This window comes from Streptomyces sp. NPDC051105, from assembly GCF_040682795.1.
Taxonomy (GTDB): Bacteria; Actinomycetota; Actinomycetes; order Streptomycetales; family Streptomycetaceae; genus Streptomyces.
In genome coordinates this window covers 1-112770 of sequence record NZ_JBFBBR010000004.1, presented here as the reverse complement: position 1 = coordinate 112770, position 112770 = coordinate 1, and the positions used below count along the sequence as shown (strand labels likewise).

At 71.2% G+C, this 112770-nt stretch carries 104 protein-coding genes, 3 pseudogenes and 1 riboswitch (1 of these 108 only partly in view); of the genes and pseudogenes, 59 read left to right on the top strand and 48 right to left on the bottom strand.

Annotated features, from left to right (window positions below; all coding sequences use genetic code 11):
* The 6 genes from AB0N16_RS11340 to AB0N16_RS11315 all read right to left on the bottom strand — a co-directional run.
* Window positions 1–796, bottom strand: the 5' portion of a protein-coding gene (locus AB0N16_RS11340; RefSeq protein WP_365795413.1) for an NAD-dependent epimerase/dehydratase family protein. Its footprint begins 215 nt before the window's first position; 796 of the gene's 1011 nt are visible here — the first part of the coding sequence; its start codon is at window positions 794–796; the stop codon falls past the left edge of the window.
* Between the two features lie 65 nt (window positions 797–861).
* Window positions 862–1452 (bottom strand): winged helix-turn-helix domain-containing protein, encoded by a 591-nt coding sequence (locus tag AB0N16_RS11335; RefSeq protein ID WP_365795411.1) that lies wholly within the window; start codon window positions 1450–1452, stop codon window positions 862–864.
* Between the two features lie 329 nt (window positions 1453–1781).
* Window positions 1782–2720 (bottom strand): hypothetical protein, encoded by a 939-nt coding sequence (locus AB0N16_RS11330; protein ID WP_365795409.1) that lies wholly within the window; start codon window positions 2718–2720, stop codon window positions 1782–1784.
* Window positions 2721–2802: 82 nt separating this feature from the next.
* Complete coding sequence (gene glnII / locus AB0N16_RS11325) at window positions 2803–3834, bottom strand: glutamine synthetase (RefSeq protein WP_365795407.1); 1032 nt, start codon at window positions 3832–3834, stop codon at window positions 2803–2805.
* A 282-nt stretch (window positions 3835–4116) separates the two neighbouring features.
* Window positions 4117–4809, bottom strand: coding sequence for a hypothetical protein (locus tag AB0N16_RS11320; protein WP_365795405.1), 693 nt, complete (start codon window positions 4807–4809; stop codon window positions 4117–4119).
* A 120-nt stretch (window positions 4810–4929) separates the two neighbouring features.
* Window positions 4930–5298, bottom strand: a complete 369-nt coding sequence (locus AB0N16_RS11315) for an ArsC/Spx/MgsR family protein (RefSeq protein ID WP_365795403.1) — start codon at window positions 5296–5298, stop codon at window positions 4930–4932.
* 136 nt (window positions 5299–5434) lie between these two features.
* Between AB0N16_RS11315 and AB0N16_RS11310 the strand changes: the two genes are divergently transcribed.
* The 6 genes and pseudogenes from AB0N16_RS11310 to AB0N16_RS11285 all read left to right on the top strand — a co-directional run bounded on the left by AB0N16_RS11310 (window position 5435) and on the right by AB0N16_RS11285 (window position 9376).
* Entirely contained in the window at window positions 5435–6304 is an 870-nt protein-coding gene (locus AB0N16_RS11310; RefSeq protein WP_365795401.1) for a hypothetical protein, read from the top strand.
* A pseudogene (locus AB0N16_RS11305) lies at window positions 6304–6951 on the top strand (caspase family protein); the annotation flags it as partial. The gene AB0N16_RS11310 and the pseudogene AB0N16_RS11305, both read left to right, overlap by 1 nt.
* Window positions 6952–7341: 390 nt before the next feature.
* Window positions 7342–7866 (top strand): peptidylprolyl isomerase, encoded by a 525-nt coding sequence (locus tag AB0N16_RS11300; RefSeq protein ID WP_365796179.1) that lies wholly within the window; start codon window positions 7342–7344, stop codon window positions 7864–7866.
* A 196-nt stretch (window positions 7867–8062) separates the two neighbouring features.
* Entirely contained in the window at window positions 8063–8377 is a 315-nt protein-coding gene (locus AB0N16_RS11295) for a hypothetical protein (protein WP_365795399.1), read from the top strand.
* A 175-nt stretch (window positions 8378–8552) separates the two neighbouring features.
* A pseudogene (locus AB0N16_RS11290) lies at window positions 8553–8859 on the top strand (hypothetical protein); the annotation flags it as partial.
* Window positions 8860–9091: 232 nt separating this feature from the next.
* The gene (locus AB0N16_RS11285; RefSeq protein WP_365795397.1) at window positions 9092–9376 is read left to right on the top strand and encodes a hypothetical protein; all 285 of its coding nucleotides are present in this window, start codon (window positions 9092–9094) and stop codon (window positions 9374–9376) included.
* A 28-nt stretch (window positions 9377–9404) separates the two neighbouring features.
* Here the strand turns inward: AB0N16_RS11285 and AB0N16_RS11280 are convergent, their stop codons facing one another.
* The 4 genes from AB0N16_RS11280 to glnA form a co-directional block, all read right to left on the bottom strand.
* The gene (locus AB0N16_RS11280) at window positions 9405–9989 is read right to left on the bottom strand and encodes a hypothetical protein (RefSeq protein ID WP_365796177.1); all 585 of its coding nucleotides are present in this window, start codon (window positions 9987–9989) and stop codon (window positions 9405–9407) included.
* A gap of 2 nt (window positions 9990–9991) precedes the next feature.
* On the bottom strand, window positions 9992–10912 hold the full coding sequence (htpX, locus tag AB0N16_RS11275; RefSeq protein ID WP_365795395.1) for a zinc metalloprotease HtpX: 921 nt from the start codon (window positions 10910–10912) through the stop codon (window positions 9992–9994).
* A gap of 188 nt (window positions 10913–11100) precedes the next feature.
* The gene (locus tag AB0N16_RS11270) at window positions 11101–11358 is read right to left on the bottom strand and encodes a hypothetical protein (protein ID WP_365795393.1); all 258 of its coding nucleotides are present in this window, start codon (window positions 11356–11358) and stop codon (window positions 11101–11103) included.
* A gap of 104 nt (window positions 11359–11462) precedes the next feature.
* Window positions 11463–12872 carry a type I glutamate--ammonia ligase gene (gene glnA, locus AB0N16_RS11265; RefSeq protein ID WP_365795391.1) on the bottom strand — a complete coding sequence of 470 codons (1410 nt, stop codon included), beginning with the start codon at window positions 12870–12872 and terminating at the stop codon, window positions 11463–11465.
* Between the two features lie 211 nt (window positions 12873–13083).
* Here glnA and AB0N16_RS11260 point away from each other — a divergent pair, with 211 nt between their 5' ends.
* Window positions 13084–13554, top strand: coding sequence for an RDD family protein (locus AB0N16_RS11260; protein WP_365795389.1), 471 nt, complete (start codon window positions 13084–13086; stop codon window positions 13552–13554).
* A gap of 194 nt (window positions 13555–13748) precedes the next feature.
* Here AB0N16_RS11260 and AB0N16_RS11255 read toward each other — a convergent pair whose 3' ends face one another.
* Window positions 13749–15392: an FAD-dependent monooxygenase gene (locus AB0N16_RS11255; protein ID WP_365795387.1), complete on the bottom strand. Its 1644-nt coding sequence runs from the start codon at window positions 15390–15392 to the stop codon at window positions 13749–13751.
* 213 nt (window positions 15393–15605) lie between these two features.
* On the opposite strand from AB0N16_RS11255, the gene AB0N16_RS11250 reads away from it, so the two are divergent.
* From AB0N16_RS11250 to AB0N16_RS11220, 7 genes are read left to right on the top strand one after another with little or no spacing between them, the layout of a single operon-like run.
* On the top strand, window positions 15606–16667 hold the full coding sequence (locus AB0N16_RS11250; protein ID WP_365795385.1) for a SchA/CurD-like domain-containing protein: 1062 nt from the start codon (window positions 15606–15608) through the stop codon (window positions 16665–16667).
* A 39-nt stretch (window positions 16668–16706) separates the two neighbouring features.
* Complete coding sequence (locus AB0N16_RS11245; RefSeq protein WP_365795383.1) at window positions 16707–17123, top strand: cupin domain-containing protein; 417 nt, start codon at window positions 16707–16709, stop codon at window positions 17121–17123.
* On the top strand, window positions 17120–18394 hold the full coding sequence (locus AB0N16_RS11240) for a beta-ketoacyl-[acyl-carrier-protein] synthase family protein (protein WP_365795381.1): 1275 nt from the start codon (window positions 17120–17122) through the stop codon (window positions 18392–18394). The genes AB0N16_RS11245 and AB0N16_RS11240 overlap by 4 nt, the downstream gene beginning before the upstream one ends.
* The gene (locus AB0N16_RS11235) at window positions 18391–19635 is read left to right on the top strand and encodes a ketosynthase chain-length factor (protein WP_365795379.1); all 1245 of its coding nucleotides are present in this window, start codon (window positions 18391–18393) and stop codon (window positions 19633–19635) included. The genes AB0N16_RS11240 and AB0N16_RS11235 overlap by 4 nt, the downstream gene beginning before the upstream one ends.
* Window positions 19636–19680: 45 nt before the next feature.
* Complete coding sequence (locus tag AB0N16_RS11230) at window positions 19681–19932, top strand: acyl carrier protein (protein ID WP_365795377.1); 252 nt, start codon at window positions 19681–19683, stop codon at window positions 19930–19932.
* 1 nt (window position 19933) lies between these two features.
* Complete coding sequence (locus AB0N16_RS11225; RefSeq protein WP_365795375.1) at window positions 19934–20413, top strand: SRPBCC family protein; 480 nt, start codon at window positions 19934–19936, stop codon at window positions 20411–20413.
* A 33-nt stretch (window positions 20414–20446) separates the two neighbouring features.
* Entirely contained in the window at window positions 20447–20779 is a 333-nt protein-coding gene (locus AB0N16_RS11220) for a TcmI family type II polyketide cyclase (protein ID WP_365795373.1), read from the top strand.
* Window positions 20780–20857: 78 nt separating this feature from the next.
* Here AB0N16_RS11220 and AB0N16_RS11215 read toward each other — a convergent pair whose 3' ends face one another.
* The 6 genes from AB0N16_RS11215 to lipB all read right to left on the bottom strand — a co-directional run bounded on the left by AB0N16_RS11215 (window position 20858) and on the right by lipB (window position 26307).
* Window positions 20858–21853 carry a methyltransferase gene (locus AB0N16_RS11215; RefSeq protein ID WP_365796175.1) on the bottom strand — a complete coding sequence of 332 codons (996 nt, stop codon included), beginning with the start codon at window positions 21851–21853 and terminating at the stop codon, window positions 20858–20860.
* A 115-nt stretch (window positions 21854–21968) separates the two neighbouring features.
* Window positions 21969–23066 (bottom strand): right-handed parallel beta-helix repeat-containing protein, encoded by a 1098-nt coding sequence (locus AB0N16_RS11210; protein WP_365795371.1) that lies wholly within the window; start codon window positions 23064–23066, stop codon window positions 21969–21971.
* A 160-nt stretch (window positions 23067–23226) separates the two neighbouring features.
* The gene (locus AB0N16_RS11205) at window positions 23227–23928 is read right to left on the bottom strand and encodes a DUF4191 domain-containing protein (protein WP_365795369.1); all 702 of its coding nucleotides are present in this window, start codon (window positions 23926–23928) and stop codon (window positions 23227–23229) included.
* Window positions 23929–23997: 69 nt separating this feature from the next.
* The gene (locus AB0N16_RS11200) at window positions 23998–24195 is read right to left on the bottom strand and encodes a hypothetical protein (protein WP_089101191.1); all 198 of its coding nucleotides are present in this window, start codon (window positions 24193–24195) and stop codon (window positions 23998–24000) included.
* A gap of 214 nt (window positions 24196–24409) precedes the next feature.
* The gene (gene lipA / locus AB0N16_RS11195) at window positions 24410–25399 is read right to left on the bottom strand and encodes a lipoyl synthase (RefSeq protein ID WP_365795367.1); all 990 of its coding nucleotides are present in this window, start codon (window positions 25397–25399) and stop codon (window positions 24410–24412) included.
* Between the two features lie 107 nt (window positions 25400–25506).
* Window positions 25507–26307: a lipoyl(octanoyl) transferase LipB gene (lipB, locus tag AB0N16_RS11190; RefSeq protein ID WP_365795365.1), complete on the bottom strand. Its 801-nt coding sequence runs from the start codon at window positions 26305–26307 to the stop codon at window positions 25507–25509.
* A 248-nt stretch (window positions 26308–26555) separates the two neighbouring features.
* Here lipB and AB0N16_RS11185 point away from each other — a divergent pair, with 248 nt between their 5' ends.
* Entirely contained in the window at window positions 26556–28025 is a 1470-nt protein-coding gene (locus AB0N16_RS11185) for a regulator (RefSeq protein WP_365795363.1), read from the top strand.
* A gap of 408 nt (window positions 28026–28433) precedes the next feature.
* On the opposite strand, the gene AB0N16_RS11180 is transcribed toward AB0N16_RS11185, so the two are convergent.
* Complete coding sequence (locus AB0N16_RS11180; RefSeq protein ID WP_365795361.1) at window positions 28434–29792, bottom strand: NAD(P)/FAD-dependent oxidoreductase; 1359 nt, start codon at window positions 29790–29792, stop codon at window positions 28434–28436.
* 160 nt (window positions 29793–29952) lie between these two features.
* Window positions 29953–30846, bottom strand: a complete 894-nt coding sequence (locus AB0N16_RS11175; RefSeq protein WP_365795359.1) for a TIGR01777 family oxidoreductase — start codon at window positions 30844–30846, stop codon at window positions 29953–29955.
* 72 nt (window positions 30847–30918) lie between these two features.
* Here AB0N16_RS11175 and AB0N16_RS11170 point away from each other — a divergent pair, with 72 nt between their 5' ends.
* The gene (locus AB0N16_RS11170) at window positions 30919–31407 is read left to right on the top strand and encodes a GNAT family N-acetyltransferase (RefSeq protein ID WP_365795357.1); all 489 of its coding nucleotides are present in this window, start codon (window positions 30919–30921) and stop codon (window positions 31405–31407) included.
* Between the two features lie 114 nt (window positions 31408–31521).
* On the opposite strand, the gene AB0N16_RS11165 is transcribed toward AB0N16_RS11170, so the two are convergent.
* Entirely contained in the window at window positions 31522–32706 is a 1185-nt protein-coding gene (locus AB0N16_RS11165) for a MarP family serine protease (protein WP_365795355.1), read from the bottom strand.
* 190 nt (window positions 32707–32896) lie between these two features.
* Between AB0N16_RS11165 and AB0N16_RS11160 the strand changes: the two are divergent.
* Together AB0N16_RS11160 and AB0N16_RS11155 are read left to right on the top strand one after the other, a co-directional pair.
* A pseudogene (locus AB0N16_RS11160) lies at window positions 32897–33679 on the top strand (peptidoglycan recognition protein); the annotation flags it as partial.
* Between the two features lie 294 nt (window positions 33680–33973).
* Window positions 33974–34219, top strand: coding sequence for a hypothetical protein (locus tag AB0N16_RS11155; protein WP_365795353.1), 246 nt, complete (start codon window positions 33974–33976; stop codon window positions 34217–34219).
* Between the two features lie 3 nt (window positions 34220–34222).
* Here AB0N16_RS11155 and AB0N16_RS11150 read toward each other — a convergent pair whose 3' ends face one another.
* The 4 genes from AB0N16_RS11150 to AB0N16_RS11135 all read right to left on the bottom strand — a co-directional run bounded on the left by AB0N16_RS11150 (window position 34223) and on the right by AB0N16_RS11135 (window position 39762).
* The gene (locus AB0N16_RS11150) at window positions 34223–34741 is read right to left on the bottom strand and encodes a DUF4240 domain-containing protein (protein WP_365796173.1); all 519 of its coding nucleotides are present in this window, start codon (window positions 34739–34741) and stop codon (window positions 34223–34225) included.
* A gap of 59 nt (window positions 34742–34800) precedes the next feature.
* Window positions 34801–35787 carry a WYL domain-containing protein gene (locus tag AB0N16_RS11145; RefSeq protein ID WP_365795351.1) on the bottom strand — a complete coding sequence of 329 codons (987 nt, stop codon included), beginning with the start codon at window positions 35785–35787 and terminating at the stop codon, window positions 34801–34803.
* Window positions 35788–35864: 77 nt separating this feature from the next.
* Window positions 35865–38576 carry a pyruvate dehydrogenase (acetyl-transferring), homodimeric type gene (gene aceE, locus AB0N16_RS11140; protein ID WP_365795349.1) on the bottom strand — a complete coding sequence of 904 codons (2712 nt, stop codon included), beginning with the start codon at window positions 38574–38576 and terminating at the stop codon, window positions 35865–35867.
* A gap of 562 nt (window positions 38577–39138) precedes the next feature.
* Window positions 39139–39762: a GntR family transcriptional regulator gene (locus tag AB0N16_RS11135; protein WP_362567759.1), complete on the bottom strand. Its 624-nt coding sequence runs from the start codon at window positions 39760–39762 to the stop codon at window positions 39139–39141.
* A 252-nt stretch (window positions 39763–40014) separates the two neighbouring features.
* Here AB0N16_RS11135 and AB0N16_RS11130 point away from each other — a divergent pair, with 252 nt between their 5' ends.
* Window positions 40015–40527: a hypothetical protein gene (locus AB0N16_RS11130; RefSeq protein ID WP_365795347.1), complete on the top strand. Its 513-nt coding sequence runs from the start codon at window positions 40015–40017 to the stop codon at window positions 40525–40527.
* On the opposite strand, the gene sucB is transcribed toward AB0N16_RS11130, so the two are convergent.
* The 3 genes from sucB to AB0N16_RS11115 all read right to left on the bottom strand — a co-directional run bounded on the left by sucB (window position 40464) and on the right by AB0N16_RS11115 (window position 45615).
* Entirely contained in the window at window positions 40464–42260 is a 1797-nt protein-coding gene (gene sucB, locus AB0N16_RS11125) for a 2-oxoglutarate dehydrogenase, E2 component, dihydrolipoamide succinyltransferase (protein WP_365795345.1), read from the bottom strand. The genes AB0N16_RS11130 and sucB overlap by 64 nt on opposite strands.
* A gap of 60 nt (window positions 42261–42320) precedes the next feature.
* A complete protein-coding gene (gene lpdA, locus AB0N16_RS11120; RefSeq protein WP_350790338.1) occupies window positions 42321–43709 on the bottom strand; it encodes a dihydrolipoyl dehydrogenase in 1389 nt (462 codons plus the stop codon).
* A 367-nt stretch (window positions 43710–44076) separates the two neighbouring features.
* On the bottom strand, window positions 44077–45615 hold the full coding sequence (locus AB0N16_RS11115; protein WP_365795343.1) for a leucyl aminopeptidase: 1539 nt from the start codon (window positions 45613–45615) through the stop codon (window positions 44077–44079).
* Window positions 45616–45958: 343 nt separating this feature from the next.
* Between AB0N16_RS11115 and AB0N16_RS11110 the strand changes: the two genes are divergently transcribed.
* Window positions 45959–46771, top strand: coding sequence for an endo alpha-1,4 polygalactosaminidase (locus AB0N16_RS11110; RefSeq protein WP_365795341.1), 813 nt, complete (start codon window positions 45959–45961; stop codon window positions 46769–46771).
* A 44-nt stretch (window positions 46772–46815) separates the two neighbouring features.
* On the opposite strand, the gene AB0N16_RS11105 is transcribed toward AB0N16_RS11110, so the two are convergent.
* Window positions 46816–47610, bottom strand: coding sequence for an adenosylcobinamide-GDP ribazoletransferase (locus AB0N16_RS11105; RefSeq protein WP_365795339.1), 795 nt, complete (start codon window positions 47608–47610; stop codon window positions 46816–46818).
* A gap of 60 nt (window positions 47611–47670) precedes the next feature.
* Here AB0N16_RS11105 and AB0N16_RS11100 point away from each other — a divergent pair, with 60 nt between their 5' ends.
* Window positions 47671–48438 (top strand): hypothetical protein, encoded by a 768-nt coding sequence (locus AB0N16_RS11100; protein WP_365795337.1) that lies wholly within the window; start codon window positions 47671–47673, stop codon window positions 48436–48438.
* On the opposite strand, the gene AB0N16_RS11095 is transcribed toward AB0N16_RS11100, so the two are convergent.
* From AB0N16_RS11095 to cobT, 3 genes are all read right to left on the bottom strand, one after another.
* Window positions 48375–49100, bottom strand: a complete 726-nt coding sequence (locus tag AB0N16_RS11095) for a hypothetical protein (protein WP_365795335.1) — start codon at window positions 49098–49100, stop codon at window positions 48375–48377. The genes AB0N16_RS11100 and AB0N16_RS11095 overlap by 64 nt on opposite strands.
* A gap of 10 nt (window positions 49101–49110) precedes the next feature.
* On the bottom strand, window positions 49111–50907 hold the full coding sequence (locus tag AB0N16_RS11090) for a phosphatidylglycerol lysyltransferase domain-containing protein (protein WP_365795333.1): 1797 nt from the start codon (window positions 50905–50907) through the stop codon (window positions 49111–49113).
* A gap of 271 nt (window positions 50908–51178) precedes the next feature.
* Complete coding sequence (gene cobT / locus AB0N16_RS11085; RefSeq protein ID WP_365795331.1) at window positions 51179–52258, bottom strand: nicotinate-nucleotide--dimethylbenzimidazole phosphoribosyltransferase; 1080 nt, start codon at window positions 52256–52258, stop codon at window positions 51179–51181.
* 141 nt (window positions 52259–52399) lie between these two features.
* Here cobT and AB0N16_RS11080 point away from each other — a divergent pair, with 141 nt between their 5' ends.
* Window positions 52400–53374 (top strand): class I SAM-dependent methyltransferase, encoded by a 975-nt coding sequence (locus tag AB0N16_RS11080; RefSeq protein ID WP_365795329.1) that lies wholly within the window; start codon window positions 52400–52402, stop codon window positions 53372–53374.
* Between the two features lie 44 nt (window positions 53375–53418).
* Here AB0N16_RS11080 and AB0N16_RS11075 read toward each other — a convergent pair whose 3' ends face one another.
* On the bottom strand, window positions 53419–54618 hold the full coding sequence (locus AB0N16_RS11075; RefSeq protein ID WP_365795327.1) for a bifunctional adenosylcobinamide kinase/adenosylcobinamide-phosphate guanylyltransferase: 1200 nt from the start codon (window positions 54616–54618) through the stop codon (window positions 53419–53421).
* A 112-nt stretch (window positions 54619–54730) separates the two neighbouring features.
* Here AB0N16_RS11075 and AB0N16_RS11070 point away from each other — a divergent pair, with 112 nt between their 5' ends.
* Window positions 54731–54943 carry a hypothetical protein gene (locus AB0N16_RS11070; protein ID WP_365795325.1) on the top strand — a complete coding sequence of 71 codons (213 nt, stop codon included), beginning with the start codon at window positions 54731–54733 and terminating at the stop codon, window positions 54941–54943.
* Window positions 54944–54985: 42 nt separating this feature from the next.
* Here the strand turns inward: AB0N16_RS11070 and AB0N16_RS11065 are convergent, their stop codons facing one another.
* From AB0N16_RS11065 to AB0N16_RS11055, 3 genes are all read right to left on the bottom strand, one after another.
* Entirely contained in the window at window positions 54986–56065 is a 1080-nt protein-coding gene (locus AB0N16_RS11065) for a trypsin-like peptidase domain-containing protein (protein WP_365795323.1), read from the bottom strand.
* Window positions 56066–56135: 70 nt separating this feature from the next.
* Window positions 56136–56837, bottom strand: coding sequence for a methyltransferase domain-containing protein (locus AB0N16_RS11060; RefSeq protein WP_365795321.1), 702 nt, complete (start codon window positions 56835–56837; stop codon window positions 56136–56138).
* Window positions 56838–56920: 83 nt separating this feature from the next.
* Window positions 56921–57517, bottom strand: coding sequence for a DUF3043 domain-containing protein (locus AB0N16_RS11055; protein ID WP_365795319.1), 597 nt, complete (start codon window positions 57515–57517; stop codon window positions 56921–56923).
* Window positions 57518–57848: 331 nt separating this feature from the next.
* Between AB0N16_RS11055 and AB0N16_RS11050 the strand changes: the two genes are divergently transcribed.
* The 5 genes from AB0N16_RS11050 (at window position 57849) to AB0N16_RS11030 (ending at window position 64347) form a co-directional block, all read left to right on the top strand.
* On the top strand, window positions 57849–58640 hold the full coding sequence (locus tag AB0N16_RS11050; RefSeq protein ID WP_351712800.1) for a PspA/IM30 family protein: 792 nt from the start codon (window positions 57849–57851) through the stop codon (window positions 58638–58640).
* A gap of 28 nt (window positions 58641–58668) precedes the next feature.
* On the top strand, window positions 58669–58947 hold the full coding sequence (locus AB0N16_RS11045) for a hypothetical protein (RefSeq protein WP_365796171.1): 279 nt from the start codon (window positions 58669–58671) through the stop codon (window positions 58945–58947).
* Window positions 58948–59094: 147 nt separating this feature from the next.
* Window positions 59095–60339 carry a sensor histidine kinase gene (locus tag AB0N16_RS11040; protein ID WP_365795317.1) on the top strand — a complete coding sequence of 415 codons (1245 nt, stop codon included), beginning with the start codon at window positions 59095–59097 and terminating at the stop codon, window positions 60337–60339.
* On the top strand, window positions 60336–61019 hold the full coding sequence (locus tag AB0N16_RS11035) for a response regulator transcription factor (RefSeq protein WP_365795315.1): 684 nt from the start codon (window positions 60336–60338) through the stop codon (window positions 61017–61019). Before AB0N16_RS11040 ends, AB0N16_RS11035 begins: the two co-directional genes overlap by 4 nt.
* A gap of 214 nt (window positions 61020–61233) precedes the next feature.
* Window positions 61234–64347, top strand: a complete 3114-nt coding sequence (locus tag AB0N16_RS11030; RefSeq protein ID WP_365795313.1) for an efflux RND transporter permease subunit — start codon at window positions 61234–61236, stop codon at window positions 64345–64347.
* Window positions 64348–64481: 134 nt separating this feature from the next.
* On the opposite strand, the gene nadA is transcribed toward AB0N16_RS11030, so the two are convergent.
* The gene (gene nadA / locus AB0N16_RS11025) at window positions 64482–65666 is read right to left on the bottom strand and encodes a quinolinate synthase NadA (protein WP_365795311.1); all 1185 of its coding nucleotides are present in this window, start codon (window positions 65664–65666) and stop codon (window positions 64482–64484) included.
* 321 nt (window positions 65667–65987) lie between these two features.
* Between nadA and AB0N16_RS11020 the strand changes: the two genes are divergently transcribed.
* Window positions 65988–66344: an iron-sulfur cluster assembly accessory protein gene (locus tag AB0N16_RS11020; protein ID WP_030951236.1), complete on the top strand. Its 357-nt coding sequence runs from the start codon at window positions 65988–65990 to the stop codon at window positions 66342–66344.
* Between the two features lie 65 nt (window positions 66345–66409).
* On the opposite strand, the gene AB0N16_RS11015 is transcribed toward AB0N16_RS11020, so the two are convergent.
* Together AB0N16_RS11015 and AB0N16_RS11010 are read right to left on the bottom strand one after the other, a co-directional pair.
* The gene (locus AB0N16_RS11015) at window positions 66410–67867 is read right to left on the bottom strand and encodes a hypothetical protein (protein WP_365796169.1); all 1458 of its coding nucleotides are present in this window, start codon (window positions 67865–67867) and stop codon (window positions 66410–66412) included.
* 719 nt (window positions 67868–68586) lie between these two features.
* Window positions 68587–68796 carry a hypothetical protein gene (locus AB0N16_RS11010; protein WP_093503947.1) on the bottom strand — a complete coding sequence of 70 codons (210 nt, stop codon included), beginning with the start codon at window positions 68794–68796 and terminating at the stop codon, window positions 68587–68589.
* A gap of 185 nt (window positions 68797–68981) precedes the next feature.
* On the opposite strand from AB0N16_RS11010, the gene AB0N16_RS11005 reads away from it, so the two are divergent.
* A complete protein-coding gene (locus AB0N16_RS11005; RefSeq protein ID WP_365795308.1) occupies window positions 68982–69956 on the top strand; it encodes a carbohydrate kinase family protein in 975 nt (324 codons plus the stop codon).
* Between the two features lie 91 nt (window positions 69957–70047).
* On the opposite strand, the gene AB0N16_RS11000 is transcribed toward AB0N16_RS11005, so the two are convergent.
* The gene (locus tag AB0N16_RS11000; RefSeq protein ID WP_365795306.1) at window positions 70048–71427 is read right to left on the bottom strand and encodes an aminotransferase class V-fold PLP-dependent enzyme; all 1380 of its coding nucleotides are present in this window, start codon (window positions 71425–71427) and stop codon (window positions 70048–70050) included.
* A gap of 326 nt (window positions 71428–71753) precedes the next feature.
* On the opposite strand from AB0N16_RS11000, the gene coxB reads away from it, so the two are divergent.
* The 4 genes from coxB to AB0N16_RS10980 all read left to right on the top strand — a co-directional run bounded on the left by coxB (window position 71754) and on the right by AB0N16_RS10980 (window position 76254).
* Complete coding sequence (gene coxB / locus AB0N16_RS10995; protein WP_365795304.1) at window positions 71754–72716, top strand: cytochrome c oxidase subunit II; 963 nt, start codon at window positions 71754–71756, stop codon at window positions 72714–72716.
* On the top strand, window positions 72713–74446 hold the full coding sequence (gene ctaD, locus AB0N16_RS10990; protein ID WP_365795302.1) for a cytochrome c oxidase subunit I: 1734 nt from the start codon (window positions 72713–72715) through the stop codon (window positions 74444–74446). Before coxB ends, ctaD begins: the two co-directional genes overlap by 4 nt.
* Complete coding sequence (locus AB0N16_RS10985) at window positions 74443–74841, top strand: cytochrome c oxidase subunit 4 (RefSeq protein ID WP_046727399.1); 399 nt, start codon at window positions 74443–74445, stop codon at window positions 74839–74841. Before ctaD ends, AB0N16_RS10985 begins: the two co-directional genes overlap by 4 nt.
* A 150-nt stretch (window positions 74842–74991) precedes the next feature.
* Entirely contained in the window at window positions 74992–76254 is a 1263-nt protein-coding gene (locus tag AB0N16_RS10980; protein WP_365795300.1) for an Ig-like domain-containing protein, read from the top strand.
* A 123-nt stretch (window positions 76255–76377) separates the two neighbouring features.
* On the opposite strand, the gene AB0N16_RS10975 is transcribed toward AB0N16_RS10980, so the two are convergent.
* On the bottom strand, window positions 76378–76779 hold the full coding sequence (locus AB0N16_RS10975) for a hypothetical protein (RefSeq protein WP_365795298.1): 402 nt from the start codon (window positions 76777–76779) through the stop codon (window positions 76378–76380).
* A gap of 178 nt (window positions 76780–76957) precedes the next feature.
* Here AB0N16_RS10975 and AB0N16_RS10970 point away from each other — a divergent pair, with 178 nt between their 5' ends.
* The 7 genes from AB0N16_RS10970 (at window position 76958) to AB0N16_RS10940 (ending at window position 85076) form a co-directional block, all read left to right on the top strand.
* Window positions 76958–77578: a heme-copper oxidase subunit III gene (locus AB0N16_RS10970; RefSeq protein WP_351695412.1), complete on the top strand. Its 621-nt coding sequence runs from the start codon at window positions 76958–76960 to the stop codon at window positions 77576–77578.
* Window positions 77579–77655: 77 nt separating this feature from the next.
* A complete protein-coding gene (locus AB0N16_RS10965) occupies window positions 77656–78468 on the top strand; it encodes a cytochrome c (RefSeq protein ID WP_365795296.1) in 813 nt (270 codons plus the stop codon).
* A complete protein-coding gene (locus AB0N16_RS10960; RefSeq protein ID WP_365795294.1) occupies window positions 78465–79523 on the top strand; it encodes a Rieske 2Fe-2S domain-containing protein in 1059 nt (352 codons plus the stop codon). The genes AB0N16_RS10965 and AB0N16_RS10960 overlap by 4 nt, the downstream gene beginning before the upstream one ends.
* Window positions 79520–81157 (top strand): cytochrome bc complex cytochrome b subunit, encoded by a 1638-nt coding sequence (locus AB0N16_RS10955; RefSeq protein WP_365795292.1) that lies wholly within the window; start codon window positions 79520–79522, stop codon window positions 81155–81157. Before AB0N16_RS10960 ends, AB0N16_RS10955 begins: the two co-directional genes overlap by 4 nt.
* Before the next feature lie 132 nt (window positions 81158–81289).
* Complete coding sequence (gene trpD, locus AB0N16_RS10950) at window positions 81290–82354, top strand: anthranilate phosphoribosyltransferase (protein WP_365795290.1); 1065 nt, start codon at window positions 81290–81292, stop codon at window positions 82352–82354.
* A 273-nt stretch (window positions 82355–82627) separates the two neighbouring features.
* A riboswitch (SAM riboswitch) is annotated at window positions 82628–82744 on the top strand.
* 160 nt (window positions 82745–82904) lie between these two features.
* Entirely contained in the window at window positions 82905–84269 is a 1365-nt protein-coding gene (locus AB0N16_RS10945) for an aminotransferase class V-fold PLP-dependent enzyme (RefSeq protein WP_365795288.1), read from the top strand.
* A gap of 141 nt (window positions 84270–84410) precedes the next feature.
* Window positions 84411–85076: a hypothetical protein gene (locus AB0N16_RS10940; RefSeq protein ID WP_365795286.1), complete on the top strand. Its 666-nt coding sequence runs from the start codon at window positions 84411–84413 to the stop codon at window positions 85074–85076.
* 38 nt (window positions 85077–85114) lie between these two features.
* On the opposite strand, the gene AB0N16_RS10935 is transcribed toward AB0N16_RS10940, so the two are convergent.
* Together AB0N16_RS10935 and AB0N16_RS10930 are read right to left on the bottom strand one after the other, a co-directional pair.
* The gene (locus AB0N16_RS10935) at window positions 85115–85396 is read right to left on the bottom strand and encodes an Lrp/AsnC ligand binding domain-containing protein (RefSeq protein WP_365795284.1); all 282 of its coding nucleotides are present in this window, start codon (window positions 85394–85396) and stop codon (window positions 85115–85117) included.
* Window positions 85393–86127: a rhomboid family intramembrane serine protease gene (locus AB0N16_RS10930; protein WP_365795282.1), complete on the bottom strand. Its 735-nt coding sequence runs from the start codon at window positions 86125–86127 to the stop codon at window positions 85393–85395. The genes AB0N16_RS10935 and AB0N16_RS10930 overlap by 4 nt, the downstream gene beginning before the upstream one ends.
* 152 nt (window positions 86128–86279) lie before the next feature.
* On the opposite strand from AB0N16_RS10930, the gene AB0N16_RS10925 reads away from it, so the two are divergent.
* The 5 genes from AB0N16_RS10925 to AB0N16_RS10905 all read left to right on the top strand — a co-directional run bounded on the left by AB0N16_RS10925 (window position 86280) and on the right by AB0N16_RS10905 (window position 91655).
* A complete protein-coding gene (locus AB0N16_RS10925; RefSeq protein WP_009309707.1) occupies window positions 86280–86519 on the top strand; it encodes a hypothetical protein in 240 nt (79 codons plus the stop codon).
* Window positions 86520–86559: 40 nt separating this feature from the next.
* On the top strand, window positions 86560–87903 hold the full coding sequence (locus tag AB0N16_RS10920) for an NYN domain-containing protein (RefSeq protein WP_365795280.1): 1344 nt from the start codon (window positions 86560–86562) through the stop codon (window positions 87901–87903).
* Between the two features lie 210 nt (window positions 87904–88113).
* Window positions 88114–89148, top strand: a complete 1035-nt coding sequence (locus AB0N16_RS10915; RefSeq protein ID WP_365795278.1) for an NlpC/P60 family protein — start codon at window positions 88114–88116, stop codon at window positions 89146–89148.
* A gap of 263 nt (window positions 89149–89411) precedes the next feature.
* A complete protein-coding gene (locus AB0N16_RS10910) occupies window positions 89412–90428 on the top strand; it encodes an NlpC/P60 family protein (protein WP_365795276.1) in 1017 nt (338 codons plus the stop codon).
* Between the two features lie 30 nt (window positions 90429–90458).
* Entirely contained in the window at window positions 90459–91655 is a 1197-nt protein-coding gene (locus AB0N16_RS10905) for a hypothetical protein (RefSeq protein ID WP_365795274.1), read from the top strand.
* 12 nt (window positions 91656–91667) lie between these two features.
* On the opposite strand, the gene AB0N16_RS10900 is transcribed toward AB0N16_RS10905, so the two are convergent.
* Complete coding sequence (locus AB0N16_RS10900) at window positions 91668–92903, bottom strand: glycosyltransferase family 87 protein (protein WP_365795272.1); 1236 nt, start codon at window positions 92901–92903, stop codon at window positions 91668–91670.
* Window positions 92904–93014: 111 nt separating this feature from the next.
* On the opposite strand from AB0N16_RS10900, the gene AB0N16_RS10895 reads away from it, so the two are divergent.
* On the top strand, window positions 93015–94157 hold the full coding sequence (locus tag AB0N16_RS10895; protein WP_365795270.1) for a glycosyltransferase family 4 protein: 1143 nt from the start codon (window positions 93015–93017) through the stop codon (window positions 94155–94157).
* Window positions 94158–94365: 208 nt separating this feature from the next.
* The gene (locus AB0N16_RS10890) at window positions 94366–95949 is read left to right on the top strand and encodes a GMC oxidoreductase (RefSeq protein WP_365796167.1); all 1584 of its coding nucleotides are present in this window, start codon (window positions 94366–94368) and stop codon (window positions 95947–95949) included.
* 25 nt (window positions 95950–95974) lie between these two features.
* Here the strand turns inward: AB0N16_RS10890 and AB0N16_RS10885 are convergent, their stop codons facing one another.
* Window positions 95975–97771: an AMP-dependent synthetase/ligase gene (locus AB0N16_RS10885; RefSeq protein ID WP_365795268.1), complete on the bottom strand. Its 1797-nt coding sequence runs from the start codon at window positions 97769–97771 to the stop codon at window positions 95975–95977.
* A 316-nt stretch (window positions 97772–98087) separates the two neighbouring features.
* Between AB0N16_RS10885 and AB0N16_RS10880 the strand changes: the two genes are divergently transcribed.
* From AB0N16_RS10880 to AB0N16_RS10855, 6 genes are all read left to right on the top strand, one after another.
* Entirely contained in the window at window positions 98088–98885 is a 798-nt protein-coding gene (locus AB0N16_RS10880) for a metallophosphoesterase (RefSeq protein WP_365795266.1), read from the top strand.
* A 134-nt stretch (window positions 98886–99019) separates the two neighbouring features.
* Complete coding sequence (locus AB0N16_RS10875) at window positions 99020–99463, top strand: SRPBCC family protein (RefSeq protein ID WP_301653415.1); 444 nt, start codon at window positions 99020–99022, stop codon at window positions 99461–99463.
* Between the two features lie 250 nt (window positions 99464–99713).
* Window positions 99714–100868: an ArsA-related P-loop ATPase gene (locus AB0N16_RS10870; RefSeq protein ID WP_365795263.1), complete on the top strand. Its 1155-nt coding sequence runs from the start codon at window positions 99714–99716 to the stop codon at window positions 100866–100868.
* A 63-nt stretch (window positions 100869–100931) separates the two neighbouring features.
* Window positions 100932–101393, top strand: a complete 462-nt coding sequence (locus tag AB0N16_RS10865) for a DUF5304 domain-containing protein (protein ID WP_365795261.1) — start codon at window positions 100932–100934, stop codon at window positions 101391–101393.
* Window positions 101394–101702: 309 nt separating this feature from the next.
* Window positions 101703–102656 carry an ROK family glucokinase gene (locus AB0N16_RS10860; RefSeq protein WP_365795259.1) on the top strand — a complete coding sequence of 318 codons (954 nt, stop codon included), beginning with the start codon at window positions 101703–101705 and terminating at the stop codon, window positions 102654–102656.
* Window positions 102657–102823: 167 nt separating this feature from the next.
* The gene (locus AB0N16_RS10855) at window positions 102824–103576 is read left to right on the top strand and encodes an endonuclease/exonuclease/phosphatase family protein (protein WP_365795257.1); all 753 of its coding nucleotides are present in this window, start codon (window positions 102824–102826) and stop codon (window positions 103574–103576) included.
* A gap of 92 nt (window positions 103577–103668) precedes the next feature.
* Here AB0N16_RS10855 and AB0N16_RS10850 read toward each other — a convergent pair whose 3' ends face one another.
* On the bottom strand, window positions 103669–104232 hold the full coding sequence (locus tag AB0N16_RS10850) for a hypothetical protein (protein WP_365795255.1): 564 nt from the start codon (window positions 104230–104232) through the stop codon (window positions 103669–103671).
* Window positions 104225–105004 (bottom strand): alpha/beta fold hydrolase, encoded by a 780-nt coding sequence (locus AB0N16_RS10845; RefSeq protein WP_365795254.1) that lies wholly within the window; start codon window positions 105002–105004, stop codon window positions 104225–104227. The genes AB0N16_RS10850 and AB0N16_RS10845 overlap by 8 nt, the downstream gene beginning before the upstream one ends.
* Before the next feature lie 180 nt (window positions 105005–105184).
* Here AB0N16_RS10845 and AB0N16_RS10840 point away from each other — a divergent pair, with 180 nt between their 5' ends.
* The 4 genes from AB0N16_RS10840 (at window position 105185) to AB0N16_RS10825 (ending at window position 109009) form a co-directional block, all read left to right on the top strand.
* On the top strand, window positions 105185–105907 hold the full coding sequence (locus AB0N16_RS10840; RefSeq protein WP_365795252.1) for a lysophospholipid acyltransferase family protein: 723 nt from the start codon (window positions 105185–105187) through the stop codon (window positions 105905–105907).
* Window positions 105908–105959: 52 nt separating this feature from the next.
* Window positions 105960–107174: a DUF5931 domain-containing protein gene (locus AB0N16_RS10835; protein ID WP_365795250.1), complete on the top strand. Its 1215-nt coding sequence runs from the start codon at window positions 105960–105962 to the stop codon at window positions 107172–107174.
* Window positions 107171–107845, top strand: coding sequence for a response regulator transcription factor (locus AB0N16_RS10830; RefSeq protein WP_365795249.1), 675 nt, complete (start codon window positions 107171–107173; stop codon window positions 107843–107845). The genes AB0N16_RS10835 and AB0N16_RS10830 overlap by 4 nt, the downstream gene beginning before the upstream one ends.
* Before the next feature lie 135 nt (window positions 107846–107980).
* Entirely contained in the window at window positions 107981–109009 is a 1029-nt protein-coding gene (locus AB0N16_RS10825) for a 6-phosphofructokinase (protein ID WP_365795247.1), read from the top strand.
* 114 nt (window positions 109010–109123) lie between these two features.
* On the opposite strand, the gene AB0N16_RS10820 is transcribed toward AB0N16_RS10825, so the two are convergent.
* Together AB0N16_RS10820 and AB0N16_RS10815 are read right to left on the bottom strand one after the other, a co-directional pair.
* Window positions 109124–111022 (bottom strand): anthranilate synthase family protein, encoded by a 1899-nt coding sequence (locus tag AB0N16_RS10820; RefSeq protein ID WP_365795245.1) that lies wholly within the window; start codon window positions 111020–111022, stop codon window positions 109124–109126.
* Between the two features lie 97 nt (window positions 111023–111119).
* Entirely contained in the window at window positions 111120–111176 is a 57-nt protein-coding gene (locus AB0N16_RS10815) for a trp operon leader peptide (protein ID WP_111582571.1), read from the bottom strand.
* Window positions 111177–111281: 105 nt separating this feature from the next.
* Between AB0N16_RS10815 and AB0N16_RS10810 the strand changes: the two genes are divergently transcribed.
* The gene (locus AB0N16_RS10810; RefSeq protein WP_365795243.1) at window positions 111282–112634 is read left to right on the top strand and encodes a class II 3-deoxy-7-phosphoheptulonate synthase; all 1353 of its coding nucleotides are present in this window, start codon (window positions 111282–111284) and stop codon (window positions 112632–112634) included.
* Window positions 112635–112770: the final 136 nt, after the last annotated feature.

Below are 112770 nucleotides of genomic sequence, written 5' to 3'. Positions count from 1 at the left end.
CCGGCGGCACCCACACCGGTAGCTGGACCCACGGCTCGATCCCGGCGGCGAGGATCACCTCGGGGTCGGTCCAGCGGAGTTCCGCGGCCGAGCCCGTGACCCGGCGGCAGGCCTCCAGCAGCGCGCCCATCGTGGTGTGGCCGGGCGGCCCGACCAGGTTGTACGGCCCGGACAGGCCCTGTTCGACCGCGCCCAGGGTCCACTCGGCGAGGTCGCGGGCGTCCACGAACTGGATGGGCAGGTCGTGCGGGCCCGGTGCCAGCACCGGGCCGCCCCGGGCGATCCGGTTCAGCCACCAGGGCAGCCGGCCGACGTTCTCGTACGGCCCGAGGATCATCCCGGCCCGCACCAGGACCGAGCCGTCCGCGCCGAAGGACTCCACGGCGGCCAGCTCACCGCCCCGCTTGTCCCGCGCGTACTCGGTCGGCCCGGCGTCGGCCGCGGCGCCCGTCACCAGTGCCGTGTCCTCGGTGAAACCGGCCGGGCGCGGCCAGTCGTACACCGAGCAGCTCGACACGTACGCGTACCGTCCGGCGCGGTACCGCAGCAGCCGTGCCGTCTCCCGCACGGCGCGGGGCGCGGCCGACCAGGTGTCGACGACCGCGTCCCATTCGGTGCCGTCGGCGAGGGCGGCGAGACCGTCGGGCGCGGTGCGGTCGCCGTGCAGCGCCCGCACGCCCGGCGGGGGCGGTTGCTTTCCCCGGTGGAAGACGGTCACCTCCCAGCCGCGCTCCAGCGCCGCCGTCACGACGGCCCGCCCCACGAACTCGGAACCACCCAGTACGAGAAGTCTCATGCCGGTGATCGTGCCCGGAAGGGACGCCGGACGGAACGGGACTCTGCCGAGGGCAGAACGCCTCGTCAGCGGCCGGTCGGCGGGGTGTACTTGTAGCCGACCCGGCGGACCGTCTGGATCGCGCCCCGGTGCTCCGCGCCGAGCTTGCGGCGCAGCCGGGCGACATGGACGTCGACCGTGCGGCCGTCGCCGACATGGCCGTAGCCCCAGACCGTGGTGACCAGCTGGTCGCGGGTATGCACCCGGTTCGGGTGCGCGACCAGATGGGCGAGGAGCTCGAACTCCAGGTAGGTGAGGTCGAGTTCACGCCCGTCGACCTGGGCGGTGCGCTGCACGGAGTCGACGGTGACGAGCGGCCGGGTGCCGCTCGCGGCCGGGCCGACCGGTGCGTCCGCCTGCTCCTGCGCGTCCGGTACCGCGACGGGCAGGAACGGCGGACGCTGGTCCGCCGGCACCAGCACCAGGTAGCCGATCATCGGCGGCTGGCCCGGCAGGGTGGGCAGGGTGTGCTGCGGGGCGGGCAGCCAGGTGGCGCCCGGCGGCAGGAAGTCCGCCATGTCCACCACCTCGTCCCGGTCGACGGCACGCAGCCGGTGCCGGGCGGCGGAGGAGGCGGCGAGGGCGGAGGCGGGGGAGAGAGAACGAGTGGTCGCCATGAGACGTCAGCTCTTTCGCGCGAGGAGTTCGTCGGTCGGGACGACGGCCGCGATTCGTGGTCGGGCGCGCCGGGGACGTACTGCGTTTCGCGCTGGCCGAAGGCCGGGGTAAACGGCTTTAGAGGGCCCGCGCGTTCATCGCGCGGCAACACACCCGGTCGAAGTCGTGGTGCTGACGGGAAGGCCAGAAGGGCTCGAGGTCATGGCGACCCGTCGCGGTGCACTTCTGGTAGCTGGCCATGGGCCCATTGAAGCAGACACAGCCCGGAAACAGGACCCTCCTCTCACTGCTTGGACGCGTCCCGGGCGGGATCCCGATCCTGCCCGCCTCATCCCACCAGCCGTTTGTCCCAGGTCAGCGGGGTGAGCTCGATCGCCTTGTCCGGATTGCCGTCCCACACTGCGGACAGCCCGGCGGTGGTGAGGGCGGCGACCACCGCGCGGCCGACGGCTGTGGTGGTGTCCGCGGAGCCGTCGAAGCCGCCGTAGTAGAGGCTGAGGCCGTGGCCCTCGGCGGCGGAACGGGTGCCCTGGTGGTGGAAGAAGACGAAGCCCCGGGCGCCGTCCGCGTCCTCGGCCTCGGCGCCGATCTCGGCCATACCGCAGGAGCGGCAGCAGGCGAAGTCCTCGCGGGCGACGACGCCTTCGCGCTCCAGGGCCGTGAACGCCCGCGTGAGCCGGTCCGGGTCGGTGAGCCCGGTCCACGCCCGCTGCTCCGCGACCCGCGCCACCCAGAGCCGCTCCACGATCTCGCGCGCCTGCGCCGGGGAGACCGGCGCGGCGCCCTCCCGGTCGTCGTCCGCCATCAGGTCCACGGTCTCCTGGACGAGCCGGTCGATCCCCAGGTAGCCGTCCCGGAGCAGGACGTGCACCAGCTCCTCGGCGCGGGCCGCCACCTCGGCCGCGAGCGCGGGTATCTCCTCGCGCGGCAACACCGGGACCGGCTCCCAGGCCACGCCCGCGTCCCAGCCGTCGTCCTCCCGCGCCCAGCCGGCCAGCAGCTCCGCCACCCGGCCCGGGTCCGTGAGGTTCGTACCGGAGAACTCGTCCGCGCCACGCCGGTGTTCGAGGCGGAAGTCGCCGCCCGCCTCGTGCCACACCTGCGCGAACACCCTCGGCAGGTCCGGGATGCGCTGGGCGATCAGGAAGCGGTTCCCGGCCGCGCCGAGCCCGCGCACCGCGTCGCTCAATTCGGCCGGCGAACTCCACAGACACCTCTGCCCGTTCTCCGTCCAGGCGTTGACGGCGAGCACCTCGTCGATCTCCATGGGCCCACCATGACACGCGCCACTGACAACGCCGCGGGGGCGCCCACCGTGACGGTGGGCGCCCCCGCGGGGAGTTCGCGGATCAGACCTGTCCGGCCTTGTCCAGGGCGGTGCAGCAGGTGTCGACGATCAGCCGGGTCACCAGGTACGGGTCGACGTTGGCGTTCGGGCGGCGGTCCTCGATGTAGCCCTTGCCGTCCTTCTCGACCTGCCACGGGATACGGACCGAGGCACCGCGGTTGGAGACGCCGTAGGAGTACTCGTTCCACGGGGCGGTCTCGTGCAGGCCGGTCAGACGGTCGTCGATGCCGGCGCCGTAGTTCTTGACGTGGTCGAGCGGCTTGGAGCCCTCGCCGAGCGACTCGCAGGCGGTGATGATCGCGTCGTAGCCCTCGCGCATCGCCTTCGTGGAGAAGTTGGTGTGCGCGCCGGCGCCGTTCCAGTCGCCCTTGACCGGCTTGGGGTCGAGGGTGGCGGAGACGCCGAAGTCCTCGGCGGTGCGGTAGAGCAGCCAGCGGGCCACCCACAGGTGGTCGGAGACCTCCAGCGGGGAGACCGGGCCGACCTGGAACTCCCACTGGCCGGGCATGACCTCCGCGTTGATGCCGGATATCGCCAGACCCGCCTTCAGGCAGTTGTCCAGGTGGGCCTCGACGATCTCGCGGCCGAAGATCTCGTCGGCGCCGACACCGCAGTAGTAGCCGCCCTGGGGCGCCGGGAAGCCGCCCTCGGGGAAGCCCAGCGGACGCGCGCCGTCGAAGAAGGTGTACTCCTGCTCGATGCCGAAGATCGGCTCCTGCGCGGCGAACTTCTCCGCGACCTCGACCAGCGCGGCACGCGTGTTGGAGGCGTGCGGGGTGAAGTCGATGTCCAGGACCTCGCACAGGACGAGTACGTCGTCGCCGCCGCGGATCGGGTCCGGGCAGGTGAAGACCGGCTTCAGCACACGGTCCGAGGAGTGCCCCTCGGCCTGGTTCGTGGAGGACCCGTCGAAGCCCCAGATCGGCAGCGCGTCGAGACCGGCGGGGGCGCCCGCGATGATCTTCGTCTTCGAACGCAGCTTGGCCGTCGGCTCGGTGCCGTCGATCCAGATGTACTCAGCCTTGAAGGTCACGGGCCACATCCTTCGGGGTGGGTCGGGCGCACTTGCGGGTGCAGCGGCGCTACGGCACTGGGGCGCCTCGGTGTTGCCCGGCAGCCTGTCAACAGGCGATTTCCCGATCATTGCTCGAATGTGAACCCGGTGTTACCTGGCGGTTCTGTGGTGCGACTCACGTTGTGAGGAGCGGGCGGGCGGGGTACGGAGCCCATTTCGGGCGCCGTGCGCGGCCCTGTGCGGCGGCCGCCGGCTTTCCCTCCGTGAAAGCCGGTGGCCGAGCCACACCCGTCTCGTCGGTCAGCCGATCTTCTCGATCACGGCACGGCGGATCAGGAACTTGCCGGGTTCCCGGACCTGTTCGAAGGCGGCGTTGTTGAGCAGCACGCAACTGCCCGACACCGAGGTGACCTTCACCGTCGTGGACTTGTTGTTGTCCAGGTTGGTGACCTTCAGCGTGGTTCCCGCCGGGAACTGGTTGCTGGAGGCGGCCGGGGCACCGGCCTCGCCGGACAGCGTGACGGTCGAGCCGTTGCAGACCTGCTGGCCCGAGGCGGCGGCACCGCCACCGGTGTTCCCGGTGGCCGCGCTCTTCGAGGGCGCCGGCGTGGCGGCCTGCTGGCCGGTCTGGCCCGTCTGCGCGCCGCCCGCCGCCTGGGAGCCCTGAGCCGACTCCCCAACGACGCAACCGGACGCCTTCTGCTGGACCTTGATCTGCGCGATCACCGCTTCGCGGTTGGCGATCCGGGCCGCCGACTGGGCGTCCGGGTTCGCCTTCTGGTCCGCGATGAACTTCTGGTTGTTGCCGAGGGCGGTGGCCAGCCCCGAGCAGACCGTCGAGTCCGCGGCGGACGACAGTGTCTTCGCGTTCTGCGAGGTCTGCGCGGCGTTCGAGGTGGACGCCAGGACGAAGGCCCCGCCGCCGGCCACGGCTGCGGCGCCGACCAGCAGTGCGATCGACTTCTTGGCGCCGAGAGTTCTCCTACGCGACATGCGCGCCTCCTGAAAGGGGTGGGGGAGCGTACGTCGGTAGGTACGAGATACCGAACGTCGTTACTCAGCGGTTACAGGAGTCACTGAAGTAACCTACGTCACACTGGAATTGAGGACTGTTCAGCTCTTATCCCTGGCCAGCGCTTCCTGTACGGCGTCGTCGGTGCGGGCGACGAGGGCCGTGCCGTCGTCGGCGGTGATGATCGGCCGCTGGATGAGCCGGGGGTGCTCGGCGAGAGCGGTGATCCACCGGTCGCGCGCGCTCGCGTCCCGCGCCCACTCCTTCAGCCCCAGCTCCTTGGCGACCGCCTCCTGGGTGCGGGTGATGTCCCACGGTTCGAGCCCGAGCCGTTCCAGTACGGCCCTGATCTCGCCCTCGCTCGGCACGTCCTCCAGATAACGGCGGACGGTGTAGTCGGCTCCCTCGGCGTCGAGCAGGCCGATCGCGGTACGGCACTTCGAGCAGGCGGGGTTGATCCAGATCTCCATACCCGCCACGGTAGCCAAACAGCCGCGCCGGCCGGCCGCACCGGTGGTCCGGCAGCGCGGACGGATCACCCTCGGCGGCCTTTTTCCCTATCGTGGTCGGACGGCGAACGGAATCGGGGGAGCGATGCGGGTGCTGATGGCTACGACGGGGGACGGCGGGCAGGACGCCGTACGAGATCTGTACCGATGGCTGCGCGAGGATCCCGACACGCGCCGCTCGGCCACGCCCACGCTGGTGCCCGCACCGGACGCGGCGGGGCAGCGCCCGGGCACCGCCATGGGCGCGGTCGAGATCATCGAGCTGGTCCTCGGCCAGGGCTTCTCGGCGCTGAACCTTGCGCTCGCGTACGCCGCCTGGCGCGGCCAGCGGCCGTCCGCCCCGCCGATCGTCATCCAACTCGGAGACGGCCGGTCCGTCACCGTGCACGACGGCTCGCCCGAGACGGTGCGCCGCATCGTCACGGCCCTGGAGGAACCGCCTCCCCACCCACAGACCGCGAACACGAACGCGTCCTCGACCCTGGATCCGGGCCCGTCCCTGGACCCGGCCCCGGCCCTGGATCCGGGCCCGTCCCTGGATCGGGGCCCGTCCCTGGATCGGGGCCCGTCCCTGGATCCGGGCCCGGCCCTGGATCCGGGCCCGTCCCTGGACCCGGCCCCGTCCCTGGACCCGGCCCCGGCCCTGGACCCGGAATCGCCCCCGCACCCGGTCCCAGCCCCCGCCCCGGCCCCGGAATCGGAATCGGCCCCGGACCCAGCCCCGGCCCTCGACCCGGAATCGGCCTCAGCCCCGGCCCCGGACCCGGACGGGACCGGGGCGGGAACCCCGGGAACGCCGGGAACGCCGGGAACCCCGGGAACGCCGGGAACCCCGGGAACCCCGGGAACGCCGGGAACCCCGGGAACGCCGGGAACCGGAACCCCGGGAACCGGAACCCCGGGAACCCCGGGAACCCCGGGAACGCCGGGAACGCCGGGAACGCCGGGAACCCCGGGAGGGTCGTGATGGGCCTGCCCGACCCGGTTGCGTCCCGTGCGCTGCTGATCGGCGTGAGTGAGTACGCCACCCTGCCCGGACTGCCCTCCGTGGCCGATGGCGTCGACGACCTCGCGGCCCTGCTCGGCGCCGCCGACCTGTGGGGACTGCGCCGCCCCAACTGCCGGGTCCTGCACGACCCCGCGTCCTCGGAAGTGGTCCTGGACGCCGTCCACGAAGCCGTCGGCGAGGCGACCGACCTGATGCTGGTGTACTTCGCGGGCCATGGACTGGTGTCCCAGGACGGCGACCTGTACCTGGCCCTGCCCCGCGCGGACGCGAGCCGGCTCTACCGGGCGGTGCCCTACGACGCGATCCGCCGGATGCTGGTGTACGAGTGCGACGCGCCGCGCAAGGTCGTCATCCTCGACTGCTGCTACAGCGGCCGGGCGATGACCGGCCACCTGGGAGCGGACGGCACGCTCGCCAACCTGGCCGAGGCGGACGGCACTTATCTGATGACGGCCGCGACCGAGACCAGGACGGCCTGGGCGCCGGAGGGGGAGAAGTACACCGCGTTCACCGGCGAACTGATCGCGGCGCTCGGCCGGGGCGTGCCCGGCGGAGCCGAACTCCTGCAGATGGACACCCTGTTCTGGCATGTCCACCGGGAACTCACCGCCAAGTCCAGACCGAAGCCGCAGCAACGCGCCCGCAACGGCGGACACGGCATCACGCTCGTACGGAACCGGTGGACCGAGAGCGGGGCGGACACGGCGGGCACCGGTGGAGCCGGCGCGGCGGGCGCCACGAGCGGGGAGGACACAGCGGGTGCCGGTGGACTGGGCGCGGCGGCTGGTGAAGAGGGCGCGGTCATGGGCGGCCGCCCGAAAACCGCCGCCCGGAAGGCCAGTAGGACGGGCGGTGGCTCGAAGGCGGCGGCCGGGGAGGCCGCCGGGGCGGTTGCCGCGGCACCCGTCCAGTCGGCAGTGCAGCTCAACCGGAACCGTGCGCGCGCCGGCGTACCGGCCCGCCACCGCGTCCCCGACGGCGAACTCCACGCCGTCCTGCACACCAGCCTCGGGGACATCGCGCTGCGGCTCCTGCCGGACCACGCGCCCGACACCGTACGGAACTTCGTCGAACTCGCCGAGGGCAAGCGGGAGTGGACCGACCCGCTCAGCGGCCGCAGAACCCGGGCCAGGCTCTACGACGACACCGTCTTCCACCGGGTGATCGAAGGGTTCATGATTCAGGGCGGCGACCCGCTGGGAACCGGAAGGGGCGGCCCCGGCTACCAGTTCCGGGACGAGTTCCACCCCGACCTGAAGTTCGACAGGCCGTACCGGCTGGCGATGGCCAACGCCGGCCCGAACACCAACGGCTCGCAGTTCTTCATCACCGTGGCACTCACCACCTGGCTGAACGGCAAGCACACCATCTTCGGCGACGTCCTCGACGCGGCCGGCAGGCGGGTCGTCGACGCCATCGCCGCGACGCCCACCGGGCCGGGCGACCGTCCCCGTGGGGATGTCGTCCTGCGCGGCGTGAGCGTGCTCGGATCCAGCCACGCACGAGGGGCCGACGGCTAGCCGTGTTCGAATTTCTGCGGCCTCATGCGCACCATCCGAAACCGCTGAACCGGCCCTGCAATTCCCTTCATCACCTGCTGTTTTGACGGATTGTTCAGGACCCCCGATTGTCAGTGGCGGCCAGTACACTGGAAGCAGTGTTCGAGAGAGTCGCCGGGGTGTCCGGAGGCCCTCTGACCGCGACAGGAGGATGCCTGTGCCCGCTGCCGCACTGAAGCCGAAGCCGTTGCCGACCCAGTCCACCGCGAAGCGTGCCGTCCTGCTCGACTCGCCCTACGCGCCGGCGGAGAAGCGCCCGCTGCCGGCCGGGCGGCCACGCGAGTGGTACGTCACGCACAACCGCCGCCTCAAGGCCATGCGCCTCGCCATCGCCCTGCTCGACTCCGGCGTCTACCTGCCCAACCAGGCGCGCGACGAGACGATCCGGAGCACGGCGGAGAGCATCGGCGTCCATCCGCCGTCGGCCACCACGTGCCACATGGTGCGAGCCCTGATGCGCTACTCACGGTGAGCCGGTGGCGCCGGGTGCCGTCCGTCCGACACGGCACCCGGCGCCTTCGCCACCGGGACTCCCGCCCGCGCCCCCCGGCCACCCGTTCGCCGGCCCCGGCATGCGGACCTCCCCTGGTACGCCCTTCACTGCGATCAGCAGGTGACGGAGGGAGCGGTCGACCGGGGAGCGGCGTATGCCCACACCGGCCGAGCGGGCCGCCCGCGGCAAGACCGCGCGCAAGCGCGTTCCCCGCTCCGCGCACGCCTTCCGGCTGCCCGCCGTCGACCGGCGCGACCCCGTCGCCGTGCTGGAGCGCCCGGGCCGGGACCGGGTGCCCGAGCTGCTGCCCATCCGGTACGGGCGGATGGCCGCCTCGCCCTTCGCGTTCACTCGCCGTCCCGGTGGCCGTCGCCGCCCGCGAGAACGGGCACAGCGAGGTGCGGGCGCGGGCGGCCACCCGGGCGGCGGTGGCCGGGTACCGGACCGCCATGCGGCGGGTCTGAGCCGGACCTGTCCCCTCCTGCCGGCGCTCCCGAAAACGGGATGCACGCCGAGTGACCGGATCCCTACGCTGGGGACGCGTTCCGGAGCCGTCCACCACCGCTTTCCGAAGGGCCGACCGCGCTCTGGGGGCTCGGGGCTACTCTGCTACGCACCGACGGACGGCCGCCCGTCCCCCGCGTGCCGTCGGATCCGTCGACCGCTCACACACCCACGCCACGGAGACCCGTCATGGGCACCATCGTCCTATCCGGAACTGTCGTTCTGGTCATTCTCGGATTCGGAAACCACAACTGGTGGCTCGCCGCCGTCGCCCTGCTCTTCCTGTACGTCCACTACGGGCGCGGCTCGTCGTCGGCATCCTCGTCGGGCGGTTCGTCCGGCGGGGGCGGGGGCATGCCGAACGACTACAAGACGTACCGCGACCGCCGTGACCGTCAGGCCAAGTGGGAGCGCCGTTACCGGCGCGAGCGCCCCATGGAGTTCCGGCGTCAGCAGCGGAACAAGGGTCAGTAAGGGCCCGTAGGCGGGTGTCCCCGGCCGGTCAGAGGCCGGGGGCGCCCCACACCGGGAACCAGCGGCTGAGGTCCTGCTCGATCCGCAGATCGTTCGCGAGGGTCGCCTTCACCTGCAACTCCAGTGCGCTGTCCCGCCGTTCACCGGACCCGGGCAGCGGCGCGAAGGGGTAGAACGTCGCCCGCTTGTAGAGATAGACGAGCGCGAGCCTGCGCCCGCGCTCGTCCTCGAAGGAGGCCAGGGAACAGAGCAGTTGCGGGCCGAAGCCGTTGATTTCCATCGAGCTGTTCACCGCGTGCAGGTCGTTGACCAGCTGCGGAAGCTGCTCGGGGGTGCGCCGCGAGACCAGCCAGGAGTACCCGTAGTGGTCCTGGCTCAGCTCGACCGGGGAGCCGTCGCGTTCGGCGTCCGCGTCGAGCAGCGCCTGCACCTCGCGGTGGGTCTGCTCGAAGGCCGCGCCCTCCACGGTGGCGAAACACACCGCGCCCAGGCCGGTCGGCCGGAACCCGGCCGCCGCCTCCAGGGTCACCGCCGCCGACGGCAGCGCGAACAACTGGTCGAGGTCGGGCGCGACGGGCTTGGTACGGCCGAGCAGGATGTCCAGGAACCCCATGCTCACCCGGCCTTCCCGGGCGTCGCCGCCTCACCCAGCTCCGCCGAGATCCGCCCCAGCTGCTCGAGCCGCTGCTCCAGGGGCGGGTGGGTGGAGAAGAAGCGCTCGATGCCGGGCTCCTTGCCGGTCGCCGGGGTGAAGTAGAACGCGTTGAAGGCCTGGGCGGTCCGCAGGTCCTTGGTCGGGATCCGGGCGATGTCGCCGGAGACCTTGGTGAGCGCCGACGCCAGCGCGGAGGGACGCCCGGTGAGCTGGGCGGCCGCCCGGTCGGCGGCCAGCTCCCGGTACCGGCTCAGCGCCCTGATCAGCAGGAAACTGATCGCGTACACGGCGGCGGAGACTCCGATGACGGCGGCGAAGACGGCGGCCGTGTTCTGGTCCCGCCTGCCCCCGCCGAAGATCTGCGAGTAGAAGGCGAACCGCACGATCAGCCCCGCGATCACACCCAGGAAGGACGCGATCGTGATCACGGCGACGTCCTTGTGCGCCACGTGCGACAGCTCGTGCGCGAGCACCCCCTCCAGCTCGGCGGGCTCCAGCCGCCGCAGCAGGCCCGTGGTCACGCAGACCACGGCGTGATCGGGGTTCCGCCCGGTGGCGAACGCGTTCGGCATGTCCATCTCGGACACGGCGACCACGGGTTTGGGCATGTCGGCGATGGCACACAGCCGGTCCACCACCGCGTGCAGCTCGGGATACTCCTCCCGCTCCACGACCCGCCCGCGCATGGCGAACATCGCGATCCGGTCGGAGAACCAGAACTGTGCCACGAACATCGCGCCCACCAGTACGACGACCAGCAGCCACGACTTCAGCAACACGATCAACGCGGCAACGAAGCCGACGTACAACAACCCGAGCAGGAACAGCGTGACCGTCATTCGCACGGTCAGTCGCCGGTCGCTCCGGAAGCGGCTCTGCATCTGCCATCACCCCGCAGTCAGGCACTCGTCCCGCTGTCCAGTGTGCACCTGCCGGGGGCAATGAGGAGGCCCCGAATGTGCCTAGTGGCGGCAAAAGGTCCCTGTGAACGCCCGATGCCGTCAGTACGGCGACAAGGTCAGTACGGCGACAAGGTCAGTACGGCGACAAGGTCAGTACGGCGACAAGGTCAGTACGGCGACCGGGTCTGTATGTACCCCAGCAGGATGATCACCGCCGCGACACACCCCAGTACCAGGACCGTGGACACCCACGACGACCGGCGTGGCCCCGCCGGCCCGGGGTCCGCCCGGAACGGTACCGGGTCCGGCGGGTTCTCCTTCCAGCGCGCGGCCAGCATCCGGGCCCGCGCCGACGGCTCCTTGTGCTCCGCCTGGTCGGCCCAGCGCAGGTCGAACTCCTGCTCCTCGTCACCCTGTTGGGACATCACGGTTCCCCCCGTCTCGAACATGAGTACCCCCGCACGATACGACGACGCCCCCGCCCTGAGAAACCAGGAACGGGGGCGTCGAGGGCCGGAATCGGCCTCTGTCACACGTCGAAGTACAGCTCGAACTCGTGCGGGTGCGGACGCAGCTGCAGCGGGGCGATCTCGTTGGTGCGCTTGAAGTCGATCCACGTCTCGATCAGGTCGGACGTGAAGACGTCACCGGCGAGCAGGAACTCGTGGTCGCGCTCCAGGGAGTCGAGGACGGCCGGGAGGGAGGTCGGGACCTGCGGGACGCCCGCGTGCTCCTCGGGGGCCAGCTCGTAGAGGTCCTTGTCGATCGGCTCGGCCGGCTCGATCTTGTTCTTGATGCCGTCCAGGCCCGCGAGCAGCAGCGCCGAGAAGGCGAGGTACGGGTTGCCGGAGGAGTCGGGCGCGCGGAACTCGACGCGCTTGGCCTTCGGGTTCGAACCCGTGATCGGGATACGCATCGCGGCCGAGCGGTTGCGCTGCGAGTACACCAGGTTCACCGGGGCCTCGAAGCCGGGCACGAGGCGGTGGTACGAGTTCACCGTCGGGTTGGTGAAGGCCAGCAGCGACGGGGCGTGCTTGAGGATGCCGCCGATGTAGTAGCGGGCGGTGTCCGACAGGCCCGCGTAGCCGGCCTCGTCGTAGAACAGCGGGTCGCCGTTGGCCCACAGCGACTGGTGCACGTGCATGCCCGAGCCGTTGTCGCCGAAGATCGGCTTCGGCATGAAGGTCGCGGTCTTGCCGCTGCGCCAGGCCACGTTCTTCACGATGTACTTGAAGAGCTGCAGGTCGTCGGCGGCCGCGAGCAGCGTGTTGAACTTGTAGTTGATCTCCGCCTGGCCGGCGGTGCCCACCTCGTGGTGCTGGCGCTCGACCTTCAGGCCGTTCTTCTCCAGCTCCAGGGAGATCTCGGCGCGCAGGTCGGCGAAGTGGTCGACCGGCGGGACCGGGAAGTAGCCGCCCTTGTAGCGGACCTTGTAACCACGGTTGTCCTCCAGGGCGCCGGTGTTCCAGGCACCCGCCTCGGAGTCGATGTGGTAGAAGGACTCGTTCGCGGTGGTCGCGAAGCGCACGGAGTCGAACACGTAGAACTCGGCCTCGGGGCCGAAGTACGCGGTGTCGGCGATCCCCGTCGACGCGAGGTACGCCTCCGCCTTCTTCGCCACGTTGCGCGGGTCACGGGAGTACTGCTCGCCCGTGATCGGGTCGTGGATGAAGAAGTTGATGTTGAGCGTCTTGTCGCGGCGGAAGGGGTCGACCCGGGCCGTCGACAGGTCCGCGCGCAGCGCCATGTCGGACTCGTGGATCGCCTGGAAACCACGGATCGAGGATCCGTCGAAGGCGAGCTCGTCGTCCGGGTCGAACGCATCGACGGGCACCGTGAAGTGCTGCATGACGCCCGGCAGGTCGCAGAACCGGACGTCGACGAACTTGACGTCCTCGTCAGCGATGAACTTCTTGGTCTCGTCGGCGTTCTGGAACATCCAGCTCCTCCTACTTCCGGGCGTTCCCGCGCCGGGGTGGTAGTTCGTTCGTGCGGCCAGTGCGGTGGCACACGCTGTCCTCGACCCTAGGGACGGGTGATTTCTCGGGCGTGACCCATTTGTTTCGCTGAAGTTAACCGCCCTTGTTCCACCGTAGCCCCGGGGCACCCCGCCGGACCCCAGGCGTTTGCCCGGGCAGTACCGTGTTCGGGTGGACAACAGGCAAGCAATGGGATCGTGGCTCTCGGGACCCCGCGCGGCCATGGAAGAGGCCGGTGCGGAGTTCGGGTACCGGGGCGAGCAGCTGGGTCTGCCGGAGGACGGGCCGGGCTCCATCGCCCGTCCGGGGCGGCGGCTCGGCGCGCTGGTCGTGGACTGGGCGCTGTGCGTCTTGATCGCATACGGCCTGATCACCGACGGCTACAAGCCGGCGACGACCGGCAACTGGGCGCTGCTCGTTTTCTTCGTCCTCGGCGTCCTGACCGTCGGTACGCTCGGCTTCACGCCGGGTAAGCGGCTGTTCCGGCTGCGGGTGGTCGGTGTGGAGACGGGGCGGGTGCAGCCGTTGCGCGCGCTGGCCCGCACGGTGCTGTTGTGCCTCGCGATCCCGGCGCTGGTGTGGGACCGGGATGGCAGGGGGCTGCACGACCGCCTTGCGAAGACCGTCGAGGTCCGTATCTGAGCGCGGGTGAGTGGGGCTGGTCGCGCAGTTCCCCGCGCCCCTGACGGGGCACGTGACAGCTGCGGGCGGCCGTGCCCCGGGGGCGGCACGCGTGGGCGATGGGGGTCCCCCCGCTCGAGCGAGGCCGAGAGTGGGGGAGGCATCCCGCAAGCGCCGGTAAGCGTCCCCACCCCCACCTCGGCCCCGACCCCGGCTCACCTTCCGCGCAGCAGCCGGGACAGTACGTCCCGCAGTTCTCCCTCCGGGTCCGGTACCGCGCCCTCCGAGCGCCAGGCCACGAATCCGTCCGGCCGTACCAGCACCGCGCCGTCCGCCGTCGTCCCGTGCGCCACCGCCCAGTCCATGCCCTCCCCGTCGTACCCGAGGTCCGCCCCCGCCGCCCCGATCCGGTACGTGTCCAGTCGCAGCCGCTCCGTGTCCGCGATCCGGCGGGCGGCCGTGTGCCAGGCCGCGCCCGCCGCCGAGCCCGCGTCGCTGAGCAGCACCAGGGACCGCTCGTACAGGTCGAGCGTGGAGAGCCGTTCGTCCGCGCGGCGCAGCCACAGGTGGGGGGCCCGGCTGCCCGGCTGCCCGGTCAGGTTCATCCCATCGGGTACGACCGGCTGGCCGGGGTCCGAGCCGAGGACCGCGCCCTTCGGGTACCGGTAGCCGAGGACGATGTTGAGGATGCCGCCGCGCTTGCCGGCGCCGATGCCGGGCGCGGGCGCGAAGCCGGGGTGGCTGTGCTCCACCGAGCGGGCCGAGGCGCGGGCGCTGGTGGCCAGGGCGACCGGGCGGCGCTCGGCGTCGTACGACTCCAGCAGCCCGGGGCCGGCCCAGCCGTCGAGGACGGCCGCCAGCTTCCACGCCAGGTTGTGCGCGTCCTGGATGCCGGTGTTGGAGCCGAAGGCCCCCGTCGGGGACATCTCGTGCGCGGAGTCGCCGGCCAGGAAGACCCGGCCGGACGCGTACCGTTCGGCGACCCGTTCGGCGGCCCGCCAGGAGGCGCGGCCGGTGATCTCGACGTCGAGGTCGGGGACGCCGACGGCCCGGCGGATGTGCCGGGTGAGGCGCTCCTCGGTGAACTCGTCGAGGGTTTCGCCGTGTTCGGGGTGCCAGGGGGCGTGGAAGACCCAGCGCTCCTTGTTGTCGACGGGGAGGAGGGCGCCGTCCGCCTCCGGGTCGGTGAGGTAGCAGCAGATGAAGCGGCGGTCCCCGACCGTGTTCTGGAGCAGCTTGGAGCGGAAGGTGATGCTGACGTTGGCGAACAGGTCGCCGGGGCCCGTCTGGCCGATGCCGAGCCGGCCCCGGACCGGGCTGCGCGGTCCGTCGGCGGCGACCAGGTAGTCCGCGCGGACGGTGTACATCCGGTCGGAGTCACGGTCGCGGACGTACGCCGTCACACCTTCGGGGTCCTGCTCGAAGGACTCCATCTCGTGGAAGTAGCGCAGCTCGCCGGTGAGGGACTCGGCCGCCTGCCGGAGCACCGGTTCGAGGTCGTTCTGGCTGCACAGGCACCACCCCGTAGGGCTGAACCTCGCGAGTCCGCCGCCGGGATCGATCTCCTTGAACAGCCATTCGCCGGCGTCGCCGACCAGCGTCGGGGTCTGCAGGATGCCGTGGTTCTCGGCGAGGAGTGAGGCGGCGGACTTGATGGCGGGCTCGATGCCGGCCTTCCGGAACAGCTCCATCGTCCGCACGTTGTTGCCCCGGCCGCGTGGATGGATCGAGGTCCCGGAGTGCCGTTCGACGAGCATGTGGCGTACGCCCAGGCGGCCCAGGAAGAGGGACATGGACAGGCCCACGAGGGAGCCGCCCACGACGAGGACGGGGACCTGGTGATCGGTTCTCTGCTGCATCGGGGACTCCAGGGGCGGGTGGTGGTGCGTCAGGTGCGTTGGAACTTCCATGCCCCTTCCGCGCCCCTTCCCGAGGGGTTCCGCGTGCTCAATCACCCACCTGGTTCACGCGAGTCGCGCGCTTCGGAGGACCGGCACAGGATCAAAAAGCGCTGACGCCGCGTCATCGGCGAAGGCGCAGGCCGTTGCCCCCGCGAAGGAGATGTGCGAAGCATGACGACGATCTCGGAAAAGGTTTCGGAAAAGCTGACCCGGCCGGTGTCGAAACGGGTCTCCCAGTCCGTCTTCGACGGCTCCCGGCTCCGGGTCGTCCTGCTGGTGGACGTCTACGACGGCGCGCAGCAGCAGTTCCTGGAGGCCTACGAGCAGCTGTGCAACCAGGTCGCCCAGGTGCCCGGTCACGTCAGCGACCAGCTCTGCCAGTCGATCGAGAACCCCTCGCAGTGGCTGATCACCAGCGAGTGGGAGAGCGCCCCGCCGTTCCTCGCCTGGGTGAACAGCGAGGAGCACGTGGAGATGGTCAAGCCGCTGCACAACTGCGTCCGCGACACCCGCTCGCTGCGCTTCCACGTCGTCCGCGAGACCGGCGGGCCGGCGGCGGACGCGGTGCGGGTCCTGCAGGCCGAGCCGCGGATGGGCGACGGCGTGATCCGCCACGCGCTCACCTTCACGGTCCGGCCGGGCAGCGAGGCCGAGGTCGCGAAGATCCTGTCGGACTACGCCTCGCCCAAGGCGAAGGTCGACGACTCCACCCGGCTGTGCCGCACCTCCCTGTTCATGCACGGCAACCGGGTGGTGCGGGCCATCGAGGTACGCGGCGACCTGATGGCCGCCCTGCGCCATGTCGCCCGGCAGCCCGAGGTGCGGGCCGTCGAGGAGGCCATCAACCCTTATCTGGAGCAGGACCGCGACCTCGACGACCAGGACTCCGCACGGGTGTTCTTCACCCGGGCGGCGCTGCCGGCCGTCCACCACGTCAGCGCCGACGAGCTGGCCGACGGCGACCGGCACGCCCTGTACTACCCGGCCCGCCCAGGCTGCGGGATGCGACTCGCCGAGCTGCTCGCGCAGCAGGACGAGGCCGCGGCCGAGGACCCGGCGAGCCCGGTGCTGCACAGCACGGTCTTCCAGCGCGACGACGTCGTCGTACGACTGGTCGAGCAGCGGCCCGGCACCCCGGTGGACGCCGTCCCGGCCCATGCGCTGACCGCCCTGCTGGACGGCGACGCGGTGCGGATGCGGCTCCTCACCGACCGCCGCTCACCCGACGCCTGACCCCCCACCGCCGGATCACCCTCAGGGAGGAACGTAGAGATGAAGCCCATTCCGAAGATCGTGGACCTCAGCGAGATCGAGCCCAACACCCGGCGCGGCGGCGATCTGCGCGCCATGCTCACCCCGGCCACGGTCGGTTCCACCAGCGGTTTCATGGGTGTGGCCATCGTGCAGCCGGGTGACCGCATCGCCGAGCACTACCACCCGTACTCCGAGGAGTTCGTGTACGTGGTCTGCGGTGAGATGGAGGTCGACCTGGACGGCGAGCCGCACCCGCTGCGGCCCGAGCAGGGGCTGATGATCCCCATCAACATGCGCCACCGCTTCCGCAACGTGGGCAACGTCGAGGCCCGGATCGTCTTCCACCTCGGCCCGCTGGCCCCGCGCCCGAGCCAGGGTCATGTCGACACGGAGGAGACGGAAGCCGCCGTCGCCGTGGGGCAGGTCCGGTCGTGACCCGGCGCGTGGCGGTTACGGGCATAGGCATCGTGGCTCCGGGGGGTGTGGGCGTACCGGCGTTCTGGGACTTGCTCGCCTCCGGCCGGACCGCGACGCGCGGCATCACCTTCTTCGACCCCTCCGGCCTCCGGTCGCGGATCGCCGCCGAGTGCGACTTCGACCCGGCGGCGCACGGCCTGGACGCCGAGGAGATCGAACGGGCGGACCGTTACATACAGTTCGCCCTGGTCGCCGGTGACGAGGCGGTCCGGGACTCCGGTCTCGACTTCGGCCGGGAGGACCCCTGGCGGATCGGGGTCTCCCTGGGTACGGCCGTCGGCGGCACCACCCGTCTGGAGCACGACTACGTCCTGGTGAGCGCCGGCGGCCGGCACTGGGACGTGGACCACCGGCAGGCGGGGCCCCAGCTGCACCGGGCGTTCTCGCCGAGCACGCTCGCCTCCGCGGTGGCGGAACGTTTCGGCGCCCAGGGTCCGGTGCAGACCGTCTCCACCGGCTGCACCTCGGGCCTGGACGCCGTCGGCTACGCCTTCCACACCGTGCAGGACGGTCGCGCCGACATCTGCATCGCCGGTGCCTCGGACTCGCCGATCTCCCCGATCACCATGGCCTGCTTCGACGCGATCAAGGCCACCTCCCCGAACAACGACGACCCCGAGCACGCCTCCCGGCCCTTCGACAACCGCCGTGACGGGTTCGTCATGGGCGAGGGCGGCGCGGTACTCGTCCTGGAGGAGCTGGAACACGCCAAGGCCCGCGGCGCGCACATCTACTGCCAGCTCGACGGCTACGCCACCTTCGGCAACGCCTACCACATGACCGGTCTCACCAGCGAGGGCCTGGAGATGGCCCGCGCCATCGAGACCGCCCTCGACCACGCCCGCCTCGACCCCACCGCCATCGACTACGTCAACGCGCACGGCTCCGGCACCCGGCAGAACGACCGTCACGAGACCGCGGCCGTGAAGAAGGCGCTCGGGCAGCACGCGTACAGCACGCCCATGAGCTCCATCAAGTCCATGGTGGGCCACTCGCTCGGCGCCATCGGCGCGATCGAGGTCGTCGCCTGTGTGCTCGCCCTGGCCCACCAGGTCGTCCCGCCCACCGCGAACTACGAGACCCCCGACCCCGAGTGCGACCTCGACTACGTGCCACGGGTCGCCCGCGAACGGCCGCTGGGCGGCGTCCTGTCCGTGGGCAGCGGGTTCGGCGGTTTCCAGTCCGCGGTGATCCTGACCCGGCCGAGAGGAAGGACAAGGACACGATGAGCGGATCCCGTCCTCGGCGGGCGGCTGTCACCGGTATCGGTGTCGTCGCGCCCAACGGAACCAGCACCGAGACCTTCTGGAAATCCGTCCAGGAGGGACGCAACGTCCTCGACAAGGTGACCCGCGACGGCTGCGAGCACCTGCCCATGAAGGTGGCCGGAGAAGTCCGCGACTTCGACCCGGCGGCCACCGTCGAGGAACGCCTCATCGTCCAGACCGACCGCTTCACGCACTTCGCGATGGCCGCGGCCGACCTGGCACTCGAAGACGCCCGGCTCGGCCGCGCCGACACCGACGGCTCGCCCTTCGACATCGGCGTGGTCACCGCGGCCGGCTCCGGCGGCGGCGAGTTCGGCCAGCGCGAGCTTCAGCAACTCTGGGGCAAGGGCAGCCGGTTCGTCGGCCCCTACCAGTCCATCGCCTGGTTCTACGCGGCCAGCACCGGCCAGATCTCCATCCGGCGCGGCTTCAAGGGACCCTGCTCGGTGGTCGCCGCCGACGAGGCCGGCGGCCTGGACGCCCTGGCACACGCCGCCCGCGCGGTGCGACGCGGCACCGACGTCATCGTGGCCGGCTCCACCGAGGCGCCCATAGCTCCGTACTCGATGGTCTGCCAGCTCGGCTACCAGGAGCTCAGCCGGGAGACCGACCCGACCCGCGCCTACCGCCCGTTCACCGAACAGGCCTGCGGGTTCGTGCCGGCCGAGGGCGGCGCCATGCTCGTCGTGGAGGACATCGGCTCGGCCCGGGAACGCGGGCTGCCGGTACGGGCCACCCTCGACGGACACGCGTCGACCTTCACCGGGGCCTCCCGCTGGGCCGAGTCGAGGGCCGGGCTCGCGCAGGCGATCCGTGGCGCCCTCGCCGAGGCCGGCTGCGCCCCGGAGGAGATCGACGTGGTCTTCGCCGACGCCCTCGGCGTCCCGGAGGCCGACCGGGCGGAGGCGCTGGCCATCGCCGACGCCCTGGGCGCGCACGGCCGGCGCGTGCCCGTCACCGCGCCCAAGACCGGGATCGGCCGGGGGTACTGCGCGGCCCCCGTCCTGGACACCGCCGCCGCGGTGCTCGCCATGGAACACGGCCTGATCCCGCCGACTCCGGGTGTCCACGACATCTGCCACGACCTCGACCTCGTGACCGGCAGCGCCCGCGCCGCCGCACCACGCACGGCGCTGGTCCTCAGCCGGGGACTCATGGGGTCGAACTCGGCACTCGTGCTGCGCCATGGCACGGCCGGGTGAGCCGGAGAAAACCAGCTGCCCAGCAGCGAAGGAGAAGGAGTTCCTATGACCATCACCGTGGACGAACTGTCCGAACTCATGAAGAAGGCCGCCGGCGTCACCGTCGCCCCGGCCGACCTGCAGGACCGGCGTGACACCGGCTTCGACGTCTTCGGTGTCGACTCGCTCGGCCTGCTCGGCATCGTCGGAGAGCTGGAGAACCGGCACGGCGTGCCCATGCCGGTGGACGCCGAGCGGTGCAAGACCCCCCGCCAGTTCCTCGACCTCGTCAACAGCGCCATGCCCGCGGGAGCCTGACATGACCGGACACACCCAGAACGAGATCACCATCGCCGCGCCCGTCGACTTGGTCTGGGACATGACCAACGACGTGGCCAACTGGACGCAGCTGTTCAGCGAGTACGCCGGCGTCGAGATCCTCTCCGAGGAGGGGAACAAGGTCACCTTCCGGCTGACCATGCACCCCGACGAGAACGGCAAGGTGTGGAGCTGGGTCTCCGAGCGCGAGACCGACCGTCCCAACCTGTCCGTCCGGGCCCGCCGCGTGGAGACCGGCCCCTTCGCCCACATGAACATCCGCTGGCAGTACGAGGAAGTACCGGCCGGCACCCGGATGATCTGGGTCCAGGACTTCGCGATGAAGCCGGAAGCCCCCGTCGACGACGAGTGGATGACCGACAACATCAACAAGAACTCCAAGGTCCAGATGGCCCTGATCCGGGACAAGATCGAGAAGGCGGCCGCCGGCCGGCGCCCCGACCCGGCCCTGGCCGACTGAGCCGGCCCTCGGAAGACAGGAACGGAGAGACACGTGCACCAGGCCCTGATCGTCGCCCGTATGGCACCGGGCTCCGCCCCCGACATCGCGAAGGTGTTCGCGGAGTCCGACCGGGGAGAGCTGCCGCACCTCGTCGGGGTGGTCCGGCGCAGCCTCTTCCAGTTCGGTGATGTGTACATGCACCTCATCGAGTCCGAGCGCGAGCCGGGACCGGCCATCGCCAAGATCACCTCGCACCCCGAGTTCAGGGACGTCAGCGACCGTCTCACGGCGTACGTCAGCGCGTACGACCCGGAGACCTGGCGCTCCCCGAAGGACGCGATGGCCCAGCGCTTCTACCTCTGGGAGCGCGACGGCGGCGCGTGAACCGTCCTGCCGCCGTACGCCAACGGTGCCGGACCCGCGCAGAACGCGGGCCCGGCACCGGCGTGTCCGGGATCCGCCTCAGGCGGGCACCGTGCACTCGAAGGCGTGCAGATACGGGTTGACCGGGCGGATGTCGTCGACGCTCAGCCCCGCCTCCGTGAGCCGGCGCACCATGCTGTCGGTGGTGTGCTTGGCCCCGCCGACGTTCAGGAGCAGCAGCAGGTCCATCGCGGTGCTGAACCGCATCGACGGGGTGTCGTCGACCAGGTTCTCGATCACCACGACCCGGGCCCCGGGGCCGCCCGCCGCGACCACGTTGGCCAGCAGCTGCGCGGTGGACTCGTCGTCCCACTCCAGGATGTTCTTGATGATGTAGACGTCCGAGTCGACCGGCACGGCCTCCCGGATGTCACCCGGCACGATGCGCGCCCGGTCCTCCAGGTCACCGCCCGGGCGCAGCCGCGGCAGGGCCTTCTCCACCACCCGCGGCAGGTCCAGCAGATAGCCCTTCATCGCCGGGTACTTGTCCAGCAGACACGCCACCACGTGCCCCTGGCCGCCGCCGAGGTCCGCGACCGACCGGCTGCCGGACAGGTCGAGCAGCGCGGCGACCTCACGGGCCGACTGCTCGCTGGAGGTGGTCATCGCCCGGTTGAAGACGTCCGCCGACTCCGGCGCGTCCTCGTTCAGGTAGACGAAGAACTCCTTGCCGTAGAGGTCCTCGATGACGTTGCGGCCGCTGCGCACGGCCTCGTCCAGCTTCGGCCAGGCGTCCCAGGTCCACGGCTCGGTGCACCACAGGGCGATGTAGCGCAGGCTGTGCGGGTCGTCCTCGCGCAGCAGGCGGGAGGTCTCGGTGTGGGCGAACGTCCCGTCCGGGCGCTCGGCGAAGACGCCGTAGCAGGACAGGGCGCGCAGCAGTCGGCGCAGCGGCCTGGGGTCGGTCTTCACCGCGGACGCCAGGCTCTCCACGGTCATCGGGGCGTCCCCGAGCGCGTCGGCGACGCGCAGCCGGGCGGCCGCGCGGACGGCGGCGGCACAGGCCGCCCCGAACACGAGCTCGCGCAGCCGCATCGACGGCGGCGGGGCGTCGTCCCGCGCCGGGTCCTTCGCCGGCGCCGAGAGATCGCGTGCTGGTGCGGTCATGTGCCGCCTACCTTCCTTGTGGGGGTGTCGTACGGCCGTCAGGTCAGCACAGACCGGCGGGCTTGGACTTCTTGCAGGTGTTGTCCTTGAAGGAGTTGCCGTGCTTGGCGGCTTCCTGGTTGACCAGGTCGGCGGGGGCGTTGCCCGACAGCTTGTTGCGGGTGATCCGGTTCTTGTCGCTGGTGGCGCCCACGAAGCTCTTGAAGACCACGACACCGCCCGACAGCGGGGACTTGCCCGAGTTGCCGGTGACCTTGTTGCCGGTGACCAGGGTGTCCTCGGTGCCGGTCAGGACGATGCCGGAGCCCTGCAGGAAGGACAGCCGGGCGGTCTTCTTGCAGTACTTGTTGTTCTTCACGACCTGGTTGTCGGCGACGACGATGTGACCGGCCTTCGGCTTGTTCTCGTCGCCGACGACGAACACGCCCGCGCAGTTGCCGCTGACCGAGTTGTCCGAGACGGTCAGGTTGCGCAGCCGGCGCACGGTGACGCCGATCCGGTTCTTCTCCAGCAGGTTGTGCTCGACCACCGTGCCGTCGGTGTCGGTGGCACCCTTCTCCGTGGTGACGGAGTTGGCGAGGAACAGACCCGCGTCGCCGTTGTTCCGGGCGACGTTGTACCGGTAGGCGCTGTGCACGGAGCGCTCTTCGGCGATGCCCCACTGGCCGTTCTTCACGGCGGCCACGCCGTGTACGTTCAGGTTGGCCGCGCCGACCGCCATGACACCGATCCGGGAGAACCCGGTCACGGTCATCCGGGCGATGGTGACGTTCTCGACGGGCCGGCTCTTGGTGCCGACCACGCAGATGCCGTTGCCCATCTCCGCGCACGACTTCTGGGCGGCGGCCTTCTGCGGCATGGCCTTCTTGGCCTTTTTGGCCTTCTTGGCCGGCTGGAGCACGGTTTCCTGGCCCACGCCGCGCAGGGTGAGGTCGGGCGTGGTCACCTTGACGCTCTCGTGGTACGTGCCGGCCAGCACGAGGACGGTGTCGCCGGGCTCGGCCGCGTTCACGGCCTTCTGGATCGACTCACCCGGATGCACCACGAGGGTGCGGTGGGTGGCGGTGGCCGGGGCGGCGCCGAGGAGGGAGCCGCACAGGGCGGCGGCGCAGGCGAGGTATGTGATATGGCGTTTTGTCACATTTAGCAGGCTAGGAGCCGATGACCTGATTACCCGCTGGATACGCCGTTCGGCGGCGTGTCGCCCGGGCCGCGGCGGACCGGGGCGGACCGGGGCCGGACAACACGAAGACGCGGCGGTCGCATCGACGACCGCCGCGTCCCGACGTTCTCGGGTGTGCCTACCGCCCCCGAGGTCCACCCTTGGGCATCCGCATGCCCTTCGGCATCGGCCCCTTCGGCAGCGGCATGTTGCTCATCAGGTCACCCATCGCCCGCAGCCGGTCGTTGGTGCTCGTCACCTGGGGACCGGTCAGCACCCGCGGGAACTTGAGCATCGTGGTCCGCAGCTTCTTCAGCTCGACCTGGCCCTCGCCCGTGCCCACGATCACGTCGTGCACCGGCACGTCGGCCACGATCCGGGCCATCTTCTTCTTCTCGGCGGCCAGCAGGGTCTTCACCCGGTTCGGGTTGCCCTCGGCGACCAGGACGATGCCGGCCTTGCCGACGGCCCGGTGCACCACGTCCTGGCTGCGGTTCATCGCCACCGCCGGTGTCGTCGTCCAGCCCCGCCCGACGTTGTCCAGAACGGCGGCCGCGGCGCCCGGCTGGCCCTCCATCTGGCCGAAGGCCGCCCGCTCGGCCCGGCGGCCGAAGACGATCGCCGTCGCGAGGAAGGCGAGCAGCAGGCCGAGGATGCCCAGATAGACCGGGTGGCCGATCAGGAACCCGATCACGAGGAAGACGGCAAGGATGCCGAGACCGACACCCGCGAGCACAAGACCGATCGTCTTATCGGCCTTACGGGTCATCTTGTACGTCAGGACGATCTGCTTCAGTCGCCCGGCATTCGCAGCGTCCGCTGCGGGTTCCTTCCTCGCCATGCCCCGAAGTCTACGTGTCCCCGGGAGTGCCGACGACGGCGGTGCCCGGAGAAGGGGCCGGGGGAGCCGTCAGGAGCGGCCGGCGGCCTGCTCCAGGAAGTGCTGCGCCTCCACCCGGTCCTTGGCGCGACGACGGTCCTCCAGCACGGAGGTCCAGGCGTTCTGGCGGGCGGTGCGCTGGCCGCCGCTCATCAGGAGGGACTCGACGGCGCGCAGCGCGTCGGTGAAGGACGGGATGGCGGTGGCGCGAACCGGCGCGGCCTGCATGGTGAAGGTCCCCCCTCGGAGTGGGTGTACGTGCTGTGATACCAGGGTCACTGTTTGGTGTTACCAGGGCGTGACCGACCGGTCAAACACCAATGAAACCTTGATACGCGGACTCCGCACGCCGACGCGGTCCTGACGGGCGTCCTCATCAGCGAGGACGGTCAGGACCGCGGTCATTCGGACATTACTGGCCGGTAGTCGCTTGTGCGTGAATTCACACAGCCTGTGCGGCGACGAACGCGCCGCCCCGCTGCGGAGCAGCTGACTGACGCAGCTCGACCGCCATCTGGTATAGCCGCCCGGCCCGGTACGAAGAACGGACCAGCGGCCCGGACATCACGCCGGAGAAGCCGATCTGCTCGGCCTCCTCCTTCAGCTCCACGAACTCCTGCGGCTTGACCCAGCGCTCCACGGGGTGGTGCCGCACGCTCGGGCGCAGGTACTGCGTGATGGTGACCAGCTCGCAGCCCGCCTCGTGCAGCTGGCGCAGCGCCTCGGAGACCTCCTCCCGGGTCTCGCCCATACCGAGGATGAGGTTCGACTTGGTGACCAGGCCGAAGTCACGGGCCTCGGTGATGACCTTCAGCGAGCGCTCGTAGCGGAAGCCGGGACGGATCCGCTTGAAGATCCGGGGCACCGTCTCGACGTTGTGCGCGAAGACCTCGGGGCGGGACTCGAAGACCTCGCGCAGCAGCTCCGGTACGGCGTTGAAGTCCGGGGCGAGCAGCTCGACCTTGGTACGGCCGGCCTCGCGGTCCGCCGTCTGCGCGTGGATCTGGCGCACGGTCTCGGCGTACAGCCAGGCGCCGCCGTCCTCCAGGTCGTCGCGGGCGACGCCGGTGATGGTGGCGTAGTTCAGGTCCATGGTGACCACGGACTCACCCACGCGGCGCGGTTCGTCGCGGTCCAGCGCCTCGGGCTTGCCGGTGTCGATCTGGCAGAAGTCGCAACGCCGGGTGCACTGGTCACCGCCGATGAGGAAGGTCGCCTCGCGGTCCTCCCAGCACTCGTAGATGTTCGGGCAGCCGGCTTCCTGGCAGACCGTGTGCAGGCCCTCGCTCTTCACGAGGTTCTGCATCTTGGTGTACTCGGGGCCCATTTTCGCCCGGGTCTTGATCCACTCGGGCTTGCGCTCGATGGGGGTCTGGGCGTTCCGGACCTCCAGGCGCAGCATCTTGCGTCCGTCGGGTGAGACTGCGGACACGTCGGCTCCCTGTAACTTCGATTCCTCGGCGTACACCAGGGTACGCCCGTGATTGCTGGGCCCTTCCGACGAGGCCAACCCCTCGGCCGCAGGGCGCATTCCCTGGATCAGGCGGGGGTCTTCTCGATCTCGCGCGGCTTGAGCTCCGCGTTCTCCAGGACGTCCGTCAGGTGTCGCTCCACCACCGGCAGCACCTCCTCGATCGTCACGTCCCGGCCGAGCTCGCCCGCGAGGGAGGCCACCCCGGCGTCCCGGATGCCGCACGGGATGATCCGGTCGAACCACTGCATGTCCGGGTTCACGTTGAACGAGAAGCCGTGCATGGTGACGCCCTTGGCGACCCGGATGCCGATCTGGGCGATCTTGCGGTCCTCGCGGCGCTGGCCGGCGTTGGAGGGCGCGTACTCCGGGCCGTTGAGGCGGGGGTCGAACTCGTCGTCCGTCAGCCGGGGGTCGAAGTCCAGGGACAGCCCGCCGAGGGCCTGCGGCCGTTGCTCGACCGGGTCGCCGAGGACCCACACGCCGCTGCGCCCCTCGACCCGGGTGGTCTCCAGGCCGAACTCGGCGCAGACGCGGATCAGCGCCTCCTCCAGGCGGCGTACGTGCGCGACCACGTCCACCGGGCGCGGGAGCTTCTGGATCGGGTAGCCCACCAGCTGGCCCGGGCCGTGCCAGGTGATCTTGCCGCCCCGGTCGACGTCGATCACCGGGGTGCCGTCCAGCGGCCGCTCGTTGTCCGCGGTACGCCGGCCCGCCGTGTACACCGGGGGGTGTTCGAGCAGCAGCACCGTGTCGGGCGCCTCGTCGGCGAACCGCGCCGCGTGCACCCGGCGCTGCTCGTCCCACGCCTCCTGGTACTCCACGGCGTCCGCGCCGAACCCCATGCGGACGAACCGCAACTCACTCACGGCAAGCGCCTCCCTCGGGCGATGGGTGTGTCAGGCACATAACGCGCCCAAGCCACTGTACGTCCGCTCGTCACGCGTCAGCCCTGGGGTCAATCCTCACACGATCGGATGAATGAAGGTCGAAATGTGCGATCGGCTGCTCACTCTCCGCTACATTCGCGCCGTCCACGAGCGCCAAAAGGGCTGCTCACCGGCAATCCGGGCACAAGCTACCGAGCTGAGCCAGAAGGCAGGAGACCGCACCGCAGATGACGGACCGACCCGCGCAGCGCACCCCCAACCGCCAGCTCGCCGCGCTCATCGCAGAAGCAGGGTTCTCCAACGCGGGTCTGGCCCGTCGGGTCGACCAGCTCGGTCTCGAACACGGGCTGGATCTCAGATACGACAAGACGTCGGTCACCCGATGGCTGCGCGGCCAGCAGCCCCGGGGCACCACCCCCGCCCTGATCGCCGAGGTCTTCACCCGGCGCCTCGGCCGCCGGCTCACCGCCCAGGACCTGGGCCTCGACGCCTGCGCCCCGGTCTACGCGGGGCTGGAGTTCGCGGCCACCCCCGAAGAGGCCGTCGACATCGTCAGCGGGCTGTGGCGCAAGGACTCCGGCAGCCACGCCGAGCTACGCAAGATCGCGTTCACCCCGGCCGGGCTCGTGGTGCCCAGCCGGGACTGGCTGATCGGCCGCGCCGACGACCGGGTGGCCCGCGGTGAGACTGCGCCGCCGGTGGCCGCCCGGGTGCCGGCCCAGATCCGGCCCGCCGCGGCCAAACCGCCGGCCCCGCCGGTACGCTCCCGCGGGCAGGCCGAACGCGGGCCCGGCCAGCGGGTCACCGGCGGGGACATCGCCGCGCTCCGCTCGGTCGGCGAACTGTTCCGCACGCTCGACGACACGTACGGCGGCGGGCACGCCCGGCAGGCCCTGGTGCGCTATCTGGAGCACGAGTGCGAGCCCATGCTGCGCGGCACGTACGGCGAGCAGACCGGGCGCAAGCTGTTCGCCGCGGCCGCCGACCTGACCCGGCTCGCCGGCTGGACGTCGTACGACATCGCCGCGCACGGTCTCGCCCAGCGCTACTTCGTCCAGTCCCTCCGGCTCAGCCAGGCGGCCGGGGACCGCTCCTACGGCTCCTACGTCCTCGTCACCATGAGCCGCCAGGCCGTCTACCTCGGCCACGGGCGGGAGGCGGTGCAGCTGGCGCGGGTGGCCCAGCAGGGCGTGGGCACCAACGCCCCGCCGGTCGTCCAGGCCCTTCTCCACGCGGCCGAGGCCCGCGCCCACGGGGTCCTCGGCGAGGTGCGGGCGTGCACCGGCGCGCTGGTGCGGGCCGAACGCGCCCTGGAGGCGGCCCGGCCCGGCGACGAAGTCCCCCACTGGGCGCGCTTCTTCGACGAGGCGCAGCTCGCCGACGAGTTCGGCCACTGCCACCGGGATCTCCAGCAGTTCCGGGCGGCCGCGCAGCACGCGGAGCGCTCGCTGCAGCTCCGTGCGCCCTCCTACGCGCGCAGCCGTCTCTTCTGCCGCGTCGTCCTCGCCACGGCCCGCCTGGGCCTCGGCGAACTCGACCAGGCGTGCGCGCTCGGGGCGGAAGCGGCGGGCGCCGCGGCGGAGATGCGCTCGGTACGCGCGATCGAGTACGTCAAGGACTTCGAACGCCGCCTGGAGCCGTACAAGGACGCAGCACCGGCCAGGGCCTACCGCGACAAGGTCGCCACGCTGAACTGACCGACGCGCGGCCGGACGCCGGGCCGGCCACCGCAGGGCCGGACGCCGGGCCGGCCGGCACCTGGCTCGGCACTGGGCCGGCCGGCGTCCGGTTCGGTGCTGGGCTGGCGGCCCTGGCTCTCTTTTCCGCCTCGGCCGAAACTTCTTTCCGCCGAGGCGGTGGTCGGCCACGACGGCGTGGTCCGGCGGTGCCGGGCCGGCCGGTGCCAGGCGCCGTTGCCGGTTCCGGTCGGTCGCCGGGTGTCGCGCCGTCGTGGCTTGTCGCGCACGCGCGGCGGAGCCGCATCTCGAATGCAGCCCCGCGCCCCTTAAGGGCGCGCGTCTGCCCTGCCCGGCGTCCGGTTCGGTGCTGGGACTGCCGGTCCTGGCTCTCTTTCCGGATGCAGCCGCGCGCCCCTGAGGGCGCGTCTACGCCGCCCGGCGTTGCATCGCCTCCGCCGCGTGCATGGAGCCCGGTACACCCAGGTCCGTCAGGATCGCCGCCGTCGCCCGGTGGGCCGAGTGCAACGCTCCCTGGACCGTGCTGGTGTCCCGGTGGTCGCCGCAGACGTAGAGGCCGGCCAGGAGGCGGACCGGGCGGCGGAGGTCGTGCGGGGGGCGCATCGCCGGGATCGCCTCCGGCGTGTGGTGCACGGCCAGCGTCTCCCAGCGGTGCGTCGACGTGCCGTAGAGCCGGGCCAGGTGCATACGGACCGCCGTGTCGATGTCCGACGGCGGCGCCCCGAGGACCGTCGAGGAGATCAGGGCGCGGCCCTGCGGGGCCCGGCTCGGGTCGATGTTGCTGACGACCGAGGTGTGGGAGACCGGCCCGCCCCGGTCCGCGTCGAGGAGGAGCGACGTCCCCGTCGTGAGCGCGGCCGGTTCGTCCGTCGTGTGATGGACCACCGTCACCTGGTGGAAGTCCGGCACGCGCAGCCCCGGCAGCAGCCCGGCGGCGGCCCGCGCGTCCGTCGCCAGCAGCACCGCCCGGCAGCGGATCTCGCCGTGCTCCGCCGTCGTCACGGACGTCGTCGAGACCGAGGTGACCCGGACGCCCGTGTGCACCGTGCCGGGCGGGAGGGCGCGGGCGAGGAGCTCCGGAAGGACCTCGGCGCCTCCCTCCGGCACGCACAGCCGCCCGCTCGCGAAGGAGCGCAGGGCGAGGTCCGCGCACCGGCTGGACGTCGTCAGTTCCGGATCGCAGAGCAGGGCCGCGAGCAGCGGGCGCAGAAAGCCGTCGATCGTACGGGCGGGTACCCCGCGCGCCGCCAGGGCGTGCGCGGCCGGGAGTTCGGGGCGGGCGAGGATGCGTTCCACCGGTGTGGTGGCGATCCGGCCCAGCGCCGCACCGAGCCGCGCCTGGTCGACCGCGCCGCCCATCGGCGCGGTCGCCCGCGCGGGCGACACGGCCGAGCCGCTCCTGGGGGCGCTTGCCAGGGCGCGCACCGCATACAGTGCGCCCCTCGCGCTCCCACCGCCCGCCGGAGCGCCGGCCCGGTGCCTGCGCCCGTCGCGATACAGCAGTACGCCGGGCGCGAACCGGCGCAGAACCAGCGCGTCCAGTCCCGGTGCCCGCCGTAGCTCCGGGTAGGACGTGGACAGGAGCTGTCCTATCCGGTCGAGCCGGAAGCCGTCGACCTTCTCGGTCGACATACGGCCGCCGACGTAAGGGGCGGCCTCCAGGACCGCGGTCGTTACTCCTGCGCTGTTCAGCCGATGAGCCGCGGAGAGTCCGGCGATACCGGCTCCCACGATGACGACGTCCGCCTGGTACGCGGGCTCATGCACGAGGCCCCTCCTCGATTGCGCGTCCGGTGGAGACGTGATGCCCCCAACCGGCTCCAGGGATACCCGAGTTCGGGTCGAGGTTAGGACGGTGATCGGTCAACGGCAGTCGCGCATGAACAGGGCACGGTCGCACGGCGGTCGCATACGGTCACATGCGTTGTCAGGCCGCGCGGATCGCGTCCTCGATGCCCGGGAACGCGAAGGTGAACCCCGACTCCAGCAGCCGCTTTGGCACCACACGTTGACTGCCCAGCACGTCCTCGGCCATCTCGCCGAGCGCCAGCCGCAGCGCCGGCGAGGGGACCGGGAAGAGGGCCGGGCGGCCCAGCACCCGGGCCATCGTCGCGGTGATCTCACCGTTCGTCAGGGGATGCGGCGCGGTGAGGTTGAAGGGGCCCTCCAGACCCTCGGTGTCCATCAGGAACCTGATGGCGGCCACCTCGTCGTGCAGCGAGATGAACGACCAGTACTGCCGGCCGTCGCCCAGCCGGCCGCCAAGTCCCGCCTTGAACAGCGGGAACAGCCGGGCCCAGGCCCCGCCGCCGCGGGCCACCACCAGGCCCGTGCGGACGAACACCGTCCGGATGCCCGCCTCCCGCGCCGGGGCCGCCGCCTCCTCCCACTCCACGCACAGCGACGGCAGGAAGCCGTCCCCGGGCGGCGCGTCCTCGTCGACGACCCGGTCGCCCGTGTCGCCGTAGAAGCCCATCGCGCTGCCGCTCACGAACACCCGCGGCGGCTCCTCGAGGGCGGCCACCGCCTCCGCGAGCGCGGCCGTGCCGAGGACCCGGCTGTCCCGGATCCGCCGTTTGTAGGCGGCCGTCCAGCGCCGGTCGCCGATGCCGGCCCCGGCGAGGTTCACCACCGCGTCGCAGCCGGCCAGCCCGGCCGTGTCCACGTACTGCCCCTCGGGGTCCCAGCAGACCTCCCCGGCGCCGTGGGCCGCGCGCCGCACCAGGCGCACCACCTCGTGCCCGTCCGCCCGCAGGGACCGGACCAGGGCGTTGCCGATCAGACCGGACGCGCCGGCCACCGCGATACGAGAGCGTTCCATGTATCCCAGCATGCCGGGACTCGCGCCGGAAAACTTCTGGGACCGGGGTGCCTCCCGACCTAGGGTGACCACATGCCGGAACCGTACATACGCGCCGCCCTGCCCGACGACGACGAGGAGCTGTCCGCCCTCGACCGCGCCACCTGGTCGTCTCTGCACGCCGTGCTCCCCGAGCCGCAGCCGCCGTACGACCCCTTCTTCAGCGCGCGCCACGCCCCCGAGGACACCCTGGTCGCCGAAATCGACCGGCGCATCGTCGGCTATGTCCGCCTCGGTTTCGCCTACAACATCGCCTCCAACGCGCACGTCCGGCAGATCCAGGGCCTCGCGGTCGCCGAGGAGGCCCGCGGCCACGGGGTCGCCCGGGCGCTGCTGCGGGCGGTGATGGAGGAGGCCCGCCGCCGTGGCGCCCGCCGGATCCGGCTGGGCGTCCTCGGGCACAACGCGCCGGCGCGCAGGCTCTACGAGTCGGAGGGCTTCGCCGTCGAGGGCGTGCTGCCGGGGGAGTTCCTCCTGGGCGGCGAGTACGTCGACGACGTGATCATGGGCCGGGCGCTCTGACGTCAGGGCGTGACGGTCCGTGCGTGACGGTCAGGGCGTGACGGTCCGTGCGTGACGGTCAGGGCGCGACGGTCCGTGCGTGACGGTCGGGGCGTGACGGTCCGTGCGTGACGGTCAGGACGTGATCAGCTCGCCGGTGTCCACCGCCGCCGTGGCCTTCGCCCCGCGGGTGGCGTCCGAGGCCACCTCGTCGGCCGTCAGGACGTACCCCGTCTCGTCGTCCGACGTGGAACGGGCGAACACCACGCCGTACACCCTGCCGCCGGCGGTCAGCAGTGGGCCGCCGGAGTTGCCGGGGCGGACCGTGGAGCGGATCGAGTAGATCTCGCGGGTCACGGTGGCGTCGTTGTAGATGTTCTGGCCGGTGGCCGGCACCTTGGCCGCCACCGTGGCCGCCTGCAGGTTCAGGTCGCCGTCCTGCGGATAGCCGGCCACCACCGCCGAGTCGCCGCGCGCCGCACCGGTGTCGAACCCCAGCACCGGCGCGCGCAGCCGCGGCACGTACAGCACCGCCACGTCCCGGTCCGGGTCGAAGAGCACCACCTGCGCCTCGTACGACGCCCCCACCCCGCCGATCCGCACGCTCGGGTCCGTGATGCCGGCCACCACATGCGCGTTGGTCATCACATGCTCCGGCGCGTACACGAACCCGCTGCCCTCCCGGCCCTGGGTGCCCGAGACACCCTCGATCTTGACCGTGCTGCGCTTGGCCGCATTGGTGGCGGCCGCCGTGACGCTGTCGCCCGTCGGCTTGGCGACCCGGGCCGTCGACTCGTTCTCGAACGGGTTGAAGACCTGCGGGAAACCCGCCTCCGTGAGCGCCGAGGTGGCCCGCGAGAACCAGGCCGGCGTGGTGTCCGGCATCGTGTTCTGTACCGCGCCGAGCAGCTTGGAGTCCCGTATCGCCGTCGTCACCCCCGGCGACGAGGACGCGCCCAGCACGCTCGCCGCCACCCAGGCCACGATCAGCACCGCCACCGAGTTGGCCGCCGCCCCGCCGACCCCGTCGGCCACCCGGAGCGGCCCCTGGTCCAGCTCACGGCGCAGCCGCAGCGCCAGCCGCCCCGCCAGCTCGTGCCCGACCACCCCCGGCACCAGCACCGTCAGCACCGCGACCACCGTCGCCGTGGCCGTCCCGCGGGTGACCAGTTCCATCACCCACGGCAGCACCCACACGCCGATGACCGCGCCGCCCACGAACCCGGCCAGCGAGACACAGCCGGCCACCAGCCCGCGCCGGTAACCGGACGCCGCGTAGACGAGGACCACCAGTACGAGCACCAGGTCGAGCAGGTCCACTGAGCCGCCTTTCTCTCGGTGCCCTTAGTACGGTCGGGACAGGTCCAGTGATCAGTCCACACGCGCGAGGAGCTCGGGAACCGGCCACGTGTGCGTGTACCACCTGAAACGCCCCGGACCAGGACGTTGGTTCCACCAGGTGGCACAGCACACATCGCGGGCCAAGTGGATCAACCCGAGAGTGGATGCCATGCGTGTCTTCCCCAGAGCAGGGCGGCGCACCAGAATCGCCGTCCTGACCCTGCTCGGCTGTCTGCCCGGCCTCGCCGTCGCCCTCGCGCTGGTGCTGTGCGCCCAGGGCGCCGACCGCCCCGTCGCGATCCACCTCGCCGCGCCCGCGCCCGCCAGCCCGGCCACCCGCTTCGGGGCGCCCCGGCCGCCGATCGTGCCGCGCTCGGCCTGGCTGGACGGCACGGTCCGCCGCACCCAGCCGCCGCCGCGCTACGACGACAAGGTCGTCGCCGTCTTCGTGCACCACACCGACTCGCCGAACGGCTACGCCTGCGCCGAGGTGCCCGAGATCATCCGCCGCCTCTACACCGGCCAGACCGGCGACCGGGCGTGGGACGACATCGGCTACAACTTCCTCGTCGACCGCTGCGGCACCATCTACGAGGGCCGCGCGGGCGGCACCGAGCGAGCGGTCGTCGGCGCCCACACCCAGGGCTTCAACCACCGCACGGCCGGCATCGCCGCCCTCGGCACCTTCACCGCCGGGGTGCCCGTGCCGCGCGCCATGACCGACTCGATCGCCGCTCTCGCCGCCTGGAAACTCGGGCTGGCCGATGTCGACCCGCGCACCAGGGCCCGCCTGGTCTCCAGCAACGGGCTCAGCCGGTACCGGGAGGGCGCCGTCGTCACCCTGCCCGCGGTGGCCGGTCACCAGGACGGCTACCGGACCAACTGCCCCGGCGCCGCCCTCGCCGCCCGCCTCCCCGAGATCAGGCAGGCGGCGGCCCGGCTCCAGGGGAGGGTGCCGCAGGCACCGCCCACGGCGATCCTGACGGCACCGCCCACGGCGATCCCGCCGAGCACACCGACGGGGACTCCGCCGGGCACATCCGCCGCGCCCCCGGCCCGAACACCCCCGAAGACGCCTCTCACAGCACCTCTCAAAGCACCGCTCAAAGCACCCCTCGAAGTACCCCTCAGGTTCCTGAAGACACCCGTGGAAGCGTCCACAGGAACGCCATAGGCGGCACGCAGCCCGTTCAGATCCCCGCGTCCTAACGTCATGGGCAACACAAGCCGACTGGAGGTGGGGATCATGAACAGCAGTCGTACCGGAGCCCGCAAGGACACCAAGGACAGCAAGGAGCAGGACGGTTGGGTCAGGTCCGCGCGCGGCCCCTGGGCCGTGGTCTGCGCGGTCGCGACCGTCGTCCTCGGCCCGGCCGCGGTCACCGCGTCCGCCCTCGACCAGGCCAACGCGGCGCCGATGCACCACGCGGTCAAGGCCGAGCAGACCCAGGCGTACATTCCGTCGGACGTGACCCGGCGCCGCGCGGCGTAGCACTCACTCCTTGAAGCGGTTCCAGAGTCTGGGGAACCGTTCCGCGAGCGCCTGCTCGTTCTCGAAGTCGACCGGGCTGCCCTCCGGTTCGGAGGGTGCGGGGGCGATGCCCAGGTCCGGGGCCACGGTCCCGGTGAGCTGTTCGTACGCCTCGTCCGCGGCGTAGCCGAGTTCCTCGCCGTCGCCGTCGATCTCCTCGTCGAAGTCGCCCAGCGACTCCGCCAGCCCGTCCGGGTCGTGCAGGGCGCCCTCGAACACCTCCCGGCCCTGGCCGATCAGCCAGCACCGGAAGAAGTCGAACGCGTCGTCGCTGGCCCCGTCGAGCAGCACCCACGCGGCTCCCCACAGGTCCCAGCGGTAGGCGCGGTTGTAGCGGGCCTCGAAGTGACGGGCGAAGTCCAGCACCATGTCCGGGTCCAGCTGGAGCAGCCGCTCCACGAGCAGGTCCGCCTGGTCCTCCGGGTCGCCCTCGGCGGCCTCGCGGGTGCCGTCGACCAGCTCCCAGAACTCCGTCTCGTCCATCACGGGTCAAGCATCGTGCCTGCGCGCCGGGGGCGCACGCGGAGTGGTGCGGATTGTTATCAGCCGTCCCCCGCCGGTGGGTACAGCCCCGCCAGGCGCCGCGCGTCCGCCGCGAAGCGCGCCCGCAGCCCCGGCGGCGCGAGCACCTCGGCCTCCGGCCCGAGCGCGGTCAGCTGACCGTGCGCGACCTCCTCGCTCTCCACCGGCAGGGTCACCGTCACCCACCCCCGCGCGTCCGGCGGGCCGGCGCCCGCGAGCGCCTGCCGCGCGGCCACCGGGTCGACGGCGTACGGCAGTCGGCGCAGGCCGACCGCCGACAACCGCACCACCACCTCGGCATGCAGGATCGACCGCGCGAACTGCTCCGCCCGCCGGTCCCAGAACCCCGGCAGATCGAACTCCTCGTCCCGCCCGAACCGCTCCTCGCCGGCCTCGACCGAGGTGAACCGGTCGATTCGGTAGACCCGGTAGGAGTCGGTCTCCGCGACCCGCGCGCACAGGTACCAGACGCCGGCCTTCAGCACGAGCCCGTACGGCTCCAGCTCCCGACGTACCTCCGACTCCCCGCGCCGGTAGTGCGCGACGACCCGCCGGTCGTCCCACACCGCGTCGGCGAGGGCGGGCAGCAGCGCGGGTGTCCCGGGCTCGGCGAACCAGTTGGGCGCGTCCAGGTGGAACCGCTGGGCCGCGGTCCGGGAGGCGTCTCGCAGCGAGGGCATCAGCGCGGCGGACACCTTCAGCCGGGCGGCACTGGCGGCGTCCGCCAGCCCCATCTCCCGCAACGCCCCCGGCACCCCGCTCAGGAACAGCGCCTCGGCCTCGCTCCGCCCGAGTCCCGTCAGCCCCGTCCGGTACCCCCCGACCAGCCGGTACCCGCCCGCCCGGCCCCGGTCCGCGTACACCGGCACACCCGCCTCCGACAGGGCCTGCGCGTCCCGCATCACGGTCCGCTCGGACACCTCCAGCTCGGCGGCCAGTTCACCGGCGGTCATCGTGGACCGGGACTGGAGGAGAAGCACCATTCTGATGAGACGGGCGGCGCGCATGCGTCCCATGATGCCGGGCCGGAAAAGGATCTCCGCCGCAACGGCGAGCCGTTGCGGCGGAGAGAGGTACGCGTTTCCTACAGGCCGTAACGCTCCCGGGCTTCCTTCACCGCGGTCGCCTTGACCTCGCCGCGCCTGCCCAGCTGGGCCAGGGCCGCCACGACGACCGACTCGGCGTCGACGCCGAAGTGGCGGCGGGCCGCGTCCCGGGTGTCGGAGAGGCCGAAGCCGTCGGCGCCCAGGGAGGAGTAGTCCTGCTCGACCCACTGCGCGATCTGGTCCGGGACCTGGCGCATGTAGTCGGAGACGGCCAGCACCGGTCCCTCGGCACCCTGCAGGGCCTGACGGACGTACGGCACCCGCTCCTCGCCGCGCAGCAGGGCGGCGTCCGCCTCCATGGCGTCACGGCGCAGCTCCGTCCAGGAGGTGGCGGACCAGACGTCGGCCGCCACGCCCCACTCCTCGGCGAGCAGCCGCTGCGCCTTGAGCGCCCAGTGGATCGCCGTACCGGAGCCGAGCAGCTGGATCCGGGGGGCGTTCGCCACCACCGAGAGCCCGGCCGACTCCGCGGTGTTGAAGCGGTACAGGCCCTTGACGATGCCCTCGTCGATGCCGAGGCCGGCCGGCTTCGCGGGCTGCGGGAGCGGCTCGTTGTAGACGGTCAGGTAGTAGAAGACGTTCGGGTCCTCGCCCGGGGCCGACTCGCCGTACATGCGGCGCAGACCGTCCTTGACGATCGTCGCGATCTCGTAGGCGAAGGCCGGGTCGTACGACAGCGCGGCCGGGTTGGTCGCGGCGATCACCGGGGAGTGGCCGTCGGCGTGCTGGAGGCCCTCGCCCGTCAGGGTCGTACGGCCGGCGGTCGCGCCGACGAGGAAGCCGCGGCCGAGCTGGTCGCCGAGCTGCCACATCTGGTCGGCGGTGCGCTGCCAGCCGAACATCGAGTAGAAGATGTAGAACGGGATCATCGCCTCGCCGTGTGTGGCGTACGCGGTCGACGCGGCGATGAAGTCGGCCATCGAACCGGCCTCGGTGATCCCCTCGTTGAGGATCTGGCCGTTCTTGGCCTCCTTGTAGTACATCAGCTGGTCGCGGTCGACCGGCTCGTACGTCTGCCCCTTGGGCGAGTAGATGCCCAGGGAGGGGAAGAGGCTCTCCATGCCGAAGGTGCGCGCCTCGTCGGGGACGATCGGCACCCAGCGCTTGCCGGTCTCCTTGTCGCGGACCAGGTCCTTGACGAGCCGCACGAAGGCCATCGTCGTCGCCACGTTCTGCGAGCCGGAGCCCTTGTCGAAGGAGGCGAAGGCCTTGTCGGCGGGGGCCGGCAGGGGGGCCAGGGCGTGGGTACGGCGGGCGGGGGCCGGGCCGCCGAGGGCCGCCCGGCGCTCCTGGAGGTAGCGCACCTCGGGGGAGTCGGCGCCGGGGTGGCCGTAGGGCACCACACCGTCGACGAAGTCGCTGTCCTTGATGGGCAGTTCGAGCAGGTCACGCATCTGCTTGAACTCGTCCACCGTCAGCTTCTTCATCTGGTGGTTGGCGTTCTTCGACGCGAAGCCGTCGCCGAGGGTGTGGCCCTTGACGGTCTGGGCGAGGATCACGGTCGGCGCGCCCTTGTGGTCCAGGGCCGCCTTGTAGGCCGCGTACACCTTGCGGGCCTCGTGACCACCGCGCGAGAGGTGGAAGCACTCGATGATCTTGTCGTCGCTCAGCAGCTTCGCCATCTCGGCGAGCGCCGGGTCCTTGCCGAAGAAGTCGGCGCGGATGTAGGCGGCGTCCCGGGTCTGGTACGTCTGCACCTGCGCGTCCGGTACCTCACGCAGCCGCCGTACCAGCGCGCCGGTGGTGTCGAGCGCGAACAGCTCGTCCCAGGCCGTGCCCCAGAGCGTCTTGACGACGTTCCAGCCGGCGCCGCGGAACTGCGCCTCCAGCTCCTGCACGATCTTGAAGTTGGCGCGCACCGGGCCGTCGAGGCGCTGCAGGTTGCAGTTGATGACGAAGGTCAGGTTGTCCAGGCCCTCGCGGGAGGCGAGTGCGAGGGCGGCCGTGGACTCCGGCTCGTCCATCTCGCCGTCACCGAGGAACGCCCAGACGTGCGAGTTCGAGACGTCCTTGATGCCGCGCGCCGTCAGATAGCGGTTGAAGCGGGCCTGGTAGATGGCCGACAGGGGGCCGAGGCCCATGCTCACCGTCGGGAACTCCCACAGCCAGGGCAGGCGGCGGGGGTGCGGGTACGACGGGAGGCCGTTGCCGCCGGCCTCCTGGCGGAAGTTGTCGAGGTGCGCCTCGGTCAGGCGGCCGTCGAGGAAGGCGCGGGCGTAGATGCCGGGGGAGGCGTGGCCCTGGATGTACAGCTGGTCACCCGACCCGGCCGCCTCCTGGGACTCCTTGCCCTTGAAGAAGTGGTTGAAGCCGGTCTCGTAGAGCCAGGCCGCGGAGGCGAAGGTGGCGATGTGGCCGCCGACGCCGTGTTTGCTGCCCCGGGTGACCATCGCGGCCGCGTTCCAGCGGTTCCACGCGGTGATCTTCCGCTCCATCTCCTCGTCGCCGGGGACGGCGGCCTCGGCGACGGTGGGGATGGTGTTGACGTAGTCGGTCTCGAGAAGCTTCGGCAGCGCGATGCCGTCCGCCTCGGCGCGCTCCAGCGTGCGGCGCATCAGGTATGCGGCGCGGTGCGGCCCGGCCTCCCTGGCCACGGCGTCCAGTGAGGCCTGCCATTCGGCGGTCTCCTCCGGGTCCCGGTCGGGGAGCTGGTCGAGCGCGCTCGGCTGGATGGCCTGGGGGTCGGTCATGTCGCCGCCTTCCTCAGTCGAAGGGGGTTCCCTCATCGGTAAGGGTTCGGGGGTGCCCTTGGTCTTTGGCAGGACAGGGCGGCGGGCCCGGGTTCGGGCCCGTCGGCGACAATAACTCCCTGATCGATGATCGATCAAAGGGTTGAGGGGCAAAACTTCTCGATTCCGAGAAAGTCGGCACGGGGTGCCTTCGGCGCTGGCACGGGGTGACGCGATCGGAACGGGGTTTGCGCAGGTGGGACGGGGTTTTGAGCGGGGGCGCGCTCTTGTGTTCCGGCCGTCGGGGAGGGGCTACGGGACCTTGAACCACGAGGCCTGGCCTGGAACGACGAGACCTGGAACTACGGGACCTTGAACCATGAGGCCTTGAACCCCGAGTCCCTGAACCGCGAGGCCTTGAACCCCGAGGTCTTGAACTACGAGGCCTCGGGAAGGGTTGCCGGGCCGACGGACCCCAATTCCCGCCCCCGCAGGACCAACAGGACGGCCAGGACACTGCCACAGGTGATCGCCCAGTCGGCGAGATTCATCACACTGAAGTCGCGGACCGCGCCCCCGGCGGTCATGCCCGCGGCGCGCACCCCAGCACATGGGCCTTCACGATATCGGCGATGCGCGGATCCCGGCGCTGGAACGCGGCCACCAGCTCCTCGTGTTCCTCGGCGTACGACTGCTGGACCGTCCCCAGCCAGCGGATCGACAGTGCGGTGAAGACCTCGATGCCCAGGCCCTCCCACGTGTGCAGCAGCACCGAGTTGCCGGCTGCCCGGACCAGCTCGCGGTGGAAGCCGACCGTGTGCCGGACCTGCGCCGTGCCGTCCGCGTTCCGGTCGGCCTCGTAGAGCGCCGTGACGTGCGGGTCGAGCGCCGAGCAGTCCGACGCCAGTCGCTCCGCCGCCAACTCCGCCGCGATCGCCTCCAGGCCGGCCCGCACCGGGTAGCTCTCCTCCAGGTCGGCAGCCGTCAGGTTCCGCACCCGCACGCCCTTGTTCGGCGCGGACTCGATCAGCCGCAGCGACTCCAGCTCCCGCAACGCCTCCCGTACCGGCGTCTGGCTGACCTCCAGCTCGGTGGCGATCCGCCGCTCCACGATCCGCTCGCCCGGCTTCCAGCGCCCGCTGACGATTCCCTCCACGATGTGCTCGCGGATCTGTTCGCGCAGCGAGTGGACGACGGGCGCGGTCATGGGAGCTCCTTAAGGGCGTTTGACGTTTAGACAATAAGGCCGGACCGCGTTTCGGGAGGGGCGCACGGGGGCGCTTTCGCGCAGGTGAGACGAGACTTACACGCTTCCCGGGCGGGATCCGTAAAGCCCCGTACCGCGGTCGCTGCGGAGTCGTCACCGCCGCGTCACCGGCAGAACCCGTGCGGGCCGGTCGCCGTCAGGTGTGCGGAGGGACTCCGGCAGGGGCGCCCCTCCGTGGCACTGGGGGGCGTAATGAACATCGGGGGACGGACCGGCTGGGCGGTCACCGCGGCGGCCGTCGCGGCGGTCCTGGGGATCACGGCGTGCGGACCGACGGGCACGGGTCCGCACGGCGGCAAGGTCAGGAAGGGGAAGAGCATGGCCGCCGCGGCCGACGGAACGGCCCTCCTCGGTGCCCGGTGCCCGGTGCCCGGTGCCCGGTGCCCGGCGTCCCGGCCCCGCGGCGATGCCGGCGGTGCCTGTGTGTTCGTGAAGCCCGACGGCGCCCAGAAGTTCGGCCACGCGGGGTGGGGCTTCCGCATCACCGGCATGGACCGGGGGGAGTACGGCGCCGTCGAGAACCCCAGCGGGAAGCTCTACACCCCGCCCGGCGGTGACATCGGGGCCTGGCACGTCCAGGTGAGACGACGGTGCCCCGCCCGGAGCAGCTCCGGACGGGGCACCGTACGACTCCTGGCGGATCAGAGGCCGAGCTCGACCTCGAACTCGCCCGCCTCCAGGATCGCCTTGACGGCCGTCAGGTAACGGGCCGCGTCGGCGCCGTCCACCAGGCGGTGGTCGTAGGACAGGGTCAGGTACGTCATGTCGCGGACGCCGATGACCGTGCCGTCCTCCGTCTCGATGACGGCCGGACGCTTGACCGTGGCACCGATGCCGAGGATCGCGACCTGGTTCGGCGGCACGATGATCGTGTCGAACAGCGCGCCGCGCGAACCGGTGTTGGAGATGGTGAAGGTCGCGCCGGACAGCTCGTCCGGGGTGATCTTGTTCGCCCGGACCTTGCCCGCGAGCTCGGCGGTGGCCTTGGCGATACCGGCGATGTTGAGGTCGCCCGCGTGCTTGATGACCGGGGTCATCAGGCCCTTCTCGGAGTCCACCGCGATACCGACGCTCTCGGTGTCGAAGTAGGTGATCGTGCCCTCTTCCACGTTGATCCGGGCGTTGATGGCCGGGTGGGCCTTCAGCGCCTGGGCCGCCGCCTTGACGAAGAACGGCATCGGGGAGAGCTTGACGCCCTCGCGCGCGGCGAAGGAGTCCTTGGCCTGGGCGCGCAGGCGCATCAGGCGGGTCACGTCGACCTCGACGACCGAGGACAGCTGCGCCTGCTCGTGCAGCGCCTTGACCATGTTGTCGCCGATGACCTTGCGGATGCGAGGCATCTTGACGGTCTGGCCGCGGAGCGGGGAGACCTCCAGCTTCGGGGTCTTCTTCGCACCGGCGCTCGGAGCGGCGGCGGCCACGGGGGCCGGAGCGGCGGCGGCGGCCTTCGCGGCCTCGGCGGCGGCGATGACGTCCTGCTTGCGGATCCGGCCGCCGACACCCGTGCCCTTGACGGCGCCGAGGTCGACACCGTTCTCGGCGGCGAGCTTGCGGACCAGCGGGGTGACGTAGGCACCCTCGTCGACCGGAGCGGCCGGAGCCGGAGCCGCGGCCGGGGTGACCGGGGCCGGAGCCGCCGGCGCGGGGGCCGGGGCGGCCGGAGCCGGGGTGGCGGCGACCGGGGCGGGAGCCGGAGCCGGAGCGGCCGGGGCGGGGGCCGGAGCCGCGGGGGCCGCGGGGGCGGCCGGGGCGGGAGCCGGGGCAGCGGCGGCGGGTGCCGGAGCGGGCGCGGCCGGAGCCGGGGCGGCACCCGGGGCGCCGATGACGGCGAGCTTGGCGCCGACCTCGGCGGTCTCGTCCTCGGCGACCACGATCTCCAGCAGCACACCGGCGACCGGCGCGGGGATCTCGGTGTCGACCTTGTCGGTGGAGACCTCGAGCAGCGGCTCGTCCTCCGCGACCTCCTCGCCGACCGACTTCAGCCAGCGGGTGACGGTGCCCTCGGTGACGGACTCCCCGAGCGCGGGCAGGACCACGTCCGTGCCGGTGGCACCACCGGCAGGCGCGGCGGGAGCCTCGGCCGCGGGGGCCGGGGCGGGAGCGGCGGGGGCCTCGGCCACCGGGGCCGGGGCGGGGGCAGCGGCCGGAGCCGGGGTCGGCTCGGCGGCCGGAGCCGGTGCGGCGGGGGCCGGGGCGCCGGTGCCGTCGTCGATGATCGCCAGCTCGGCGCCCACCTCGACGGTCTCGTCCTCGGCGACCTTGATCGAGGCCAGCACGCCGGAGGCGGGCGCCGGGATCTCGGTGTCGACCTTGTCGGTCGAGACCTCGAGCAGCGGCTCATCGGCCTCGACGCGTTCACCCTCGGCCTTCAGCCAGCGGGTGACGGTGCCCTCGGTGACGCTCTCGCCGAGCGCCGGAAGGGTTACGGAAACCGCCATGGTTTCGGTTGCTCCTTACGAATTGCGGAAGTCTGAGTCGTCGCGTGTGTCGACCGAGGGTCAGTCGTGCGAGTGAAGCGGCTTGCCGGCCAGGGCCAGGTGGGCCTCACCCATCGCCTCGTTCTGCGTCGGGTGGGCGTGGATGAGCTGGGCGACCTCGGCGGGCAGCGCCTCCCAGTTGTAGATCAGCTGGGCCTCGCCGACCTGCTCGCCCATGCGGTCGCCGACCATGTGGACGCCGACCACGGCACCGTCCTTCACCTGGACGAGCTTGATCTCGCCCGCGGTGTTGAGGATCTTGCTCTTACCGTTGCCCGCCAGGTTGTACTTCAGGGCGACGACCTTGTCCGCACCGTAGATCTCCTTGGCCTTGGCCTCGGTGATACCCACGGAGGCGACCTCCGGGTGGCAGTACGTGACCCGGGGGACACCGTCGTAGTCGATCGGAACGGTCTTCAGACCGGCCAGACGCTCCGCCACCAGGATGCCTTCGGCGAAGCCGACGTGCGCGAGCTGGAGCGTCGGGACCAGGTCACCGACGGCGGAGATGGTCGGGACGTTCGTCCGCATGTACTCGTCGACCAGGACGTAGCCGCGGTCCATGGCGACGCCCTGCTCCTCGTAGCCGAGGCCGGCGGAGACCGGGCCGCGGCCGACGGCGACGAGCAGGACCTCGGCCTCGAACTCCTTGCCGTCGGCGAGGGTGACCTTGACGCCGTCGGCGGTGTACTCGGCCTTGGAGAAGAAGGTGCCCAGGTTGAACTTGATGCCGCGCTTGCGGAAGGCGCGCTCAAGAAGCTTGGAGGAGTTCTCGTCCTCGACCGGGACGAGGTGCTTGAGGCCCTCGATGACGGTGACGTCCGCACCGAAGGACTTCCAGGCGGAGGCGAACTCGACGCCGATGACCCCGCCGCCCAGGATGATCGCGGACTTGGGCACGCGGTCCAGGACGAGGGCGTGGTCGGAGGAGATGATCCGGTTGCCGTCGATCTCCAGGCCGGGCAGCGACTTCGGCACGGAGCCGGTCGCCAGCAGGACGTGGCGGCCCTGGATGCGCTGGCCGTTCACGTCGACGGAGGTCGGGGACGACAGACGGCCCGTGCCCTCGATGTACGTCACCTTGCGGGAGGCGATCAGACCCTGCAGGCCCTTGTACAGACCGGCGATCACGCCGTCCTTGTACTTGTGCACGGCCGGCACGTCGATGCCCTCGAAGGTGGCCTTGACACCGAACTGCTCGCTCTCGCGGGCCTGGTCGGCGATCTCGCCCGCGTGCAGCAGGGCCTTGGTGGGGATGCAACCCCGGTGCAGGCAGGTACCGCCGACCTTGTCCTTCTCGATCAGGGCGACGTCCAGGCCCAGCTGCGCCCCGCGCAGGGCCGCGGCGTAACCGCCACTACCACCGCCGAGGATCACTAGGTCGAAAACGGTGCTGGCGTCGTTCGCCACGTCACGTCCTCCATGCATGTGCGCCGTACGCCGGGCACCTTTTTCCCATACGGGTGGTTGACCGGTCGGTCGGCTGGTGTCCGGCCGCTCTTCTTCGGCCCTGTGGTGGGGCCCTGTCCTGCCGAGCCCCATCTTCGCACTTGTCGGAGGTGAACGAGACGCCGGGCTGGGGTGTGAGACACCACACGCTCACTTGATAACGCCGTGAGGACAGCGCCCCGTGAGGACAGCGCCCCGTAAGGGGCGCGGGGAACTGCGCGACCAGCCACACACCACCCGCAGTCGCCCTGCGACAGCACACGCCGATTCAATAGGCGACGGGGCCCCGCCCTACCCGCACGCGAGGCCCCGCCCACAAAAACCGACGTCAGCCCAGGTCACCCTCGGCGGTCAGCTCGGCAAGCCGCACCAGCGTCCGCACCGCGGACCCGGTCCCGCCCTTCGGCGTGTACCCGAAGGGCCCGCCCTCGTTGAACGCCGGCCCCGCGATGTCCAGGTGCGCCCAGGTGATCCCCTCACCCACGAACTCCCGCAGGAAGAGCCCGGCGACCAGTCCGCCGCCCATCCGCTCACCCATGTTCGCGATGTCCGCGGTGGGGGAGTCCATCCCCTTGCGCAGGTGCTCCGGCAGCGGCATCGGCCAGGCCGGCTCGCCGACCTCCTCGGCCGCGTCGTGGATCGCCGTACGGAACGCGTCGTCGTTGGCCATGATCCCGAACGTCCGGCTGCCCAGCGCCAGCATCATCGCCCCGGTCAGCGTCGCCACGTCGACGATCGCGTCCGGGTTCTCCGCCGACGCCGCCCACAGCGCGTCGGCGAGGACCAGCCGGCCCTCGGCGTCCGTGTTGAGCACCTCGACCGTCTTGCCGCTGTACATGCGCAGCACGTCACCCGGGCGCACGGCGGAGCCGGACGGCATGTTCTCGGCGAGCGCCAGCCACCCGGTCACATTGACCCGGAGACCGAGCCGCGCCGCCGAGACGACGGCCGCGAAGACCGCCGCCGCGCCGCTCATGTCGCACTTCATCGTCTCGTTGTGCCCGGCCGGCTTGAGCGAGATACCGCCCGAGTCGTAGGTGATGCCCTTGCCGACGAAGGCGAGGTGCTTGTCCGCCTCGGGGCTCGTGTACGACAGCTTCACCAGTCGCGGGGTCGCGGCCGAGCCGCCGCCCACGCCGAGGATGCCGCCGTAGCCGCCCTTGACGAGCGCCTTGTCGTCGAGCACCTGGATCTTGATGCCGTGCTCCTTGGCCGCCTCCTGGGCGATCGAGGCGAACGCGGCCGGCGTGAGGTCGTTCGGCGGGGTGTTGACCAGGTCGCGGGCACGGTTGAGCTCCTCGGAGACCGCGGTGGCGCGGGCGAGGGCCGCCTTGTGGGCCGCGTCCCGCGGCTTGCCGCCGAGCAGCGTGGCCTCGGCGAGCGGCGCCTTGCCGTTCTTCGCCTTCCCGTTGGTGCCGCTGTCCTTGTAGACGTCGAACGAGTAGGCGCCGAGCAGCACACCCTCGGCGATCGCGCCGACGGCGGCCGTGTCCTCGACGGGCAGCGCGAAGGCCGCCTTCTTCGCGCCGTTCAGCGTGCGGGCCGCGACGCCCGCCGCCCGGCGCAGCGCCTCCGCGTCGTAGCCGGCGCCGTCGTCGGGCTCGGCGCCCAGGCCGACCGCGATGACGAGCGGGGCCTTGAAGCCGGCCGGCGACGGCAGCTTCGTCAGTTCGCCCTCGGCACCCGAGGCACCGAGGGTCTCCAGGACGTCGGCGAGCTTGCCGGCGTAGGCCTTGTCCACGGCCTCGCCGCCCGGCGCTACGACCAGGTCCCCGGACCGGGAACCCGTGCCCTTGGCGACACCGATCACGATCGCGTCGGCCCGGAGGCCGGGCGCCGCTGAGGTGCTGAGAGTGAGAGCAGTCACGGTGGTGGAATCTCGCTTCCGATGTTGAGTTGCTGTGGCCGAGTGGGTGGGTCGACCGGGCCCGGGAAGCGACCCTAGGCAGTGGCCTGGGGGCGCGTTACCACCGGGGCCTTCACCCTGCCGGCGAACACCCGGGACGAGCCTACGCGTGTGGATGCGTTCGCTCATTCCTGCGGGCGTTCACCTGAGGGTGGCGTCATGGCCACTTCCCCCTCTCGCGCCGGGCGACCCGGGCCCCACGCCGTACGCCGGTGAGCGCTCGGCCTGGACCACACCGGGGCTGCCGCGGTCGGCGGTCACGGGCCTCGGTATGCGGCGCGGTACCCGGGGTGGGAGATCATCGATGGGGTCCGCCGTCGCACACCCTGGAGCCCGCCCGGTGAAACTCCGCACCACCACGCCCCTGCTCGTCGCGCTGGTCCTGCTCGCCGGCTGCGCCGGGGCCTCGGACGGCCCCGGGCGCTGGCAGCCGAGGCCCGGGGTCACCTGGCAGTGGCAACTGAGCGGCCGTGTGGACACGTCCGTGCCGGCGTCGGTGTACGACATCGACGGCTTCGACCAGTCCGAGGCGACCGTCGGCACGCTGCACGGCAAGGGCCGCAAGGTCATCTGCTACCTCTCCACCGGAGCCTTCGAGGACTGGCGCCCCGACGCGAAGAAGTTCCCCGAGTCGGTGCTGGGGCGTGGCAACGGCTGGGAGGGCGAGCGCTGGCTGGACATCCGCCGTACGGACGTCCTGGAGCCGTTGATGGCGGCCCGCTTCGACATGTGCAAGGACAAGGGCTTCGACGCGGTGGAGCCCGACAACATGGACGGCTACAAGAACCGCACGGGCTTCCCCCTCAAGGCGGCCGACCAGCTCCGCTACAACCGGCTCATCGCCCGGCTCGCCCACGACCGGGGCATGTCGGTGGGCCTGAAGAACGACCTGGACCAGATCCCGCAGCTGGTCGCCGACTTCGACTTCGCGGTCAACGAGCAGTGCGCCCAGTACGGCGAGTGCGACGACCTGAAACCGTTCATCGAGGCGGACAAGGCCGTCTTCCATGTGGAGTACGAACTCCCGACGGCGAAGTTCTGCGCCCGGTCGCGCAAGCTGGAACTGAGCTCACTGGAGAAGAAGTACGAGCTGGGGGTGTGGCGCAGAACGTGTTGAGGAGGCTCCAGGGTGTCCGACGGCCTTCAGCCCCCCGACGGCCTTCAGCCCCCCAATGAGAACACCACGAGCGCCACGGTGGCCGCCGTCTCGGCGAGGCACCCGAACACATCCCCCGTCACCCCGCCGAACCGCCGCCGGCACAGCCGCAGCAGTACATCCGTCGCCGCCTCCGCCACCACCACCGCGAGCAACGCCCGCAGACTGTCGGCCGACCCCACCAGCGCCCCGGCCCCCGCCGCCACCACCATCACCGCGACCGTGACCGCCGACGCCCCCACCTTCGGCACCACCCCGGCCACCGCCGCCCCCAGCCCCTCCGGCCGGGCCGCGGGCACCCCCTCCACCGCGGCCAGGCTCATCGCCAGCCGGGCCACCGTGGCCGCGACGACCGCGGCCAGCATCCCGTGCCGCCACGAGGCGCCGTAGGCCTGGGCCAGCGCGGCCACCTGCCCGAGCAGCACGAGGACGAGCGTGACCACCCCGAACGGCCCGATGTCCGACCGCTTCATGATCCGCAGCGCTTCCTCGGCGGCCTTGCCGCTGCCCAGCCCGTCGGCGGTGTCGGCGAGCCCGTCCAGGTGGAGCCCCCGGGTGAGCACGGCCGGTACCGCGACCGCGGCCACCGCGGCCAGCAACGCACTCGCCCCGGCCAGGACCAGCAGGGCGCCGACCGCACCCGCGCAGAGCCCGACGGCGAGGCCGGCCAGCGGCGCGAGCAGCATGCCGCCCCGGGCGGCCTCGCGGTCCCAACGGGTCACCTTCACGGGGAAGACGGTGAGTGTGCCGAAGGCGAAGCGGAGGCCGTCACGCCAGGGAGTCGCAGAGGTCGCAGCCACCGGCGCAGGTTACCCGGTGGTCAGGAGGGTCGCGTCCACGGCCGGGGATAAAGTGCGCACATGGGACACTGGCTGGAGCGGAACGTCGTCGAGCCGGGCAAACTCCCCCTGTTGCTCGCCCTGACGGCCTTCGTCCTGACCTTTGTGATCACACGGATCGTCACCCGGCTGATCCGCGCCGGAAAGGGCCCGTTCGGCAACGTGAAGGCCGGCGGGCTGCACATCCACCATGTGGTCCCCGGGGTCGTCCTCGTCGTCATCGGCGGTTTCGGCGCGGTCGCCGGCGGCCGGCAGGGCCTCGGCGCGGCCCTCGCCGCGATCGTCTTCGGCATCGGCGCGGGGCTCGTGCTCGACGAGTTCGCCCTGATCCTGCACCTCGACGACGTCTACTGGAGCGAGGAGGGCCGCCAGAGCGTCGAGGTCGTCGTCATCACCGCCGCGATGGTCGGGCTGCTGCTCGCCGGGTTCTCGCCGTTCGGCGTCAACGACATCTCGGCCGACGAACTCCAGGACCGGGGCGCCGTCATCGCGAACGTCGTGGCGAACTTCTTCTTCTCGCTCGTCGCCCTGAGCAAGGGCAAGGCCCGTCTCGCGATCTTCGGGGTGGTCGTCCCGTTCGTCGGCGTCGTCGGCGCGGTCCGCCTGGCCCGGCCCGGCTCGGCCTGGGCCCGCCGCTTCTACGCCAACCGCCCGCGCGCCCGGGCCAGGTCCGGGCTGCGCGCCTACCACCACGACCGCCGCTGGGCCCGGCTCAGCAGGACCCTTCAGGACTGGATCGGCGGCAAGCCCGACCGCCCCGAACCGGCCCGGCTGCCCGGCCGCCGCTGACGCCACCGGCGCCGCAGCCGCCGCCCCACCGCCACCGCCGTGTACAGCGCCACCACGCCGGCGATCGCCGCCAGATGCTCCTTGCCGGCGAGGTTGTCCTTCAGCGCCACCTCCACCACCATCGCCGCCGCCACCGCGCCCGCGGTGACGTACGAGCCGTACCGCCGGCCCAGGACGACCGCGAGCCCGACGACGGCGGCCGAGGGGCCGGTGTCCACCACCCAGGCGTCCGAGGCGGGCAGGCCCAGGGGGCTGTGCGGACCCAGCGCGATGCCGACGCGGGCGTACAGCGTGCCGGCGAGGGTCGCGACGTACGCGACGGTCAGCGTCCGCCACCAGCCCAGGCACACCTCGGCGATGCCGAACACGACCAGGATCTGCACCAGCGCTCCCCACACCGGCAGGTCCAGCGCCGGTACGAACAGCGACAGGGGAGTGCGCAGCAGGGCCAGCCAGAGTGGGTCCGCGGCGCGCACACCCCCGACGTCCCGCACGAACCGGTAGCCCCACGACTGGTTCTGGACGAACTGCAGCAGCGCCGTCAGACACACCGCCGAGACCGCCATCGGCGCCGCCCGCAGCCGCCGCTTCGCCAGCGCGCCGCGCACGGTGGCGTACAGCGGACCCCACTCGGCGCGGGCCCGGCGGGCGAGCGACTTCATGCGATCGTCCTCACCGACGGGAGTCCCGGTCCGTGTCCAGGTGCCGCCGGTGCAGCCACTTCGGCAGTACCGGCGTCTCCAGGAACCCCTCCGCACGAGCCGACGCGAGGCCGATGCGCGGCAGGTCCGCGCTCTTCTCGAAGAGCAGGAACCGGGGTTCCCAGATGGGCCGGTACTTGGCGTTGGCCCGGTACAGGGACTCGATCTGCCACCACCGGGAGAAGAAGCTCAGCAAGGACCTCCACAACCGCAGCACCGGCCCCGCGCCGAGCCGCGCGCCACGCTCGAAGACCGACCGGAACATGGCGAAGTTGAGGGATACCTGCGTGATCCGGATCTCTCCGGCGCGCCGCAGCAACTCGATGACCATGAACTCCATCAGCCCGTTGTCGGAGTCCCGGTCCCGTCGCATCAGGTCGAGGGAGAGCCCGCCCGGCCCCCACGGCACGAACGACAGCAGCGCCCGCAGCCGGCCCTCCCCGTCGGTGCACTCCAGCATCACGCACCGTCCGTCCCGCCCGTCCCCGAGCCGCCCCAGCGCCATGCTGAACCCGCGCTCGGTGGCGCCGTCCCGCCAGTCGTCGGCGCGCCGCAGGAGGTACGACATCTCGTCCGCGGGGATGTCCTCGTGCCGGCGGATCCGCACCGAGTAGCCCGCCCGCCCGACCCGGTTGTGGGCCTGCCGGACGGTCCGCATGGCCCGCCCCTCCAGCGTGAACTCGCCGACCTCGACGATCGCTTCGTCACCGAGCTCCAGCGCGTCGAGCCCGTGCCGCGCGTACACGGTCCCGGCCTCCTCGCTCGCCCCCATCACCGCCGGGATCCACCCATGCGCCCGCGCCTCGCCCAGCCACGGCTCGATCGCCCCCGGCCAGGCCTCCGGATCCCCGATCGGATCCCCGGAGGCCAGCGACACCCCGCCGACCACCCGGTAGGCCACCGCCGCCTTCCCGGTCGGCGACCACACCACGCTCTTCTCCCGGCGCAACGCGAAGTACCCGAGCGAGTCCCGCTCGCCGTGCCGCTCCAGCAGCGCCCGCAGCCGCTTCTCGTCGTCCTCGGTGATCGGGTCGACGGCGCGGCGGGAGCGGAAGGCGGCGTAGAGGACGGTGAGGACGAGGAGCGTGCTCAGCACGTTGACGGAGACGTTCACCCAGTTGGGCGGCGCGATGTACGGGAACCGGGAGGGGTCGGCGGCGACCGAGACCAGGCGCAGGGTGCCGTAGTGCCAGCGCTCCGCGAACGTCGAACGGGCGGCGTGCGGGGCCTGGTTGGTGACGGTCACGAGGAGGGCGGCGAGCAGCGAGGCGAGGAGGCCGCCACCGACGGCCACGGTCGCGGCGAGCCGCGGGTTCGACCGGTCGCCCTTGGCGTAGAACTCCCGGCGGCCGGCGAGCAGCGCGCCCACGAAGGCGGCGGTCAGCGCGATCGAGATCCAGTTCTGCGGGTACCGCCGGATCTCCGGAAACGCCATGGCGAACGCGAACAGCGCGAGGAACAGCCCGCTCAGGACGAGGTTGAGGATCCAGGCGGCCCGCTTGCGGCGTCGCATCGTGATCGCGAGGAACGCGGTGAACACACCGGAGGCGAAGCCGGCGGTCAGCAGGTACGGCGTGAAGAAGTCCTCCTGGTTGTGGCGCCGCACGTCCTGCCCCAACGACACCCACACCGCGCTGAGGAAGTTGACGAAGGCGACGGCCCGCAAGTACCAGACGGCGAAGGCGGCGCCCCGCCGGGAAACCCCGCCGGCCCGCCGGCCCACCGCACGTCCACCACACCGCTCAACGGCAATTCGGACATCTCCCATGGAGATGGATCATATGGGCGCCCCCACAGCGAACACCGCCACACGCACGGACCTCACCGCTCCGGTACCGCCCACCCTCCCGCCCGCCACCCTCTTCCGTCTCGCGCCCCCTGCTGCCCGCCACCCTCTTCCGTCTTCCGGCTCCTCTTGCCCGCCGGTCTCTTTCGTCCCCCGGCTACTCTTCTTCGCCGGTCTCTCCTTCCCGCCGCGACGGCGCTCGGCCGGGGCGGTGCGGTCCGGCGTGCCCGTGCGGTCTTGGGGCCGTCGGTACCTACTCCGCCGGCTTCTCCTCCGACTCCGGATCCCGCGGCTTCTCCGGGAGTTCCGCGGCCAGGGCCGCCGCGGACTGGACCAGCGGCAGGGCGAGCAGTGCTCCCGCTCCCTCACCGACCGTCAGGCCCTGTTCCAGCAGCGGCTCCAGGGCCATCCGGTCCAGCGCCTTCGCCTGGCCCGGCTCCCCGCTGTCGTGGCCGGCCAGCCACCAGTCCGGTGCCCGGAACGCGATCCGCTGCGCGACCAGCGCACACGCGGCGGCCACCACCCCGTCCAGCACCACCGGCAACTTCCGCACCGCCGCCTGCAACAGGAACCCGGTCATCGCCGCGAGGTCGGCCCCGCCGACGGTCGCCAGCAACTGCAACTGGTCCCCGAGCACCGGCCGCGCCCGCCGCAACGCGTCCCGGATCGCCGCACACTTCCGCATCCACGCGAGGTCGTCGATGGCGAGCCCGCCCCGACCGGTCACCACGGACGCGTCGGTCCCGCACAGCGCCGCCACGAGGACGCAGGCCGCCGTGGTCCCCCCGACGCTCACATCGCCGAGCACCACCAGATCGGTCCCCGAGTCGGCCTCCCCGTCGGCCAGCGCCGTCCCCGCCCGGAAGGCCGCCTCCGCCTCCTCCAGGGTCAGCGCGTCCTCGATGTCGATACGGCCGCTGCCCCGCCGCACCCGGTGCCGTACGACCTCCGCGGGCAGCGTGTCCGGGTCGCAGTCCAGCGCCATGTCGACGATCCGCAGGGGCACCCCGAGCCGCCGGGCCAGCACCGCCACCGGGCTGGCCCCCTCCAGAATCGCCCGCACCAGCAGCCCGGCACTGCCCGCGGGCCGCGCGGACACGCCGAGTTCGGCGACGCCGTGGTCACCGGCGAAGAGCAGGACCCGCGGCCGTTCGACCGGCCGCACCGGCACGGAACCCTGCGCGGCGGCCAGCCACTCACCCAGGTCGTCGAGGCGTCCCAGCGACCCGGGCGGCACGATCAGCCGCTCCCGGCGCGCCTCTGCGTCACGGCGCACACCGCCGTCGGGGCGCTCGATCAGATCGGTGAAGTCGTCGAGATTAAGCGAGCTCATTCGCCGAACAGTACCGGCACCGAACGAACGCTTCGGTGTCAGATCGCGAGCCCACCCGCACGGCGTCTTGGCAGGCAAGATCGGTATCCCATACGTTCCGTTTTGCAGTGGATTGCGTACAGGGAGCACAGGGAGCCGCCCATGCCGCCCACACCCGAACTCCTCCCGGGTGCCGACCGGTTCCACGAGCCGCGCCGCGAGGACTGTCCCTGGTGCGGTTCCAGACGCCTGCGCACCCGGCTGCGCACGCCCGACCTCCTCCATCACCGGCCCGGCAGGTTCGCCGTCGACGAGTGCCGCGACTGCGCCCACGCCTTCCAGAACCCCCGGCTGACCGCGGAGGGCTTCACCCTCTACCACCGGGACTACTACGAGGGCCGTCTGGAGGACTACACCGACCGCCTGCTCGCGACCCGCGGCGGCCGCCGCCGGCACCGCGCCGCCGCCCGCGCGGTGCTGGCACTGGCGGAGCCGGAGAGCTGGCTGGACGTCGGCACCGGCCACGCCCACTTCCCGCGCACGGCGAAGGAGCTCTTCACGTACACGTCCTTCGACGGCCTGGACTCGACCCTGCGGGTGGCGTGGGCCCAGGCCGAGGGGCACATCGAGGAGGCCCACTGCGGCCACCTGACCGCACCGGAGGTCCTGGCCCGGCTGCGCGCCCGCTACGACGTCGTCAGCATGTTCCGGCACCTGGAACACGCCCCCGACCCGCGCGCCGAACTCCGCGCGGCGCTCGCGGCGCTGCGCCCCGGCGGGTACCTCCTGATCGACGTCGCGAACCCGCGCAGCGCCTTCGGCGCGCTCCTCGGCAAGTGGTGGGTCCCGTACGGCCAGCCCCGGCATCTGCATCTGGTGTCGCCGGCCAACCTGCGGGCGGAGCTGGAGTCCCAGGGCTGCGAGATCCTGAAAGCCGACCGGAAGTCGCCCCACATCCCGTACGACATCTCGGCGGCGCTCACCCTGGTGCTGGGCCGGGTGCTGCCGAAGCGCTGGCTGCCTGCGACGGCCCCGCTGGTGGCCATGGCGGCGGCCGTCGACCACGCGCTGGCCCCGCTGCTGCGCCGCACGCCGTTCTCCAACGGGTACCGGATCATCGCGAGAAAGGGACGCTGACCCCCACCCGCGGCACCACCGCCACTACGGCGGCACCACCGCCACTACCGCAGCACCACCGCCTGCCCGGCCACCACCAGCACCACCTGCTCGCACTCGTCCGCGAACGCCGCGTTCAACCTGCCCAGTTCGTCCCGGTACCGCCGCCCCGACGCGGTGGCCGGCACGATCCCCGACCCCACCTCGTTGGAGACGGCCACCACTGTCCGCCGCGTCGCCCGCACCGCCTCCGTCAACTCCCGCACCCGCTCCCGCAGCGCCTTCTCCCCGCCCGACGCCCACTCCGTGTCGTCCCACGCCCCGACCGAGTCCATCGCGTCCGTCAGCCACAGCGACAGACAGTCCACCAGCAACGGCGGCCCGTCCTGCGTCAGCAGCGGCACCAGGTCGCACGTCTCCGTCGTGCGCCATGACCCCGGCCGCCGCTCCCGGTGTACGGCGACCCGCTCCGCCCACTCGGTGTCCCCGCCGCGCGTCCCGCCGGTGGCGACGTACAGCACGTCGGGGAAGGACTCCAGCCGCCGCTCGGCCTCCACGGACTTCCCGGACCGCGCCCCGCCCAGCACCAGCGTCCGGCGCGGCACGTCGGGCACCTCCTCGTACACCCCCACCGTCAGCGTCGTGCCGTCCGGCACCGCCCGTGCCCCGGCCGCCGCCAGCCGCCGCCGCGACTCCGGTCCCGGCGGCACGTCGTGGTCGAGATGGACGGCGATGACGTCGGTGGCCGGGCCCACCACCCCCACCGCCCGCAGGCGCGCCAACGCGTCCGGGCGCCCCACGACGTCCAGGAGCGCCATGTCGTACGACTCCGTGCTGTCGTTCTCCAGCCCGGCCGGCGCGCCGCCCGGCGGCAGATACAGCAGCCGCTGCCCGTCGGGGCCGGTCACCGCGTACCCGGTACCGCCCGCGTCCATCGCCAGCGCCCGCACCCGGTGCCCGGTCAGCAGCGCCAGCTCCCGGCCGTCCGGCACCCGCCCCGGCTGCGGCAGCCCGGCCGGCACCTCGACGGCGGGCCCGTCGTGCGGATGCGACAGCAGCACCTGCCGTACGCCGGTGAGGGACCGCCCGGCGCGTGCCGCCGCGAACGCCGCGCCCGGCGTCAGGTCGAGCAGCAGCGTTCCGTCGACGAGCGCCGCGGTGGCGGCCCGGACGTCCGCCCCGACGGCGCAGGCACAGGCCGCACAGGGACAGTTCGGGCGGGGCAGACCCGCGGGAGCACCGGTACCGAGCAGAGTCACTTCCACGCCCTGATTTTCACCCGACGCGATGAGTCCTGCTCTCAGTGGTAGTCCCGAAGGGGTCCTGCGCCCAGCACTGACCACATACGATGCACGAGTTGGATCAAAGGAGGCCTACATGGCGGCATGGACGTGGCGGTTCGAGAAGGCCGACGGGACGGAGGTCCAGCCGGCGGTGGAGCCCGAGGAGTTCACCACCCAGGGCGACGCCGAGTCCTGGATCGGCGAGCAGTGGAAGGACCTGTTGGCCGGCGGCGCCGACCAGGTGCGGCTCTTCGAGGACGCCACCGAGATCTACGGCCCGATGAGCCTGCACGCGGACGGGTCCTGAGAGGTGCCGGTCAGGGGTGGCCCTCCACGGGCCGCCCCGCCGTCACTGCTCGCCCAGCGTCACGTCCACGGTCCGCTCGACGTCGTTCCGGCTGTACGTCACCGTCGTCTTCTGTCCCGGCCGGTCCACGGCGAGCGACTCGGCCAGTGAGGTGATGGTGGTGATGTCGTCGTCACCCACTTTGGTGATGATGTCGCCGGGCCGGATGCCCGCCTTGTCGGCCGCGTCCCCCGGCTTCACGGTCACGACGGCCACTCCGGCGGGCTGGTAGTTCACGTCGACGACCGTGCGCCCGCTGATGCCGAGCGCGGCCCGCCCCGAGTCGACCACCTTGCCCTGCTTGATGATCTGGTCGGCGACCGTCTTCACCATCGACCCCGGGATGGCGAACCCGATCCCGGGCGCCGCGCTGCCGCCCAGGTCGGGGTCGCTCGCGGCGAGCGTCGGGATGCCGATGACCTGGCCGTTCAGATTGACCAGGGCGCCGCCGCTGTTGCCGGGGTTGATGGCGGCCGAGGTCTGCACCATGTTCGGGATGGTCGCGCCGGTGCCGCCGCCCTCCTGGTTCTCGCTGACGGTCCGTCCGGTCGCCGACACGATGCCCTCGGTGACGCTGGACGACAGCCCGAGGGGCGAGCCCATGGCGAGCGTGATCTGCCCGACCTCGACCTTCTCGGTGTCCCCGAAGGTGGCCGCCTTCAGACCGTCGGGAACCTTGTCGAGCCTGATGACCGCCAGGTCCTGCTCGGGGTAGGAGTAGACGAGTGTCGCGGTGAGCGGTTCCTCGTTGTTCGCGGTCGTCACCTTGAACTTCTTCTCGCCCTGGACGACGTGCGCGTTGGTGACGATGTGCCCGTTGCCGTCGTAGACCACGCCGGAGCCCAGGTCGCTGCTGGCCTGGATCTGCACGACCGACGGCAGGACGTCCTTGATCACCTTCTGGTACTGGTTCTGCAGATCGGCCGCCGCCACGGGAACGGCCGCCACCTGGGCGGCCCGGGTGGTCGAGCCGTCCTCGGCCGTGTCGCCGCCGAAGGCGGAGCAGCCGGAGACGAGGGCGAGACAGCAGGAGCCGAGCGCGGCGGCCGTCCGGAAGGTCCGACGGGTACGGGAAGCGTCCATGCCCCCGAGTCTCGTGGCGGGGCGCCGGTCCGGCTCGTACTGCTGACCCGAACGAGCAGCACGCGGCGGTTCAGCCGCGGACCCCGCACAGATGCAGCAGCGCCGCGACCGCCCGGTACGGATCCGTCCGCCCGGCCCGCTCCTCCGCCGCCAGCAGCGTCTCCAGGCCGGCGGGCGGTTCGGCACCGTCCGCGGCCGTGTCCGTGAACACCCGTACGCCGTACCAGGAGTGCAGTGGCGCACCGATGCCGGCGAGTGCGGCGGTGAGGGTGGTCAGCCGGTCGGCCCGTACCTCCAGGCCCAGCCGGTTGCGGTAGGAGCAGGTGTCGAAGGCACCCATCGCCCCCGCCCAGTCCCCGCTCAGCCCCGGCCGCATGGCCAGCGCGTCGGCGTTGCGCACCAGCAGCGACAGCAGTCCGCCCGGGGCCAGCATCCGGGCCAGCCCGGCCAGCAGCGCGTCCGGCTCCTCGACGTACATCAGCACCCCGTGGCAGAGCACCACGTCGAAGCTGCCCGGCAGGAAGTGGACGCCCGTGTCCCGGCCGTCCCCCTCGACGATCCGCACCCGCTCGCGGATGCCCTCCGGCTCACCGGCCAGGGCCTCCCGCGCGGCCGCGATCATCGTCGGCTCCCGCTCGATGCCGGTCACCTGGTGCCCGGCCCGGGCCAGCCGCAGCGCCTGCGTGCCCTGGCCCATCCCCACGTCGAGCACCCGCAGCCGCTGCCCGACCGGGAACCGCCCGGCTATCTGCTCGTCGAGCTGCCGGGCCACCAGCTCCTGTCGTACGACATCACGCAGACCACCCAGCCCGGTCAGCCAGGCCTCCGCCGCACCCCCGGAGAAAGGCTCTGTGCTCAGGGCCGCTCTCCGCGCTTGACCTGCGGCTTGGGCAACCGGAGCCGGCGCATCTGGAGGGAGCGCATCAGACCGTAGGCGACGGCGCCCTTCTTGTTCTGGTCCGGGAAGCGCTCGCCCAGCCGCTTGCGCAGCCGCAGGCCGCTCACCGCCGCGTCGAGGACGATCAGCACGATCACGACCAGCCACAGCAGCAGCGCGATGTTCTTGATCGCCGCGTTGTTGACCACGCTCATCACGAGGATGATCACGGCCAGCGGCAGGAAGAACTCCGCCACGTTGAAACGCGAGTCGACCCAGTCGCGGGCGAACTTGCGGACCGGGCCCTTGTCACGGGCCGGCAGGTACCGCTCGTCGCCGGTGGCCAGCGCCTGGCGCTGCCGCTCCATGGCGGCACGCCGGTCGTCCCGCTGACGCTTGGCGGCGTCCTTGCGGTTGGTCGGCGTGCTGGCCACGCTGCGGCGCTGGGTCTGGGCCTCACTGCGCTTGGGCGTGGGCCTGCCCTTGGGCGCCTGCGGGTGACGGGTCTGCTTGGAGTCGGTCACCGCCGCCTTGTCGGCGGGGCCCTTCTCTTCCTTGGCACGGCTACGGAACACAAAGCCCAAGGGTACGGGGTAATCAGGAGGTGCGGGGCCGCAGGCCCCTCAAAATAAGGGTGGCGGTGGGCGACGGGCGGGTGTGGGCCGTAGTCCGGCGGGGAACGATCCCGCAACGTCAGTCGTCTCCAGAAGGGACAGAGGGGACGTTGCAGACGGTTCGCTCGGGGGAGCACCTACTACCTGTGCCGGAGTGGAACTGTCCGCAGTCGTCCTTGGGGATGAGCGCATCGGTCCCCGAACAGTGCGGTAATGGAGGCAGGGCCCGTACTGTGGGTTCTGTCGCAGGATCTGTGAGCTGGAGTCCGTCAGAAGGGGGCGCGCGAAGCCCATGAGCGGTGTCATGAAGCGTATGGGGATGATCTTCCGCGCGAAGGCGAACAAGGCCCTGGACAGGGCCGAGGACCCGCGCGAGACCCTCGACTACTCGTACCAGAAGCAGCTTGAGCTGCTCCAGAAGGTGCGTCGCGGGGTGGCCGACGTCGCCACCTCCCGCAAGCGGCTCGAACTCCAGCTGAACCAGCTCCAGCAGCAGTCCACCAAGCTGGAGGATCAGGGCCGCAAGGCGCTCGCGCTCGGCCGCGAGGACCTCGCCCGCGAGGCGCTGTCCCGCCGCGCCGCCCTCCAGCAGCAGGTGACCGACCTGGAGACCCAGCACGCCACCCTCCAGGGCGAGGAGGAGAAGCTCACCCTCGCGGCCCAGCGCCTCCAGGCCAAGGTGGACGCCTTCCGTACGAAGAAGGAGACCATCAAGGCCACCTACACCGCCGCCCAGGCCCAGACCCGTATCGGCGAGGCCTTCTCCGGCATCTCCGAGGAGATGGGCGACGTCGGCCTCGCCATCCAGCGCGCCGAGGACAAGACGCAGCAGCTCCAGGCCCGCGCCGGCGCCATCGACGAACTGCTCGCCTCCGGTGCCCTCGACGACCCGACCGGCATGGCCAAGGACGACATCGCCGCCGAGCTGGACCGCCTCTCGGGTGGTACGGATGTAGAGCTGGAGCTGCAGCGCATGAAGGCCGAGCTCGCCGGCGGTTCACCCCAGCAGGCGATCGAGGGCGGCACCGGCCAGGGCCAGCAGTCGCAGCAGCCGCAGGACACCCCGCGCTTCGACAAGCAGTAGCCGACGCCTGGAGGGCGACATGGCCGACATGGTCGTAAGGATCATGGGGGAGGGCCAGGTGAGGCTGGCCGACAGCCACCTCACCGAACTGAACAAGCTGGACGACGACCTCCTGACGGAGACGGAGTCCGGCGACGAGGCGGCCTTCCGCCGCACCCTGGCCGCCCTCCTGGACAAGGTCCGAGAACTCGGCACCCCCCTCCCGGACGACGCCCTGGAACCCTCGGACCTGATCCTCCCCTCCCCGGACGCCACCCTGGAGGAGGTCCGGGCACTGCTGAGGGACGACGGCCTGATCCCGGGCTGACCCTCCACCATCCAGCCCGTCCGGCGTTCGAGGACGAGGCCGTGCCGGCCTAGGCGGGGTCTGGGGGCGCAGCCCCCGGGGGCGGTGCCGTGCGGCGGCCCGAACCGACGGTTCCGGCCCGCACGAACCAGCCGTACTGTTCAGACCGTGAGCCCCTTCGAGAGAGCCCGCTGCAGAGTCGGCGCCCATCCACTCGCCGTGGACGCGGTCATCGCCGCGGGCGCCCTCGTGTGCATGGTCGTCAGCTCTTTCGCCGTCCCGCACGGCGCGCACGGCGTCGCCTGGGGAATCCGCGCCCCGGACCCCCTCAGCCTGGTCCTGATGACGCTCGCCGCCGCCGCCCTGGTCTTCCGCCGGCACGCCCCGAAGACCGTCCTGGCCGTCACCGGCGCGGCCTCCGTCGTCGAGTGCGTCACCGGCGACCCCCGCGCCCCCGTCGCGATGGCGGCCGTCGTCGCCCTCTTCACCGTCGCCGCCACCACCGACCGCCGTACCACCCTGCGGGCCGGCCTGCTCACCATGACCGTGCTGACCACCGCCGCGATGGCCGCGGGCCCCCTCCCGTGGTACGCCCAGGAGAACCTCGCGATCTTCGCCTGGACCGGCATCGGCGCCACCGCCGGGGACGCGGTGCGCAGCCGGCGGGCCGTCGTCCAGGCCATCCGGGAGCGCGCCGAACGCGCCGAGCGGACCCGCGAGGAGGAGGCCCGCCGCCGGGTCGCCGAGGAGCGCCTGCGCATCGCACGTGACCTGCACGACGTCGTCGCCCACCACATCGCCCTGGTCAACGTGCAGGCGGGCGTGGCCGCACACGTCATGGACAAGCGGCCCGACCAGGCCAAGGAGGCCCTCGCCCACGTCCGCGAGGCCAGCCGCTCCGCGCTCAACGAACTGCGCGCCACCGTCGGCCTGCTCCGGCAGTCCGGCGACCCCGAGGCCCCCACCGAACCCGCCCCCGGCCTGCACCGCCTCGAAGAGCTCGCCGACACCTTCCGCAACGCCGGCCTCCAGGTCGAGGTGGCCCGCGCCGACCAGGGCACCACCCTGCCCGCCGCCGTGGACCTCGCCGCCTACCGGATCATCCAGGAAGCCCTGACCAACGTGCGGAAGCACGCCGGACGCGAGGCCAAGGCCGAGGTCAGCGTCGTACGCGTCGGACCGCACATCGAGGTCACCGTCCTCGACAACGGCTCCGGCGAGGACACCGCCCCCGAGGCCGGCGGCGGCCACGGCCTGCTCGGCATGCGCGAGCGCGTCACCGCCCTGCGCGGCACCCTCACCACCGGCCCCCGCTACGGCGGCGGCTTCCGGGTCCATGCGATCCTGCCGGTCAAGACCGACACCGACGACCGTACGAACCACCGAGCGGCCGCCCTGGGGGATTCCGCATGACGATCCGTGTCCTGCTCGCCGACGACCAGGCCCTGCTGCGCAGCGCGTTCCGCATACTCGTCGACTCCGAGCCCGACATGGAGGTGGTCGGCGAGGCCTCCGACGGCGCCGAGGCGGTGCGGCTGGCCGGGGAGACCCGGGCCGACGTCGTCCTGATGGACATCCGGATGCCGGGCACGGACGGACTGGCCGCCACCCGGCTGATCAGCCAGGACCCGTCCCTGGACCGGGTCCGGGTGGTCATACTGACCACCTTCGAGGTCGACGACTACGTCGTGCAGGCGCTGCGCGCCGGCGCCTCCGGCTTTCTCGGCAAGGGCAGCGAACCCGAGGAGCTCCTGAGCGCCATCCGGGTCGCCGCCGGCGGCGAGGCGCTGCTCTCCCCGACCGCCACCAAGGGGCTGATCGCCCGCTTCCTCGCCCAGGGCGACGCCGGGGGCGACGGCCTCGACCCGGCCCGCGCCGAGCGGCTCGACGCGCTCACCTCACGCGAGCGCGAGGTTCTGGTCCAGGTCGCCGGCGGACACTCCAACGACGAGATCGCCGAGCGCCTGGAGGTCAGCCCACTGACCGTGAAGACGCACGTCAACCGGGCCATGGCCAAGCTGGGCGCCCGGGACCGGGCACAGCTCGTGGTGATCGCGTACGAGTCGGGGCTGGTCCGTCCGAGGATGGAGTGACCTCCACCCGGGCGTACTGCGGCGGGAGTAGGAGCCGGATAAAGGAACGGCACCCAGGACTTACGTGAGCGGGGTGGCGCATGGGTCAGGGTGGTGGCGTGGGCGCTCACAGGTGCCCCCTGTGCCGTACCTCCGCCGCTCATTCGCCGCTCACAGCAGCCCCGCTCACCAGCGGCTCCGCTCACAGCAGCTCATCGAAAAGAGACCCTGACCCATGTCCTGGCTGTCCCGATTCAGCCTCGCGCAGCGGGCCCTGATAGGCCTCATGTCATTGATCGCGCTCGCCTTCGGGGCGATCGCCATCCCCCAGATCAAGCAGCAGCTGCTGCCCACCATCTCCCTGCCCATGGTGTCGGTCATCGCCCCCTACCAGGGAGCGGCCCCCGACGTCGTCGAGAAGCAGGTCATCGAGCCGGTCGAGAACAACCTCGAAGGCGTCGACGGGATCACCGGCGTCACCTCCACCGCGAGCGAGGGCAACGCCGTGATCATGGCGTCCTTCGACTATGGCAGCGACACCAAGCAGCTGGTGGCCGACGTCCAGCTGGCCGTCAACCGCGCCCAGCTCCCGGACGGCGTCGACCCGCAGGTCATCTCCGGCTCCACGGACGACATGCCGACCGTGGTCCTCGCCGTCTCCTCAGGCCAGGACCAGCAGGCCCTCGCCGACCAGCTCGACAAGACGGTCGTCCCGGACCTGAAGGACATCGACGGCGTCGGCCGCGTCCAGGTCACCGGCGTGCGGGACCTCCAGGTCACCGTCACCCCGAGCCAGGCGAAGCTGGCCCAGGCGGGTCTCACCCCGGCCGTGGTCGCCCAGACGCTCCAGGCGGCCGGCGCGACCGTGCCGGCGGGCTCCTTCGACGAGGACGGCGCCAACCGCACCGTGCAGGTCGGCGGCGGACTCACCTCGCTGGGGCAGATCAAGAACCTGATGGTCACCGGACAGGGCGTCGAGAAGCCCGTGCGGCTCGGTGACGTGGCCTCGGTCAGGGAGCAGGAGGCCCCGGCGGACTCGATCACCCGCACCGACGGCCGCCCCAGCCTCGCCGTGAACGTCACCATGGACCACGACGGCAGCGCGGTCTCCATCTCGAACGCGGTCAAGGACAAGCTGCCGAAGCTGCGTCAGGACCTCGGCTCCGGCGCCACCCTCACGGTCGTCAGCGACCAGGGCCCGGCGGTCTCCAAGTCCATCAAGGGCCTGACCACCGAGGGCGCCCTCGGCCTGGTCTTCGCGGTCCTGGTCATCCTGGTCTTCCTGGCCTCGATCCGCTCGACGCTGGTGACGGCGGTCTCCATCCCGCTGTCGGTGGTCCTCGCGCTCATCGTCCTGTGGACCCGCGGCCTCTCCCTCAACATGCTCACCCTCGGCGCGCTCACCATCGCCATCGGCCGGGTCGTCGACGACTCGATCGTGGTCCTGGAGAACATCAAGCGCCACCTCGGCTACGGCGAGGAGCGCCAGGCCGCCATCCTCGGCGCGGTCCGCGAGGTGGCCGGCGCGGTCACCTCCTCCACCCTCACCACGGTCGCCGTCTTCCTGCCGATCGGCCTGGTCGGCGGCATGGTGGGCGCCCTGTTCGGCTCGTTCAGCATCACCGTGACGGCCGCGCTGCTGGCCTCCCTGCTGGTCTCGCTGACGGTCGTACCGGTGCTGTCGTACTGGTTCCTGCGCGCCCCGAAGGGCACCCCCGAGGACGCCGCAAAGGCCCGCCGCGAGGCCGAGGCGAAGGAGGCCGACAGCCGGCTCCAGCGCGCCTACGTCCCCGTCCTGCGCTTCGCGACCCGGCGCCGCCTCACCAGCGTGCTGATCGCGATCGTGGTCCTGGTCCTCACGTTCGGCATGTCCGGGCTGCTGAAGACCAACTTCTTCGACCAGGGCGACCAGGAGGTCCTCACCGTCAAGCAGGAGCTGAAGCCGGGCACCAGCCTGGCGGTGACCGACGCGCAGGCGAAGAAGGTCGAGAAGCTACTCGCCTCCGTCGACGGTGTGAAGGACTACCAGGTCACGGTCGGCTCGTCCGGATTCATGGCGGCCTTCGGCGGCGGCACGGACACCAACCAGGCGTCGTACTCGGTCATGCTGGACGACTCGAAGTCGTACGACCGGGTGCAGAACGCCATCGAGGACGGCCTGCGCAAACTGTCCGGCATCGGTACGACCACCGTGTCGGCCGGTGACGGCTTCGGCAGCCAGGACCTCAGCGTCGTCGTGAAGGCGGCCGACGGGAACGTGCTGCGCACGGCCTCCGAGCAGGTCCGGGCCGCCGTCGCCCAGCTGGACGACGTCACCGACGTCACCAGCGACCTCTCGCAGAGCGTGCCGCGCATCTCGGTGAAGGCCAACTCCAAGGCGGCGGCGGCCGGGTTCGACGACCAGACGCTGGGCGCCGCCGTCACCCAGGCGGTCAAGGGCACCACGGCCGCGAAGGCGGTCCTCGACGACACCGAGCGGGACGTCGTCGTGAAGTCGGCGAAGCCGGCCGAGACCCTCGCACAGCTGCGCGCCCTCAAGCTGGGCCCGGTGAAGCTGGGCGACATCGCCACCGTGAAGCTGGTGGACGGTCCGGTGTCGATGACCCGGATCGACGGCCGGCGCGCCGCGACCGTCTCCGCGAAGCCGACCGGTGACAACACCGGCGCGGTCAGCAGCCAACTCCAGTCCAAGATCAAGGCGTTGAAGCTCCCGGCGGGCGCGACGGCCTCGATCGGCGGTGTCACCTCGGACCAGGACAGCGCGTTCAGGAACCTGGGCCTTGCGATGCTCGCGGCGATCGCGATCGTCTTCATGGTGCTGGTCGGGACCTTCCGGTCGCTGGTCCAGCCGCTGATCCTGCTGGTCTCCATCCCGTTCGCGGCGACCGGCGCGATCGGCCTGCTGATCGTCACCGGCACCCCGATGGGCGTCCCCGCGATGATCGGCATGCTGATGCTGATCGGCATCGTGGTGACCAACGCGATCGTGCTGATCGACCTCATCAACCAGTACCGGCGCCAGGGTCACGGCGTGGTCGAAGCGGTGATCGAGGGCGGCCGGCACCGGCTCCGCCCGATCCTGATGACCGCCCTGGCGACCATCTTCGCCCTCCTGCCGATGGCGCTCGGCGTCACCGGCGAGGGCGGCTTCATCGCCCAGCCGCTGGCGGTGGTCGTGATCGGCGGTCTGATCACCTCCACGCTGCTCACCCTGCTGCTGGTGCCGACGCTGTACGCGATGCTCGAACTCCGCAAGGAGCGCCGGGCGCGCAAGCGCGCGGCGAAGAAGGGGCAGGGCCCCACGGAACCGGCGCGGCCCGCCGCGGAACCGGAGCCCGCGGCCGTGTGACGGTCCCACGCCCGTCCGGACAGTCCTATGACCGCAGGACGGTCCTGTGAACGACGGCCGGTTCCCGGTGCCCCGGGAACCGGCCGTCGGCGTGTTGCCGGTTCCGCATGCTGTCGGCTCGAACTGTCATGCGGCTACGGCAGCGCCAGCATCCGCTCCAGCGCCAGCTTGGCGAACGCCTCGGTCTCCTTGTCGACCTCGATCCGGTTGACCAGGTTGCCCTCGGCCAGCGACTCCAGGGTCCAGACCAGGTGGGGGAGGTCGATGCGGTTCATGGTCGAGCAGAAACAGACCGTCTTGTCGAGGAAGACGATCTCCTTGCCCTCGGGAGCGAAACGGTTCGCCAGGCGCCGGACCAGGTTCAGCTCGGTGCCGATCGCCCACTTGGAGCCGGCCGGGGCGGCCTCCAGGGCCTTGATGATGTACTCGGTCGAACCGACGTAGTCCGCCGCCGACACGACCTCGTGCTTGCACTCGGGGTGGACGAGGACGTTCACGCCGGGGATGCGCTCGCGGACGTCGTTCACCGAGTCCAGCGAGAAGCGGCCGTGGACCGAGCAGTGACCGCGCCACAGGATCATCTTGGCGTCGCGCAGCTGCTCCGGGGTGAGGCCGCCGTTCGGCTTGTGGGGGTTGTAGAGGACGCAGTCCTCCAGGCTCATCCCCAGGTCGCGGACGGCGGTATTGCGTCCGAGGTGCTGGTCGGGGAGGAAAAGGACCTTCTCCCCCTGTTCGAACGCCCACTCCAGGGCCCGCTGGGCGTTGGACGAGGTGCAGATGGTGCCGCCGTGCTTGCCCGTGAACGCCTTGATGTCCGCGGACGAGTTCATGTACGAGACGGGGACGACCTGCTCGGCTATCCCCGCCTCCGTCAGCACGTCCCAGCACTCGGCGACCTGCTCGGCCGTCGCCATGTCGGCCATCGAGCAGCCGGCAGCCAGGTCGGGAAGGACCACCTTCTGGTCGTCCGAGGTCAGGATGTCGGCGGACTCGGCCATGAAGTGCACACCGCAGAAGACGATGTACTCGGCCTCCGGGCGGGCGGCCGCGTCCCGGGCCAGCTTGAAGGAGTCGCCCGTGACATCGGCGAACTGGATGACCTCGTCGCGCTGGTAGTGGTGGCCGAGTACGAAGACCTTGTCGCCGAGCCTCTCCTTGGCGGCGCGGGCGCGCGCGACCAGGTCCGGGTCGGACGGCGAGGGCAGGTCACCGGGACACTCGACGCCCCGCTCGCTCTTCGGGTCGGCCTCACGGCCGAGCAGCAGCAGGGCGAGCGGAGACGGCTGTACGTCGAGCTCCGTGGTCTGGGCGGTGGTCACGGCACGCACCCTTTCTACTTTTCGTCGTTCTGACGTTATCTATCATAACCGCTTCATGTCACTTTGACGACGGCCATTGTGTCGATGTGACGTGAATCCCGGAGCCGTACGGGAGGCTTGCGCCGGGGTGACCTTGGAGTGGTGGCGGGGTGGTCGGCAGGCCGCTGTGCGTGACTTCGGGCGTGTGCGAGCATGGATACGTAGACGAAGGCGCGAGAACGCGAAAACGCCAGAACGCGAACGCCGGCCCGGAATGAAACAGCGGACCCGCCGGTTGCACTCGTCGGCAAGCAGTCTCCGTACAACCCGGGAGAGATGTAGATGTCCGTATCGGACGAGACCAGCACCGCCACCGACGGCATCATCCTCAGTGACGCCGCCGCGGCCAAGGTCAAGGCCCTGCTCGACCAGGAAGGCCGCGACGACCTCGCCCTGCGTGTCGCCGTCCAGCCCGGTGGCTGCTCCGGCCTGCGCTACCAGCTGTTCTTCGACGAGCGTTCCCTCGACGGAGACGTGGTCAAGGACTTCGGCGGTGTCAAGGTGGTCACCGACCGCATGAGCGCTCCCTACCTCGGCGGCGCGTCGATCGACTTCGTCGACACCATCGAGAAGCAGGGCTTCACGATCGACAACCCGAACGCGACCGGCTCCTGCGCCTGCGGCGACTCCTTCAGCTGAGCCGGCCGGCACAGCAGAGCGAAGGCGGCGGTCCCTCACGGAGGGGCCGCCGCCTTCGTGTGTCCTCAGCCCACCTGCGGGTCGAGGGTGATCGCCTTCTCCTTCGGAACCGCCGTGCCGTCCGTGCCGACCACCTTCCGGCCGTCCAGCGGCGCGTCGAGATGCACCGTCTGGTGGTACTGCTTGGCGATCAGGATGCAGATCTTGTCCGGCCAGGGCGTCTCGGTCACCTTGACCACCACCTGCTCCGAGCCCTCGTCCGCGGAGGCCTTGTAGTCGGCGCACACCCCGCCGGTGAAGGCCACGGTCAGCTCGCTGCCGTCGGCCGTGTAGCCGTCCACCTTCACGTCCCTCGGGGTCCCCGGCGAGGAACTCGGCGTCGGCGAGGCCGCGGAGGCCAGGTACTTCGGGTCCACCGCCGGATAGGTGACGGTGTACGAGTCCGCCGCGCCGCGCACCTCGAACAGCCAGGACGGCACCAGCGCCTGCCGGCCGCCGACGGACTGCGCGGCCAGCCCGAACACCGCGTTGTCGATCAGGGCCGAGGCGGCCGGGGAAACGGACGACGTCGAGGCGGAGCACGGCTGCTCCAGCCGGTCCTTCAGCGGTACGGAACTGGCGCAGCCGCCGATGCCCATCCGGTGGTCGGAGCGGGGCGCCGCGTTCAGCAGGCCCAGCGTCTTCCCGGCGCTCAGCACCGGGTACGTGTCGCCCTTGGCCGGCGTCGCCAGCATGCCGTTGCCGCCGACGACCTCGCCCTGCTTGCTGACGGTCAGCCCGGTCGTCCAGCCGTACGTCGGCAGCCCGCCCACCACGGGATCGGCGTTCACCGCCCGCTGGGCGCCCATGACCTGGCTCGTGTCGAGCTTGGCGTCGTCCTGGCCGAGCGCCTTCAGAACCGGCGCCGCCGCCTTCTCCGCGACCGAGACGCTCACCGGGTCCCCGGCCGGCGCCGCCGGGTCCTGGGCGCATACGAGGCCGCTCTTGCAGTTGTCGGTGCCGGGCGCGTAGCGACTGTACGTCCAGATGCCCGGGGCGGCCCTGTTCACCTGGAGACTCCCGCCGGAGCCGTCGTTGTCGGTGCCGACCTTCCACACCCCGCCCTCGGCGACCGGCGTCCCGTCGACCCCGAGCGCCTTCGCCAGCGCGGCCACCCGGTCCCTGGAGACCTCACCGGTCGGCTGGTACACGGCGGCCGAGCCGGGCCCGTCGGGGAGCGTTCCGCCTGCCTTGTAGGTCACGCCGTAGGGGTTGGGCTCACCCGCGGCTATCCCGTTGCCCCCGGAGGAGTAACCGTCCAGGGCGAGCGGCGGGGGAGTGGAACCACCGGAGGCACCGGTCCCGGTCCCGGTCCCGGTCCCGGTACCGCCGCCGGAGCCGCCGCTCGCGGCGAGAAAGGCCCCACCGCCACCGATCAGCAGCACGGCGGCCGCCACGGAGGCGATGACAGCGGGGGACCGCCGCCGGGCCGGGCGACCGGCCTCGCCCCCGAAGACCGCACCGACACCGGAGAGCGAGGCCACCTCGGACTCGGGGGCCGCCTCTGAGTCGGGGATTTCCTGCGACTGGGCCGTGCCCGTGGTGGGGGTCTCCTGCGCCTGCGGGGCCCTGTCCGGGCCGGAGGACTCCGGCGACTCCGGGGCCGGGGCCGGGGCGGGGGTTCCCGGCGACGCCGGGGCCGGGGTCTCTTGCGGATTCCGGGCAGTTTCCGGCCTCGGGCTCTCGTCCCGGGCGGGATCCCCGTCCGCGGAGGGGGCCACGGCCGGATGGGGGCTTCCTGCGGGCTCGGAGTCCTTCTCCGCGGCGGGGGACGCTGCCGGCTCCGGGGCCGCATCCGGCTCGGGAGCCTCGGCCTCGGCGCGGGCCGCGGTCGGCGCGGGGCTCGCCGCGGGCTCGGGGGCCGTCTCCGCGGCAGGGGGTGCTGCCGGCTCCGGGGTTCCTTCCGGGGCCGGGGCCGTTTCCGGCTCCGCAGGGGTCCTGTCCTGTGCCGGGCGTGCGGGGCTTTCGGCGGGCTCCCCGCTGGGGCGGCCGTCGGGCTCCGCCGCTTTCGGCGACTCCGTGGTCTGCCGGGCCTCGGGGGGTTCCCCAGTGGTGCCGGCGGCCGCGTCGTCGTCGTTCTCGGGTCGCTCGCTCTTCACCGCATCGCTCCTTGCCGCGTGTCGTATCCCGCCTCCCCTTCACGGGGGACGGCGATGGGACGCGGGAGGGGAGCGCGCGGTTCCCTGGAAACGCGCCGGGCGGCTCAGTCGCCGTAGTCGGACATCGCGTCCAGCAGCCTGGCGGACTTCTTCGGCACGGTCACCCCGTGGATGAGTGACGGCGGCACCGGCCGGGCGTCGCTGTGATCGGGAACCGCCCAGTGCGGGGCCATCCGCGCGCAGTCACCGCGCAGCGACGCCAGGTCGCCGTCGAGGTCGGCCGGAGCGGGGGCGTGGACCTTGAGGTTCGTCATGCCCGAACGGTATGCACGTCGGACGCCGCGAAGAAAGATCTACTATCGGGTAGTTTTGGCACCTTCAGGGCGCGCCTGTCGACCCGGTAGCGTTAACTGGCAATCACGCCCGCCCGTCTCCCGCCACCGCCCTTCCAACGAGCGCTACCGCGCGCCCCTTCTTTTCCCTCAGGAGAGTCCCAGCCGTGCGCATCGCAGTCACCGGCTCCATCGCCACCGACCACCTCATGACCTTCCCCGGCCGCTTCGCCGACCAGTTCGTCGCGGACCAGTTGCACACGGTCTCGCTGTCCTTCCTGGTCGACAACCTGGACGTACGCCGGGGCGGCGTCGGCGCGAACATCGCGTTCGGCATGGGACAGCTCGGCACCCGGCCGGTCCTGGTGGGCGCGGCGGGCTTCGACTTCGACGAGTACCGGGCCTGGCTCGACCGGCACGGCGTCGACACGGACTCCGTCCGCATCTCCGAGACCCTGCACACCGCGCGTTTCGTGTGCACGACCGACGCCGACCACAACCAGATCGGCTCCTTCTACACGGGCGCGATGAGCGAGGCCCGCCTGATCGAGCTGAAGACCGTCGCCGACCGGGTGGGCGGCCTCGATCTGGTCCTCATCGGCGCGGACGACCCCGAGGGCATGCTCCGCCACACGGAGGAGTGCCGCGCCCGCGCCATCCCCTTCGCCGCCGACTTCTCCCAGCAGATCGCCCGGATGAACGGCGACGAGATCCGGATACTGCTGGACGGCGCGACGTACCTCTTCTCCAACGAGTACGAGAAGGGGCTGATCGAGACCAAGACCGGCTGGAGCGACGAGGAGATCCTCGGGAAGGTCGGCCACCGCGTCACCACGCTGGGCGCCCGCGGGGTGCGGATCGAGAAGGCCGGCGAGGAGGCCATCGAGGTCGGCTGCCCCGACGAGGAGCGCAAGGCCGACCCGACGGGCGTCGGCGACGCGTTCCGCGCGGGGTTCCTCTCGGGCCTGGCGTGGGGGGTCTCGCTGGAGCGGGCGGCCCAGGTGGGCTGCATGCTCGCGACCCTCGTCATCGAGACGGTGGGCACGCAGGAGTACCAGCTGCGTCGTGGGCACTTCATGGAGCGGTTCACGAAGGCGTACGGGGACGAGGCCGCGGAAGAGGTTCGGGGCCACCTGGTCTGAGTCTCGGGGCGGGGGCGGGGCGTGGGGGCTGGTCGCGCACACGTGGCGGCAGCCGCGGATCGGCACAGCCCCGCGCCCCTGACGGGGCGCCTCAGCTGATCCGGCGGACCAAGTACGCCGTTCCTCTTTCCGCCTTCTCCTCGCCCTCGTACTCCTGGCCCCGCATCTCGCACCACGCGGGGATGTCGAGTCGTGCGGCCTCGTCGTCGGACAGGACCCGCACCCTGCCGCCCACCGGCACGCTGCCGATGACCTTCGCCAACTCGATGACCGGGATCGGGCACCGCTTCCCGAGCGAGTCCACGATCACTTCCTCCGCCTGCTGCGCGGTCGCCGTCGGCAGCGGGGCGCCCAACTTCTCCCGCACCCCGGCCACCACCCCCGGCAACACCTCCAGGAACCGCTCCACATCCGTCTCCGTCGCCCCCGCCGGCAGCGACACCCGCACGTTCCCCTCGCTCAGCACCCCCATCGCCCTCAGCACATGGCTGGGCGTCAGCGTGCTGCTCGTGCAGGACGACCCGGACGACACGGAGAAGCCCTCACGGTCGAGTTCATGGAGCAGGGTCTCTCCGTCGACATAGAGACAGGAGAAGGTGACGATGCCCGGCAGGCGCCGGTCCGCGTCCCCCACCACCTCCACGTCCGGCACCAACTCCGGCACTCGCGCCCGGATCCGCGCCGTCAGCTCCCGCAGCCGTAGTGCCTCCTGCTCGGCCTCCGCCCGGACGGCCCGCAGTGACGCGGCCGCCGCGACGATCGCCGGCAGGTTCTCGAAACCGGGCGAACGCCCCGACTCCCGCTCGTCCGAAGCCCCTTGGGTGGCGAACCGCACCCCTTTGCGTACGACCAGCAGCCCGACCCCGCTCGGCCCGCCCCACTTGTGCGCACTCGCCGTCAGCAACGACCAGTCGCCCTCCACCCGCCCCCATCCCAGCGACTGCGCCGCGTCCACCAGCAACGGCACTCCGGCCGCCCGGCACACCTCGGCCACCGCCGCCACCGGCTGCACGGTCCCCACTTCGTGGTTGGCCGACTGGAGGCACGCGAGTGCGGTGTCCGCGCGGAAGGCGGCGGCGTACGACTCGACGTCCACCGCGCCGGTCCGCCGCACCGGCACCTGCGTCACCTCTCCGCCCTCGGCCTCGAACACCTCGGCGGAATGGAGCACCGAGGAGTGTTCGACGGCTGACACGATCAGGTGACGTCCGGTGCGACGGCGACCGGCCAGCGCCCCCGCGACACCCGTATGGACGGAGCGGGTTCCGGACGAGGTGAAGACCAGTTCGTCCGCCCGGCACCCAACCGCCTCGGCGGCCGCCTCCCGGGCGGCGTCCAGCAGCAAGCGGGCCTTCCGCCCCTCGCGGTAGAGGCGCGAGGGGTCCGCCCACCCGTCGTCGAGCGAGGCCGACAACGCCTGGCGGGCAACAGGATGGAGGGGAGCGGCGGACGCGGCGTCAAAGTAGGACACACGGCAACGTTAAAGCGTCCTCGAGTGCGGCGAAGCCAGGGGCGCGGGGCTGTGCCGATACGCGGCTCCGCGGCGCGGGCGCGACAGGCCACGTCGCACCCGCACTCGCCACACAAACCGCGACAACCCGAGCTATTGGGCGCCCGTTCCCACCCCAACCGAGTGACAGGCGACGCGTATGCCCCCCTCCCCGCGAACCCCCGAATCGCGTCGGCTAGGGTTTGGTCCGCATAAACATCCAAACCCCTGCCCGACGCAGGGCGGCGACCGACCAGCGAGAAGGCCGCAGCCGAACAGCGCGGGCGAGACTCTCGGGAAGGCGCTACGTGAGTCCCAACGGCTCCGACCGCTCGCCGCGGCGCCCGATGCGGCGGAAGCTGCTGCAGGCAATGACCGCGGGCCTGGTCCTTGCGACCGCTACCGGTTGCACATACAAGGACTTCCCCCGCCTTGGTATGCCCACCCCGACCACGGAAGAGGCTCCGCGGATCCTCTCCCTGTGGCAGGGTTCCTGGGCCGCCGCGCTCGCCGTCGGCGTGCTGGTGTGGGGTCTGATCATCTGGAGCGCCATCTTCCACCGGCGCAGCCGCACCAAGATCGAGGTTCCGGCCCAGACCCGGTACAACATGCCGATCGAGGCGCTGTACACGGTGGTTCCGCTCATCATCGTCTCGGTGTTGTTCTACTTCACCGCGCGTGACGAGACGAAGCTTCTCAGCCTCACCGACAAGAAGCCCGACGTCACGGTCAACGTGGTCGGCTTCCAGTGGAGCTGGGGCTTCAACTACATCACGCCCGTCGACGGTGTCACCGGCGACGCGAAGACCGACGCGAACCTGGACGCCATTCCGAACCGGTTCAAGGACGCGTTCCCGGCCAACGCCGGTGGCGTCTACGACGTCGGTACGCCGGGCACCAAGAACCCGCAGACCGGCAACCCCGGTCCGACGCTCTGGCTGCCCAAGGGTGAGACCGTCCGCTTCGTCCTCACCTCGCGTGACGTCATCCACTCCTTCTGGGTGGTGCCGTTCCTGATGAAGATGGACGTCATCCCGGGCCACACCAACGCGTTCCAGGTGACTCCCAATCAGGAGGGCACCTTCCTCGGCAAGTGTGCCGAGCTCTGCGGCGTCGACCACTCCCGGATGCTGTTCAACGTGAAGGTCGTCTCGCCTGAGCGCTACCAGCAGCACCTCAAGGACCTCGTCAAGAAGGGGCAGACCGGTTACATTCCCGCCGGCATCGCGCAGACGAGCCACGAGAAGAACCGGGAGACGAACAACCTGTGAGCATCCTCAACGAACCCCAGGGTGCCGCGGCTGAAGGCTCGTACGCTGACGAGCTGCCGGTCAGGCGCAAGCAGCCCGGCAATGTCGTGGTGAAGTGGCTGACGACCACCGACCACAAGACCATCGGAACGCTCTATCTGGTCACGTCGTTCGCGTTCTTCCTGATCGGCGGTGTGATGGCGCTGCTGATGCGCGCCGAGCTCGCTCGCCCCGGTCTGCAGATCATGTCGAACGAGCAGTTCAACCAGGCGTTCACGATGCACGGCACGATCATGCTGCTGATGTTCGCGACGCCGCTGTTCGCCGGCTTCACGAACTGGATCATGCCGCTCCAGATCGGCGCGCCGGACGTCGCGTTCCCGCGGCTGAACATGTTCGCCTACTGGCTCTACCTGTTCGGCTCGACCATCGCGGTCGGCGGCTTCCTCACCCCGCAGGGCGCGGCCGACTTCGGCTGGTTCGCCTACTCCCCGCTGTCGGACGCGGTCCGCTCGCCGGGCATCGGCGCCGACATGTGGATCATGGGTCTGGCCTTCTCCGGCTTCGGCACCATCCTCGGCGCGGTCAACTTCATCACCACGATCATCTGCATGCGTGCGCCGGGCATGACCATGTTCCGCATGCCGATCTTCGTGTGGAACGTGCTGCTGACCGCCGTCCTGGTCCTGCTCGCCTTCCCCGTCCTCGCCGCCGCGCTGTTCGCGCTGGAGGCGGATCGGAAATTCGGGGCACATGTCTTCGACGCGGCAAACGGCGGAGCCTTGCTCTGGCAACACCTCTTCTGGTTCTTCGGCCATCCAGAGGTGTACATCATCGCCCTGCCGTTCTTCGGCATCATCTCCGAGGTCATCCCGGTCTTCTCCCGTAAGCCGATGTTCGGCTACATGGGCCTGATCGCGGCGACCATCGCGATCGCCGGTCTCTCCGTGACGGTGTGGGCCCACCACATGTACGTCACCGGCGGTGTGCTGCTGCCGTTCTTCTCCTTCATGACGTTCCTCATCGCCGTACCGACCGGCGTGAAGTTCTTCAACTGGATCGGCACGATGTGGAAGGGGTCACTGAGCTTCGAGACCCCGATGCTCTGGGCCACCGGCTTCCTGATCACCTTCACCTTCGGTGGTCTGACCGGTGTCATCCTGGCCTCGCCGCCGATGGACTTCCACGTCTCCGACTCGTACTTCGTGGTGGCTCACTTCCACTACGTGGTCTTCGGTACGGTCGTCTTCGCGATGTTCTCCGGCTTCCACTTCTGGTGGCCGAAGATGACGGGCAAGATGCTCGACGAGCGGCTCGGGAAGATCACCTTCTGGACGCTGTTCATCGGCTTCCACGGCACCTTCCTGGTCCAGCACTGGCTGGGCGCCGAGGGCATGCCACGCCGGTACGCCGACTACCTGGCACAGGACGGCTTCACCACGCTGAACACGATCTCGTCGATCAGCTCCTTCCTGCTCGGCCTGTCGATCCTGCCGTTCCTCTACAACGTGTGGAAGACGGCCAAGTACGGCAAGAAGGTCGAGGTCGACGACCCGTGGGGCTACGGCCGTTCGCTGGAGTGGGCGACCTCCTGCCCGCCGCCGCGGCACAACTTCGTCACCCTGCCGCGGATCCGCAGCGAATCCCCGGCGTTCGACCTGCATCACCCTGAGATCGCCGCGCTGGAGCAGCTGGAGCACGGTCACGCCGCGGCCGCCGCTGTCGCGGGCAGCAAGGAGGCCGGCAAGTGAAGATCCAGGGCCGCATGTTCGTGTGGCTGAGCGTCTTCGTCCTCGCCATGGCGATCGTCTATGGCGTGTGGTCGAAGGAAGCGGCCGGTACCACGGCGCTCTTCATGGCCTTCGGCCTGTGCATCATGATCGGCTTCTACCTGGGCTTCACGGCCTCGCGGGTGGACGCCGGTGCCCAGGACAACAAGGAGGCCGACGTCGCGGACGAGGCCGGCGAGGTGGGCTTCTTCAGCCCGCACAGCTGGCAGCCGCTCGCCCTCGGTGTCGGCGGCGCGCTGGCCTTCCTCGGTGTCGCGGTCGGCTGGTGGCTGCTGTACTTCTCGGCGCCCATCATCATGATCGGCCTCTTCGGCTGGGTATTCGAGTACTACCGCGGTGAGAACCGCACCCAGTAAGCACGCGCCGAGCGCACCGGGAGCCCGGACCCTCTGCCAGGAGGGTCCGGGCTCCCGCTTTTGCGGCAGCTCCCGCCTTCGGCGCCGTACCGGTCCCCCGTCCGGAGTACCTGGCGTGCCGGTCCGGAAAACCTCTCATAGCGTGATCATATGAGTCACTCTCCGTGCGCCCGTACCGTCGTCAGCTGCACCCTGCTGGTGACCGCCCTCGGCGCGGGCGTCACCGCCTGCGGATCGGACGGCAACCCGCTGTCGGGCAAGCCGTACGACGCCGCGGACCAGGTCTCCTTCAACACCCCTACCGGCGCCGGGAAGCGGGCCGACCCCGACAAGCCGCTGGAGGTCGTCGCCAAGAGCGACGAGGACCGGATCACGGACGTCACGGCCGAGGACGCCACCGGTCGCCATGTGGCGGGCGAACTCGACGCCGACGGCCGTCGCTGGCACAGCACCTCCCCGCTGGCCGCCAACGCCCACTACACGGTCCAGGTCAGCACCGAGGACGAGGACGGCGCGCCCGGCCGCAAGGTCCTCACCTTCGACACCAGCATGCCCACCACCCAGCAGCGGCTGAAGGTCACCTTCGGCCCCAAGGCGGGCGAGTACGGCGTCGGCCAGCCCGTCACCGCCCAACTCGACCACCCGGTCAAGGACAAGGCCCAGCGCGCCGTCGTGGAGCGCGCCCTCAGGGTCGACTCCATCCCCGCCGTCGACGGGGCCTGGTACTGGGTGAGCGACAAGGAACTCCACTACCGGCCCAAGGACTACTGGCCGGCCCACGCCACCCTCCAGGTGCACAGCAACCTGGAAGGCGTCAAGATCAGCGACCGTCTGTGGGGCGGCGCGGCCAAGCCCCTGAAGCTCACCATCGGTGACAAGCTCCTCGCCGTCACGGACGCCGCCGCCCACCAGATGACGGTGTACAAGAACGACAAGGAGATCAACCAGATCCCCATCACCACCGGCAAGCCGGGCTTCGAGACCCGCAACGGCGTCAAGGTCGTACTGGAGAAGCAGTACTTCGTACGCATGCGCGGCTCCACGGTCGGCATCGCCGAGGGCACCTCGGACTCGTACGACCTTCCGGTCTACTACGCCACCCGGGTGACCTGGTCGGGCGAGTACGTCCACGCCGCACCCTGGTCGGTGGGCTCGCAGGGGTACGCGAACGTCAGCCACGGCTGCACCGGCATGAACACCTCGAACGCCGAGTGGTTCTTCGACACCTTCCACCCGGGTGACCTGGTGAAGGTCGTCAACTCCAACGGCGAGGAGATGGAGCACTTCGGCAACGGCTTCGGTGACTGGAACCTCGCCTGGAAGGACTGGCGCAACGGCAGCGCCCTCATCAACGGCACCCCGGACGGCCCGAAGCCCCAGGACGCGGCGAGAGTGCAGCCGGCCGCCCTGTGAAACGCCCTCAAGGGCGGCTGACTCAGGGGCGCGGGGCCGTGTCCGGCATGCGGTTACCGCCGCGTGGGCGCGAACGGCCCCCACCGGCCCGCAGTCGCGCACCGCACCGCGCCCCGCCCTCTCCTAGGCGCTCTGCAGCCTCCGCTGCCGCAGCAGAGACGCCAGCGCCGAGGCGAACTCCACCGGATCCACCGGCAGCGTCACAGCCGCGTCCGCCCGGCTCCACGTGGCCAGCCACGCGTCCTGCGGCCGCCCGATCAGCAGCAGCACCGGCGGGCAGTTGAACACCTCGTCCTTGATCTGCCGGCACAGCCCCATGCCTCCCAGCGGCACGGCCTCGCCGTCCAGCACGCACACGTCGACGCCGCCCTTGTCCAGCTCGGTGACGACCGCCTGAGGCGTCGCGCACTCCACGAACTCGACGAACGGCACGTCGGGAGCCGGCCGCCGGCCCGCGGCCAGCCGTACCTGCTCGCGGGTGTTGGAATCGTCGCTGTAGACCAGCACCGTGGCGGTCGGCTGCATTGTTCCTCCGAGACGTCAGCGTCGTACGGACAGGACCGATGGGCCGGATGCTACTCCCCCGGACACCTCGTCAACACCTCTTGGAACACCGCTTCGATGGGCCATCCGGGCAGTACACACGGTGCGGACACCCCGAACGGCACCCCCCGGAGTGAGCGCGAGATAAGCGACCGACATAATGTCGGTCGTGGCGACAGCAACGACAGTAGAAACCGGGCACGCGCACCCGTCGGTCAATCGGCCGAACCTCACCAGCGTCGGAACCATCATCTGGCTGAGTTCCGAGCTGATGTTCTTCGCGGCCCTCTTCGCGATGTACTTCACCCTGCGATCGGTGACCGGTCCGGATCACTGGAAGGAGATGGCGAGCCATCTCAACATTCCGTTCTCCGCGACCAACACCACGATCCTGGTGCTCTCCTCCCTCACCTGCCAGCTCGGCGTGTTCGCCGCCGAGCGCGGGGACGTGAAGAAGCTCCGGGGCTGGTTCATCGTCACCTTCGTGATGGGCGCGATCTTCATCGGCGGTCAGATCTACGAGTACACCAGCCTGGTGAAGGAGGACGGGATCTCGCTCTCCTCCGACCCGTACGGCTCGGTGTTCTACCTGACCACCGGGTTCCACGGCATGCACGTGACGGGCGGCCTCATCGCCTTCCTGTTCGTCCTCGGCCGCACCTACGCGGCGAAGCGCTTCACGCACGAGCAGGCGACCGCGGCCATCGTCGTGTCCTACTACTGGCACTTCGTCGATGTCGTCTGGATCGGCCTTTTCGCCACGATCTACCTGATCAAGTAGCCGGGCCGGCTCCACGCGCTGCAGAAGCGCACAACCCAGAAGCATCGACGCAGAAGATCCTGACACCGGGGTAATCCGTGAAAAAGCTCTCCGCACGACGACGCCATCCGCTGGCGGCGGTCGTCGTCCTACTCTTTGCGCTGGCGGCCACTGGGGGGCTGTACGCCACGCTCGCGCCCGCGGGCCGGGCGCAGGCCGATGAGACCTCCCAGTCCCTGACCATTGAGGAGGGCAAGAAGCTCTACTCGGTCGGCTGTGCCAGCTGCCACGGCACCCGCGGTCAGGGTTCGTCCGACGGCCCCAGCCTGGTCGGCGTGGGCGCCGCGGCCGTGGACTTCCAGGTCGGCACCGGCCGTATGCCGGCCGCCACCTCGCAGGGCCCGCAGGTCGTCAAGAAGAAGAACATCTACACCCAGGCCCAGATCGACCAGCTCGCGGCGTACATCGCCTCGCTGGGCGCCGGTCCCGAGGTGCCCACCAAGGAGCAGTACGGCCCGGGCGGTGCCGACATCGCCGCGGGCGGTGAGCTCTTCCGCACCAACTGCGCGCAGTGCCACAACTTCGTGGGTGCGGGTGGCGCGCTGACCAAGGGCAAGTTCGCGCCGAGCCTGGAAGGTGTCGACCCGAAGCACATCTACGAGGCCATGCAGACGGGCCCGCAGAACATGCCGTCCTTCCCCGACACCACGCTGTCGGAGAAGAACAAGAAGGACATCATCGCGTACCTCGACGCGGTCAACAGCCCCAAGACGGTGAACCCCGGCGGTCTCAACCTGGGCGGCCTCGGGCCGGTCAGTGAGGGTCTGTTCGCGTGGATCTTCGGTCTCGGCGCCCTGATCGCGGTCGCCGTCTGGGTCGCCGCTCGGACCGCAAAGGCCAAGAAGTCATGAGTAGCCAAGAGATTCCAGAAGAGAACCTGCCCGCTGAGCAGGGCCACGCGCACGGCGCCGTGGACATCGCGGACGAGAAGGACCCGTTCGCGGACCCCGGTCTGCCGCCTCACGAGCACCGGATCCAGGACATCGACGAGCGGGCCGCCAAGCGGTCCGAGCGCGTCGTGGCCCTGCTGTTCACGGTGTCGATGCTGGCCACCGTCGGCTTCATCGCCTCCTATGTGACGATCCCGAAAGACAAGTCGATCTTCGTCTTCCCGATCGGTCACATCAGCGCGCTGAACTTCGCGCTGGGTCTGACCCTCGGTGTGGCGCTGTTCTGCATCGGCGCGGGCGCGGTCCACTGGGCCCGCACCCTGATGTCCGACGTGGAGGTCGCCGACGAGCGGCACGCCATCTCGGCCCCGCCGGAGGTCAAGGCCAAGGTCCTGGCCGACTTCAAGCAGGGCGCGAAGGAGTCGGCGCTCGGCCGGCGCAAGCTGATCCGCAACACCATGTTCGGCGCGCTGACCCTGGTCCCGCTCTCCGGTGTGGTGCTGCTGCGCGACCTCGGCCCGCTGCCCGGCACCTCGCTGCGCCACACGGCGTGGTCGAAGGGCAAGCTGCTCGTCAACATGAACACCAACGAGCCGCTGCGTCCCTCCGACGTCGCCGTCGGCTCGCTGACCTTCGCCAAGCCCGAGGGCGTCGAGGAGTCCCAGGAGGACTTCCAGAACGTGATGGCGAAGGCCGCCCTGATGATCATCCGGCTGCAGCCGGACAACATCAAGGACAAGCGCGAGCTGGAGTGGTCCCACGAGGGCATCGTGGCCTACTCGAAGATCTGCACCCACGTGGGCTGCCCGATCTCGCTGTACGAGCAGCAGACCCACCACGTGCTCTGCCCGTGCCACCAGTCCACCTTCGACCTCTCCGACGGTGCCCGAGTGATCTTCGGCCCGGCCGGTCACGCCCTGCCGCAGCTGCGCATCGGTGTGAGCGAGGAGGGCTACCTCCAGGCGCTCGGCGACTTCGAGGAGCCCGTCGGTCCTGCTTTCTGGGAGCGCGGATGAGCACTACAGAGAACACAGAGTCCCGCGAACGCGGGAAGGCACCGGCCGGCGAGCGCGTCGCCGACTGGGCCGACGGACGGCTCGGGATCTACTCCCTGGCCAAGTCCAACATGCGCAAGATCTTCCCCGACCACTGGTCGTTCATGTTGGGCGAAGTGTGCATGTACAGCTTCATCATCATCATCCTGACGGGTGTGTATCTGACGCTGTTCTTCCACCCGTCGATGAACGAGGTGGCGTACCACGGCAGCTACGTCCCGCTCCAGGGACAGCTGATGTCCGAGGCGTTCAACTCGACCCTGCACATCTCCTTCGACGTGCGCGGTGGCCTGCTCATCCGGCAGATCCACCACTGGGCCGCGCTGATCTTCCTCGCCGGCATGTTCGTGCACATGATGCGCGTGTTCTTCACCGGCGCGTTCCGCAAGCCGCGTGAGATCAACTGGCTGTTCGGCTTCCTGCTGTTCGTCCTGGGCATGTTCACCGGCTTCACCGGTTACTCGCTCCCGGACGACCTGCTCTCCGGCACCGGTGTCCGCTTCACCGAGGGCGCCATCCTGTCGATGCCGATCGTCGGCACGTACATCTCGTACTTCCTCTTCGGCGGCGAGTTCCCCGGCCACGACTTCGTGGGGCGGTTCTACTCGATCCACATCCTGCTGCTGCCGGGCATCATGCTCGGCCTGATGGTGGGCCACCTGATCCTGGTCTTCTACCACAAGCACACGCAGTTCGCGGGTCCCGGAAAGTCCGAGAAGAACGTCGTCGGCATGCCGCTGCTGCCGGTCTACATGGCCAAGGCCGGAGGCTTCTTCTTCCTGGTCTTCGGTGTCATCGCGGCCATCGCGGCGACCACCCAGATCAACCCGATCTGGGCCATGGGCCCCTACCGTCCGGACCAGGTGTCCACCGGCGCCCAGCCCGACTGGTACATGGGCTTCGCCGAGGGTCTGATCCGTTACATGCCGGGCTGGGAGATCAACTTCTGGGGCCACACCCTGGTCCTGGGCGTCTTCATCCCGCTGGTCCTGTTCGGTCTGGTGCTGGGCGTGATCGCGGTCTACCCGTTCATCGAGTCCTGGGTCACCGGCGACAAGAGCGAGCACCACATCCTGGACCGCCCGCGCAACGCCCCGACCCGCACCGCCTTCGGTGTCGCCTGGGTGACGGTGTACATGGTGGGCCTGGTCGGTGGTGGCAACGACCTCTTCGCCACCCACTTCCACCTGTCGATCAACGACGTGACCTGGTTCGTCCGGATCTTCTTCTTCGCCGGACCGGTGATCGCGTTCATCGTCACCAAGCGGATCTGCCTCGGCCTGCAGCGCCGGGACCGCGAGAAGGTGCTGCACGGCCGCGAGACCGGCATCATCAAGCGGCTGCCGCACGGTGAGTTCATCGAGGTGCACGAGCCGCTCAGCCAGGAGCAGCTGCACACCCTCACGGCCCACCACCAGTACGAGCCGGCCCAGGTCGGCGCGGCGGTGGACGAGAACGGTGTCGAGCGCAAGATCAAGGGGTCCGAGAAGCTCCGCGCCAAGCTGAGCAGCGCCTACTACGGCGAGGACAACCAGATCCCGAAGCCCACCGTCGAGGAGTACAAGGAGATCACGAGCGGCCACGGCCACCACTGATCGACCGCGTCGCCACGCCACGGTCGAAGGGCCCCCGTCCGACGTACGGACGGGGGCCCTTCGCCGTGTCCCGGGCTGGATAGGGTAAGCCGTGAAACCTTCATTTCGTGTACGACGAGCAGGAGCGGCCTTATGAGCGCTGTGACCCCCGCTGGAGGCGACACCGCGGCGGGCTGTTCCTGGCCCGAGGTACTGAACGCGTTGCTGTACGGCCAGGACCAGAGCGCCGACGCGACGGCCTGGGCGATGGACCAGATCATGCGCGGCCAGGCGACGGACGCGCAGATCGCCGGGTTCGTGGTGGCCCTCAGGGCCAAGGGGGAGACCGTCGAGGAGATCAACGGTCTCGTCCGCACGATGTACGAGCACGCCAACGTCATCGAGGTACCGGGCCGCACGGTCGACATCGTCGGCACCGGCGGTGACGGCGCCAAGACGGTGAACATCTCCACGATGTCGGCGCTGGTGGTGGCCGGCACCGGGGCGAAGGTCGTCAAGCACGGCAACCGGGCGGCGTCCTCCGCGTCCGGCGCCTCGGACGTGCTGGAGAAGCTCGGCGTCAACCTCGACCTGACCCCGCAGCGGGTCGCCGAGGTCGCCGAGGAGGCCGGCATCACCTTCTGCTTCGCCGTCAAGTTCCACCCGGCGCTGCGCCATGTGGGCGCGGCCCGCGGCCAGTTGGGCATCCGCACGGTGTTCAACATCCTCGGGCCGCTGACCAACCCCGCGCAGGTGCGGGCCCAGGCGGTCGGCGTCGCGGACCCGCGCATGGCACCGGTCGTCGCGGGCGTCTTCGCGGAGCGCGGCAACTCCTCCCTGGTCTTCCGCGGCGACGACGGCCTCGACGAGCTGACGACCACCGCCACGTCCCACGTCTGGATCGTCCGCGACGGCAAGGTCACCGAGGAGACCTTCGACCCCCGTGACGTCGGCATCGACCTGGTCCCCGTGGAGGCGCTGCGCGGCGGCGACCCGTCGTACAACGCGGAGGTCGCCCGCCGCCTCCTGGACGGTGAGCCGGGCCCGGTACGCGAGGCGGTCCTGCTGAACTCGGCGGCGGCCCTGGTGGCCCTGGACCCCGGCACGGGGACGCTGGCCGAACAGCTCCGGACGGGCATGGACAAGGCGGCGGAGTCCATCGACTCGGGCGCGGCCAAGCGGGCGCTGGAGCGCTGGGCGGCGGCGACGAACAGGTAGGGGCCGCGGTCGGCGGGCTGAGGCGCGGTACGGCACCTCGCCCACTGCCTCAAGGGCGTGGGGGGACCCCCAGCTGCGCCGTCGTGGCTGCTCGCCGTTGCGGCGGAGAGGAAGGTGGGCGGCGGTGCTCCCCCTTGCCGGCCTTCCGCCGCAACGGCGGGCGACCGCACACGGTCCTCCCGGCGGTGCCGGAGCGGCTTCGGACCCTGGCGGTGTTCCGTCATCCGGACAGGAGTTGCGCGTCGGCGATCACTTCACTTAGGTTTCTTTCCAGGTCATGAGTGACAGTCATGAGGCCCCGGCCGACTGTCCGGCAACCCTCCGTCCGTGGCGGGGTGCCCCGGGTGAAGACCAGGTCGTAGGCAGCGAGGTCTACGGCAAGCGCGGACCCCTCGTACGCCAGGGGTCCTGGTCGTCGAGGGAGCCTTCTGTGAGCAAGCGAATGCGATAGGGCGTCGAGCCCCGCCTCCGCGTACCCCTTTCACCTTTCCCGTGCCGTCGACGTACCGTCCGGCCCGGCGATTTCGCTTACCCCTCACAGGAGTTCGCCATGTCTGTCGCCACCGCTGCCGCCGCCCAGTCCGTTTGTGCCCGGCTGCCCGTTCTGGGCCGGGATGTCACCGTCCCGCTCGTCACCGGCGGCGAGGTCACCTACGCCGCCCTCGACTACGCGGCCAGCGCCCCCGCCCTCCAGCGGGTCTGGGACGACGTGGCGGCGTACGCCCCCTACTACGGGAGCGTCCACCGCGGCGCCGGCTACCTCTCCCAGCTGTCGACCGACCTCTTCGAGAACGCCCGGAAGACCGTCGCCGAGTTCCTCGACTGCCGCTCCGACGACCAGCTGATCTTCACCCGCTCCACCACCGACTCCCTCAACCTGCTCGCCGCCGCCGTCCCCGCCGACTGCCAGGTCTTCGTCTTCGAGACCGAGCACCACGCGAGCCTGCTCCCCTGGAAGGACGCCCGGGTCACCTACCTCAACGCGCCCCGCACCCCGCGGCAGGCCGTCGAGACCCTGGAACGCGCCCTCGCCGAGCGCGACCCCCACGGCCCGGCCCTGGTCTGCGTCACCGGCGCGTCCAACGTCACGGGCGAGCTGTGGCCGGTCCGCGAGCTGGCCGCCGCCGCGCACGCGCACGGCGCCCGGATCGTCCTGGACGCCGCCCAGCTGGCCCCGCACCATCCCGTGTCCGTCCGGGACCTGGACGTCGACTGGGTCGCCTTCTCCGGCCACAAGCTGTACGCCCCCTTCGGCTCCGGCGTCCTGGCCGGCCGCGCCGACTGGCTGCAGGCCGCCGAGCCCTACCTCGCGGGCGGCGGCGCGAGCCGCAAGGTCACCCGGCGGGAGGACGGGGGAGTGGCCGTGGAGTGGCACGAGAGCGCCGCGCGCCACGAGGCGGGCTCGCCCAACGTCATCGGCGCCTACTCCATCGCCTCCGCCTGCAAGGCACTCACCGAGGCCGGCTTCGACACGCTGGTCGCCCGCGAGCGGCACCTGATCGAGAAGGTGCGGGCGGGGCTGGCCGAGGTCCCCGAGGTCCGGGTCCTCTCCCTCTTCGGCGACGACGCCCCCCGCGTCGGCGTGATCAGCTTCGTGGTGGACGGCTGGAACAGCTCCCACTTCGCCGCCGCCCTCTCCGCCGAGTACGGCATCGGCGTCCGCGACGGCCTCTTCTGCGCCCACCCGCTGGTCAGGACCCTGCTGGGCTCCGACCCGCAGACCCAGGGCGAGTGCGGGGCGCCGGAGGCGGCACCGGGCGAGAAGTCCCTCAACGCCATCCGGGTGAGCTTCGGGGCGGGCACGCCGGACGAGCACGTGGAGCGCTTCGTCGACGCGGTGCGGGAACTGGTGACCGACGGCGCGAAGTGGTCGTACCGCACGGAGGACGGCCGCTGTGTCCCGGCGGTGAGCTGACCCACCCGCAGGGGTGCCGGCAGGACCACCCCCCGATCCGGTGTCCAGGCCCAGCGACGAGAAGCGTCGTGAACGCCAGGATTCATGTAGTCGGCAACGGGCCGACGGGGAATCCGACACAGGGAACCGGGGGGCACACCCATGAACGAAACCGTCGCGAGGCGCCTGACGGGCCTCGCCTCCCTCACCGCGGCGGCCGCCTTCATCGTCGAGGTACCGCTGTACTTCGTCTACTCCGGTCCGCCGCCGGACTCGAACGTCCTGGCCAGGCTGCTGGTCGGGATCGTCGGGCTGGCGTTCGTGGTCGTGTTCGTGACGGCCTTCCGTGAACTGGTCAAGCGGGTCGACCCGGCCAGTGAATGGATCGGCTCGATGGCCCAGGCGACCGGACTGGTGTACGCGACGATCACGCTGGTCTCCAGCGGACTGGAAGGCGGCGCGGTCATCGCCGCGGACCGTCCGATCGACCCGACCATCGCGGTCAGCGGCACCTACATCCTGTATGGGTCGATCAGCCGCCTGATGCTCGCCCTCTTCCTGGCCGCGGTGGGTCACGGGATCTCCCGTACCCGCCTGCTGCCACGCTGGACCGCCCGGTCCGCCTACGTCCTGGCAGGAGTCAACCTGGCCTTCGTGCCGTCCGTGTTCTTCGGCGACGACCCCGCGCACTTCTACGCGGCGAACGGCTGGGGCACCACCGCCCTGATGGGAGCGATCCTCAGCTACTGGCTGCTCGCCGTGGGCGTCTCGGCCTGCCGCAGTGCCGGACGCCGTGCGCCCGTCGGCTCACCGGCCCTGCGGCACTGACGCCGCCCGGCCTGGCCTGGACAGCCGAACCGCTCGGTTCAGCTGTCCAGGCCGATGGCGAAGGCCGCCTCCAGGTCGTGCTGGGAGTACGTGCGGAACGCGACGTGCGTGTCCGTGCCCTCCACGCCGGGGATCTTGCTGATGGAGCCGGGGATGACCTCGGCGAGGTCCTCGTGCTGCTTCACCCGGACCATGGCGATCAGGTCGTAGGTACCGGTGACGGAGAAGACCTCGCTGACGCTGTCCAGCGCGGCGATCTGTTCCGCGATCTCGGGGATCCGGTCCACGCTGGTCTTGATGAGGACGATCGCGGTGATCACGGCTGGTTCTCTCCCTCGGGTGCCGGAGCTGGGGCGGCCTTCACTTTAGTCCCACGGCCGTACCGCACCCACGCGTAGCCGAGGCCGAGTCCGAAGCCGACCAGGTGGGCGAGGTAGGCCACGCCGGGGCCGGAGGGGGCCTGGTCCAGGGCGAGCCACTGCAGGGCGGCCCAGAAGGGCAGCACCACCCAGGCCGGCAACCGGAGCGGAAGGAAGAAGAGGAACGGCAGAAGACTGGTCACGCGGGCGCTGGGGAACAGGTACAGGAACGCTCCGAGGACTGCCGAGATCGCCCCGGACGCCCCCACCAGCGACTGCTGGGACGTGGCGTTGGCGGCCGCGTAGCCGAGCAGTGCGAGGTAGCCGCAGCCGATGTAGAAGAGCGTGAACTCCACGCGGCCCATCCGCTCCTCGGCCATCGCCCCGAAGACGAAGAGGAAGAGCATGTTGCCGAGCAGGTGCACCCAGCTGCCGTGGATGAACAGCGCCGTGGCCGGGGTGAGCACCTCCCGCGCCGGACCGTCGAACAGGTCGGCGGGCACCACCCCCCAGCGCCGGAAGTACGCGCGCTGGGCGGCCGCCAGGGCGTCCCCGGTGCCGTAGGACGGGGTGAAGCCGGACGCCGGGCCGAGCACGAAGATCAGGCAGCAGACGGCGATCAGGGTGTACGTCATGGGCGCCGACGTGCCCCGCAGGGTCCGGACGGCCGTCGTGTTCCAGTTGCCGATCATGGACATAGAGCATGGCGTAATGGGATGCACTGGTGCAGATCGCCTCGCCGCCGCGGACAGGGCGGCGTCGAGTACTCGCCAGGCCGTAGGGTAACGAGCCACACGCGTCGGGACGGCGCGTCACGGACACTAGAAGGAAGCGAACAGCCACGATGACGGTTCCCCTGCCGACTGCCACGACGCGGTGGCGCTGCACCCTCTGCGGCAACCTGACGCGCTTCGACGTGACCCGCTCGTCGAAGGTCGTGGAGTACGTGCACCTCGACCTGGCCGGTGAGCCCAAGGTCGAGGAGCGCGAGGTGGTCAGTGAGACCATCGAGTCGGTGCGCTGCCGCTGGTGCAACGCGGTGGACCAGGTGGAACTCGTGGACAGGCCGGGTGCCGACTCCTGAGACCGGGAGGCGGCCGCGCACAGGTGATGGGGTGTGACGGATGGTGGAGACCACAGGCGGGGGGCCGGGCGACGGCACCGCCGAGGTGCTTGACCGTCCGCTGCCCGACGGCGTGCGACGGCGTGTCGTACAGATCGTGTCGGACGGCTTCGGTGGGCTGACCATCGCCGAACTGCCCGCCCAGCTGCGGCAGTACGCCCGTTTCGCCCCGAATCGACGCGCCAAGTTCGCCGGGAACGCCATGGCGACGGCGCTGGAGACGGACACCCTCTTCCGGCAGCGGATCGGGGAGAAGCTCAGAGAGGCCCAGCCGGAACTCGCCGGCGCCCTCGACTCCGGTTCCCCGCCCCCGGCCGCGGACCCGCTCGATGTGGCGGCCGCGGCCTACGTACTGCGCCCCACGGGCTGGGTGAAGCTGGTGGCGGCGGCCGGCGAGGAGGCCCAGCGGGCCGACGCCGAGCGGGCCGACGAGGAGAGCCGGGCCGAGCTGGAGCGGCTGCGCGAGGAGCTGGACCGGGCCCGGGGGCAGACCCGTGCCGAGACGGAGCGGCTGCGCGCCGAACTGGACGCGGCGAAGAGGGAAGCGGAATCGCTTCACCGTAAGCTGCGCGCGGCCCTCAGTGACGTCAAGCGCGGTGAGGCCGCGCTGCGCAAGTTGCAGGGCGAGATGGAGTCGGCGCGCACCGAGGGGCAGGCCCAGCTGTCCGCCGCCGAGAGCGAGGGGCGTCGGCTCAAGGCCCGGCTCGGCGAGGTCGAGGCCGCCCTGGAGGCCAGCCGCCGGGCCGCCCGCGAGGGGCGCAGCGTAGAGGACATGAGAGTACGGCTGCTGCTCGACACCGTCCTGGACGCGGCCCAGGGCCTGCGCCGCGAACTGGCGCTGCCGCCGGTGTCGGTGCGGCCCGCCGAGACCGTGGACGCGGTCGAACCGGGACGAATGACCCCGAAGGACATCGCGGCCCGGGCGCTCTCGGAGAACGACCCGGCCATTCTCAATCAGCTACTCGCCCTGCCCCAGGCGCACTTGGTCGTCGACGGCTACAACGTGACCAAGACCGGCTATCCGCAGATGCCGCTGGAGAAGCAGCGGCTGCGGCTGCTCGGCCAGCTCTCCCAGCTCGCCGCGCAGACCGGCGCCGAGGTCACCTGTGTCTTCGACGGCGCCGAACTGGCCGCGCCGGTGCTGCTCGCTCCGCCGCGCGGGGTCAGGGTCCTCTTCTCCAAGCCCGGTGTCACCGCGGACGAACTGATCCGCCAGCTCGTGCGCGCCGAGCCGCCGGGCCGGCCGGTGATCGTCGCCTCGACCGACCGCGAGGTCGCCGACGGGGTCGCCAAGGCGGGTGCCCGTCCGGTGGCTTCTGCGATGCTTCTGAAGCGACTGTCCTGAAGGTTCAACGGACATATGCAATGCCCGAATTGACCGAACCGTCACGCAACGTAGCGTCAATCGAGCATTACGGCACGTGAGTTATGTGCAAAGAGTGCGTTGCGTGACCAGTTTTTTCGCTGTTGGGTTTGAACTGATCACAGGGAGGTCACTAGGGTCGGGCCTCGAACCTCCACACGGGTGATCACTCAAACGAAGGAGCCCGTCTCCGTGGCGTCCCATCGTCGACCCAAGCAGCCCAGTCGCGCGCGCGTGACCGTGCTGACCACCGCAGCCGCCGCTGCCGTCGTCCTCAGCGCCAACGCCGCCAACGCGGCGCCCAGCGAGAAGCTGACCAAGGACGAGGTCAAGGCAAAGGTCGACAAGCTCTACGAGGAGGCCGAGCAGGCCACCGAGAAGCTGGACGGAGCCAAGGAGAAGCAGCAGAAGCTGCAGAAGGAGATCTCCACGATCCAGGACAATGTGGCCCGTGGCCAGGAGGACCTCAACAAGCTGCGCGACAGCCTCGGTTCGCTGGCCACCGCGCAGTACCGCTCCGGCGGCATAGACCCGTCGGTCCAGCTCTTCCTCTCGTCCGACCCGGACGACTACCTCGACAAGGCGTCCACGCTCGACCAGTTGAGCGGCCAGCAGGTCGAGGCCCTGAAGAAGATTCAGGACAAACAGCGCGAACTCGCCCAGGAGCGGGCAGAGGCGACGGACAAGCTCAAGGACCTCTCCGCCACCCGCACCGAGCTGGCCAAGCAGAAGAGCGCCGTCCAGGCCAAGCTCGCCGACGCGCAGAAGCTCCTCAACACCCTGACGGCCAAGGAGAAGGCCGCCCTGGACGCCGAGCAGGCCCAGGCCGCCAGCCGCGCCTCCTCCCGCGTGGACCTCGGCAACACCGGCTCCGCCTCCGGCCGGGCCGCCGCCGCCTTCTCCGCCGCCCAGTCCGTGATCGGCTCGCCGTACGTCTACGGCGCCTCCGGCCCGTCCTCCTTCGACTGCTCGGGCCTGACCTCCTGGGCCTACGCCCAGGCCGGCGTCACCATCCCCCGCACCTCCGAGGCCCAGGCCAACGCCGGTACCCGCATCTACAGCCAGAGCGACCTCAAGGTCGGCGACCTGGTGATCTTCTACGGCGACTACCACCACGTCGGCCTCTACGCGGGCAACGGCCAGGTGCTGCACGCCCCGCACACCGGTGCCGTGGTGCGCTACGAATCGATCGGCAACATGACGTTCGAGTTCGGCGTCCGGATCTGACCCCACCGGGTTACGGCGACACCCGTACGGCCCAAGATCAACCCGGGGTGGCGCCCGAACGGGCGAATCGCTCCAACCGAAGATGACCCCACGCCCCGCCGGTGACCTGCGTCAGCGGCGGGGCGTCACGTTATGTGCCCGGCGAGGTCTTTGGCCGGGGTGTGTTCGCACGGCTACTGTCGGGCGCGTTTCCTCCGGCGCCCGGGCATCCCCGTCCCCGGCGCCGGAGGAAGCGGTACCTGTCCGCCAGCAGAAGGACCGCCGTGGGGTTTCATCGCCGTCTCGCACCGTCCGGGTTCAACCGGGGCGCCGGTGCCGCCCTCTGTGTGCTGTCGGCCGCGGCGGCCGCGCTCGGCGCCGTACCCGCGAGCGCGGCCCCGAACGGGAGCACCCGCGCCGAGGTGGACCGGCTGTACCGGGAGGCCGAAGAGGCGACCGAGGCCTACAACAAGGCCGACGAGCGGGCCGGCGCACTGCGCCACGAGGTCAACGACTCCCAGGACCGCATCGCCCGCCAGCAGCAGCGCATCAACGCCATGCGGGAGGCGCTCGGTTCGCTCGCCGGCGCCCAGTACCGCTCCGGGGGCATCGACCCCACCGTCGCCCTGCTGTTCTCCGACGACCCCGAGGAGTACCTCGACCGGGCCTCCCTCCTCGACCGTATCGACGTCCGCCAGGCCGATCAGCTCAGGGAGCTGCAGGCGGCGATGCGCGAACTCGCCCAGGAGCGCGGCGAGGCCGCCGGGAAACTCACCCAGCTGGAGCGCAGCCGCAAGGCGGTCGCCTCCCACAAGGCCGCCGTGGAGAAGAAGCTCGCCAAGGCCCGGCGGCTGCTCAACGCGCTGCCCGCCGCCGACCGCGCCGCCTTCGAGCACGCCTCCCGCGGCGACGACCGCGCCGACCTGCCCGACCTCTCCGGTGTCACCGTCCCCGACGGCCGCGCCGCCGCCGCGGTGGCCGCCGCCCGCGCCGCCCTCGGCAAGCCGTACGTGTGGGGCGCCAGCGGCCCCTCCGGCTTCGACTGCTCGGGCCTGATCCAGTGGTCGTACGCGCAGGCCGGGATCCATCTGCCGCGCACCTCGCAGGAGCAGCGGTACGCCGGCCACCAGGTCCCGCTCTCCCAGGCGCAACCCGGTGACCTGGTGGTCTACCGCTCCGACGCCAGCCATGTGGGGATGTACGTCGGCAACGGACAGGTCATCCACGCCCCCTACCCGGGCGCCCCGGTCCGCTACGACCCGGTCGGGATGATGCCCATCTCCTCCGTCACCCGGCCCTGACTTTCGGGCCCCGACCCGTACGATCGGAAAGTGGCTGGTGGCAGGCGGGCGTGGCGCTCAGGAGCGGCGGGGCTGTGTCTGCTGCTCCTGCCGCTGACGGGATGCGGCGGCGGGCAGGCGGCGACCGGGTCGGCGAGGGCCGAGGTGCAGCAGGTCCTGGACCGGCGCGCGGCCGCCGTCCTCGGCCATGACGAGGGGGCCTACGCCGAGACGGGCACCCGGAGCTCGTACGCGAACCTGCGGGCCGTACCGCTCGCGGACTGGAGCTACCGGCTGACCGCCCTCCACTCCGACGGCGCCGAGGCCACCGCCGCCGCCCAGCTCCGCTACCGCATCCAGGGCTACGACAAGGCCCCGGTCACCACCGACCGCACCCTGACCCTCAGCCGCACCGCCGACGGCCACTGGTACGTGGCCGCCGACAAGCCCGCCGAGAAGTCGGGGCAGCAGCTCTGGGACCAGGGCACGGTGACGGCCGTCAAGGGCGCGCACAGCCTGGTTCTCGGCGTCGGCCAGTCCAGGGACACCCTGCGGGACTACGCCGGTCTCGCCGACACCGCCGTCCCCGAGGTCTCCAAGGCCTGGGGCGCGGACTGGACCCAGCGGGTGGTCCTGGTCGTACCCCAGACGCTGAACGGCATGGCGGGCCTGCTGGGCGCCCCCGCCTCCAACTACCGGGGCATCGCCGCCGTCACCACCGGCGAGGCGGGAGGCTCCGGCCAGGCCCCGGCGGACCGGGTCATCCTCAACCCGGAGGCGTACGCCGTCCTCGGCTCGGTCGGCAAGCAGGTGGTCCTCACCCATGAGACGACCCATGTCGCCACCCGCGCCCACACCTCGGCCGCCACCCCGCTCTGGCTCTCCGAGGGGTACGCCGACTGGATCGGCTATCTCGACAGCGGCCGTACAGCCACCGAGGCCGCGCCGGAACTGGCCCGCGCCGTACGGGACGGGAACCTCCCGGAGGACCTCCCGGAGGACAAGGACTTCGGCTTCACGGACGACCCCACCCAGCTGGCCGAGGCCTACGAGGGCGGCTGGCTGGCCTGCCGGATGATCGCCGCCCACTGGGGCGAGGAGCGGCTCGGCGCCTTCTACCGGGCCGTCGGCGCCCACCAGGGCCGGGCCGGCGCCGTCGAGGACGCGCTGCGCACGGAACTCGGCACCACCCTGCCGGACTTCACCGCCCGCTGGCGGGACTATCTGACGGACCGGCTCGGCGGCTGAACCGGCCCGTGCTCAGGAGGGGACCGAGGTCTCCTTCGCGCGGGCGGCCTGAGCCGGCAGCGGAGCGGCCGAGGCGTCGGTCACCGTGGAGCGCCACAGCTGACGGGCCGCGGTGACCGTCGCCGCGACCAGCAGGCCGTTGCGCAGGAGCAGCAGGATGATGCCGTACCAGTCGCTCACCACGATGTGCGAGAAGCCGACCGGGAACTCCAGGACCGTCACGAGGGTGGCCAGGAGGAGCAGGACCGCCGGCAGGGTCATCCGGCTGGCCCGGAAGCAGAGGCAGACGGCGGCCAGGCCCACCAGCCACACCATGTACTGCGGGCTGATCACCCGGCTGGTGGCCGTGAACATCAAGGCGGCCGTGAAGGCGGCGTCCGCGAGCGTGTGGGACCGGAAGCGGGTCGCGCACAGCCGCCACAGCAGCAGCCAGCCGAAGGCGCACGCGGTCAGCACCAGGGCCGCCGCGCTCACCGTCTTCACCCCCGGGCCGAGGAATTCGATCGAGCCGTAGTTGAGCAGCACCTCGCCCTGCCAGCCGTGGTGCCGGGCGATGTGCAGGACCAGCGCGCCCAGCGACTCCACCTCGGTGCCCCGGTCCCGCTGGAAGGTCAGGAAGGCGAACGCGCCGGGCATGGCCACCGCGAACAGCGCCCCGACCACGCCGGCCGTGACCGCCGCCGCCACCCAGGCCCGCCGCCGCACGGCACCCACGAGGAGCAGCGCCGGCCACACCTTGACCATCGCGCCGAAGCCCGCCAGCGCGCCCATGAGCCGGGGGTGCCGGGCCCCGGTGAGCAGCGCGGCGACGGCGACGGCGGTGACCATCAGGTCGTAGCGGGAGTAGACGGTCGGGCCGAGGAGCGGCACGCCGAGCACCCAGACCCAGGCGCCGCGCAGGGTGCGGCCGGGGCGTGGGCCCGTGTAGAGGAGGAGGGAGAGCACCACCAGGTCGGCCAGGAAGGCCAGCACGAAGAAGGCGGTCGGGTAGTCCAGGAAGGGCAGCAGCCCGGGGGCGAGGATCGCCAGGGCGGCCGCGGGCGGGTACTGCCAGGTGACGTCGTCCAGAGGGAACGTTCCGTGCCGGAGGACCTCGTACCACCCCTGGTAGATCACCGACACGTCGGTGGTGACGTCCGCGCCCGGGAACACGAACACCTTCAGCACGAACAGCAGCAGCACCAGCCGGGTGGCACCCCAGACGACCAGCAGCAACGCCAGGGCACGCCTCTCGCCCGTCCTGTCCACCTGAGCCCCTGTCCGTCGCCCTGCCTGGGAGTGCGCCACATGATCTCCCGGCGCCCTGTGCGACGGCCATGAAGCACGGCCGAACACACTGTGCGGGTAAGGTCGGCCGCGATGCACAAGACCCTCGTCGTGACCAATGACTTCCCGCCCCGGCCGGGCGGCATCCAGGCCTTTCTGCACAACATGGCCCTGCGGCTGGACCCGGAGCGGCTCGTGGTCTACGCGTCCACGTGGAAGCGGAGCCGGGAGGGTGTCGAGGCCACCGCCGCGTTCGACGCGGAGCAGCCCTTCACCGTCGTACGCGACCGTACGACGATGCTGCTGCCCACGCCGGGGGCGACCCGGACCGCGGTCGGGCTGCTCCGGGAGCACGGGTGCACGTCCGTGTGGTTCGGGGCGGCGGCTCCGCTCGGGCTGATGGCGCCGGCGCTGCGGAAGGCCGGGGCACAGCGGCTGGTCGCCACCACCCACGGGCACGAGGCCGGCTGGGCCCAGCTGCCCGCCGCCCGGCAACTGCTCGGGCGGATCGGCGAGGCGACCGACACGATCACCTATCTCGGCGAGTACACGCGGTCCCGGATCGCGACCGCCCTGAGCGCCGGGGCGGCCGGCCGGATGGTGCAGCTGCCGCCGGGGGTGGACGAGAAGACGTTCCATCCCGGGTCCGGGGGCGCGGAGGTGCGGGCGCGGCTGGGGCTGAGCGACCGGCCGGTGGTCGTGTGCGTGTCGCGGCTGGTGCCGCGCAAGGGACAGGACACGCTGATCCTCGCGATGCCGCTGATCCTGGCCGCCCAGCCGGACGCGGTCCTGCTGATCGTCGGCGGCGGCCCGTACGAGAAGGAGCTTCGGCGGCTGGTCCGGGAGACGGGGGTGGAGGAGTCGGTGCGGTTCACGGGGGCCGTGCCGTGGTCCGAGCTGCCCGCCCACTACGGCGCGGGTGACGTCTTCGCGATGCCCTGCCGGACCCGGCGGGGCGGGCTGGACGTGGAGGGGCTCGGGATCGTGTACCTGGAGGCCTCGGCCACCGGGCTGCCGGTGGTGGCGGGGGACTCCGGCGGGGCGCCCGACGCGGTGCTGGACGGCGAGACCGGGTGGGTGGTGCGGGGCGGCTCGGTGGAGGAGGCCGCCGAGCGGATCGTCGTGCTGCTGGGGGATGCGGAGCTGCGGCGGCGGATGGGGGAGCGGGGGCGGTCGTGGGTCGAGGAGAGGTGGCGTTGGGACCTCCTTGCGGAGCGGCTGAAGGCGTTGCTCTAGGGGGCTGGGTCGCGGTTCGTCCGCGGGTGCGTTGTGGCTGGTCGCGCCCACGCGGTAGCCGCATATCAAATACGGCCCCGCGCCCCTACGGGGGCGCGTTGTCACCAACCCTGTCGCAGGCCTAGGCGGAACCGGAAAATCCGCACATGCTGCGCGCATGACAGCAAAACTGATGCAGCGTCAGCTGACTAGACGTCACATCCTGGGCATGATCGCCCTCCAGACCGCCGCCGCGGCCGGTCTCACCCGGATCGGGCTCCCGTCGGCGCAGGCCGCCGAGGAGGCGGCCGCCGTCGACAACGCGCCCGCGATCGTGGTCGGTTCCGGGTACGGCGGGGCCGTGGCCGCGCTCCGGCTCGGGCAGGCCGGCGTGCGGACCCTGATGATCGAGATGGGGCAGCTGTGGAACACGGCCGGCTCCGACGGGAAGGTCTTCTGCTCCACCGCCGCCCCGGACCAACGATCCATGTGGTTCAAGTCCCGCACGGAGGCCCCGCTTGCCAGCTTCCTCTGGCTGGACGTCGTCAACAAGGACATCATCCCCTATCCGGGCGTCCTGGACCGGGTGCACTACGACAACATGTCCGTGTACGTCGGGCGCGGCGTGGGCGGCGGCTCGCTGGTCAACGGGGGCATGGCGGTCACCCCGCTCCAGTCGTACTTCAGCGAGCAGTTCCCGACCGTGGACGCGAGCGCGATGTACACCACGTACTACCCGCGCGCCCGTTCCATGCTCGGCGTCAACACCGTCGACGCCACCTGGTTCGAGTCGACAGAGTGGTACCAGTTCACCCGGACCTCCAGGAAGGCCGCCGCCAACACCGGCCTCAAGACCACCTTCGTGCCCAACGTCTACGACTTCGGGTACATGCAGAAGGAGGCCGCCGGCACCGCCACCAGGTCCGCGCTCGCCCAGGAGGTCATCTACGGCAACAACCACGGCAAGAAGAGCCTCGACAAGACTTACCTCGCCGCCGCCCTCGGCACCGGGAACCTCACCATCCACACGCTGGAGAAGGTGCGGTCCATCGGCCGGGCGGGCGACGGGAGCTGGCTGCTCGGCGTCGACCGGATCGACGCGACCGGCGCCGTCGTGGAGAGCAAGCAGTACAGCTGTACCTACCTGTTCCTCGGCGGCGGGAGCCTCGGGACCACCGAACTGCTCGTACGGGCCCGGGACACCGGGGCGCTGCCCGCGCTCAACTCCAGTGTCGGCGCCGGGTGGAGCACCAACGGCAACACCATGCTCGGGCGCGCCAACCACATCTGGGACACCACCGGCGCCAACCAGGCGACCATGCCGGTGATGGGCATCGACGACTGGGCCAACACCGACAACCCGGTCTTCGCGGAGATCGCCCCGCTGCCCATCGGCTTCGAGACCTGGGTCAGCCTGTACCTGGCGATCACCAAGAACCCGCAACGGGCCTCCTTCACCTACGACGCCGCGAGCGACAGGGTGAAGCTGGGCTGGACCGCGGCGCAGAGCGCGGTCTCGGTCGCGATGGCCAAGAAGCTCTTCGACCGGATCAACTCGGCCAACGCGACGATCTACCGGTACGACCTGTTCGGGTCGGGCAGCAAGGTGTTCGCGGACGACTTCTGCTACCACCCGCTGGGCGGCTGCGTGCTGGGCAGGGCCACCGACGACTACGGCCGGGTGAAGGGGTATCCGAAGCTGTACGTCACGGACGGCTCACTGGTGCCCGGGAACATCGGCGTGAACCCGTTCGTGACCATCACCGCGCTCGCCGAGCGGACGATGGAACGGGTTCTCGCCGAGGACATGTGAGCCGACAGGCGGGCCACGTGCCGCTCTACTTCTGGTAGAGGGCCTCGATCTGGTCCGCGTAGTCCTTCGCCACCACGTTGCGCTTGAGCTTCAGGGACGGCGTCAGGTGGCCCGACTCCTCCGAGAACTGGGAGGACAGAATGCGGAACTTCCGCACCGATTCCGCCTTCGACACCGCGGCGTTGCCGTCGTCGACGGCGTCCTGGATCGCCGCGATCAGATCCGGGTCGTCACGCAGCGACGCCGCGGTGGAGCCCGCCGGCTTGCCGTGGTCGGCCGCCCAGCGGCCCATGAACTCCTCATCGATGGTGACCAGCGCGCCCACGAACGGCCGCCCGTCGCCGACCACCATGCACTCCGCGACCAGCGCGTGCGCGCGGATGCGGTCCTCGATCACGGCCGGGGCGACGTTCTTGCCGCCCGCGGTGACGATGATCTCCTTCTTGCGGCCGGTGATCCTGAGGTAGCCGTCCTCGTCCAGGGTGCCGATGTCGCCGGTGTGGAACCAGCCATCGGCCAGCGCCTCGGCGGTCGCGCCGGGGTTGTTCCAGTACTCCCGGAACAGGTGCTCGCCGTGCAGCAGCACCTCGCCGTCGTCCGCGATACGGACCACCGAGCCGGGCAGCGGCTGGCCGACCGTGCCGATCTTCTGCCGGTCCCAGGGGTTGAACGCGGTCGCGGCACAGGACTCGGTCAGGCCGTAGCCCTCCAGGACCGTGAAGCCGATACCGCGGAAGAAGTGGCCCAGGCGCTCGCCGAGCGGGGCGCCCCCGGAGATGGCGTACTCGCCCCGGCCGCCGAGCACCGCACGCAGCTTGCTGTAGACGAGCTTGTCGAAGGTCTTGTGCTTGATCTTCAGCCCGAGGGGCGCGCCCGACGGCGTGTCCAGCGCCTTGCTGTACGCGATCGCGGTGTCCGCGGCCTTGTCGAAGATCTTGCCCTTGCCGTCCGCCTGCGCCTTGGCACGCGCCGAGTTGTAGACCTTCTCGAAGACCCGCGGGACACCGAGGACCAGCGTCGGCCGGAAGGCGGCCAGTTCGTCGGTGAGGTTCTTGATGTCCGGGACGCAGCCCAGCTTGATCGGCGCCATCATCGGGGCGATCTGCACGAGCCGGCCGAAGACGTGGGCGAGCGGGAGGAAGAGGAGGACACTGCACTCGCCGGTGCGGAACAGCGGGCGCAGGCGCTCCACGATGTTGCCGCACTCGGCGAAGAAGTTGCGGTGGGTGAGGACGCAGCCCTTGGGGCGGCCCGTCGTCCCCGAGGTGTAGACGATGGTCGCCGGGTCGTCCGCCTTCGCCTGCGAGCTGCGCTCCTCGACGGTCGCGTCCGCGACGCCCTGGCCGAGCCGGCCCAGCTCCTCCAGGCCGCCGGCCTCGATCTGCCAGACGTGCTTGAGGGCCGGCAGCGTCTCGCGCACCGACTCGACGGCGGCCACATGGGTGTCGAGTTCGACGACGCAGGCGGTCGCGCCGGAGTCGCTGAGGATCCACTGCACCTGCTCCGGCGAGCTGGTCTCGTACACCGGCACGGTGACCGCGCCGGCGCACCAGATCGCGAAGTCGAGGAGCGTCCACTCGTAGCGGGTGCGGGACATCAGGCCGACCCGGTCGCCCGGCTGCACGCCGGAGGCGATGAGGCCCTTGGCGGCCGCGTGCACCTCGGTCAGGAAGGCGGTCGCGGTCACGTCCTGCCAGACACCCCCGACCTTGCGGGCCATGACGGCGACATCCGGATGCTGCGCGGCGTTTCTGCGGACGATGTCGGTCAGATTGCCGTCCGAGGGGACCTCGTACAAAGCCGGAAGGCTGAACTCGCGCAAGACTGCTGCTCCTCATAGGGCGCCGACGCCACGACGTTGTGCGATGCGACGGTGCGGTCCAAGGCTCGGGCAGGTACTCAGGGCTTCGCCACGGGCCGGAAGATCCGTTGGTTGAATTTCTGAGCACGACTGGACTGCCCGGACGTTACCCGCCGGTATGGCTTCTTCGACAGGGGGTCCCGGCGAGATGTTCGCTGCGTCACACAGGTTGGTGTTCCTTCGCGTACGGTAGTCCACCGCTTTAGTGACTGACCAGTAACCGCAGGTCCGGCCATCGCCTGTTCACGTTTGCCGCACAGGCCTACGCTTGATCACCATGGCAGCCACACCCTCCGGCAACCGAACGACCCGCGTCCACGTGGTCAGCGACGTGCACGGCAACGCCCGTGACCTGGCCCGCGCCGGCGCCGGCGCGGACGCCCTGATCTGCCTCGGCGACCTGGTCCTCTTCCTCGACTACGCCGACCACTCGCGCGGCATCTTCCCCGACCTGTTCGGCGTCGAGAACGCCGACCGCCTCGTCGAACTCCGCACCGCCCGCCGCTTCGAGGAGGCCCGGGAACTGGGGGCCCGGCTGTGGGGCGGCATCGGCATGGACCGGGCGACCGCCATCGAGAAGGCGGTGCGCAAGCAGTACGCCGAGATGTTCGCGGCGTTCCCGACCCCGACGTACGCCACCTACGGCAACGTCGACATCCCACCGCTCTGGCCGGAGTACGCGGGGCCGGGCACCACGATCCTCGACGGGCAGCGGGTGGAGATCGGCGGCCGGGTCTTCGGCTTCGTGGGCGGCGGACTGCGGACGCCCATGCGCACCCCCTACGAGGTCTCCGACGAGGAGTACGCGGCCAAGATCGAGGCGCTCGGCGAGGTCGACGTGCTGTGCACGCACATTCCGCCGGAGGTGCCCGAGTTGGTGTACGACACGGTGGCGCGCCGTTTCGAACGGGGCAGCCGGGCGCTGCTCGACGCCATCCGGCGCACCAGGCCGCGTTACTCGCTCTTCGGACACGTCCACCAGCCGCTGGTGAAGCGGATGCGGATCGGGGCCACCGAGTGCGTGAACGTCGGGCACTTCGCCGGTACCGGGCGGCCCTGGGCGCTGGAATGGTGACGACGGCCCCGGACGGGTGTGAAGTCGCCTGGTCGGACGCGCGGTAGCCTTCACGCTGCACACGCGTGCGCACGCTCGCGCACGGAGACCCCTTGTACCGGTCTCACCGGCCCGCATCTGGAGGAGCCACGGCGATGGCGGAACACACCAGCTCGAGCATCACGATCGAGGCGGCCCCGGCCGACGTCATGGCGGTGATCGCCGACTTCGCCCGATACCCGGACTGGACCGGTGAGGTGAAGGAGGCGGAGGTGCTGAAGACCGACGCGAAGGGCCGGGCCGAGCAGGTCCGGCTCGTCATGGACGCGGGTGCGATCAAGGACGACCAGACGCTGGGGTACACGTGGACCGGTGACAACGAGGTGTCCTGGACGCTGGTGAAGTCCCAGATGCTGCGGTCGCTGGACGGGTCCTACCTGCTGAAGCCGGCGGGGGCCGGGGCGACCGAGGTCACCTACTCGCTCACGGTGGACGTGAAGATCCCGATGCTGGGGATGATCAAGCGGAAGGCGGAGAAGGTCATCATCGACCGTGCTCTGGCGGGGCTGAAGAAGAGGGTGGAGTCGGGGGAGAAGTAGGGACACGCCGCGGGGGTACCCGTGGTCTCCCGGGCGCGGGTCCGTCGTGGCCGGCCGCGCAGTTCCCCGCGCCTCTGACGGGGCCTACCTGGCTGGGGCAGGCGTGCCTCCCCCAGTGCCTCAAGAGCCTGGGAGGTGCCCCCAGGCGGCACGGGTGGGCGCAGCGGCACCCTGCCAACGCCGGTAAGTGACACCCCCCCGCGCCAGCCACAGCGGGGGCCCACCTGGACGTCCGTTACGGTTCACCCCCATGCGCACCATCCTGATCACCGGACCCGGCGGCAGTGGCCGTACGGCCGTCGCCGCGGCCACCGCTCTGCGCGCCGCGGGCGAGGGCACCCCGACCCTCGTGCTCGGCGCCGACCGCACGGACACCCTCGGCGCGGCCCTGGGCACGGCGACAGGTCCGGCGCCGAGACAGGTCACCCCCACCCTCACCGCCTGGCGCCCGGACGCGGCCGCCCGGTTCCGCGAGGACCTCACCGCCTTCCAGACCCGCGCCGCGGGCGTCCTCGACCTGCTGGGCGCCTCCCGCCTGGACGCCGAGGAGCTCACCCCCCTGCCCGGCGCAGAGGAACTCTCCTTCCTGCGCGCCCTGCGCGACGCCGCCCTCTCGGAGCGGTACGAGCTGCTCGTCGTGGACCTCCCGCCCGCCCCCCAGGCGCTCGCCCTCCTCGCCCTCCCCGAGGAGCTCCGCCGGTACCTGCGCCGCCTGCTCCCGCCCGAGCGGCAGGCGGCCCGTGCCCTGCGCCCCGTCCTCGGCCGGCTCGCCGGCGTCCCCATGCCCGCCGACTGGCTCTACGAGACGGCCGCCCGCTGGGACGTCGAGCTGGCCGCCGTGGAGGCCGTCCTCGCCGACCGCCACACCGCCGTACGCCTGGTCGCCGAGCCTGGACCGGCCGGTGCCGACGCGGTCCGTACGGCCCGCCTCGGCCTCGCCCTGCGCGGCCTGCGCACCGAGGCCCTGGTCGGCAACCGCGTGCTGCCTGAGGACACCCCCCTGCACGGTCTGGTCGCCCAGCAGCGCAAGGCCCTCGCCGACTGGGCGGAGACGTTCGAGGTCACCGCCGTACCCCACCTCGGGCACGACCCGCGCGGCACCGAGGACCTCGCCGCACTCCCCGTGCCCGGCGTCAACATCGCGCCCGCACCGGTCGAGTGGCCCGTCGCCGACCGGATCGAGGAGGACGGCGTCCTCGTCTGGCACATCCCGCTGCCCGGTGCGATACGGGACGGCCTCGACCTCGTCCGGCGCGGCGACGAACTCGTGATCACCGTCGGCGGCTTCCGCCGGATCGTCGCACTGCCGTCGGCCCTGCGCCGCTGCACCGTCGCCGGGGCCGCGCTGCGCGACGGCGAACTCCGGATGCGCTTCACACCGGACCCGGATCTGTGGCCGCGCTGACGGTGAATCCGGTACGCCCGTTCGGGTAACGTCGTAGAGACGAACCGTAGTCAGGAGTCCGTCATGAGCGAAGAGCGCCCCACAGCCGACGCCTCCGAGGCCGCGGACGACGTACGGGCGACCGACGCCGACGCCTGGGCCACGGCCTGTGCCGAGGACCTGGAGGCGGAGAAGGTCCGCCGTCGCGCCCAGTACGGCCCGCCCCCGGGATCGGCCGCCGAGGAACTGCGCAAGCTCGTCGACGCCGTCGCCGACAAGCTCTCCGGCATCCAGAGCCCGCTTCTCGGGGCGGTCGCCGGGCCCGCCGCCCAGCAGGTGGTCCGGCAGGTCGTGCAGCAGGCGAAGAACGCGGTCGAGCCCGTCATAGAGCGCAACCCCGACGTCTTCGACCACCTGGCCGCGGCCGGCAGCGAACTCCTCGCCGCGTACCGCTCCGCGGTCCAGACCCAGGAGACCCGCTGGACCTCCGGCGGCCACGACAAGGGCGAGGACCCCGGCCCCGGCGAACGCATCGACCTCGACTGACAGCCCCCTGAAGGCCCTGCCATCGGGTTCCCTCCCCCACTGCCTGAAGGGCGTGGGAGGTGCCCCCAGCCCGGCGGCGTAGGGCACGCACTCCCCAGAGGGGGGACCCCCAGCGGCGTTGTCGTCGGTCGCCGACGTCCCCCGGCCTTCGGCCGGGGGTGCCCCCGCCGCGTCGACCCCCTCCTCCGCCTTGCAGCCGCACGCACCGTCCGCCCGCCGGGCCCGCCCCGCGGGCGGACGACGGGAACCCGATGGCAGGGCCTCGGGTACGGTTGGCCGTAGCGGGGCTCGACCGAAACTGAGGGATTCATGGGACTCACCATCGGCGTCGACATCGGCGGCACGAAGATCGCGGCCGGCGTGGTCGATGAGGAAGGCAACATCCTCTCGACCCACAAGGTGCCGACCCCGGGCACGCCCGAGGGCATCGTGGACGCCATTGCTTCCGCCGTAGAGGGTGCGCGCGCCGGGCACGAGATCGTCGGCGTGGGCATCGGTGCCGCCGGCTATGTGAACCGGCAGCGCTCCACGGTCTACTTCGCGCCCAACATCGACTGGCGCCAGGAGCCGTTGAAGGAGAAGGTCGAGGCCCGTGTCGGCCTCCCCGTGGTCGTGGAGAACGACGCCAACGCCGCCGCCTGGGGCGAGTACAAGTTCGGCGCGGGCAAGGGCCACCGCAACGTCATCTGCATCACGCTCGGCACCGGCCTCGGCGGCGGCATCATCATCGGCAACAAGCTGCGCCGCGGGCACTTCGGCGTCGCGGCCGAGTTCGGTCACATCCGCATGGTTCCGGACGGGCTGCTGTGCGGCTGCGGCTCGCAGGGCTGCTGGGAGCAGTACGCCTCCGGCCGCGCCCTCGTCCGCTACGCCAAGCAGCGCGCCAACGCCACCCCCGAGGCCGCCGAGATCCTGCTCGGCCTCGGTGACGGCACCCCCGAGGGCATCGAGGGCAAGCACATCTCCATGGCCGCCCGCCAGGGCGACCCGGTAGCCGTCGACTCCTACCGCGAGCTCGCCCGCTGGGCCGGCGCCGGCCTCGCCGACCTGGCCTCCCTCTTCGACCCCTCCGCCTTCATCGTCGGCGGCGGCCTCTCCGACGAGGGCGAACTGGTCCTGGACCCGATCCGCAAGTCCTACAAGCGCTGGCTGGTAGGCGGCAACTGGCGCCCGGTGGCCGAGGTCATCGCCGCCCAGCTGGGCAACGACGCGGGCCTGGTGGGCGCGGCGGACCTGGCCCGGGAGCCCGACCCGATCATGTGATCGCCGTCCACTGGTCCCCTCTCTTCTGGGGGAGGCGCGGGGCGGTAGCCGATATGCGGCTACCGCCCCGCGCGCGCGACCGGCCACGACGAGGCCGGCAGTCGCGCACCCGCCTCGCGCCCCGCCCCATCGGGCGTCCCGACTCCCTCGTGTCGTAAATTGACGGCATGGCAACCGTGTCGCTCCCCAACTCCCACACAGAGCCCGACGGTTCCGCCGTCATCCGCGTCCTCAGCTACAACATCCGCTCCATGCGGGACGACACCCAGGCCCTGGCCCGTGTCATCAAGGCCTGCGCCCCCGACCTGGTCCTGATCCAGGAGGCGCCCCGCTTCTTCCGCTGGCGCAAGAAGCTCGCCCGCCTGGCCGCCGCCTCCGACCTGGTGATCCTCACCGGCGGAGCGACCGCGGCCGGCCCGGCCGTCCTCTGCGACCTCCGCGCCACCGTGGAGCGCACCGAGGACGTCCTCCTGCCCCTCACCCCCGGCCTGCACCGCCGCGGCTTCGCGACCGCCGTCGTCCGGTTCGGCGGTGCCCGCCTCGGCGTCACCAGCTTCCACCTCAGCCTCCAGCAGGAGGAGCGCTACGAGCAGGGCGGCATGCTCCTGGACCGGGTCGCCGGCATGGGGGTGGAGCACGCCATCGCCGGCGGCGACCTCAACGACCGCCCCGACGGCCGCACCTTCCGCCGCCTGGCCGACGCCTTCCAGGACTGCCGTACCGCCGCACCCTGGGGCGGCGAGTTCACCTCCGGCTCCACCGACCCCCGCCAGCGCATCGACGCGATCTTCGCGACGAAGGGCATCGAGGTGCTCGGCTGCGGCGTTCCCCTGGACCCGCCGGGCGTGGCCGAGGCCGACCTCACCAGGGCGACGGACCACTTGCCCGTGCTGGCCGCGCTGCGGATCCCCGCGGCCTGAACCGGAGCCGCCGGACGGCGTCCGGCGGCCGGAGGCGCTGCCCACCCTCCGCTCCTGGCCGCCCTCGGAATCCCGGCGTCCCGGGCGGAACCTCAGACCACGGCACCGCGCCCCGGGTCACCGTCCTCGTCGTCGTCCGTCTTCATCCGGGCCACCAGCGTGACGAAACCGCCGAGGAACCCGCCGATCCCCGCCGTCGCCAGCCACCAGGTCATGTCCCAGCCGAGCAGCACCGCGACCAGCAGCAGGATCGGCCCGCCCACCACGCCCAGCCAGGCGAACCTGGCGGTCGTGTCGGCGGTCGGCAGCGGCGGCGGCTCGGGCGGCACGAAGTGCCCCTCGTCGTCATCGTCGAAGTCGTCCTCGGACGGCTCCGGCGCCGTGTAGTCACGCGGACCCACCCCGGGCGCGAAGGAGACGGAGCTGCCCAGGGGCTGGGCAGGCCGCTGCTCCTCGGCCGCCCCGGCTTCGGCGACCTCCTCTTCCATGGCCGGCAGCTCGAGGTCCTCCACCGGCTTGTAGGGCTGTGCGCCCGGCGGGTCCGGCGGCTCGTCGCCGTACCCGGCGACGATCGCCGCCCAGGCGGCCGCCTCGTCGAAGGGCACCCCTGTCTCGTCCGGCTCGCGGTCCTCGCGGTCGGAGTCGTGCTCAGCCAACTGCGGCCGTCCCTTCCTTGCCGACACTGGGTGCGAGCCGGCCGATGAAGGCGAGGCTCCCCTCGAAGATCCGGTCCGCGTCGTGGTCCAACGTCGCCACGTGGTAACTCTGTTCCAGCACTACCTCCGTTACGTCCGTGGAGGACACCCGGCTCAGGATCCGGGCCGAATCGACCGCCGGAACCACATGGTCCTGGGTGCTGCGCAGGAGCAGCAGCGGCTGCGTCACCTGGGGAAGCTCGCCGTCCACCTGGCGGAAGAAGTTCCGCAGCGAGTGCGCGGCGTGCAGCGGCACCCGGTCGTACCCCACCTCCGCGGCGCCCGGCTTGGCGATGTCGCTGGCGATGCCCCGGGTCGTGCGCACCAGATGCCGAGCCACCGGAAGGGCGTACGCCGAGAGGCCGTGCACCTTGTTCGCCGGGTTGACGATCACCACTCCGTCCACACCCGTCCCGTTCTTGGCGGCCAGCCTGAGCGCCAGGGCGCCGCCCATGGACAGGCCCGCGACGAACACCTGCGAGCAGCGCTCGCGCAGCAGGCGCAGCTCGCGGTCCACCTCCGCGTACCAGTCCTGCCAGCCGGTGACCTGCATGTCCTCCCAGCGGGTGCCGTGCCCGGGCAGCAGGGGCACGGACACGGTCAGACCGTGGGCCGCGTGGTGCTCCGCCCAGGGGCGCAGCGACTGGGGCGAGCCGGTGAAACCGTGACAGAGCAGGACACCGACCTCCCCGCCGTCATGGCGGTACGGCTCGGCTCCGGGGAGAACCGGCACCTTCGGTCTCCAATTCATGAGAGGGGGCAGGAACTGAGAGAGGCACGAACGACGACTTCGGATGTCCTTCACCGTACGCGACGGCGCTGACACCGACCAGGGTCGTCGGGGCCATTCCCGGCCCTCCGGGTTAAGGTCTCATCGACGGAAACGGGAGGCACTCGGTTGTTGTACGGCGCGATGAAGGTCGCTATCGGGGGACCGCTGAAGGTCGCCTTCAGACCCTGGGTGGAAGGCCTGGAGAACGTCCCGGCCGAGGGCCCGGCGATCCTGGCGAGTAACCACCTGTCCTTCTCGGACTCGTTCTTCCTGCCCGCGGTGCTGGACCGCAAGGTCACCTTCATCGCGAAGGCCGAGTACTTCACCACGCCCGGCGTGAAGGGCCGCCTCACGGCCGCCTTCTTCAAGGGCGTCGGCCAGCTCCCGGTGGACCGCTCCGGCGGGCGCGGCGCCGGTGAGGCGGCGGTGCGGAGCGGCATCGACGTGCTGGAGCGCGGCGAGCTGTTCGGCATCTACCCGGAGGGCACCCGCTCGCCCGACGGCCGCCTCTACCGGGGCAAGCCGGGCGGCCTCGCGCGCGTTGCGCTCGCGACGGGCGCTCCGGTCGTCCCGGTCGCCATGATCGACACGGAGAAGATCCAGCCGCCGGGGCAGGTGATGCCCAAGCTGATGCGCCCGGGCATCCGGATCGGCAAGCCGCTGGACTTCAGCCGCTACCAGGGCATGGAGCACGATCGGTTCGTGCTGCGCGCGGTGACCGACGAGGTCATGTACGAGATCATGAAGCTCTCCGGCCAGGAGTACGTCGACATCTACGCGACCGCCGCCAAGCGGCAGATCGCGGAGGCCGCCAAGGCCGAGAAGGAGGCGGCGAAGGCCGAGAAGAAGGCCGTCGAGTCCTAGACCGGCGGCAGGGGGGACCGAGGGACCGGGGGACCGGGGGGGACTGGGGGAGATGACAAAGCGGGAACGCGTCATACGGATGTCGGTCGAGCAGCCCCTGTGGCGTGCCCTGACCGGCTACCGCGTGCTGACCCTGCTGTACGCGATCGGCCTGTTCGCCTCCGCCTACGACGAGTACGACCGTCCGGGTGTCGCCATCGCCTACTACGCCGTCCTGACCGTCTGGACGCTGGCGACCCTGCCCCGCGTCCAGAACGCGGCGGCCTGCACCAAGCGTTTCCTCGCCGTCGACCTCGCGATCGCGCTCACCGGCATCGTGCTGACCCCCTGGGTGGTCAGCCAGGGTCATATCGACCGCGGCGGCCCGACCCTGCCGTCGATATGGACCGCCGGCTCGGTCCTCGCCTACGCCCTCAAGGGCGGCTGGCGCTGGGCCGCGTTCGCCTCCACCTCGGTCGCCGTCGCCAACCTGGTCGAGCGCGGCCACCCGGCCCGCGACACCGTCCACAACGTGATCCTGGTCTGGGTCGCCTCCATCGCCATCGGCTACGTCGTCGAGGTGGCCCGTGCCTCCGAGCGCACCCTCGCCCGCGCCCTAGAGATCGAGGCGGCGACCCGGGAGCGGGAGCGGCTCGCCCGGGACATCCACGACGGCGTGCTCCAGGTGCTGGCGATGGTGCAGCGTCGGGGTGCGGTCCTCGGCGGTGAGGCGGCCGAACTGGGTCGGATGGCGGGGGAGCAGGAGGTGGCGCTGCGCACCCTGGTCTCCGGCGGTCTGGTGCCGCTCTCGCGGGCGTCCGAGGACGCGGCCGAGGGCGCGCTCGTACGCCTCGTCGAGGAACCGGACGACTCCGGTCCCGTCGACCTGCGCGCACTGCTCGCGCCGTATGCCGGAGCCCGGGTGAGCCTGGCCGAGCCCGGTGCGCCGGTGGAGCTGCCGCCGGGTGCGGCGCGCGAGCTGGCCGCGGCCGTCGGTGCCGCCCTGGACAACGTGCGCAGTCACGCGGGGGCCGGGGCGCGGGCCTGGATCCTGGTCGAGGACGAGCCCGACGAGATCGTGGTGTCCGTACGGGACGACGGCCCCGGCATTCCGGAGGGCCGGCTCGCACAGGCCGAGGGGGAGGGGCGGCTCGGGGTGGCCCAGTCCATCCGGGGGCGGCTGCGCGACCTCGGCGGCAGCGCCGAGCTGTTCTCGACTCCCGGGCAGGGCACGGAAGTAGAGCTGAAGGTACCGAAGGTCTCCCTGGGGAAGGCGGAGCGGCGATGAGCATCAGGGTCATGGTGGTCGACGACCACCCCATGTGGCGCGACGCGGTCGCCCGGGACCTGGCCGAGTCCGGTTTCGAGGTGGTCGCCACCGCCGGGGACGGCGAGCAGGCGGTGCGCCGCGCCAGGGCCGTCGCGCCCGACGTCCTCGTCCTGGACCTCAACCTGCCCGCCAAGCCCGGCGTCCAGGTCTGCAAGGAACTCGTCGGCCACAACCCGGCGTTGCGCGTGCTGGTGCTCTCGGCGAGCGGGGAGCACGCCGACGTCCTGGAGGCGGTGAAGTCCGGCGCGACCGGCTACCTCCTGAAGTCGGCCTCGACCGAGGAGCTGCTGGACGCGGTCCGCCGTACCGCGGTCGGCGACCCGGTGTTCACGCCGGGCCTGGCCGGTCTGGTGCTCGGCGAGTACCGCCGGCTGGCCTCCGAACCGGCGCCGGCGTCCGACGCCGGCGGCCCCGACGCGCCCCGGCTCACCGACCGCGAGACCGAGGTGCTGCGGTTGGTCGCCAAGGGCCTGAGCTACAAGCAGATCGCCGAACGCCTGGTCATCTCGCACCGTACGGTCCAGAACCACGTCCAGAACACCCTCGGCAAGCTCCAGCTGCACAACAGGGTGGAGCTGGTCCGGTACGCGATAGAGCGCGGTCTCGACGACGGTCCGGAAGGCGACTGATCTGATCTTCGCGGCCCGAACGTAAACCAACCGCCTGACAATTCACCGGAATTGCCCTTCCGCGCCCATCCCTGTGTGACCTGGATCACCACTAGCGTGAGCCCCACCAGGCAACCGCGGCGAAGGGACATTTCCATGCGGGTCGGAGTACTGACCGGAGGCGGCGACTGCCCCGGGCTCAACGCCGTCATCCGGGGCATCGTCCGCAAGGGCGTGCAGGAGTACGGCTATGACTTCGTCGGCTTCCGGGACGGCTGGCGCGGCCCCCTCGAAGGCGACACGGTCCGCCTCGACATCCCCGCCGTGCGCGGCATCCTGCCCCGCGGCGGCACCATCCTCGGCTCCTCGCGGACCAATCCGCTGAAGCAGGAGAACGGCATCCGCCGGATCAAGGACAACCTCGCCAAACTGGAGGTCGAGGCGCTCATCGCGATCGGCGGCGAGGACACCCTCGGCGTCGCCGCCCGCCTCACCGACGAGTACGGCGTGCCCGTGGTCGGCGTACCGAAGACCATCGACAACGACCTGTCCGCCACCGACTACACCTTCGGCTTCGACACCGCGGTCGGTATCGCCACCGAGGCCATCGACCGGCTGCACACCACCGCCGAGTCCCACATGCGGGTCCTGGTCTGCGAGGTGATGGGCCGGCACGCCGGCTGGATCGCCCTCCACTCCGGCCTCGCCGGCGGCGCCAACGTCATCCTCATCCCCGAGCAGCGCTTCGACGTCGACCAGGTGTGCGCCTGGGTCACCTCCCGCTTCAAGGCGTCGTACGCCCCGATCGTGGTCGTCGCCGAGGGCGCCATGCCGAAGGACGGCGAGATGGTCCTCAAGGACGGGTCGCTGGACTCCTTCGGGCACGTCCGGCTGTCCGGGGTCGGCGAGTGGCTGGCCAAGGAGATCGAGAAGCGCACCGGCAAGGAGGCCCGCACCACCGTCCTCGGGCACATCCAGCGCGGCGGCACGCCCAGCGCCTTCGACCGCTGGCTGGCCACCCGCTTCGGCCTGCACGCCATCGACGCCGTCCGGGACGGCGACTTCGGCAAGATGGTCGCGCTGCGCGGCACCGACATCGTCCGGGTGCCGATCGCGGAGGCCACGGCCAAGCTGAAGACCGTCGACCCGAAGCTGTACGAAGAGGTCGGCGTGTTCTTCGGCTGACCGCCGGATCCTGCTTTCCACGCACCCCGTGGTACGGCCCGTCCGCGTGCCGTCACGGTCACCGTGACGGCACGCGCTCTCCGTGGGCGGACCCTGTTGTCCGGACGTCCCGGACTACCGGACCGGCCGCCGTTCGGAGGAGGACGTGGCGGCGCCGCGCAGCTGACCGATCAGCTCCCGCACCACGGCCGCGCCGTTCAGGGAGAGCACCGACTCGGGGTGGAACTGCACCCCGGCGAACCCCGGCCCCCGTACGGCGTGCACCTCGCCGTTCGCCGCCCGGCTCACCCGCACGCCGTGCGCCGCCAGCTCCCGTGCCGCCTCCTCGTCGCAGCGGGCCACGAAGCTGTTGTAGAAGCCGACCGTCTCCGGGCGCCCGAACAGGTCCACGACCGCCTGCGCCCCCTGGTACGGCACCTCCTTCCGCACGATCTCCAGGCCCAGCTCGGCGGCGATCAGCTCGTGCCCCAGGCAGACGCCCAGCACCCCGTGCCGGTGCTCCCGGAGCACGGCCGCCGTCAGCTTCCGCAGGAACCGCATCTTCGGATCGTCCAGGTCGGACGGGTCGCCGGGCCCGGGCCCCAGCACCACCGGCCCGTCGTGTGCGAGCACCGCCGCCCGCAGCCCCGGCTCGTCGTAGCGCCGGACGGTCACGTCGAGCCCGGCCGCCCGCAGCACGTGCGCGAGCATCGCCGTGAACGTGTCCTCGCCGTCCACCACCAGCGCGTGCCCGGCCAGCTCTCCGGTCCTCTCCTGCATCCGCAGCCAGAACGGCGCGAGCGCCCCCCGGCGTCCGTCCAGCGCGGCCCGCACCCGGGGGTCGTCGGCCAGCCGGGGCCGCGCCCCCTCCGCACGCGGCCGTGCCGGTCGTACCCCGAGGGCCGCGAGGACCCCCGCCGCCTTCGCGTGCGTCTCCGCGACCTCGCCCGCCGGGTCCGAACCGCGCACCAGGGTGGCACCGACCGGGACCCGCAGCCGCCCGTCCGCGTCGATGTCCGCGGTGCGGATCAGGATGGGCGAGTCCAGGGTCTGGGCGCCGCCGGAGTCCCGGCCGAGCAGGGCCAGCGCACCGGCGTAGTAGCCGCGCCCGACCCCGTCCCGCCCGAGGGGCTCGTGGCGCTCGATCACCCGGCAGGCGTTCTGCACCGGCGAGCCCGTGACGGTCGCCGCGAACATCGTCTCCTTGAGGACCTCCCGCACGTCCAGCGAGGACCGGCCGCGCAGCTCGTACTCGGTGTGCGCGAGGTGGGCCATCTCCTTGAGCCGGGGCCCGACCACCACGCCCCCCATGTCGCCCACCGTGCACATCATCTTGAGCTCCTCGTCGACGACCATCGACAGCTCCTCGATCTCCTTGCCGTCGGCGAGGAAGCCGAGCAGATGCTCCGGGGTGGGCCCCTCGGCCGGATAGCGGTACGTCCCGCTGATCGGGTTCATGACCACCGTGCCGCCGGACATCCGGACGTGTACCTCCGGACTGGCGCCGACCAGCGTCCGGTCCCCGGTGTGCACGACGAACGTCCAGTACGCGCCCCGCTCGCCCTCCAGCAGCCGCCGGAACAGGGCCAGCGCGTCGGCCCGGCCGAAGCCCGGGATCCGGCCCTGGTACGTCCGCCGGATCACGAAGTTCGCGCCCTCGCCCCGGCCGATCTCCTCGCGCAGCACGCGGCCGACGATCTCCGCGTACTCCTCGTCGTCGACGTCGAAGCCCCCGTCCTCGACCCGCACCGCGTGCGCGGGCAGCTGGGCCAGGGCGTCCGCCAGGGGCAGGGTGTGGGTCTCCTCGGGAGTGAGGACCAGCAGGGGCGTGCCGTCGTCGCGGACGTCGAAGCCGCGCTCGCGGATCTGCCGGAACGGGATCAGGGCGAGCCCCTCCTCGGGCAGGGCGGCCAGCCGGTCACGGGCGGTGACCGGGCCGAGCAGCACCTCCACCGTGCTCTCGTCGTGGCCGGGAGTACGGCGGCGGAGCAGGGCGAACGGGCGCTCGTCGTGGAGCAGCTGGGTCAGGTCCATGATCCTCTGTGATCCCTTGCAGGTGGGAGAGGAGCGGCCCCGGAAACGCCGAAGGCCGCCCTCTGGGCGGCCTTCGCGAAGTCTTGCGTACGCGCAGTCAGTGGGCCGCCGGAGAAGCGGTCCACCACCAGTTCTGGTTCGAAAGCGCGAACATGCGCTCACCGTACCGCACGCCACCCTCCGTCCACAGGACAATCACCCCGTCTCACCAGTCGAGCCAGGGAAAAAACAGTCGACACGACCCCGTAGTGTTTACGGGGTGACAGTGAACGCTAAGACCGGCCTGAGCGTCGGCAACACCTGGCGAGACCTGCCCGCGGCGCAGCAGCCCGAGTACCCCGACCCCGAGGCTCTGCGCGCAGCCGTCGCGGAGCTGGAGTCGTATCCGCCGCTCGTCTTCGCGGGCGAGTGCGACCAGCTGCGCGCCCGGATGGCGGCCGTCGCCAAGGGAGAGGCGTTCCTCCTCCAGGGCGGCGACTGCGCCGAGGCCTTCGACGCGGTGTCGGCCGACCAGATCCGCAACAAGCTCAAGACCCTCCTCCAGATGGGCGCCGTGCTGACGTACGCCGCGTCCGTCCCGGTGGTGAAGGTGGGCCGGATCGCCGGCCAGTACTCCAAGCCGCGCTCCAAGCCGACCGAGACCCGTGACGGGGTGACGCTGCCGACCTACCGGGGCGACTCCGTCAACGGCTTCGCCTTCGACGAGGCCTCCCGGGTCCCGGACCCCGAGCGGCTGAAGCGGATGTACAACGCGTCCGCCTCCACGCTCAACCTGGTGCGTGCCTTCACCACCGGCGGTTACGCGGACCTGCGCCAGGTGCACGCCTGGAACCAGGACTTCGTGAAGTCCTCCCCGTCCGGCCAGCGCTACGAGCAGCTCGCCCGCGAGATCGACAACGCGCTGAACTTCATGCGGGCCTGCGGCGCGGAGCCCGAGGAGTTCAAGACGGTCGAGTTCTTCTCCTCGCACGAGGCGCTGCTGCTGGACTACGAGTCCGCCCTGACCAGGGTCGACTCCCGCACCGGCAAGCTGTACGACGTCTCGGCGCACATGGTGTGGGTCGGTGAGCGCACCCGGCAGCTGGACGGGGCGCACATCGAGTTCGCCTCGAAGATCCGCAACCCGATCGGTCTCAAGCTCGGCCCGACGACGACGGCCGAGGAGGCGCTGAAGTACATCGACCGCCTCGACCCGGACCGCGAGCCGGGCCGGCTGACCTTCGTCGTCCGGATGGGCGCGGACAAGGTCCGCGACAAGCTCCCCGAGCTGGTCGAGAAGGTCACCGCCTCGGGCGCCACCGTCGCCTGGGTGACCGACCCGATGCACGGCAACACCTTCGAGGCGGCCTCCGGCCACAAGACCCGCCGCTTCGACGACGTGCTCGACGAGGTCAAGGGCTTCTTCGAGGTCCACAAGACCCTCGGCACCCACCCGGGCGGCATCCATGTCGAGCTCACCGGTGACGATGTCACCGAGTGCGTGGGCGGCGGCGACGAGATCTTCGTCGACGACCTGCACCAGCGCTACGAGACGGCCTGCGACCCGCGCCTGAACCGCAGCCAGTCCCTCGACCTGGCGTTCCTGGTCGCGGAGATGTACCGGGACCAGTAGGCGGCCTCGCGGGGAGTCCCGCGGGAAGTGGGGGGGGGGGGCAAAAGGGTGCGCGCCCCCCCCACCAAAGTTAAAAACCCCCGGGTTTGGGTAAGTTTTTGTTTGGGAAACCCACAAAAAGGGCGGCCCCCCAGAA

Excerpts from the sequence above, each read along its gene's own strand:
- AB0N16_RS11335 (WP_365795411.1), bottom strand. The coding sequence starts at position 1,452 with ATGGCGACCACTCGTTCTCTCTCCCCCGCCTCCGCCCTCGCCGCCTCC.
- AB0N16_RS11330 (WP_365795409.1), bottom strand. The coding sequence starts at position 2,720 with ATGGAGATCGACGAGGTGCTCGCCGTCAACGCCTGGACGGAGAACGGG.
- AB0N16_RS11320 (WP_365795405.1), bottom strand. The coding sequence starts at position 4,809 with ATGTCGCGTAGGAGAACTCTCGGCGCCAAGAAGTCGATCGCACTGCTG.
- AB0N16_RS11315 (WP_365795403.1), bottom strand. The coding sequence starts at position 5,298 with ATGGAGATCTGGATCAACCCCGCCTGCTCGAAGTGCCGTACCGCGATC.
- AB0N16_RS11310 (WP_365795401.1), top strand. The coding sequence starts at position 5,435 with ATGGCTACGACGGGGGACGGCGGGCAGGACGCCGTACGAGATCTGTAC.
- AB0N16_RS11285 (WP_365795397.1), top strand. The coding sequence starts at position 9,092 with ATGGGCACCATCGTCCTATCCGGAACTGTCGTTCTGGTCATTCTCGGA.
- AB0N16_RS11280 (WP_365796177.1), bottom strand. The coding sequence starts at position 9,989 with ATGGGGTTCCTGGACATCCTGCTCGGCCGTACCAAGCCCGTCGCGCCC.
- htpX (WP_365795395.1), bottom strand. The coding sequence starts at position 10,912 with ATGCAGAGCCGCTTCCGGAGCGACCGGCGACTGACCGTGCGAATGACG.
- AB0N16_RS11270 (WP_365795393.1), bottom strand. The coding sequence starts at position 11,358 with ATGTCCCAACAGGGTGACGAGGAGCAGGAGTTCGACCTGCGCTGGGCC.
- glnA (WP_365795391.1), bottom strand. The coding sequence starts at position 12,872 with ATGTTCCAGAACGCCGACGAGACCAAGAAGTTCATCGCTGACGAGGAC.
- AB0N16_RS11255 (WP_365795387.1), bottom strand. The coding sequence starts at position 15,392 with ATGCAGCAGAGAACCGATCACCAGGTCCCCGTCCTCGTCGTGGGCGGC.
- AB0N16_RS11250 (WP_365795385.1), top strand. The coding sequence starts at position 15,606 with ATGACGACGATCTCGGAAAAGGTTTCGGAAAAGCTGACCCGGCCGGTG.
- AB0N16_RS11245 (WP_365795383.1), top strand. The coding sequence starts at position 16,707 with ATGAAGCCCATTCCGAAGATCGTGGACCTCAGCGAGATCGAGCCCAAC.
- AB0N16_RS11235 (WP_365795379.1), top strand. The coding sequence starts at position 18,391 with ATGAGCGGATCCCGTCCTCGGCGGGCGGCTGTCACCGGTATCGGTGTC.
- AB0N16_RS11230 (WP_365795377.1), top strand. The coding sequence starts at position 19,681 with ATGACCATCACCGTGGACGAACTGTCCGAACTCATGAAGAAGGCCGCC.
- AB0N16_RS11225 (WP_365795375.1), top strand. The coding sequence starts at position 19,934 with ATGACCGGACACACCCAGAACGAGATCACCATCGCCGCGCCCGTCGAC.
- AB0N16_RS11215 (WP_365796175.1), bottom strand. The coding sequence starts at position 21,853 with ATGCGGCTGCGCGAGCTCGTGTTCGGGGCGGCCTGTGCCGCCGCCGTC.
- AB0N16_RS11205 (WP_365795369.1), bottom strand. The coding sequence starts at position 23,928 with ATGGCGAGGAAGGAACCCGCAGCGGACGCTGCGAATGCCGGGCGACTG.
- AB0N16_RS11200 (WP_089101191.1), bottom strand. The coding sequence starts at position 24,195 with ATGCAGGCCGCGCCGGTTCGCGCCACCGCCATCCCGTCCTTCACCGAC.
- AB0N16_RS11185 (WP_365795363.1), top strand. The coding sequence starts at position 26,556 with ATGACGGACCGACCCGCGCAGCGCACCCCCAACCGCCAGCTCGCCGCG.
- AB0N16_RS11175 (WP_365795359.1), bottom strand. The coding sequence starts at position 30,846 with ATGGAACGCTCTCGTATCGCGGTGGCCGGCGCGTCCGGTCTGATCGGC.
- AB0N16_RS11170 (WP_365795357.1), top strand. The coding sequence starts at position 30,919 with ATGCCGGAACCGTACATACGCGCCGCCCTGCCCGACGACGACGAGGAG.
- AB0N16_RS11155 (WP_365795353.1), top strand. The coding sequence starts at position 33,974 with ATGAACAGCAGTCGTACCGGAGCCCGCAAGGACACCAAGGACAGCAAG.
- AB0N16_RS11150 (WP_365796173.1), bottom strand. The coding sequence starts at position 34,741 with ATGGACGAGACGGAGTTCTGGGAGCTGGTCGACGGCACCCGCGAGGCC.
- AB0N16_RS11145 (WP_365795351.1), bottom strand. The coding sequence starts at position 35,787 with ATGCGCGCCGCCCGTCTCATCAGAATGGTGCTTCTCCTCCAGTCCCGG.
- aceE (WP_365795349.1), bottom strand. The coding sequence starts at position 38,576 with ATGACCGACCCCCAGGCCATCCAGCCGAGCGCGCTCGACCAGCTCCCC.
- AB0N16_RS11135 (WP_362567759.1), bottom strand. The coding sequence starts at position 39,762 with ATGACCGCGCCCGTCGTCCACTCGCTGCGCGAACAGATCCGCGAGCAC.
- AB0N16_RS11130 (WP_365795347.1), top strand. The coding sequence starts at position 40,015 with ATGAACATCGGGGGACGGACCGGCTGGGCGGTCACCGCGGCGGCCGTC.
- sucB (WP_365795345.1), bottom strand. The coding sequence starts at position 42,260 with ATGGCGGTTTCCGTAACCCTTCCGGCGCTCGGCGAGAGCGTCACCGAG.
- AB0N16_RS11110 (WP_365795341.1), top strand. The coding sequence starts at position 45,959 with ATGGGGTCCGCCGTCGCACACCCTGGAGCCCGCCCGGTGAAACTCCGC.
- AB0N16_RS11100 (WP_365795337.1), top strand. The coding sequence starts at position 47,671 with ATGGGACACTGGCTGGAGCGGAACGTCGTCGAGCCGGGCAAACTCCCC.
- AB0N16_RS11095 (WP_365795335.1), bottom strand. The coding sequence starts at position 49,100 with ATGAAGTCGCTCGCCCGCCGGGCCCGCGCCGAGTGGGGTCCGCTGTAC.
- AB0N16_RS11090 (WP_365795333.1), bottom strand. The coding sequence starts at position 50,907 with ATGGGAGATGTCCGAATTGCCGTTGAGCGGTGTGGTGGACGTGCGGTG.
- cobT (WP_365795331.1), bottom strand. The coding sequence starts at position 52,258 with ATGAGCTCGCTTAATCTCGACGACTTCACCGATCTGATCGAGCGCCCC.
- AB0N16_RS11080 (WP_365795329.1), top strand. The coding sequence starts at position 52,400 with ATGCCGCCCACACCCGAACTCCTCCCGGGTGCCGACCGGTTCCACGAG.
- AB0N16_RS11070 (WP_365795325.1), top strand. The coding sequence starts at position 54,731 with ATGGCGGCATGGACGTGGCGGTTCGAGAAGGCCGACGGGACGGAGGTC.
- AB0N16_RS11065 (WP_365795323.1), bottom strand. The coding sequence starts at position 56,065 with ATGGACGCTTCCCGTACCCGTCGGACCTTCCGGACGGCCGCCGCGCTC.
- AB0N16_RS11050 (WP_351712800.1), top strand. The coding sequence starts at position 57,849 with ATGAGCGGTGTCATGAAGCGTATGGGGATGATCTTCCGCGCGAAGGCG.
- AB0N16_RS11045 (WP_365796171.1), top strand. The coding sequence starts at position 58,669 with ATGGTCGTAAGGATCATGGGGGAGGGCCAGGTGAGGCTGGCCGACAGC.
- AB0N16_RS11035 (WP_365795315.1), top strand. The coding sequence starts at position 60,336 with ATGACGATCCGTGTCCTGCTCGCCGACGACCAGGCCCTGCTGCGCAGC.
- AB0N16_RS11030 (WP_365795313.1), top strand. The coding sequence starts at position 61,234 with ATGTCCTGGCTGTCCCGATTCAGCCTCGCGCAGCGGGCCCTGATAGGC.
- AB0N16_RS11020 (WP_030951236.1), top strand. The coding sequence starts at position 65,988 with ATGTCCGTATCGGACGAGACCAGCACCGCCACCGACGGCATCATCCTC.
- AB0N16_RS11010 (WP_093503947.1), bottom strand. The coding sequence starts at position 68,796 with ATGACGAACCTCAAGGTCCACGCCCCCGCTCCGGCCGACCTCGACGGC.
- AB0N16_RS10980 (WP_365795300.1), top strand. The coding sequence starts at position 74,992 with ATGAGTCACTCTCCGTGCGCCCGTACCGTCGTCAGCTGCACCCTGCTG.
- AB0N16_RS10975 (WP_365795298.1), bottom strand. The coding sequence starts at position 76,779 with ATGCAGCCGACCGCCACGGTGCTGGTCTACAGCGACGATTCCAACACC.
- AB0N16_RS10970 (WP_351695412.1), top strand. The coding sequence starts at position 76,958 with ATGTCGGTCGTGGCGACAGCAACGACAGTAGAAACCGGGCACGCGCAC.
- AB0N16_RS10960 (WP_365795294.1), top strand. The coding sequence starts at position 78,465 with ATGAGTAGCCAAGAGATTCCAGAAGAGAACCTGCCCGCTGAGCAGGGC.
- AB0N16_RS10955 (WP_365795292.1), top strand. The coding sequence starts at position 79,520 with ATGAGCACTACAGAGAACACAGAGTCCCGCGAACGCGGGAAGGCACCG.
- trpD (WP_365795290.1), top strand. The coding sequence starts at position 81,290 with ATGAGCGCTGTGACCCCCGCTGGAGGCGACACCGCGGCGGGCTGTTCC.
- AB0N16_RS10945 (WP_365795288.1), top strand. The coding sequence starts at position 82,905 with ATGTCTGTCGCCACCGCTGCCGCCGCCCAGTCCGTTTGTGCCCGGCTG.
- AB0N16_RS10940 (WP_365795286.1), top strand. The coding sequence starts at position 84,411 with ATGAACGAAACCGTCGCGAGGCGCCTGACGGGCCTCGCCTCCCTCACC.
- AB0N16_RS10930 (WP_365795282.1), bottom strand. The coding sequence starts at position 86,127 with ATGATCGGCAACTGGAACACGACGGCCGTCCGGACCCTGCGGGGCACG.
- AB0N16_RS10925 (WP_009309707.1), top strand. The coding sequence starts at position 86,280 with ATGACGGTTCCCCTGCCGACTGCCACGACGCGGTGGCGCTGCACCCTC.
- AB0N16_RS10920 (WP_365795280.1), top strand. The coding sequence starts at position 86,560 with ATGGTGGAGACCACAGGCGGGGGGCCGGGCGACGGCACCGCCGAGGTG.
- AB0N16_RS10895 (WP_365795270.1), top strand. The coding sequence starts at position 93,015 with ATGCACAAGACCCTCGTCGTGACCAATGACTTCCCGCCCCGGCCGGGC.
- AB0N16_RS10890 (WP_365796167.1), top strand. The coding sequence starts at position 94,366 with ATGATCGCCCTCCAGACCGCCGCCGCGGCCGGTCTCACCCGGATCGGG.
- AB0N16_RS10880 (WP_365795266.1), top strand. The coding sequence starts at position 98,088 with ATGGCAGCCACACCCTCCGGCAACCGAACGACCCGCGTCCACGTGGTC.
- AB0N16_RS10875 (WP_301653415.1), top strand. The coding sequence starts at position 99,020 with ATGGCGGAACACACCAGCTCGAGCATCACGATCGAGGCGGCCCCGGCC.
- AB0N16_RS10870 (WP_365795263.1), top strand. The coding sequence starts at position 99,714 with ATGCGCACCATCCTGATCACCGGACCCGGCGGCAGTGGCCGTACGGCC.
- AB0N16_RS10865 (WP_365795261.1), top strand. The coding sequence starts at position 100,932 with ATGAGCGAAGAGCGCCCCACAGCCGACGCCTCCGAGGCCGCGGACGAC.
- AB0N16_RS10860 (WP_365795259.1), top strand. The coding sequence starts at position 101,703 with ATGGGACTCACCATCGGCGTCGACATCGGCGGCACGAAGATCGCGGCC.
- AB0N16_RS10855 (WP_365795257.1), top strand. The coding sequence starts at position 102,824 with ATGGCAACCGTGTCGCTCCCCAACTCCCACACAGAGCCCGACGGTTCC.
- AB0N16_RS10840 (WP_365795252.1), top strand. The coding sequence starts at position 105,185 with ATGAAGGTCGCTATCGGGGGACCGCTGAAGGTCGCCTTCAGACCCTGG.
- AB0N16_RS10835 (WP_365795250.1), top strand. The coding sequence starts at position 105,960 with ATGACAAAGCGGGAACGCGTCATACGGATGTCGGTCGAGCAGCCCCTG.
- AB0N16_RS10830 (WP_365795249.1), top strand. The coding sequence starts at position 107,171 with ATGAGCATCAGGGTCATGGTGGTCGACGACCACCCCATGTGGCGCGAC.
- AB0N16_RS10825 (WP_365795247.1), top strand. The coding sequence starts at position 107,981 with ATGCGGGTCGGAGTACTGACCGGAGGCGGCGACTGCCCCGGGCTCAAC.
- AB0N16_RS10820 (WP_365795245.1), bottom strand. The coding sequence starts at position 111,022 with ATGGACCTGACCCAGCTGCTCCACGACGAGCGCCCGTTCGCCCTGCTC.